Annotated in this window: 108 protein-coding genes (2 of these 108 cut by a window edge); 43 read left to right on the forward strand and 65 right to left on the reverse strand. The window is 54.7% G+C overall.

Annotation, left to right across the window (positions count from 1 at the left end; translation table 11 throughout):
• Positions 1 to 252, reverse strand: partial view of a methyl-accepting chemotaxis protein gene (locus HCH_RS22665; protein ID WP_011398792.1) — the beginning only. 1,224 nt of this gene lie to the left of the window's left edge; 252 of the gene's 1,476 nt are visible here — the first part of the coding sequence; it begins with the start codon at positions 250 to 252; its stop codon lies off the left edge, out of view.
• Positions 253 to 974: 722 nt separating this feature from the next.
• On the opposite strand from HCH_RS22665, the gene HCH_RS22670 reads away from it, so the two are divergent.
• From HCH_RS22670 to HCH_RS22680, 3 genes are read left to right on the forward strand one after another with little or no spacing between them, the layout of a single operon-like run.
• Positions 975 to 2,417, forward strand: a complete 1,443-nt coding sequence (locus tag HCH_RS22670; protein ID WP_202945269.1) for an AMP-binding protein — start codon at positions 975 to 977, stop codon at positions 2,415 to 2,417.
• Entirely contained in the window at positions 2,414 to 3,793 is a 1,380-nt protein-coding gene (locus tag HCH_RS22675; RefSeq protein WP_011398794.1) for a membrane protein, read from the forward strand. The genes HCH_RS22670 and HCH_RS22675 overlap by 4 nt, the downstream gene beginning before the upstream one ends.
• 11 nt (positions 3,794 to 3,804) lie before the next feature.
• Positions 3,805 to 4,590, forward strand: a complete 786-nt coding sequence (locus tag HCH_RS22680) for an enoyl-CoA hydratase/isomerase family protein (protein ID WP_011398795.1) — start codon at positions 3,805 to 3,807, stop codon at positions 4,588 to 4,590.
• Between the two features lie 92 nt (positions 4,591 to 4,682).
• On the opposite strand, the gene HCH_RS22685 is transcribed toward HCH_RS22680, so the two are convergent.
• Positions 4,683 to 5,072 carry a hypothetical protein gene (locus HCH_RS22685; RefSeq protein WP_011398796.1) on the reverse strand — a complete coding sequence of 130 codons (390 nt, stop codon included), beginning with the start codon at positions 5,070 to 5,072 and terminating at the stop codon, positions 4,683 to 4,685.
• A 224-nt stretch (positions 5,073 to 5,296) separates the two neighbouring features.
• On the opposite strand from HCH_RS22685, the gene HCH_RS22690 reads away from it, so the two are divergent.
• Positions 5,297 to 5,569 carry a PilZ domain-containing protein gene (locus tag HCH_RS22690; RefSeq protein WP_011398797.1) on the forward strand — a complete coding sequence of 91 codons (273 nt, stop codon included), beginning with the start codon at positions 5,297 to 5,299 and terminating at the stop codon, positions 5,567 to 5,569.
• Positions 5,570 to 5,585: 16 nt separating this feature from the next.
• Here the strand turns inward: HCH_RS22690 and HCH_RS22695 are convergent, their stop codons facing one another.
• A complete protein-coding gene (locus HCH_RS22695; RefSeq protein WP_011398798.1) occupies positions 5,586 to 5,975 on the reverse strand; it encodes a hypothetical protein in 390 nt (129 codons plus the stop codon).
• A gap of 545 nt (positions 5,976 to 6,520) precedes the next feature.
• Between HCH_RS22695 and HCH_RS22700 the strand changes: the two genes are divergently transcribed.
• The 3 genes from HCH_RS22700 (at position 6,521) to rapA (ending at position 12,253) form a co-directional block, all read left to right on the forward strand.
• Positions 6,521 to 8,491: a putative nucleotidyltransferase substrate binding domain-containing protein gene (locus HCH_RS22700; RefSeq protein WP_011398799.1), complete on the forward strand. Its 1,971-nt coding sequence runs from the start codon at positions 6,521 to 6,523 to the stop codon at positions 8,489 to 8,491.
• A complete protein-coding gene (locus tag HCH_RS22705) occupies positions 8,488 to 9,180 on the forward strand; it encodes a 3'-5' exonuclease (protein ID WP_011398800.1) in 693 nt (230 codons plus the stop codon). The genes HCH_RS22700 and HCH_RS22705 overlap by 4 nt, the downstream gene beginning before the upstream one ends.
• A gap of 169 nt (positions 9,181 to 9,349) precedes the next feature.
• Complete coding sequence (gene rapA, locus HCH_RS22710; protein ID WP_011398801.1) at positions 9,350 to 12,253, forward strand: RNA polymerase-associated protein RapA; 2,904 nt, start codon at positions 9,350 to 9,352, stop codon at positions 12,251 to 12,253.
• A 63-nt stretch (positions 12,254 to 12,316) separates the two neighbouring features.
• Here the strand turns inward: rapA and HCH_RS22715 are convergent, their stop codons facing one another.
• The 3 genes from HCH_RS22715 to HCH_RS22725 form a co-directional block, all read right to left on the reverse strand.
• Complete coding sequence (locus HCH_RS22715; protein WP_011398802.1) at positions 12,317 to 13,516, reverse strand: iron-containing alcohol dehydrogenase; 1,200 nt, start codon at positions 13,514 to 13,516, stop codon at positions 12,317 to 12,319.
• Entirely contained in the window at positions 13,513 to 14,061 is a 549-nt protein-coding gene (locus tag HCH_RS22720; RefSeq protein ID WP_011398803.1) for a hypothetical protein, read from the reverse strand. Before HCH_RS22720 ends, HCH_RS22715 begins: the two co-directional genes overlap by 4 nt.
• A 174-nt stretch (positions 14,062 to 14,235) precedes the next feature.
• Positions 14,236 to 15,033, reverse strand: coding sequence for a helix-turn-helix domain-containing protein (locus tag HCH_RS22725; protein ID WP_011398804.1), 798 nt, complete (start codon positions 15,031 to 15,033; stop codon positions 14,236 to 14,238).
• Between the two features lie 168 nt (positions 15,034 to 15,201).
• Between HCH_RS22725 and HCH_RS22730 the strand changes: the two genes are divergently transcribed.
• On the forward strand, positions 15,202 to 15,615 hold the full coding sequence (locus tag HCH_RS22730) for a hypothetical protein (protein WP_011398805.1): 414 nt from the start codon (positions 15,202 to 15,204) through the stop codon (positions 15,613 to 15,615).
• 496 nt (positions 15,616 to 16,111) lie between these two features.
• Here the strand turns inward: HCH_RS22730 and HCH_RS22735 are convergent, their stop codons facing one another.
• The 5 genes from HCH_RS22735 to HCH_RS22750 form a co-directional block, all read right to left on the reverse strand.
• On the reverse strand, positions 16,112 to 17,080 hold the full coding sequence (locus HCH_RS22735) for a WG repeat-containing protein (RefSeq protein WP_011398806.1): 969 nt from the start codon (positions 17,078 to 17,080) through the stop codon (positions 16,112 to 16,114).
• 2 nt (positions 17,081 to 17,082) lie between these two features.
• A complete protein-coding gene (locus tag HCH_RS22740) occupies positions 17,083 to 17,793 on the reverse strand; it encodes an alanyl-tRNA editing protein (protein ID WP_238385024.1) in 711 nt (236 codons plus the stop codon).
• A gap of 71 nt (positions 17,794 to 17,864) precedes the next feature.
• Complete coding sequence (locus HCH_RS22745) at positions 17,865 to 18,194, reverse strand: DUF2288 domain-containing protein (RefSeq protein ID WP_011398808.1); 330 nt, start codon at positions 18,192 to 18,194, stop codon at positions 17,865 to 17,867.
• A gap of 250 nt (positions 18,195 to 18,444) precedes the next feature.
• Positions 18,445 to 18,603, reverse strand: a complete 159-nt coding sequence (locus HCH_RS34310) for a hypothetical protein (protein WP_158304989.1) — start codon at positions 18,601 to 18,603, stop codon at positions 18,445 to 18,447.
• 44 nt (positions 18,604 to 18,647) lie between these two features.
• Positions 18,648 to 19,856: an RtcB family protein gene (locus tag HCH_RS22750; protein WP_011398809.1), complete on the reverse strand. Its 1,209-nt coding sequence runs from the start codon at positions 19,854 to 19,856 to the stop codon at positions 18,648 to 18,650.
• A 485-nt stretch (positions 19,857 to 20,341) separates the two neighbouring features.
• On the opposite strand from HCH_RS22750, the gene HCH_RS22755 reads away from it, so the two are divergent.
• Both HCH_RS22755 and HCH_RS22760 read left to right on the forward strand, forming a co-directional pair.
• Positions 20,342 to 20,647 carry a hypothetical protein gene (locus HCH_RS22755; RefSeq protein WP_011398811.1) on the forward strand — a complete coding sequence of 102 codons (306 nt, stop codon included), beginning with the start codon at positions 20,342 to 20,344 and terminating at the stop codon, positions 20,645 to 20,647.
• Positions 20,648 to 20,829: 182 nt separating this feature from the next.
• Entirely contained in the window at positions 20,830 to 21,033 is a 204-nt protein-coding gene (locus HCH_RS22760; protein WP_011398812.1) for a hypothetical protein, read from the forward strand.
• A gap of 26 nt (positions 21,034 to 21,059) precedes the next feature.
• Here HCH_RS22760 and HCH_RS22765 read toward each other — a convergent pair whose 3' ends face one another.
• Positions 21,060 to 21,548 carry a hypothetical protein gene (locus HCH_RS22765; protein WP_148212647.1) on the reverse strand — a complete coding sequence of 163 codons (489 nt, stop codon included), beginning with the start codon at positions 21,546 to 21,548 and terminating at the stop codon, positions 21,060 to 21,062.
• A 171-nt stretch (positions 21,549 to 21,719) separates the two neighbouring features.
• On the opposite strand from HCH_RS22765, the gene HCH_RS22770 reads away from it, so the two are divergent.
• Together HCH_RS22770 and HCH_RS22775 are read left to right on the forward strand one after the other, a co-directional pair.
• Complete coding sequence (locus HCH_RS22770; RefSeq protein WP_041598872.1) at positions 21,720 to 22,001, forward strand: pyrimidine/purine nucleoside phosphorylase; 282 nt, start codon at positions 21,720 to 21,722, stop codon at positions 21,999 to 22,001.
• Positions 22,002 to 22,174: 173 nt separating this feature from the next.
• On the forward strand, positions 22,175 to 22,558 hold the full coding sequence (locus tag HCH_RS22775) for a hypothetical protein (protein ID WP_011398817.1): 384 nt from the start codon (positions 22,175 to 22,177) through the stop codon (positions 22,556 to 22,558).
• A 64-nt stretch (positions 22,559 to 22,622) separates the two neighbouring features.
• Here the strand turns inward: HCH_RS22775 and HCH_RS22780 are convergent, their stop codons facing one another.
• Together HCH_RS22780 and HCH_RS22785 are read right to left on the reverse strand one after the other, a co-directional pair.
• The gene (locus tag HCH_RS22780) at positions 22,623 to 24,398 is read right to left on the reverse strand and encodes a sodium:solute symporter family protein (RefSeq protein WP_011398818.1); all 1,776 of its coding nucleotides are present in this window, start codon (positions 24,396 to 24,398) and stop codon (positions 22,623 to 22,625) included.
• Positions 24,399 to 24,416: 18 nt separating this feature from the next.
• Positions 24,417 to 24,683, reverse strand: a complete 267-nt coding sequence (locus HCH_RS22785; protein WP_011398819.1) for a DUF4212 domain-containing protein — start codon at positions 24,681 to 24,683, stop codon at positions 24,417 to 24,419.
• 347 nt (positions 24,684 to 25,030) lie between these two features.
• Between HCH_RS22785 and HCH_RS22790 the strand changes: the two genes are divergently transcribed.
• Complete coding sequence (locus HCH_RS22790; RefSeq protein WP_011398820.1) at positions 25,031 to 28,540, forward strand: hybrid sensor histidine kinase/response regulator; 3,510 nt, start codon at positions 25,031 to 25,033, stop codon at positions 28,538 to 28,540.
• A 31-nt stretch (positions 28,541 to 28,571) separates the two neighbouring features.
• Here HCH_RS22790 and HCH_RS22795 read toward each other — a convergent pair whose 3' ends face one another.
• The 4 genes from HCH_RS22795 to HCH_RS22810 form a co-directional block, all read right to left on the reverse strand.
• On the reverse strand, positions 28,572 to 29,243 hold the full coding sequence (locus tag HCH_RS22795; RefSeq protein ID WP_216734866.1) for a response regulator transcription factor: 672 nt from the start codon (positions 29,241 to 29,243) through the stop codon (positions 28,572 to 28,574).
• A gap of 105 nt (positions 29,244 to 29,348) precedes the next feature.
• Positions 29,349 to 31,298 (reverse strand): acetate--CoA ligase, encoded by a 1,950-nt coding sequence (gene acs / locus HCH_RS22800; RefSeq protein WP_011398822.1) that lies wholly within the window; start codon positions 31,296 to 31,298, stop codon positions 29,349 to 29,351.
• A gap of 302 nt (positions 31,299 to 31,600) precedes the next feature.
• On the reverse strand, positions 31,601 to 33,118 hold the full coding sequence (locus tag HCH_RS22805; protein WP_011398823.1) for a fatty acyl-CoA reductase: 1,518 nt from the start codon (positions 33,116 to 33,118) through the stop codon (positions 31,601 to 31,603).
• Between the two features lie 206 nt (positions 33,119 to 33,324).
• Positions 33,325 to 34,203 carry an alpha/beta hydrolase gene (locus HCH_RS22810; RefSeq protein WP_158304990.1) on the reverse strand — a complete coding sequence of 293 codons (879 nt, stop codon included), beginning with the start codon at positions 34,201 to 34,203 and terminating at the stop codon, positions 33,325 to 33,327.
• 498 nt (positions 34,204 to 34,701) lie between these two features.
• Here HCH_RS22810 and HCH_RS22815 point away from each other — a divergent pair, with 498 nt between their 5' ends.
• Positions 34,702 to 35,388, forward strand: a complete 687-nt coding sequence (locus HCH_RS22815) for a class I SAM-dependent methyltransferase (protein WP_011398825.1) — start codon at positions 34,702 to 34,704, stop codon at positions 35,386 to 35,388.
• A gap of 66 nt (positions 35,389 to 35,454) precedes the next feature.
• The gene (locus HCH_RS22820) at positions 35,455 to 36,462 is read left to right on the forward strand and encodes a DUF2156 domain-containing protein (protein ID WP_011398826.1); all 1,008 of its coding nucleotides are present in this window, start codon (positions 35,455 to 35,457) and stop codon (positions 36,460 to 36,462) included.
• A 109-nt stretch (positions 36,463 to 36,571) separates the two neighbouring features.
• On the opposite strand, the gene murI is transcribed toward HCH_RS22820, so the two are convergent.
• From murI to HCH_RS22845, 5 genes are read right to left on the reverse strand one after another with little or no spacing between them, the layout of a single operon-like run.
• A complete protein-coding gene (gene murI, locus HCH_RS22825) occupies positions 36,572 to 37,387 on the reverse strand; it encodes a glutamate racemase (RefSeq protein ID WP_011398827.1) in 816 nt (271 codons plus the stop codon).
• 9 nt (positions 37,388 to 37,396) lie between these two features.
• Positions 37,397 to 38,206, reverse strand: coding sequence for an NAD(+) diphosphatase (nudC, locus tag HCH_RS22830; RefSeq protein WP_011398828.1), 810 nt, complete (start codon positions 38,204 to 38,206; stop codon positions 37,397 to 37,399).
• Between the two features lie 30 nt (positions 38,207 to 38,236).
• Positions 38,237 to 40,183, reverse strand: a complete 1,947-nt coding sequence (locus tag HCH_RS22835) for a GldG family protein (protein WP_011398829.1) — start codon at positions 40,181 to 40,183, stop codon at positions 38,237 to 38,239.
• Positions 40,184 to 40,192: 9 nt separating this feature from the next.
• Complete coding sequence (locus HCH_RS22840) at positions 40,193 to 40,927, reverse strand: ABC transporter permease (RefSeq protein ID WP_011398830.1); 735 nt, start codon at positions 40,925 to 40,927, stop codon at positions 40,193 to 40,195.
• Positions 40,924 to 41,844 (reverse strand): ABC transporter ATP-binding protein, encoded by a 921-nt coding sequence (locus tag HCH_RS22845; protein WP_011398831.1) that lies wholly within the window; start codon positions 41,842 to 41,844, stop codon positions 40,924 to 40,926. Before HCH_RS22845 ends, HCH_RS22840 begins: the two co-directional genes overlap by 4 nt.
• A gap of 361 nt (positions 41,845 to 42,205) precedes the next feature.
• Here HCH_RS22845 and plsB point away from each other — a divergent pair, with 361 nt between their 5' ends.
• A complete protein-coding gene (gene plsB / locus HCH_RS22850) occupies positions 42,206 to 44,683 on the forward strand; it encodes a glycerol-3-phosphate 1-O-acyltransferase PlsB (RefSeq protein WP_011398832.1) in 2,478 nt (825 codons plus the stop codon).
• A gap of 222 nt (positions 44,684 to 44,905) precedes the next feature.
• Positions 44,906 to 45,577, forward strand: coding sequence for a response regulator (locus HCH_RS22855; protein ID WP_011398833.1), 672 nt, complete (start codon positions 44,906 to 44,908; stop codon positions 45,575 to 45,577).
• A gap of 7 nt (positions 45,578 to 45,584) precedes the next feature.
• Here the strand turns inward: HCH_RS22855 and HCH_RS22860 are convergent, their stop codons facing one another.
• The 4 genes from HCH_RS22860 to HCH_RS22870 all read right to left on the reverse strand — a co-directional run bounded on the left by HCH_RS22860 (position 45,585) and on the right by HCH_RS22870 (position 50,777).
• The gene (locus tag HCH_RS22860; protein WP_011398834.1) at positions 45,585 to 47,363 is read right to left on the reverse strand and encodes a hybrid sensor histidine kinase/response regulator; all 1,779 of its coding nucleotides are present in this window, start codon (positions 47,361 to 47,363) and stop codon (positions 45,585 to 45,587) included.
• 55 nt (positions 47,364 to 47,418) lie between these two features.
• Positions 47,419 to 47,622 (reverse strand): hypothetical protein, encoded by a 204-nt coding sequence (locus HCH_RS33950; RefSeq protein WP_011398835.1) that lies wholly within the window; start codon positions 47,620 to 47,622, stop codon positions 47,419 to 47,421.
• A 199-nt stretch (positions 47,623 to 47,821) separates the two neighbouring features.
• Complete coding sequence (gene ptsP / locus HCH_RS22865) at positions 47,822 to 50,107, reverse strand: phosphoenolpyruvate--protein phosphotransferase (protein WP_011398836.1); 2,286 nt, start codon at positions 50,105 to 50,107, stop codon at positions 47,822 to 47,824.
• A gap of 238 nt (positions 50,108 to 50,345) precedes the next feature.
• Complete coding sequence (locus HCH_RS22870; RefSeq protein ID WP_148212648.1) at positions 50,346 to 50,777, reverse strand: hypothetical protein; 432 nt, start codon at positions 50,775 to 50,777, stop codon at positions 50,346 to 50,348.
• 326 nt (positions 50,778 to 51,103) lie between these two features.
• Here HCH_RS22870 and HCH_RS22875 point away from each other — a divergent pair, with 326 nt between their 5' ends.
• The 3 genes from HCH_RS22875 (at position 51,104) to HCH_RS22885 (ending at position 54,124) form a co-directional block, all read left to right on the forward strand.
• The gene (locus HCH_RS22875; RefSeq protein ID WP_011398838.1) at positions 51,104 to 51,535 is read left to right on the forward strand and encodes a GFA family protein; all 432 of its coding nucleotides are present in this window, start codon (positions 51,104 to 51,106) and stop codon (positions 51,533 to 51,535) included.
• Positions 51,536 to 51,711: 176 nt separating this feature from the next.
• Positions 51,712 to 52,128, forward strand: a complete 417-nt coding sequence (locus tag HCH_RS22880; RefSeq protein WP_011398839.1) for a hypothetical protein — start codon at positions 51,712 to 51,714, stop codon at positions 52,126 to 52,128.
• Between the two features lie 367 nt (positions 52,129 to 52,495).
• On the forward strand, positions 52,496 to 54,124 hold the full coding sequence (locus HCH_RS22885; RefSeq protein ID WP_011398841.1) for a hypothetical protein: 1,629 nt from the start codon (positions 52,496 to 52,498) through the stop codon (positions 54,122 to 54,124).
• 87 nt (positions 54,125 to 54,211) lie between these two features.
• On the opposite strand, the gene HCH_RS22890 is transcribed toward HCH_RS22885, so the two are convergent.
• From HCH_RS22890 to sctW, 11 genes are all read right to left on the reverse strand, one after another.
• Positions 54,212 to 55,024, reverse strand: a complete 813-nt coding sequence (locus HCH_RS22890) for a hypothetical protein (RefSeq protein WP_011398842.1) — start codon at positions 55,022 to 55,024, stop codon at positions 54,212 to 54,214.
• A gap of 10 nt (positions 55,025 to 55,034) precedes the next feature.
• The gene (gene sctE / locus HCH_RS32675) at positions 55,035 to 56,057 is read right to left on the reverse strand and encodes a type III secretion system translocon subunit SctE (RefSeq protein WP_011398843.1); all 1,023 of its coding nucleotides are present in this window, start codon (positions 56,055 to 56,057) and stop codon (positions 55,035 to 55,037) included.
• Positions 56,041 to 56,559, reverse strand: coding sequence for a SycD/LcrH family type III secretion system chaperone (locus HCH_RS22900; protein WP_011398844.1), 519 nt, complete (start codon positions 56,557 to 56,559; stop codon positions 56,041 to 56,043). The genes sctE and HCH_RS22900 overlap by 17 nt, the downstream gene beginning before the upstream one ends.
• Before the next feature lie 53 nt (positions 56,560 to 56,612).
• Entirely contained in the window at positions 56,613 to 57,161 is a 549-nt protein-coding gene (locus HCH_RS22905; protein WP_011398845.1) for a hypothetical protein, read from the reverse strand.
• 191 nt (positions 57,162 to 57,352) lie between these two features.
• Complete coding sequence (locus HCH_RS22910) at positions 57,353 to 57,652, reverse strand: hypothetical protein (protein ID WP_011398846.1); 300 nt, start codon at positions 57,650 to 57,652, stop codon at positions 57,353 to 57,355.
• A gap of 245 nt (positions 57,653 to 57,897) precedes the next feature.
• Complete coding sequence (gene sctV, locus HCH_RS22915; RefSeq protein WP_011398847.1) at positions 57,898 to 59,970, reverse strand: type III secretion system export apparatus subunit SctV; 2,073 nt, start codon at positions 59,968 to 59,970, stop codon at positions 57,898 to 57,900.
• The gene (locus HCH_RS22920) at positions 59,967 to 60,323 is read right to left on the reverse strand and encodes a tetratricopeptide repeat protein (RefSeq protein WP_011398848.1); all 357 of its coding nucleotides are present in this window, start codon (positions 60,321 to 60,323) and stop codon (positions 59,967 to 59,969) included. The genes sctV and HCH_RS22920 overlap by 4 nt, the downstream gene beginning before the upstream one ends.
• A 4-nt stretch (positions 60,324 to 60,327) precedes the next feature.
• Positions 60,328 to 60,705, reverse strand: coding sequence for a hypothetical protein (locus tag HCH_RS22925; RefSeq protein WP_011398849.1), 378 nt, complete (start codon positions 60,703 to 60,705; stop codon positions 60,328 to 60,330).
• Entirely contained in the window at positions 60,702 to 60,998 is a 297-nt protein-coding gene (locus HCH_RS22930) for an STAS domain-containing protein (protein WP_011398850.1), read from the reverse strand. The genes HCH_RS22925 and HCH_RS22930 overlap by 4 nt, the downstream gene beginning before the upstream one ends.
• Entirely contained in the window at positions 60,998 to 61,375 is a 378-nt protein-coding gene (locus HCH_RS22935) for a hypothetical protein (RefSeq protein ID WP_011398851.1), read from the reverse strand. The genes HCH_RS22930 and HCH_RS22935 overlap by 1 nt, the downstream gene beginning before the upstream one ends.
• Before the next feature lie 43 nt (positions 61,376 to 61,418).
• Positions 61,419 to 62,549, reverse strand: coding sequence for a type III secretion system gatekeeper subunit SctW (sctW, locus tag HCH_RS22940; RefSeq protein WP_041598874.1), 1,131 nt, complete (start codon positions 62,547 to 62,549; stop codon positions 61,419 to 61,421).
• A 105-nt stretch (positions 62,550 to 62,654) separates the two neighbouring features.
• Between sctW and sctN the strand changes: the two genes are divergently transcribed.
• From sctN to HCH_RS22990, 10 genes are all read left to right on the forward strand, one after another.
• Positions 62,655 to 63,974 (forward strand): type III secretion system ATPase SctN, encoded by a 1,320-nt coding sequence (gene sctN, locus HCH_RS22945; protein ID WP_011398853.1) that lies wholly within the window; start codon positions 62,655 to 62,657, stop codon positions 63,972 to 63,974.
• A 3-nt stretch (positions 63,975 to 63,977) separates the two neighbouring features.
• A complete protein-coding gene (locus tag HCH_RS22950; RefSeq protein WP_011398854.1) occupies positions 63,978 to 64,451 on the forward strand; it encodes a type III secretion protein in 474 nt (157 codons plus the stop codon).
• A 21-nt stretch (positions 64,452 to 64,472) separates the two neighbouring features.
• Positions 64,473 to 67,916, forward strand: a complete 3,444-nt coding sequence (locus tag HCH_RS22955; RefSeq protein WP_011398855.1) for a type III secretion HpaP family protein — start codon at positions 64,473 to 64,475, stop codon at positions 67,914 to 67,916.
• Positions 67,913 to 68,911, forward strand: a complete 999-nt coding sequence (locus HCH_RS22960; protein WP_041598875.1) for a FliM/FliN family flagellar motor switch protein — start codon at positions 67,913 to 67,915, stop codon at positions 68,909 to 68,911. The genes HCH_RS22955 and HCH_RS22960 overlap by 4 nt, the downstream gene beginning before the upstream one ends.
• Positions 68,904 to 69,551, forward strand: a complete 648-nt coding sequence (gene sctR, locus HCH_RS22965) for a type III secretion system export apparatus subunit SctR (RefSeq protein ID WP_011398857.1) — start codon at positions 68,904 to 68,906, stop codon at positions 69,549 to 69,551. The genes HCH_RS22960 and sctR overlap by 8 nt, the downstream gene beginning before the upstream one ends.
• Positions 69,548 to 69,820: a type III secretion system export apparatus subunit SctS gene (sctS, locus tag HCH_RS22970; RefSeq protein ID WP_011398858.1), complete on the forward strand. Its 273-nt coding sequence runs from the start codon at positions 69,548 to 69,550 to the stop codon at positions 69,818 to 69,820. Before sctR ends, sctS begins: the two co-directional genes overlap by 4 nt.
• Entirely contained in the window at positions 69,817 to 70,605 is a 789-nt protein-coding gene (gene sctT / locus HCH_RS22975) for a type III secretion system export apparatus subunit SctT (protein ID WP_011398859.1), read from the forward strand. The genes sctS and sctT overlap by 4 nt, the downstream gene beginning before the upstream one ends.
• A gap of 3 nt (positions 70,606 to 70,608) precedes the next feature.
• Complete coding sequence (sctU, locus tag HCH_RS22980) at positions 70,609 to 71,664, forward strand: type III secretion system export apparatus subunit SctU (RefSeq protein ID WP_011398860.1); 1,056 nt, start codon at positions 70,609 to 70,611, stop codon at positions 71,662 to 71,664.
• A gap of 111 nt (positions 71,665 to 71,775) precedes the next feature.
• A complete protein-coding gene (locus HCH_RS22985; protein WP_011398861.1) occupies positions 71,776 to 72,570 on the forward strand; it encodes a substrate-binding periplasmic protein in 795 nt (264 codons plus the stop codon).
• Positions 72,571 to 72,635: 65 nt separating this feature from the next.
• Complete coding sequence (locus tag HCH_RS22990; RefSeq protein ID WP_011398862.1) at positions 72,636 to 73,592, forward strand: histone deacetylase family protein; 957 nt, start codon at positions 72,636 to 72,638, stop codon at positions 73,590 to 73,592.
• A gap of 79 nt (positions 73,593 to 73,671) precedes the next feature.
• On the opposite strand, the gene HCH_RS22995 is transcribed toward HCH_RS22990, so the two are convergent.
• From HCH_RS22995 to HCH_RS23045, 11 genes are all read right to left on the reverse strand, one after another.
• Complete coding sequence (locus HCH_RS22995; protein ID WP_011398863.1) at positions 73,672 to 74,127, reverse strand: GNAT family N-acetyltransferase; 456 nt, start codon at positions 74,125 to 74,127, stop codon at positions 73,672 to 73,674.
• A 148-nt stretch (positions 74,128 to 74,275) separates the two neighbouring features.
• Positions 74,276 to 74,902, reverse strand: coding sequence for an HrpE/YscL family type III secretion apparatus protein (locus HCH_RS23000; RefSeq protein WP_011398865.1), 627 nt, complete (start codon positions 74,900 to 74,902; stop codon positions 74,276 to 74,278).
• The gene (locus HCH_RS23005; RefSeq protein WP_011398866.1) at positions 74,881 to 75,564 is read right to left on the reverse strand and encodes a SctK family type III secretion system sorting platform protein; all 684 of its coding nucleotides are present in this window, start codon (positions 75,562 to 75,564) and stop codon (positions 74,881 to 74,883) included. The genes HCH_RS23000 and HCH_RS23005 overlap by 22 nt, the downstream gene beginning before the upstream one ends.
• Complete coding sequence (sctJ, locus tag HCH_RS23010) at positions 75,561 to 76,316, reverse strand: type III secretion system inner membrane ring lipoprotein SctJ (protein WP_011398867.1); 756 nt, start codon at positions 76,314 to 76,316, stop codon at positions 75,561 to 75,563. Before sctJ ends, HCH_RS23005 begins: the two co-directional genes overlap by 4 nt.
• Positions 76,317 to 76,331: 15 nt before the next feature.
• Positions 76,332 to 76,751 (reverse strand): hypothetical protein, encoded by a 420-nt coding sequence (locus HCH_RS23015; RefSeq protein WP_011398868.1) that lies wholly within the window; start codon positions 76,749 to 76,751, stop codon positions 76,332 to 76,334.
• 3 nt (positions 76,752 to 76,754) lie between these two features.
• A complete protein-coding gene (locus HCH_RS23020) occupies positions 76,755 to 77,135 on the reverse strand; it encodes a hypothetical protein (protein WP_011398870.1) in 381 nt (126 codons plus the stop codon).
• Between the two features lie 109 nt (positions 77,136 to 77,244).
• Positions 77,245 to 77,448: a hypothetical protein gene (locus tag HCH_RS23025; RefSeq protein WP_011398872.1), complete on the reverse strand. Its 204-nt coding sequence runs from the start codon at positions 77,446 to 77,448 to the stop codon at positions 77,245 to 77,247.
• Positions 77,449 to 77,538: 90 nt separating this feature from the next.
• Positions 77,539 to 77,787 (reverse strand): hypothetical protein, encoded by a 249-nt coding sequence (locus HCH_RS23030; protein WP_011398874.1) that lies wholly within the window; start codon positions 77,785 to 77,787, stop codon positions 77,539 to 77,541.
• Between the two features lie 2 nt (positions 77,788 to 77,789).
• A complete protein-coding gene (gene sctD, locus HCH_RS23035) occupies positions 77,790 to 78,929 on the reverse strand; it encodes a type III secretion system inner membrane ring subunit SctD (protein ID WP_011398875.1) in 1,140 nt (379 codons plus the stop codon).
• A gap of 104 nt (positions 78,930 to 79,033) precedes the next feature.
• Positions 79,034 to 80,881, reverse strand: coding sequence for a type III secretion system outer membrane ring subunit SctC (gene sctC / locus HCH_RS23040; protein ID WP_011398876.1), 1,848 nt, complete (start codon positions 80,879 to 80,881; stop codon positions 79,034 to 79,036).
• Between the two features lie 147 nt (positions 80,882 to 81,028).
• Entirely contained in the window at positions 81,029 to 81,475 is a 447-nt protein-coding gene (locus HCH_RS23045; protein WP_011398878.1) for a CesT family type III secretion system chaperone, read from the reverse strand.
• Between the two features lie 243 nt (positions 81,476 to 81,718).
• Between HCH_RS23045 and HCH_RS23050 the strand changes: the two genes are divergently transcribed.
• On the forward strand, positions 81,719 to 82,201 hold the full coding sequence (locus tag HCH_RS23050) for a type III secretion system chaperone (protein ID WP_011398879.1): 483 nt from the start codon (positions 81,719 to 81,721) through the stop codon (positions 82,199 to 82,201).
• Positions 82,202 to 82,212: 11 nt separating this feature from the next.
• Complete coding sequence (locus tag HCH_RS23055) at positions 82,213 to 85,353, forward strand: hypothetical protein (RefSeq protein WP_011398880.1); 3,141 nt, start codon at positions 82,213 to 82,215, stop codon at positions 85,351 to 85,353.
• A gap of 61 nt (positions 85,354 to 85,414) precedes the next feature.
• Here HCH_RS23055 and HCH_RS23060 read toward each other — a convergent pair whose 3' ends face one another.
• Positions 85,415 to 85,972, reverse strand: coding sequence for an RNA polymerase sigma factor (locus tag HCH_RS23060; protein WP_011398881.1), 558 nt, complete (start codon positions 85,970 to 85,972; stop codon positions 85,415 to 85,417).
• Positions 85,973 to 86,943: 971 nt separating this feature from the next.
• Between HCH_RS23060 and HCH_RS23065 the strand changes: the two genes are divergently transcribed.
• Together HCH_RS23065 and HCH_RS23070 are read left to right on the forward strand one after the other, a co-directional pair.
• Positions 86,944 to 89,457, forward strand: a complete 2,514-nt coding sequence (locus tag HCH_RS23065) for an ATP-binding protein (RefSeq protein WP_011398883.1) — start codon at positions 86,944 to 86,946, stop codon at positions 89,455 to 89,457.
• A 165-nt stretch (positions 89,458 to 89,622) separates the two neighbouring features.
• Positions 89,623 to 90,039 (forward strand): hypothetical protein, encoded by a 417-nt coding sequence (locus tag HCH_RS23070; protein WP_011398884.1) that lies wholly within the window; start codon positions 89,623 to 89,625, stop codon positions 90,037 to 90,039.
• Positions 90,040 to 90,048: 9 nt separating this feature from the next.
• Here HCH_RS23070 and fabR read toward each other — a convergent pair whose 3' ends face one another.
• On the reverse strand, positions 90,049 to 90,765 hold the full coding sequence (gene fabR / locus HCH_RS23075) for an HTH-type transcriptional repressor FabR (RefSeq protein WP_011398885.1): 717 nt from the start codon (positions 90,763 to 90,765) through the stop codon (positions 90,049 to 90,051).
• Positions 90,766 to 90,941: 176 nt separating this feature from the next.
• On the opposite strand from fabR, the gene HCH_RS23080 reads away from it, so the two are divergent.
• Entirely contained in the window at positions 90,942 to 92,297 is a 1,356-nt protein-coding gene (locus HCH_RS23080) for a 3-oxoacyl-ACP reductase (RefSeq protein WP_011398886.1), read from the forward strand.
• Positions 92,298 to 92,303: 6 nt separating this feature from the next.
• On the opposite strand, the gene HCH_RS23085 is transcribed toward HCH_RS23080, so the two are convergent.
• The 3 genes from HCH_RS23085 to HCH_RS23095 all read right to left on the reverse strand — a co-directional run bounded on the left by HCH_RS23085 (position 92,304) and on the right by HCH_RS23095 (position 94,870).
• Positions 92,304 to 93,740 (reverse strand): DHA2 family efflux MFS transporter permease subunit, encoded by a 1,437-nt coding sequence (locus HCH_RS23085; protein WP_011398887.1) that lies wholly within the window; start codon positions 93,738 to 93,740, stop codon positions 92,304 to 92,306.
• 92 nt (positions 93,741 to 93,832) lie between these two features.
• On the reverse strand, positions 93,833 to 94,258 hold the full coding sequence (slyA, locus tag HCH_RS23090; protein WP_011398888.1) for a transcriptional regulator SlyA: 426 nt from the start codon (positions 94,256 to 94,258) through the stop codon (positions 93,833 to 93,835).
• 126 nt (positions 94,259 to 94,384) lie between these two features.
• On the reverse strand, positions 94,385 to 94,870 hold the full coding sequence (locus HCH_RS23095) for an Lrp/AsnC family transcriptional regulator (protein WP_011398889.1): 486 nt from the start codon (positions 94,868 to 94,870) through the stop codon (positions 94,385 to 94,387).
• 303 nt (positions 94,871 to 95,173) lie between these two features.
• Between HCH_RS23095 and leuA the strand changes: the two genes are divergently transcribed.
• Both leuA and codA read left to right on the forward strand, forming a co-directional pair.
• On the forward strand, positions 95,174 to 96,856 hold the full coding sequence (gene leuA / locus HCH_RS23100; RefSeq protein ID WP_011398891.1) for a 2-isopropylmalate synthase: 1,683 nt from the start codon (positions 95,174 to 95,176) through the stop codon (positions 96,854 to 96,856).
• 170 nt (positions 96,857 to 97,026) lie between these two features.
• On the forward strand, positions 97,027 to 98,277 hold the full coding sequence (codA, locus tag HCH_RS23105) for a cytosine deaminase (protein WP_011398892.1): 1,251 nt from the start codon (positions 97,027 to 97,029) through the stop codon (positions 98,275 to 98,277).
• 41 nt (positions 98,278 to 98,318) lie between these two features.
• On the opposite strand, the gene HCH_RS23110 is transcribed toward codA, so the two are convergent.
• The gene (locus HCH_RS23110) at positions 98,319 to 98,657 is read right to left on the reverse strand and encodes a YebG family protein (RefSeq protein ID WP_011398893.1); all 339 of its coding nucleotides are present in this window, start codon (positions 98,655 to 98,657) and stop codon (positions 98,319 to 98,321) included.
• Between the two features lie 304 nt (positions 98,658 to 98,961).
• On the opposite strand from HCH_RS23110, the gene HCH_RS32680 reads away from it, so the two are divergent.
• Together HCH_RS32680 and HCH_RS23120 are read left to right on the forward strand one after the other, a co-directional pair.
• Positions 98,962 to 100,137, forward strand: a complete 1,176-nt coding sequence (locus tag HCH_RS32680) for a sensor histidine kinase (RefSeq protein ID WP_011398894.1) — start codon at positions 98,962 to 98,964, stop codon at positions 100,135 to 100,137.
• A gap of 75 nt (positions 100,138 to 100,212) precedes the next feature.
• A complete protein-coding gene (locus tag HCH_RS23120; RefSeq protein WP_011398895.1) occupies positions 100,213 to 100,827 on the forward strand; it encodes a response regulator transcription factor in 615 nt (204 codons plus the stop codon).
• A gap of 35 nt (positions 100,828 to 100,862) precedes the next feature.
• Here HCH_RS23120 and HCH_RS23125 read toward each other — a convergent pair whose 3' ends face one another.
• Together HCH_RS23125 and HCH_RS23130 are read right to left on the reverse strand one after the other, a co-directional pair.
• Positions 100,863 to 101,579, reverse strand: a complete 717-nt coding sequence (locus HCH_RS23125) for a DUF6683 family protein (RefSeq protein ID WP_011398896.1) — start codon at positions 101,577 to 101,579, stop codon at positions 100,863 to 100,865.
• Between the two features lie 704 nt (positions 101,580 to 102,283).
• A complete protein-coding gene (locus HCH_RS23130; RefSeq protein WP_041598876.1) occupies positions 102,284 to 102,598 on the reverse strand; it encodes a hypothetical protein in 315 nt (104 codons plus the stop codon).
• A 254-nt stretch (positions 102,599 to 102,852) separates the two neighbouring features.
• Here HCH_RS23130 and HCH_RS23135 point away from each other — a divergent pair, with 254 nt between their 5' ends.
• The 4 genes from HCH_RS23135 (at position 102,853) to HCH_RS23150 (ending at position 108,444) form a co-directional block, all read left to right on the forward strand.
• Entirely contained in the window at positions 102,853 to 105,606 is a 2,754-nt protein-coding gene (locus tag HCH_RS23135; RefSeq protein ID WP_202945270.1) for a cation-translocating P-type ATPase, read from the forward strand.
• Positions 105,607 to 105,789: 183 nt separating this feature from the next.
• On the forward strand, positions 105,790 to 106,464 hold the full coding sequence (locus HCH_RS23140) for a hypothetical protein (protein WP_011398901.1): 675 nt from the start codon (positions 105,790 to 105,792) through the stop codon (positions 106,462 to 106,464).
• A gap of 331 nt (positions 106,465 to 106,795) precedes the next feature.
• Positions 106,796 to 107,719 carry a leukocidin family pore-forming toxin gene (locus tag HCH_RS23145; protein WP_011398902.1) on the forward strand — a complete coding sequence of 308 codons (924 nt, stop codon included), beginning with the start codon at positions 106,796 to 106,798 and terminating at the stop codon, positions 107,717 to 107,719.
• Between the two features lie 74 nt (positions 107,720 to 107,793).
• Complete coding sequence (locus HCH_RS23150) at positions 107,794 to 108,444, forward strand: hypothetical protein (protein WP_011398903.1); 651 nt, start codon at positions 107,794 to 107,796, stop codon at positions 108,442 to 108,444.
• An 88-nt stretch (positions 108,445 to 108,532) separates the two neighbouring features.
• On the opposite strand, the gene HCH_RS23155 is transcribed toward HCH_RS23150, so the two are convergent.
• The 8 genes from HCH_RS23155 to HCH_RS23190 form a co-directional block, all read right to left on the reverse strand.
• Positions 108,533 to 108,943 carry a DUF2802 domain-containing protein gene (locus HCH_RS23155; protein WP_011398904.1) on the reverse strand — a complete coding sequence of 137 codons (411 nt, stop codon included), beginning with the start codon at positions 108,941 to 108,943 and terminating at the stop codon, positions 108,533 to 108,535.
• Between the two features lie 38 nt (positions 108,944 to 108,981).
• Entirely contained in the window at positions 108,982 to 109,467 is a 486-nt protein-coding gene (locus tag HCH_RS23160) for a chemotaxis protein CheW (RefSeq protein WP_011398905.1), read from the reverse strand.
• Between the two features lie 129 nt (positions 109,468 to 109,596).
• Complete coding sequence (locus HCH_RS32685) at positions 109,597 to 110,901, reverse strand: chemotaxis protein CheW (protein WP_011398906.1); 1,305 nt, start codon at positions 110,899 to 110,901, stop codon at positions 109,597 to 109,599.
• 58 nt (positions 110,902 to 110,959) lie between these two features.
• Complete coding sequence (locus HCH_RS23170; RefSeq protein WP_011398907.1) at positions 110,960 to 111,775, reverse strand: ParA family protein; 816 nt, start codon at positions 111,773 to 111,775, stop codon at positions 110,960 to 110,962.
• Positions 111,776 to 112,069: 294 nt separating this feature from the next.
• Complete coding sequence (gene motD / locus HCH_RS23175; protein ID WP_011398908.1) at positions 112,070 to 112,852, reverse strand: flagellar motor protein MotD; 783 nt, start codon at positions 112,850 to 112,852, stop codon at positions 112,070 to 112,072.
• 48 nt (positions 112,853 to 112,900) lie between these two features.
• Positions 112,901 to 113,638 (reverse strand): flagellar motor protein, encoded by a 738-nt coding sequence (locus HCH_RS23180; RefSeq protein WP_011398909.1) that lies wholly within the window; start codon positions 113,636 to 113,638, stop codon positions 112,901 to 112,903.
• Positions 113,638 to 114,804: a protein-glutamate methylesterase/protein-glutamine glutaminase gene (locus HCH_RS23185; RefSeq protein ID WP_011398910.1), complete on the reverse strand. Its 1,167-nt coding sequence runs from the start codon at positions 114,802 to 114,804 to the stop codon at positions 113,638 to 113,640. Before HCH_RS23185 ends, HCH_RS23180 begins: the two co-directional genes overlap by 1 nt.
• A 55-nt stretch (positions 114,805 to 114,859) precedes the next feature.
• Positions 114,860 to 115,343 carry the 3' end of a chemotaxis protein CheA gene (locus tag HCH_RS23190; protein ID WP_011398911.1) on the reverse strand. 1,991 nt of this gene lie beyond the right edge of the window, so 484 of the gene's 2,475 nt are visible here — the last part of the coding sequence; its start codon lies beyond the right edge, outside the window — the gene reads right to left on this strand; its stop codon occupies positions 114,860 to 114,862.

Here is a 115,343-nt window from a genome sequence, read left to right on the forward strand (position 1 = left end):
GGAAATAGTGCGTACGATATCGCGCCGCAATGCATTGGAGGGTAACTTGTCCAGTTCATAGACGCGCAATGGTCCGACGGCCTCTCCGGCCGGCGCCCGCACCACCTCTACCAGTTCTCCCGCAAGCAGCTCGATATTACTGTTATGAGATAAGCGCATGGAGGCCAATACCAACGCCAGCATAATGCCGAACGAAACCGCGTTGACCAGCCAAAATTTATATCTAAGACCGACATTTGTGAGCCAGGACATTCGCACCACACTTGGTTATTGGGTTTACAATCGGCCGCCCACGCCTCCGCCTGAGGCAAAAACAACGACCTCGTAGCAAGTGTAGTACAAAGGTAAAAAAATTTTTTGATTCAAGCCGTTAATCAGATTCCTTAGCGCAACGCCATAGATAGAGCGACCCCGATCACTTCTTCAACCAACGTCCTCCCAACCCCAGACTAACCCCGTGCGCTTACAAATAAGTTTACTTGTATTTTTAAATTAAACTATCAGCCCTTGGATATAACCTCAACTTAAATTTCAATTATTTATACATTTTCATAAATTAATTCTGAACTTTTCCCAACAATAAAAGTCGTAACCAAAGTATTAATTCCCCATTTCGACGGGAACTAATCTCAAAGAGAAAAGTTAAATAAAAAGTTAAATATATAAAGAAACGGAGAATATTCGCCGCTTCACCTAATCCATTTGTTTTACAACGATCATAGTCCATTGACATCAGGCTAAAAAAGGCTTGAAGGGTTTCTTTCGCCCTGTCAAAAGATAAATAAAAGGAGAGACTTATGAACTTCACCGCTTCCGTCATTCAAACATCAGAACTGTCCCAATCTATACAGAAATTTCGTTTAGAACCTCTGCAAGGTTTATCACCCAAAGATCAAATGAAATTTATTCAATATGGCCAGGGCGAATATAAAACGCCGCCCTTTAGCAATATATATTTAGCCATAGAACAAAGCATGAAGACCTTTGCGGATCAAACCGCCGTGGAACACCTGGGCGACAAGATCAGTTACGGCGAGCTGCAAAAACAAGTGGACTTTCTCGCCGCCGTTTTGATTTCGGCTGGCGTAAAAAAAGGAGACCATGTCGCGCTGTTTGTTCGTCGCTCCATCCCCATGGTGGTTGGCGTTCTGGCGACACTCAAGGTCGGGGCGGCCTACGTGCCGCAGGACGTGAAGATCTGCCCGCAGGAGCAGTTAAAGCTCGTCGCGCAATCCTCCGCCGCCAGAGTGATGCTTACCCTTTCCGAATACTATAACAGCGTGCCGGTTCCTCCAGACTGCGAGCGCCTGTGTATCGATGAAATCCTGAGTCGCCGGACACTCGCCGATAGCGCCCCTGTTCCTCCGTCTTTTCCGACAGTAGAGGAAGGTGACGCCTGCTTCGTGCTGTTCACCTCCGGCACCACCGGCGCGCCCAACGGCGTGAAAGTCACTCATGGCAATGTCTGCAACCTGCTACTGACCGCGCCGGGCGATCTGGGTATTCAACCCGGGGATAAAGTCGCGCAGATTTTGAATATCGCCTTCGACATGGCCGCCTGGGAGATCCTGACCACCCTCGCCCACGGCGGGGAATTGATTATCCGCGGCTGCGATTTTCAGGAAACGGTCAGCCGCGCCAATGTGGTGATCGCAACTCCCAGTATTTTGAGCAAACTCGACCCCGCCGCCTGCCCTGACCTGCGGGCGGTCGCCGTCGCCGGGGAAGCCTGCCCCGAGCCGCTGGCGAGAAAATGGGCCGCCTATTGTGAGTTCTATAATTGCTGCGGCCCCACTGAAGTGACCATTGTGAACACCATGGGACGCTACCTGCCGGATCAGGGTCCGCTGAGTATCGGAGCGCCCACGCCGAACAATACGGTCTACATCTTAAACGATTCACTAAAACCCTGCGCCATCGGCGAAGTGGGAGAAATGTGGGCCGGCGGCGCCTGTGTCACAGCGGGCTATATCAACAATGATGTGCTCAATGAAGACCGCTATCGCCACGACCCCTTTCTGGATAACGGCGGCAAAATGTTCCGCACCCGCGACCTGGGGCGCTGGCTGGAAAATGGCGAACTGGAACATTTGGGACGCACCGACGATCAGGTCAAAGTCCGGGGTTTCCGGGTCGAGCTGAACTCGGTTTCCTGCGCCATAGAAGCCTTGCCAGGATGTCAGCAGGCGGTGGTGATCAAACATACCAGCCGCGATCTGGCGGCGTTCGTTAAACCCGCCAGCGTCAATCCTGTGCTGGTAAAACAGGCCGTCGCAGCGAAGCTCCCCTACTACTGCATCCCCGATAAAGTCCTTACTCTGGATGAGTTTCCCATGACCCCGCGGGGCAAGGTCGATAAGCAGCACCTGGAGGAAATGCTGGCGAATATCCCCGCCTCACAGGAGGTCCCGGTATGACGGCTTCGCTATCCAAAACCGCACTGCAATATGCGCCCAAGGCGCCGCCGCAGAAAAAGCACATTGACCTGTCCCGCATCAAGATGCCGCCACAACACCCCTGGCACAAGTGGGCCCGTCATCCTAAGGTGATACCTTATAACCGTCTCGCCATACTGATGACCGCCTTGAACATTGGCGCTCTGTATTGGCTGACAAATGGCGGCTGGCGCATAGACCAACTGCCGATGGAAACCGTGCTGAACGGCGCCCTTGTCAATTTCACTATCGCCATTCTGATTCGACAGCAGTATGTCATTAACGCGCTGTTCGCCATCGCCACCAGCATGCCCACGCATTGGCCGCTGAGGTGGCGCTGGGCCATGGGCAAGGTGTATCACTTTGGCGGAATCCATGTCGGAGGATTCTTTTGCGGTACGTTGTGGTACGCCGCATTCACGCTTTTCAGCCTGCTGGGAAGCTATACCGCTCTACCCTCGTCGATTCCCATATTGGCGTCTGTTCATCTGAGCATACTGACGCTGATGATCATTCTGGCGTTGCCCGCCCTTCGCGCCAAATATCACGATCAGTTCGAGTTCTCCGCCCGCTTCGGCAGTTGGGCGTCCGTTCTCCTGTTTTGGGCGCAGACGCTTGTTCTGAGTGCAGCGGCGCACCCTGTCAGCGAGCTGCCGTCTGTGCTGGCGACCTCGCCTCAGGTGTGGGCGCTGGCGGCGGTGACCCTCAGCATCCTGGCGCCCTGGCTGCGTCTGCGCAAAGTGGAAGTGACCATCCACAAGCCCTCGAACCACGCCGTCATCGCCGACTTCAATTATGGCGTGACGCCCTTCGCCGGCTCATCGACGGATCTCAGTTTGAACCCGCTGTTTGAATGGCATGCATTCGCCAATATCCCGTTGCCGGGACGGGAAGGTTTTCAATTGGCCATCTCCCGGGCTGGCGACTGGACGGGAGCGTTTATCGATAACCTGCCCCGAAAAGTGTGGGTCAAGGGCATCCCCACCGCAGGGGTCGGCAATATCGAAACCCTGTTCAAAAAGGTGGTATGGATCGCCACAGGCAGCGGCATCGGCCCCTGTCTGCCGCACCTGGTTGCGCAGGGCGTGCCGGCGAAGCTGGTATGGGCGACGCGCAACCCACGCAAGACATACGGCGACGAGCTAGTGGACGACATCAAGGCCGCCCACCCTGACGCCCTGATCTGGGACACCGACACCCACGGCAAACCTGACCTCGCCAGACTCGCTTATCTGGCTTATCGCGATACCGGCGCCGAAGCGGTTATCTGCATCTCAAACAAAAAGGTCACCTGGAACGTTGTTTATGAACTGGAAAGCCGCGGCATTCCCGCCTTTGGCGCCATTTGGGATTCTTGAGGAGATTGATCATGACTGCACTAACACAACAAACCAGCGTCAACGGCGTCACAACCTTGACCATCAACCGTCCGGATAAACTGAACGCCTTATCGCCGGCGCTTTTTGTCGAGCTGAAAGAAATACTGCTGCGCCTGCAGGAGCCGGGGTTTCCGGTTCGCGGAGTGATTCTGACCGGCGCAGGCGAAAAAGCGTTCATCGCTGGCGCGGATATCGCCGCCATGCAGCAAATGTCCCCTGAAGAAGGTGAACAGTTCGCAGCACAGGGACAGGAGATTACCGAATTACTGGAGGCGTTGCCGATTCCGGTCATCGCCTGCGTGAACGGCTACGCCCTTGGCGGCGGCTGTGAGCTGGCCATGGCCTGCGACTTCATCTATTGCACCGAGCGCGCGCAATTTGGCCAGCCGGAAGTCTCATTAGGCCTGACGCCCTGCTTTGGCGGCTGCGTGCGTCTGAGCCGTTTCGTCGGCGCCGGACGCGCACGCGAACTGATCTATACCGGCCGCCGCATCGACGCAGGCGAAGCGCTGAGAATCGGCCTGGTCAACCGCGTGTTCTCCGACGCCGACGCCATGTTGGCCGCCGCCCGGGATATTCTCCTGCAATGTAAAAGTCAGTCTCCTGTGGCTATTTCCCTGTGCAAACACACCATCAACGCCAGCTATGGGCGCACCACGGCAGAGGCCCTGGAAGTGGAGAAAAACGCCTTTCGGCGCACTTTCGAAAGCGCGGATAAGCAAGAGGGCGTGAAGGCGTTTGTTGAAAAGCGTCCTGCCGTTTTTCCCGCGTATTGACAGGGAAACGGACGACGGTCGTACGCCGTCGTCCTTAATGCAACCGGCCGCCACCAATAGCCTAACCGGCATTCGAAATCGATTGAATATGGCTACATCTCAGGCTTGAGAAAGTCTGCATATTCTCTCATATCGCGGGATATGTTCTTGAGCTTCCAGCGGTCTGGATCATCATATTCGAACTGGATATTAATCTTATAGTCAGGACGGGTAATATGTATCAGACATTGATGCCACTCTCTGCCTTCCGCTTTCGCCATTTCATCTCTCAATACCTTTATTTTTCTTAGTGCGTCAACGCTGGGAATAGCCGCCTGATAATCGCCGTCCACAAGGTACACATAGCCATTCATACGCTGTTGTCCGTGGGAGAAGTTTCCTACCAGCGCGATACCTGCCCACTCATACTTTTCATACTCCTCACTTCCAAGCATGATTGAGCCAATTTCCATGACCAATTCGTTAGACAGACTGTTCCCCATCACTTCCCCCTGATCAAATTATTACCAACTCATACTGAGTTCTATTCTACTAACCCAACCTGTATTTGCATGCCGCCCATAGAAAGTAAGACCACACTGTAACTCACCAGATTACTGGCGTTAGCGAGGCCTAACGGGCAGCGCAGTAACAATCTCTTTTATGGTCTACACTGATAAAAAGCCCGCCCACGCCAGACATTAATTCGTAGTGAGCCCAAGTTGTTATGAGCAGAGAAAAGCGTTCCTCCCCCCGCGTCAAAGCTAACTTCCGGGTTGAGCTATCCAGTCCGCAATTGGGCATCATTGAAACCCGGACCCGAGATGTTTCCGATGGCGGCGCCTTTGTCATCATCGCCGAAGAAACAACGCCGGAGTTGCATATGAAGGTGCAGATTCGCGTACTGGGTCTGCCCGGCGAGCCTGGTCAGACAGTAGAAAGCGAAGTGGTGAGAATTGAAAATGAAGGGGTAGGACTGCGCTTCATTCCGAAAGACTGATATTTCAGTCTCCCGGTTACGAGACGGGTTCTTGCGGCGGTTCGTCCTGTTTATTCTTTTTGCTCTTCCTGTCTTTGTTCTTACCCGGTTTGTAATCCGTTTCCGGCCACGCGGACTTTATTTCCGCCGCCTGTTGCGAGGCGGAGAACTCTTCCCACAAAATGCCGTTGCAGTCTTTATCACAGGTAAAAAATTTGGCTTCGGAGTCTTCCCAGCCCAGATGACGCAAACGTCCGCCTTCCCCCGGGGCAGTCTTACGAATAGAGAAGTTCAGTTCCTTGGTGCGCCATAGCGCGTATTCACCTGGCGCCACAACATCAGCGGGTTGCCCCAGCCTTTCGTTGTACTCCTCCACCGATTGCTCGATATCAATGACGGAAATAGCCAGATGAAATTTTTTGCTCATACAATGAGACTCCTTCACTTACAAAAATTCGAGACGTCGAGTGTGATAATACAACACCGACGCACGCCAGGGGTTGAATCCGTGCTGATTCCAGAATGGCAGGGGATAATAGACAACGGAAGGGAAGCATAGCGAAAAAAAATACCGGGTGGCCAGCGGAGGTTTTCCACCTGCCTATCCCGGTTTAACATGGACAAAAACGTCCATCACTCAGCGTTCACACACCATTGAAGGTCGTTCCCGGTAGTGTCTATACGACCGGGGCACAAAAAGAACCTCTGAAAACTCAGAGGGCCCTCCCTATGCTCGTGGGAATAGCCCAGCTAGTCCCGTCGTTATAGTAGCAAAGGCCCCATACCGTAAAACCCCGACCTTAGTCTAAACCTTGCCAGCCCCACCATCCCGATCCCACGACGACGAGCTATCGCGGTTTTCCCTACATAAATTGACCTGCGCCAAGCCTGACGGAGGGACGCAGTACAACTAAAGACGTATAGTTTAGGGACACGCGCCTATTTATAAATAAGTTTAAAAAAGGTCGCCCTATGTCCGATTCATCCCCTGACAATGCGCCAAACGGTTTTTCCCGCACGTTGCTGCCGGAAGCCTCCGGCGAAGTTAACGCTATCCCTCAGAACATTCGCTCCCTGATGAACTTTCTGCGCGCGTTCGTTCCTTTCAAGCAGATGGACGACGCCCCCCTGGCGACCCTGCTGGAAAAATCCAGTATCGAGTTTTTCCCGGCCAACGCCCCTATCATCGGACCGGAAGACGGCGCGCCGGAAAAATTCTATATCGTGAAGCAGGGATATATCGTCGGAGAGCGCGACAGCCACCGTCACGCCAATGAACACCCTACCTTCGACATTGGTCCCGGCTCCTGTTTTCCTGTGGCGGCGCTGCTTGGCGAGCGCCCAACCCGCACGTTGCATAAAGCGCAGGAAGACACTTTCTGCATCACCTGCAACAAAGAACACTTTTCCCGCATGCTGGCGATCTGCCCTGTATTCCGTGACTTCTGTCTGCGCGGAGTCAGCAGTCTGCTGGATCAGGTGAACCGCCAGATACAGGCGCAAGCGCAGTCGACCCTGGGCGAAGACTATTCCCTCAACACACCGCTAAGTCAGTTTATCGACCGCCAGGCGGTTCACTGCGAACCAACGCTGAGTATTCGCAAGGCGGTGAGAATCATGGATGAACGCGGCGTCGGCTCCATGGTGGTGACGGACGCCAACCGCAAACCTGTTGGCATATTTACCTTAAGAGATTTGCGTCGTTTTATCGCCGATCCTGGAGCGGACCTGGACGCGCCCATTTCCAGCTGCATGAACGCAGACCCAATATCCTTATCGCCGGACGCCACCGCCTTTGAAGCTGCGCTAATCATGGCGAAACACCACTTCGCTCATGTTCTGATTGCAGAGAATGACAAGCTGCTGGGCGTCGTTTCCGAGCGCGATCTGTTTTCCCTGCAGCGGGTAAACCTGGTGCACATCGCTCGAACTCTGGCCAACGCGCCGTCCGTAGACGCTCTGGCGGCGTTGCAGAGCGATGTGGCGCGTCTGGCGGAAACCATGATCGCCCACGGCGCCAGCGCCGAGCAGCTCAACCATATCGTGACGCTGTTGAATGACTACAGCACCCGTCAGGTGATCCGATTGATCATCAAAGAACAAGGCGACCCTGGCGTAGCGTTTAGCTGGATCACATTCGGCAGCGCCGGCAGACGCGAGCAAACCCTGTTGACGGACCAGGATAACGGCATCATCTTCGAGCTGGAGGATTCACGCCTGTGGGAGTCCGCCCGTCAGCGCCTATTACCCTTGGCCGCCCGTATCAACGCGGCTCTGGACCAGTGCGGCTTTACGCTCTGTAAGGGCAATATCATGGCCGGTAACCCCAAGCTGTGTCTGAGCGCGCAGGAATGGGAGCAGCGTTTCAATGGCTTTATCGACGCCGCCACGCCGCAGAACGTGCTCAACTCGTGCATTTTCTTCGATATGAGAACGCAATGGGGCGACGCCACGCTGGCCGCCGACATGTTTGCGCCCATTCGCCGCCGCATCCAACAACACACCTTATTTCAACGCATGCTGGCGACGGCGGCGTTGGAACACCGGCCTCCACTCGGGCTATTCAAAGGTTTCGTCACCCGCAAAGAACATGGCCAGGAGGGTGTGGACCTGAAAAAGCAGGGACTGACGCCCTTTGTCGACGCCGCCCGAGTCTTATCCCTCGCACACGGAGTGGAGGCCGCCAACACCATTTACCGTCTGCGCCAGCTCAGCGAAGCCAATGTCCTGGAAACCCGGGATGCGCGCGCCTGGGAAGAAGCATTCGACTTCATCCAACTGCTGCGCCTGCGCCATCACCTGCACTGCAAGCGGGAAGGCAAGGAACTGACCAACCTGGTGGCGCCCAACGCGCTCAACGACCTCGATCAGCGTATTCTGAAGGAAGCGTGCCGTCAGGCCCAACGACTACAAAGGAAGCTCGCCTGGAGTTATCAATTATGACCCTGGATCAATTAACGGACTTTTTTTCCATGGACGCCGACGTCAAGGCTCTCGCCCGTTGGTCGCCGCCTTCGCCGGGGCAAGCGCTCGAAGATATACGCTGGGTGGCTGCGGATGTGGAGACAACCGGCCTTAACATCAAAAAAGATGTGGTTATCGCTATCGGCGCGGTGGAAATCAATGATTTGAGCATCTGCCTGGAACAGTCATTCGAGCTGCTCATCGACGCAGACACGCATTTGGAAAGCGACAACATCCTGATCCACGGACTGTCGCAGCAAACCCTCAGTCAGGGCGCGCACCCCAAAGAGGCGATTCATTCCTTTCTCAGCTACGCCCACGGCGCCGCTCTGCTCGCCTTCCATGCTCCTTTCGACAAGGCCATGCTGGAAAAAGAAGCCCGTACGCATCTGGGCGTCAGCAGCCGCCTGCCATTCTATGACGTGGCGGAGTGGTTGAAAGCGTTATGCCCGGAAGCGCCCTCTCATTTACGCAGTCTGGATGACTGGTCTCACTATTTCGGCCTCTATAACGATCAACGTCATCATGCCGCCTGCGACGCCATGGCCGCCGCTGAACTGGCGTTAATCTGCCTGCAAAAAGCCCGTAGTCTAGGAGTGACGACCTGGAAAGGACTGCAGGATAAAATCGCCGCGCGGATGAAACTGGAAAAAATGCGCGCTCATTGACAAAAAGCGAACAGGAAACACAGCCCCAGCAGTGATACCATAACGCCCTTGCGCCGGATCGCGCCTGTTCGTCACCGCGCGCCGTCCGCAATCAGTGTCCGAAGCGTCTCTGGAGAGCCTACGCGCACTCTCCGGACACAACGGAAGCACACCGTTAAATACAGCGAGAATGAGTAAATTGAGTACCCCGAATTTTGTGATCGGCCAGCGTTGGATCAGTAACACTGAGCCCGAGCTAGGCCTCGGCATCATCACCGAAAACGATAATCGCAGAATCACCATCAGCTTTCCCGCCGCCACCGAGCAGCGCACCTATTCCGCCGCCAACGCGCCCTTGAGCCGCGTGCAGTATCAGGTAGGCGATAATGTCAGCGATAACGACGAGAAGAAATACACCGTAGCCGGAGTGATTGAACAACAAGGCTATCTGATCTATGAGGCGCTTGATGAAAAAGGCCGTAAAGTCGATTTGCCGGAGTTGGAGTTAAGCAGCTTCGTCCACTTCGTCAGTCCGAAAGATCGTCTGTTTTCCGGGCAGGTCGACAAACTCAGCAGCTATCTCCTGCGTCAGGAAACCCTCGGTTATCAGACCCGCCAACAGGCGACTCAGGGTTATGGTCTGATGGGCGCGCGGGTGCAACTTCTGCCCCACCAGATGTACATCGCCAACGAAGTGGCGCACCGTCACGCTCCCAGAGTGTTGTTGGCGGATGAAGTCGGCCTGGGTAAAACCATTGAAGCGGGCCTGATCCTGCATCATCAGTTGCTGAGCGGTCGCGCCCAGCGCGTGCTGATCGTAGTGCCGGAGAGCCTGCTGCACCAGTGGCTGGTGGAGATGCTGCGACGCTTCAATCTGCAGTTCAGCATCCTCGACAATGAGCGCTGCGAAGCGCTGACCGAGTCCGGCGAAGAGAACCCGTTTGAATGCTCCCAGTTGGTGCTCTGCAGCCTGAACTTTATCACTGACAACGATCAGTGGCGCGAACACGCTCTCAACGCCCAGTGGGACATGCTGGTCGTGGATGAAGCGCATCACCTTGAGTGGTCGCCCGAGCAGCAAAGCCCCGCCTACAGCCATATAGAAGCGCTGGCGCAAAAGGCCCCCGGTCTGTTGCTGCTGACCGCGACGCCGGAGCAGTTGGGTCTGGAAAGCCACTTCGCGCGCCTGCGTCTGCTGGACCCGGCCCGTTACCATGACCTGGAGCGCTTCCGCGAAGAAGAAAGCCAATATCAGCCCGTCAATGATCTGGTCAAAGAGCTGCTGGGAGAAAGCGGTCCGACGCGACTGCTGGATTCTCAGGACCTGCAGGCGAAACTGGCGGACTATCTGGGACAGGACGCCGTAGACAAGTTGCTTGCCGAGTTAAACCAATTCGCCGTCGACGCCGACGAGGACAGTCGGGAAGAAGCCCTGCATCGGGTCGAGCGCGCCGTGCGCAAGCTGTTAGACCAACATGGCGTTGGCCGCGTGCTGTTCCGCAACACCCGCTCCGCCATCAAGGGATTCCCACAGCGCATTCTGCACTTACATCCACTACCCCAGCCGGAAGAACTGGCCACGCTGTCCGCCTCCGCCAGTCTGGAGCAGCGACTGCATCCTGAACGCTTGTTGGGCGCCGAATGGGTTAAAACCGATTCTCGTGTGGAGTGGCTGGCTCAGTGGCTGAAACAGAATCGTCAGGAAAAAGTATTGGTCATCTGCGCTCACGCGGAGACCGCCCTGGACTTGGAAGACTTCCTGCGTCTACGCGGGGGCTACCGCACCGCAGTATTCCATGAAGGATTGTCTCTGCTGGAGCGTGATCGCGCCGGCGCTTATTTCGCGGACGATGAATACGGCGCTCAGGCGCTGATCTGTTCAGAAATCGGCAGTGAAGGACGCAACTTCCAGTTCGCCAGACACTTGGTGCTATTCGACTTGCCGCAAAATCCGGACTTACTGGAACAGCGTATTGGTCGACTGGACCGTATCGGGCAGCGCCATGACGTGAATATTCACGTTCCATTCTTCGAAAACTCCGCTCAGGAACGCCTGCTGCGTTGGCACAACGAGGGCATCAACGCTTTCAGTCGCCCCTGCCCCGCTGGCGCGGCGATATACCAGCGCTTTGCCGTGCGCCTGGAAAGCGAGCTGGAGCAGACAGATGACCGGGATGAATTCAATCAATTGATCGCAGACACGCATCAGTTCACGGAAGAAACGCTGCAGGCGTTGCAACAGGGGCGCGACCCACTGCTGGAGCTTAACTCCTGCGACCCGCTGAAAGCGAATGACCTGGTTGAGCAGATTGTAGAAGACGAGCGCCGCAAAGAGCTAGAAGACTACATCGAGCGTGTATTCAGCCAATATGGCGTGGATCAGGAGCAACATAGCGAACGCGCCTATATCTTCCGCCCCGGCGATCATATGCAGTGCAGTCACTTCCCCGGGCTGCCGGAAGACGGCGTCACCGCCACTTTCCATCGCGATCTGGCGTTAAGCCGCGACGATATGCAGTTCCTTACCTGGGAGCACCCAATCGTAACTGGCGCCCTGGATATGATCCTTTGCGGCGAGTTCGGCAACACCGGGCTGTGCACCATCAAACTGCCGCCGTTGCAACCCGGCGCATTGATGGTGGAGACCATTTTCCGCCTCAACTGCCCAGCCCCCAAGGCGTTACAGCTTTACCGCTTCCTGCCGAAAGAGCCGGTGCGTCTGCTGATCGACAGCAGCGGCAAAGAGCTGGGCCAAATCCTGACCGCCGCCCATTTGCAACAGCTGGGGGAAAATGTGCCCAAGCGCACCGCTCAGGATCTGGTGCGTCACGCCCGTGCGCAAATTGAACCACTTATCACCAAAGCGGAAAAAACCGCCGCAGCGCAAAAAAGCGAGTTGGTGGAGCGTTCTATCGCCACGATGCTGGAATCCCAGCAGACGGAAATCGAGCGTTTGAAAGCGCTGGCGGAGGTGAATCCGAATATCCGTCAGGATGAGATTGATTTCCTCATTCAGCAAACGGAAACTCTGGAGAAATACTTGAAGGGAGCGCAGCTGACGCTGGACGCCGTGCGCGTAGTGATCGCCACCTAAGGCGTCAATTCGCAGGAATGCGCACCCGGCTGCCGGATCGCTCCGCAGCCGGGCTCTTACAATTTACATATCGTCCCAAGCGCTCTTCAGCACTTCCAAGACTTCCTCAAAATCCGCTTCCGCCGGATTGAAGATAATAGACCCGTCATCCATCGCTACATCCGCGATTTTCGGCAGCAGGTCCAGACTGACCTTACCGGTTTCTTTCAGTGTGCGCGGCAGCTTGCAGCGTTCGAACAGCTCATCGCGCAACTCTCTAATCGCGGCTACGGCCCGTCTCGCCCGTTGTTCCGGCGGCGTATTGGCGTACACTCGCGCTCCCGCCAATGGCAGCAACAACTCCGCCAATGGCTCGCGAATTTTGCCTTTACGCAGGTTGTATTCCAGCACATAAGGCAGGAACAGACTCATGCACATTCCATGAGGCAAATGGCAAATAACTCCCAGAGCATGTCCCAACGCATGCACCAACCCCACCATGGAGTTGGAGAAAGCGATGCCCGCCATAGTTGAAGCTTGCGCCAACTCCAGACGCCCTTGCGGATCTTTCGGGTTGTCCATCACTTCCAGCAAGTGCTCGCTGATTTTCTTGACGGCGGAAAAGGCGTAGGCGTCGCTTAGCGGGTTCTTGGCCATGCAAGTATACGCTTCAACAGCATGAGTAAGCGCATCCATCGCCGTGGCGGCGGTAATATGCGCTGGCAATGTCAGCGTCATACGCGGATCGATAATCGCTGCATTGGGCAGCAGAAAGGGGGAGCCGAACGGCAGCTTAACGCCTTTTTTCCGATCAGCGATCACCGCCACCGAAGTGACTTCCGAGCCCGTCCCCGCCGTGGTGGGTATGACGAAAAAGGGTTTGAGCGGACGCTTCAGCATGCCGGCGCCAGAGTACTTGGCCAGATTGTCGCCCCCTTCGGAAACCAGAATGTTGATGGCTTTCGCAGTGTCGATCACCGATCCGCCGCCCACAGCGATTATAGAGTCAGCCCCCTGCTCGCGATACACGGCGGCGATACTGCGCACCACCTCGGTCGACGAGTCCGGCGGCACATCGTCAAAAATGGACGCCATTTCTACACCGCCCTCACTGCAAGCGGTAATCACATAATCCGACAGCCCCGCGCCACGCACGCCTTTGTCGGTAATCATCAACGGATTCGATACGCCCAATGCGCTGAGCTCAAAAGGAATATGCTCCAGCGCAGCTTCGCCTGCGATCACTTTGACCGGGCAAAAAAATTCGTAATACCCTTTGCTCATGCTGCTTTCCTCTGCTCAGACAAAAAATTGGTCGCCACACGCAGATATATCCGCGCGCCCTGAATGAGTTTCTCAGGGAGTGTAATAGACGGATACTCTTTGATCGCCATCTCCGCCAACAGTTTCGGCAAGATAAAGGCTTCGAGACGGTTCAAGGCCCGCACCATACGCACCGCGCTGGAAATATCGCCATCCACCACCATACGGTCATTGGCGAACGCTGTCGCCGTGCTTTCCTGAAATGAGAGCATGCGGAAGGCGTGTTCTATGTGTTTGATATAGATGGTTAAGTCCGCTTCGCTTTCGGAGGCTGACAAGTATGTGAAGGAGCCGTCAGCCGCTTTCCGCAACATCAGCCCCGGTCCCGAGGGCAGCACTTTCATGGCGAAAGTGAAGTTTTCCGGAAAAGCCGACAACTCCCGCTGAATTTCATTATCTTCCTGGGAGATCGCCTGTAATGCGCGGCCGACCACCTGCATCATGGTCGCCACATACAGCCGTTTGGCGCGGCTGACCGCCTGACTCTTGAGTCGCTGAATTCTCACGCTCCACCCACCCTGAGTTGTTGTTATACCGCTGCTTGTCTACGCGTATCGCTACAACCGGATGAAACTGCATTTTCCGGACACGTCATAACGTAACAAACAAGTTAGAGCTTTTACTCTAGACAGAAAGCCTGTTTCCGTCAATAGAAGGCTGTGAAGCACTGCGGAAACGACCTAAAGCCCTTCACAATGTGTGCGCCAGTAGGCTTCTGTCGCGTCATCCAGCAGAAAGAAATGCTCTATGCGAATATCCCTGACCGTAATATCCAAGGGCGCGCCAAAGCTGGAAATCGAGCTGAACATTCTCAGCTTCACGCCATCAAGATTGATATTGACGTTGATAACAAGACTATCCAGACTCTCCAGATTGCGCCTTTTCCAGTCGGAAGGAATGCCTTCGATGCTCAACAACTCCTCAACAAACGCTTCATCCTCCGCAGATCCGGCCTCCAGCGTATGCTCACGCCAGACACGTTGCAGCATATGGCAGGCCAGTAATTCCCAGTCATCAACAAAAGACCGTAACCCATCCCGCGCCAGGAAGACCTTCATGAAGTTCGGCGTTTCGCTAATCGCCATCCCCGCCGCCATAAGCCGTTGCATCAAAAATAGCTGGGCGGCGTTCGCCTGAATCAGATTGTAATGCCGATCCAGCACTATGGCGGGGTAAGGCATATGGGAACACATCAACTGCTCCAAGGCCTTGCGCACCGGAGCCATCGACGCCGCGTCCAAGCGCCTCTCGCCAAACACCTGACTGTACCCGGCCAGCGTTAAAAGACTGTTAGTGGTCGCCATGTCCACTCCCAATATCCGCCCCATATGCAGCACCATTTCCCTACTGGGCTTAGATCGTCCCGTTTCCATAAAGCTGATATGCCGCGCAGAGACCTCCGCTTCCAGAGAAAGCTCAAGCTGGCTGAGCCGGCGAGCTTCTCTCAGTTCCCGTAACTTCGCGCCAAATGCGCTCATAACTATTACTCCCAACGCTGATTTCAAGGAGGCTGCGCTCCCGCCCGCCTCAATTTGGCCAATATGCCCGTCAGACGCAACTATGCGCCATTACCTCTGAGGTAATTGTTTGGCGTTAGCCCCCGCTTCAAAAATAGATCCGCAGACACATCAATCAGGAGAAGATTTATGACCCAAGTAAAAAATCGCCAACTGTTGGCTAAAACACTTTATGTCAATGCAGGCCTTTCGCTGCTTCTGGCGATCGATCTGATACTGTTCCCATCCTGGTTCGCAGCCAAGGTCGGCGGGCTGGCGACGGAGATTTACATAGGATTAGGAATAGCGCTGGCGATGTGGGCGGTGGATGTTTTTCTCGTAGCGCGCTCTTCCGCATGGCAGGATAAATTCTCAAAGTGGATCGTTTACCTCGACTGGGCCTGGGTTCTGGCCAGCGCACTGGTTGTCGCGTTATTCGGCGGCAGATTTTCAGAAATTGGATTGTTTCTGATCGTCGCCATCGCATTAGCGGTGAGCGTGCTCGCGTTGCTGGAGCAGTCAGCAATAGGCAAAAACGAAACTGTAGGGAGTGTTGGAGTCTGACGTAAGCTCAGCAAACAGAACGCAGAAAAACAAAAGGCGCAGCCTCCCAGCCGCGCCTTTCGAATTTCCCTATTTTCCATGACCGCTTCCTGCGGTGAAGACATCATCCTTGTTGCATCCTTGCTTCCCAATCCCTGGGAGTTCGCTTTCGTCTCCTTACGGTTCCCATATTACGGATTCCCGATGGGTCACAAAATAAGTCTTCTCTGCTTGGTTTGTGAGATATTCGCCCATGTGTCGTAAGACAACGCCGTTTTTTCTATATTGCGCCCTTAAAACGCAAGAAGGCGCAGCATTCCTTGCTGCGCCTTGAGATTTGAACGCTTCCCTTGCCGATTCCTATGGCTGTTCATCGTCCTTGTCGCTTCCTTTCCTCGCATCCTTACGTCCGTCTGTGCATCTTGCGGGTTAAATATTAGTAATCTTGGGAGGTGAAAAAAACAATATATCTCTGCTATACGTGTAGGAGATATCTCACAAGACTGAAAGCTCTCCCTCAGCGAGTCTCAAGCACTTTTGTGCAGGCGGCTTTCGGTTCGGGATTGCTCAATTCCAGGCACATACGTTTACAACGGACACTGGTCGCGACCGCCGGCTCGCTTTCGCAGTCAAAGGTCACCGCCACAGCGGAGCCGACAACTTCCCCCACTCTGTGTTGGTCACCTTCAAAAAAAAGGGCTCCGGCGCCAGATACATCAATAATCGCCCACTGCTGCGGCTTGTCTATCGCCAACACTGTCGCATAGCCGGAAGAAAACTCTCCGGCGTAATAAAACTGGGGAGATATAGCCCATTCGCCCTTACTGTTGATATATCCCCATAACGTATCCGAGCGTGCTGGAGCCAGACCATCGGAAAAACGGCCCGCAACCTGAATCTTGCGCGGCACGGAAGCCACGCGTAAGCCCTGCTCATTTATAATCCAGCCAGGCTCAGTAATGTCCTCAGTCTCCGTTTCCACATAGGCTAAACCTTCACTGAAACTGGTGATGCGGGAAAACTGAGGGGCTAATAGCAAGCGATCTTCATCCAGGTTGAAAAATCCCCATTTACCGTTGTAGTTGACGGCGACTATCGCGCTATGCGGAGTGATTTCTATACGGTCATACACCAGCGGAATAACGATCTCACCGCTATGGTTTATGGCTCCACAACCCAAGCGCCCCATCTGTCCAACCAGACATACCTGCGCATAGGCGCCGATAAAGCCGTCAACACAGCGATCAAACCAACGATCTCCGACTGGCAGCCCCTCCAGGGAACGATATCGGCAGCGACCTTCACGCAGCTCTTGCTCATACCCCATATCGAACTGAATCTTATCGTCGCAACGAGGCGCGCTATCTTTAATTTCGCACTGCAAAGTGGAAACATCCACGACAGACGGCGCCGCCCATACCCGAGAGCATAAGCTGATCGCCAGCAGGACGACCAGAGCGCAACAGGATAAGCCCCTCTTCAGCATGATCACACGCTCGCCAATGATAAATTTACCCGACGATTGCCTTTGCCTTTATTTTCAATTTTCCCTATCAAAACAGGGCCAATTTCAGCGGTGTTCTTTACATGAGTGCCGCCGCAAGGTTGCAAGTCGACGCCATCCACGCTCACCAACCTTACTTTGCCTGCGCCCTTTGGCGGCTGCACGGACAAGGTTCTGACCAGCTCTGGCTGAGCGTCCAACTCCTCATCGGTAATCCAACGATAACTGACAGGATGTCCCGCAGCGACCAAAGCGTTTATTCGGCTTTCCAAACCGTCCTTGTCAGGGGAATAGTCCAGATAGAAGTCCAGGCGACCTTTGTCCACAGATATATTGCCGCCAGTTACAGGCGCTTCGATCAAGGAACACAGCAAGTGCAGGCAGGTATGCATCCGCATGTGCGCATAGCGACGCTCCCAATCAATCCGCAACGCCAGCTCCATTCCCTCCTCCAAGCCTTCCGATCTATCCAGTATATGCAAAATCCCCTCGCCATCTGGATCTTTACGGGTGTCTGTTACTTTCCAGACGCGAGCACTCTGATTTTCAAATTCCCCTGTATCGCCGGGTTGCCCTCCTCCCAACGGATAAAATATCGTTCGGTCTAGTAGAACTGAGTTTTCCTTGATTGCAACTACCTTGGCGATACACTCTTTGGCGTATGCGTCTTCTCTGAACAGCTCCTGCGTCATCATTTTCACCCTGCGCTACCTATATGCTTTTTTGCTTCTTCTGCGTCCCAAGCCGCGACTTTACATAAAACAAGTCAGACGGACTTATCTTGCACCAGCACCCAAGGCGCCACAACAACCGCCCACAGTTCATAGCTTTCATCATGCCAGCGCTGCGCGGTCTCAGCCATGACGCCCCCCAGCTCGCCGGATTTAATCCAGGCTTCCACTTTTTGTTTGTCATCCTGCGCCACCGCTGCAGCCGTTTCTATCAGATCAAGCTCTGCGGACACCAATACGACCTGGCCCTTTGCATAAAAACGCTCCAACTCACGCCAATTAATTCTCGCTGTATCAGACACCAGCTTAGCGCGCAGCTCATCAGCCGGAGACAAGGGTTCACCAGCGCTATTAATCTCTGTCATCAATCATTCTCTAATCAGTTAACTTTCAGAATGTCAGGCTCGCCGACATTATCAGAAATGCATCAGGCAATATCCACTCTTTAGGCGCAGGCATGCTTTGGGACTGGACAGAAGTATAGGGGTATCATCCAATCACGCAGGAATATCAGCAGGGTATAAGAACTAAGAGATATCGTGAAGAAAATGGAGGGGAAATTTAGGAAAGGTTAAGGTGAGGCATATCAGAAGTGTTGAGCAAAAGCAGTGTAAGTTAACGCCACTCCCCGGCAAGCTGCCGGGTGTGGCGTTTCTGCGCAGCGCGTTTAGCGCCAGGGCTCTTTTCGTGGGTTCCCCCTTTTCGCATCAAGGGATTGATTGCATGGGGATTTCTTGCTTTTACAATAGCCTTGCGGCCAGTTTTTTTACTCATGATTGCATTCTCCAAATAACCCAAATTGGGTTTACAGTTTTCGCTTATCCTTTGATACAGATAAGCTGTTTAAGTTCATGAACCACTTCAACCAAGTCCGATTGATTCTTCATGACTTCATCAATGTCCTTATATGCGGAGGGTATTTCATCCAAAACCCCCTTGTCCTTTCTGCATTCAACGCCCGCCGTCTGTTTTTCAAGGTCTTCCCGAGTGAAACGCTGACGCGCCTGCATACGACTCATTTTGCGGCCTGCGCCATGGGAGCAAGAGCAGAAAGACTCAGGATTACCCTTGCCTCTCACAATAAAGGATCTAGCCCCCATACTTCCCGGTATAATGCCTAGCTGACCTTCTCTGGCGCTGATCGCCCCTTTACGGGTGACGTAAACGTCCGCCCCATAATGCCGCTCTTTTTGCACGTAATTGTGGTGACAATTAATCGCCTCACAGGTGGTTGTAAAAGGCGGCAAAAACGGCTGCATGGCTCTTAACGTCAAACCAAGCATCTCCTCTCTATTCACTCTTGCGTATTCCTGAGCCCAGTCTACAGCGTCCAGGTAGTCCGCAAAGTGTGGACTGCCTTCTTCAAAGTAGGCCAAATCCCGGTCTGGCAAATTGGCGATATGCCGAGACATATCTTTACGGGCCCGCTCGATAAAGTAGCGTCCAATCACGTTGCCGATACCGCGACTGCCGGAGTGCAACATCACCCAAACATCTTGGCTTTGGTCAACGCACACTTCTATAAAATGATTGCCGCCACCCAACGTTCCTAGCTGTCGCACCCATGTCTGTTGCGCCCGCGGCAACATTTTGCTCAGTTTCGGGTGCTGCTCAAGCAGCCTGTCCGCCCCTGGAGCCAGGTTTTTGCAAGCTGCAAACCTGGATGAAACAGAGGAATGCGCGCGCTGTCCAACAGGCACTGCGCGCTCAATGGCAGAGCGCACCCGACTCAAGTCGTCCGGTAGTTGCGACGCCTTCAGCGATAACCTGACGGCATTCATGCCACAACCAATGTCTACTCCCACAGCGGACGGAATAATCGCGCTACGGGTCGGAATCACGGAGCCGACGGTTGCGCCAATGCCGACATGCACATCCGGCATCGCTGCAATGTGAGAATGAATGATTGGCAGACGCGCCAAGTTCTTCAATTGGGACATAGCTTGATACTCCACCTCTGCAGTGAAAATCTTCACCGGAGCGGAGCCTGCGTCCCCAGATTTATTTAACTCAATAAAAACAGGCATAAATTTCCTGCGCCGACACTAACTGCATACGGGTCGACGTCCTTCTACGGCCTTACTTGCCCGCGCCAACGCGCCAACAAGAAGGCCCTCTTCATGGAAATGAGCCAAAACGAGAGGGGTTAAAACGCAAAAACCCCGATCAACGTCAGTCGACCGGGGTTTTCGTGTGAAGGGTCCCGGCTCGAAAGGCTCTATTTATTCGCCTTTCAAGCCAACGCACTTGAAAGGCTTCTAGTCTGATTTTTTGCTCTGACTGATCAACACTTTCAAATGCCTCCTTAAATTCTGGTTTCTAGATGGCTTTCTACTATTCACACATAAAACGGTGACTCTTGCTTCCAGCGAAAGCCGCCTAACTGGAAACTGAGCGCGGCATGATACGGCATGGCGCTCCCCCAAGCAACAGCAAAGTTAACCAGGGAAAGCTCTATGATGAATACCTTATCCATCTATGCAAAACTCAGATTAGTACTTTATGAAATACAGTGTCCGACAAGAAAAAAGAGGATGTCCACATGTTCGACTTCACAGACATAGCCCACTGGGCGCAATTGCTATCAGTGCTGGGGATTGCTTTTTCAGCTTACTTTTTACTGCTGTTTATGTTGGAGCAATGGACCATTAGAAAGGGAAGACTCAAGCCTCTGAAAGACACCGACTGGGATGACATTCGCCAATTGCGAGACCGGGGCCAACTATATTGGGCAATACGCCGTTTGCGTCAACTTAAGCGAAAAGCTGGCGTTCGGCTAACCTACGAGGATGCCTGGAAAGCACTGAATGAGCTGTAGTCAGTTCACCTTCCTCTTTTTCTTCCTCAGTTCTCGTACTTCTGTCACAAACTGACGTTAAATGTCACCTTGCACCCAGCGATCTCTCCAAGCTACATGATAACTATTTGTTTTAATTAAAAAAACAATATTGGCACGCAAATAGCTTATTAGATGACAAGGATTTTTCTGGAGCGCATTAGATGGCTAAATCAACAAAAGTTATCCACATCAGCAATACCCGACCCTCGTCGGCGCTGAATGCGCTCAACCGTATTACCGGCCTGGACTGGGGTAGAATGCCCAAATCGCTGGTAAACGATATTGCGGAAGCCGCGCAACAGGAATGTGATGAGGAGCCCCATCAGGCGCAACCCAGCCTCATGAATACCATGAAAGCCGGGTAGCAAATCAGGAATGTCTTAAGGAAATATCAGGCGGAGCGTTGATTGGTCGCCGCCTGTTCGCTGGCGTGGCGCTGTACGTAGAGTTCTTCCACCGCAAAGGTTTCACCGTCCCGGGTTCCACCACAGCAGGCTTTCATATAAGCGATCTCGCCCTGCACTTCCAACGTCACACAACCGGAAAGCATGGTTGACGTGCCTGTGCTCAGTTTCGCCTCATCGACCATTACCGCAAACTCACCACGATCGTCGCGATACATGATCCACAAAGAGACCGGCTGCTCTGGCGGCGTCAAGAAGCGCAACCATACGGCTGCGTTAAACGTTTTCTTTACTTTGGGAGCCCGCTTTGGCGTTGGCGCTTCTACTTTAGCGCTCTTGCGCAACATGCGCACAAAATCAAGCCGCGAGCCTTTGTCCAGCGATCTGCTTTGTTTTGACGGATCCACGTACTCTGTACGGGGCACGTCCGCCAAAACCTTCAACTTCAATAATTTGCTTGGCATCGCCGAAGACATTCCCACCTCCTGTTCATCATTGCTCTACTTTAATCATTCAGCCATCGACAAAGAGTGAGCATTCTCCCCCGCAACCTGCCCATCAGCGCACACTTTTACCAAACAAAACATGCCGCAACAGAACGTTACAACCCTGTGTTATACTGCTTCTCCATTTTTGGAGAAATAACCATGTTGAAGGTAAATGAGTATTTTAACGGCAGAGTAAAATCCATCGCTTTCCAAACAGCGACCCTGCCGGCGACGGTCGGCGTCATGATTCCTGGAGACTATGAATTTTCCACCAGTCAACATGAAACGATGACCGTTGTAAGCGGAGCCTTGAGCGTCAAGCTGCCCGAAAGCGAGAGCTGGACGCGATTCAATGCGGGAGACCGGTTTGAGATTCCGGCAAACGCCACATTTAATCTGAAGGTTGCAGTTGACACCGCCTATCTGTGCACTTACGGGTAAAAGCGTATATACAGTAGCCGCCCAATACGCCCTAGGACACCCTTTTTTTCATTTTGAAACAAGTCGTTAGCCAAGCTGGCAACATAGCAAAAATGAACTAGGGTTGAAATCGTCCATATGGCCGCCATCTAATAAAGTTAATATTCAAACCAACCAATTCGGGACAAGACAAAATGCATGAATCTCAATCCCCCGAGATGACTATGGACGTCAATAATCTGTATCTGGAAGAAGTGATCACAGATCAGAAAATCGGCGCTATCAGACGCCTGACGCCAGTGGACGCCAACGGCGCTCAAGATGAATCACGCAGAGTACTGTACTACGGCCAGACTCAAATGATGACCCCGGCCGGCGCTCTGCCGCTGAACTTCGAGTTGGAGGCGGACTCATTAGAACAAGCCGTGAAAATGTTCTCCGAAGCAGCGAACAAAGCCATGCATCAGACCATTGAAGAACTGAAAGAGATGCGCAGACAAGCGGCCTCTTCCATCGTTGTTCCCGGCCAGGAAGGAATGGGCGGCATGCCTGGCGGCGGAAAGATCCAGCTGCGCTAAGCCGCACTTTCAGACTTTATCCCATAAAAAAAGCGCCCGCAGGCGCTTTTTATTTGCTTAACGATCAGTGGCCAGCCACTGGCGACACTGCGCCTCTGGGCACTCGGATATCCTCCACCAGCTCCTGAATATGAGCAGGCGGTTCCGCTGTCATCTTCGCGACAACTGTGGAGACAACGAAGTTGAAGACCATACCCAGCGTACCGATGCCTTCTGGCGAAATACCGAACCACCAGTGCTCAGGCGTATTTGCAGCAGGATTCACGAACTTGAAGTAGACGATATAGCTGAAGGTGAATATCAAGCCTGTCAGCATACCTGCAATCGCGCCTTCTTTGTTCATACGCTTATAGAAGATCCCCATGATAATCGCCGGGAAGAAGGACGCCGCCGCCAAGCCGAAGGCAAACGCCACCACCTGCGCAACGAATCCCGGCGGATTAATGCCGAAATAGCCCGCTATAGCAATGGCCGCCGCCGCCGCGATACGCGCCGCCAACAACTCCTGCTTCTCAGAAATATTCGGCATGAGGTTGCTCTTTAGCAGGTCATGAGAGATCGAAGTGGAGATAACCAACAGAAGTCCCGCCGCAGTAGACAACGCAGCCGCCAAACCACCAGCCGCAATCAAAGCCACCACCCAACCAGGCAATTGCGCAATTTCCGGGTTCGCCAGCACCATGATATCGCGGTCGACATATAGCTCATTAGCGCTTTCTGTCGGAGCGTTGGTCAGCGCACGCTCACCGCTGGCTCCGCGCTGATCAGCTGCGAAATCCGGTTTACCCGCAAAGGGCGCGCCGGCAGAGTATTGAATCTTGCCGTCGCCGTTCTTGTCTTGCCAAGCCAGCAAGCCAGCGTTCTCCCAGTTTTGGAACCAGCCCGGCAACTGCTGATATTCAGCGTTATTGACGGTCTGCACCAAATTCAGCCTGGCGAATGACGCAACCGCCGGCGCAGTGGTGTACAGAATGGCGATAAACAGCAACGCCCATCCCGCTGACAAGCGCGCGTCGCTGACTTTAGGTACAGTGAAGAAACGCACGATAACGTGCGGCAGCCCTGCTGTTCCCACCATCAAAGCCAGAGTGATTGCGAACGTATCGATAGTGGACTTGGACCCGCTGGTGTATTCCGCAAACCCTAGATCAATCGAAATCTGGTTCAGCTTGTCCAACAGATAGGTGTCCGTTCCCTGCACGGTATCTCCGAATCCAATCTGAGGAATGGGATTGCCAGTCACCAGTATGGAAATGAAGATGGCCGGGATCATATACGCAAGAATCATGACGCAGTATTGCGCCACCTGGGTGTAGGTGATGCCTTTCATGCCGCCGAGCACTGCATAGATAAACACGATGCCCATGCCGATCATGACGCCAAGATTGATATCCACTTCGAGATAACGGGAGAACACAATGCCTACGCCGCGCATTTGGCCAGCGACATAAGTAAAGGAGATAAAGATAACGCAGACGACCGCCACCATCCTCGCCGCTTGAGAGTAGTAACGCTCTCCCACGAACTCAGGTACGGTGAACTTGCCAAACTTGCGCAGATAGGGCGCAAGACACATCGCCAGCAGCACGTAACCGCCGGTCCATCCCATCAGATAAACCGAACCGTCCCGGCCGACGAACGAAATGATGCCCGCCATTGAAATGAATGAAGCCGCCGACATCCAGTCGGCGCCAGTGGCCATGCCGTTCGCAATAGGGTGCACGCCTTTGCTGGCGACATAATACTCACTGGTAGAACCGGCTCTTGACCAGATTGCTATCCCGATATAGAGAGCAAAGGTCGCGCCGACGACAATATAAACTAAAACCTGGGTATCCATTTAGGCCTCCTACTACGTTTATTCTTCGTGTACGTCATGTTTGCGGTCCAGCTTGTTCATACGCCAGACATACACAAATATCAGTACAACAAAGGTGTAGATGGAGCCCTGCTGGGCGAACCAGAAACCCAAGGGGAAACCACCTATTTTGATGGTGTCCAGGGCATCCACGAAGAGAATGCCGCAACCATAGGAAACGACGAACCAGATCGTCAAAAGTATAAACAGTAGTTTCAGGTTGGCGCGCCAATAAGCGGCCTTGGCCGAAGCTTTTTCACTCGACATACCGACTCCTCCGCGTTGTTATTTTTATCGGTGTCATCAAGATAACACCGCCGCCGCGAGAGAAAATCTAGACCTTGGTATAAGTATTTTTGCCTATAAATTTCAGGATGTTACGTATAAAGGTCAAAAACTCTTCTGCTCAAAGTCTGCGCAATTAGACATAGGTATAAACCGAAACAAACACCCTTGCACATATGAAAAATAACTACACGGACAACAAAGCGGCCCAATATATTTGAATAAGTAAATTAAAGAACAAGAGAAAGGAAAACTTAGAAATATCCCCCTCGCCCGCTTATCATTGAAATTCGAGTTTTATAATTCCCGCAACCAAGATAAGTCCGCTGATGATTAACGGTTTTTTGCTTTTTACAGTTTCCATTGCTTATATCGGCTTGCTGTTCGCCATCGCCTATGTGGGAGATCAAAGCCCAAGGATGTATGTGAACGAACGCACCCGGGTGGCGGTGTATAGCCTTTCATTGGCGGTTTATTGCACCTCATGGACGTTTTTTGGCGCAGTGGGGTCTGCAGCTGCGACAGGGCTTGGATATCTTCCCATCTACATCGGCCCCATGTTGGTTTTCATTTTTGGAGCGCCGCTTTTATCACGCATTATTCGCATCAGTAAACGGCACAACACCACCTCCATCGCCGATTTTATCGCCACACGTTACGGCAAGTCGCAGACTCTGGCCGTTATGGTCAGCATCATCGCCATTGTCGGCATTCTTCCTTACATTGCACTGCAGCTTAAAGCGGTATCTACCGGCTACAACGTGCTCACAGAAGGCGCGTTGCAGCCCAACCGGGAAGCGCTGCCGCTGTTTCAGGACACTGCGTTGTATATCGCCGGAGTGATGGGTCTGTTCACAATTTTGTTCGGCACCCGCCATATCGATGCGACTGAGCATCACCGGGGCATGATTCAGGCGATCGCATTTGAGTCCATCATCAAGTTCATCGCTTTTATCGCCGTCGGTATTCTGGTGTGTTTTGTGATGTTCGATGGGCTGGGAGATCTGGTTCAGCGACTACAGCAGTCGAAACAGGACGGCGCGTTCAGCTTTGGCGCGATTTCACCCACTAACTTTCTGGTGCAAACCCTACTGGCGGCGTTCGCGATCATCTGCTTGCCGCGCCAGTTTCACGTTACGGTAGTGGAAAACTATGAGCCTCGCGATATTTACACGGCGCGCTGGGCGCTGCCGTTGTATTTATTTTTCCTGATACTTTTTGTGATTCCTATCGCCGCAGCGGGTATTCTGACCTACCCCAACGGCACCGTCGATCCAGATATCTTCGTGCTCAGCTTGCCCGTGGTGGCGGGCCATGAATGGTTGGCGGTGCTGTCGTTCATCGGCGGAGGCTCCGCCGCCACCAGTATGGTGATTGTATCCACCGTCACGCTCAGCACCATGTTCTGTAACGAAATCATTGTGCCGTTATTGCTGCGAATCCAGGCCCTGGATCTGTCCCGCAAAAAGAACGTGCATTTCTGGCTGTTAAACATTCGTCGCGCCACGATTTTAGTCACGCTGCTGGCGGCTTTCGGCTACTACCGCATGATGGGCAGCCACTTCTCTCTGGCGTCTATCGGACTACTGTCTTTCGTTGCAGTAGCGCAGTTCGCCCCAGCATTGATTGGAGGTATTGTCTGGCGCCACGGCAACCGCCAGGGCGCCATTGTGGGACTGATCTTCGGCTTCGCCACCTGGATCTACACGTTGCTGATTCCCTCTTTAATCAGCGTCAATCAAATCGATTCCGCCTTGATCAGCGCCGGCCTGTTCAGCATGGAGTGGACTCGCCCCACCGCTCTGTTCGGATTCGAAGGCATGGACACCATTACCCATGGCGCCCTCTGGAGCGTGGGCATAAACCTGTTTCTTTATATCACCGTCTCCCTGGCGACCACACAACGGGTCATTGAGAAAATCCAGGTAGCTTCGTTTTTCGACAGCGCCCAAGACGCCGGCGCCAGCCCTACCACCTGGTTAAGCGAGGCCACCATAGAGGATATTGGAGCCTTGTCGGAACGCTTTCTCGGCGAAGAACGCACGCGCGAAGCAATGCGCGACTTTTCCCGCCGCAACCGGGTCAAACTCTACCCCTCCAAGCCCGCCAGCGTGGAACTGATCAAGCACATCGAAAAGCATCTGGCCAGCGCCATCGGCTCCTCCACCGCACGAGTGGTGCTGAACTCCGCCTTGAAGGGACAGGAGATGCAGATTGAAGATGTAGTGAGCATCGTCGACGAAGCGTCACAGGTCATCAAGTTCAACCGGGAACTTTTGCAGGCTGCGATTGAAAACATGAACCTGGGCGTGTCAGTCGCGGACAAGTCGCTCAATCTAGTAGCCTGGAACAGCCGCTATGTTGAGATCTTTAACTACCCCAAAGGCTTCATGCGCGTCGGCCGTCCCGTGGCGGATCTGCTGCGTTACAACCTGTTGATGAACCATGTTCCCGCCCGGCGAGCGCAAAAGATTGTAGAGCGTCGCCTGCAGATGATGGCGGAAGGCCGCCCCCATGAATACGAGCGCACGCGACCGGACGGTACGGTAATTCTGATCCAGGGCAGCCCCATGCCGGATGGCGGTTTCGTCACCACCTTCTCCGATATCACCGGTATGCGCCGCACCGAGTTAGCGTTAAAAGAAACCAACACTTATCTGGAGCAACGGGTTAAAGAACGTACTGAGGAGCTATCCAAGCTCAACAAACAGTTGGTGAAAGCGAAATCCGTGGCGGAAAACGCCAACCTGAGTAAAACCCGGTTCCTGGCGTCGGCGAGTCATGACCTGTTGCAGCCGCTCAACGCTGCGCGCCTGTTCTCCTCCGCGCTCTCCAACAAAGTGAAAAACAATGAGGAATACAGCGAGCTGGTGAGCCATATCGACAGCTCTCTCAACGCTGCGGAAGAGATTCTCAGCACCTTGCTCGACATCAGCAAACTGGACGCCGGAGCCCTGGAACCGCACTTCACCACCTTCAGTATCAACGAGTTGTTACGCCATCTGAACACAGAGTTTACGGTCATCGCGGCGGAGAACGGCCTCACTATGCGTACGCTGCCCAGCAACTGTTACGTTTATTCCGACCACCAATTATTGCGCCGGGTGATTCAGAACTTCCTGACCAACGCGATTCGCTACACCCGCCAGGGACGCATTGTGCTCGGCTGTCGCCGCCTCAAGGATCATGTGCGCATTGAAGTCTGGGATACTGGTCCCGGCATTCCGAAAGACCAGCTGGAGTCTATCTTTGAGGAGTTCAAGCGCCTCAATCACGGACAGACGGAAAAGAAAGGCCTTGGTCTGGGTCTGGCGATCGTCGACCGGATCTGCCGCATGCTGAATTATCCGGTGGAGGTGCAATCCTGGGTGGGACAAGGCAGTAAGTTCGCCGTAACTATTCCGCTCGGCGTCAAACCCGCCGAGAAACCCGCTGACGCCGCCAAGCCGACTCGCGCGCTGGGGAGCCTGAAAGGCGTCAACATTCTCTGCATCGACAATGAACAGGTGATTCTTGACGGCATGCGCGCGCTACTTGAGGGCTGGGGATGCACCGTGCGCACCGCGCGCGCTCCCGAGGCGGCCAAAACGCTATGCGCCGAGCAAGCGCCGGATATCCTGTTGGCGGACTATCAGTTAGACGACGGTGACAACGGGCTGGATACTATGGATATGCTGCAGGAAACCATGCCGACGCGGCGACCAGGGGTTTTGATTACTGCGCTCAATACAGATGAAGTGAAGCAGGATGCGAAAGACAGGGGTTATCAGATTCTGCACAAGCCAGTGAAACCGGCTGCGTTGAGAGCGATGATCAACAAAATGCTCGCGCGGGCCTGAGACTCGACTCAAACCCGCACAGGCAATTGCATTAACCGGAGTGAGCGGCCTGTTGTTGCTGCTCCACCTCCATCTGCTGCACCGCGATAACCGCCTGTGTGCGGTTACGCACGCCCAGCTTGCGGAACAAGGCAGTGATGTGCGCTTTGACGGTGGCTTCCGAGACATCCAAATCGTAAGCGATCTGTTTATTCAGCATGCCCTCCGTCAGCATTCCCAACACGCGGAATTGCTGCGGCGTCAAAGTGGCCAGACGTTCGGAGAAGTCCGAGTGCTCCGCTTTGACGGAATCGATCTTGGCGGCGACATCCGCCGGCAACCAGACTTCGCCATTCAGCACCGCCTGAATCGCCTGGGAAATCTCGTCCAACGGCGCCGACTTGGGAATAAAGCCGGAGGCGCCATAATCGATAGCGCGGCGAATCACCTGCAGCTCTTCGCTGCCGGAGACGATCACCACCGGCAGCCCCGGATATTGTCCACGCATGAACACCAAACCGGAAAACCCATGAGCGCCCGGCATATTCAAATCAAGCAGAACCAGATCCGCATCCGGATTGGCCACCACCGCATCCTGCAGGGTTGCGATGGATTCCACCTCCACCACGTCCACAAACCGCACCGCCTGAGTGACCGCTTGCTTGAGCGCGGCGCGAAACAGCGGATGATCATCGGCGATGATTATCTGTTGCGACATTAACATGAGCCCCCTCTTTCATTGCTCAGTTAAGAATTTCTGATCTATGTGCTTTTCATAGTCCTGCAACAGGGATAACGTCAACGCCGATATCATCCGGAAGACACGACGTTATGGCGCGCCAACCCGATTGGCGATCAGCTCGTCAACGACGGACGGATCGGCCAGGGTCGATACGTCGCCCAGGTTGTCATGCTCATCGGCGGCGATCTTACGCAGAATGCGCCGCATTATCTTTCCAGATCGGGTTTTCGGTAATCCCGGCGCCCACTGTATAACGTCAGGCGACGCCACAGGACCGATTTCTTTTCTCACCCACTGTCGCAACTCTTCCTTCAGGGCGTCAGTCGGCGCTTCGCTTACATTAAGCGTTATGTATACATATATGCCCTGCCCCTTGATGGCGTGCGGATATCCGACCACGGCCGCCTCCGCCACTTTGGGGTGAGAAACCAGCGCGCTCTCCACTTCCGCGGTTCCCATCCGGTGCCCGGACACGTTGATGACGTCATCCACTCTGCCGGTTATCCAATAGTACCCGTCTTCATCCCTGCGCGCACCATCTCCGGTGAAATAGGCGCCGGTAAAAGTAGAGAAATAGGTCTTCACAAAGCGGTCGTGATCGCCATAGACGGTGCGCATTTGCGCTGGCCAGCTGTCTTTGATGATCAGGTTGCCCTCGCCTGCTCCGGAGATCTCATTGCCTTCGTTATCCACCAGCGCCGGCTGCACGCCGAAAAACGGTCGTGTCGCGGAGCCGGGTTTAAGGTCGTTCACGCCAGCGATGGGTGTGATCATGATGCCGCCGGTCTCGGTTTGCCACCAGGTGTCCATGATCGGACAGCGGGAGTCTCCCACCACCCGATAGAACCATTCCCAGGCTTCCGGGTTAATGGGTTCTCCGCAGCTACCCATTACCCGTAGAGAGCTGCTGTCCGCCGCTTGGGCCAGTTCATCTCCCGCCGCCATGATGGCGCGGATCGCCGTCGGCGCGGTGTAAAACAGGTTCACTTTATGTTGCTCGACAATCCGCCAGAAGCGGGACAGATCCGGGTAGTTCGGCACGCCCTCATAAACCAGAGTCGTAGCGCCATTGCTCAAGGGCCCGTACAACACGTAGCTGTGGCCGGTGATCCAGCCAAAGTCCGCAGTGCACCAGAACACATCGCCTTCACGATAGTTAAAAACATATTGGTGAGAGAGCGACACATAGGTCAGATAGCCGCCCGTCGTGTGCAACACCCCTTTGGGCGCGCCGGTGGAGCCAGAGGTGTAGAGAATAAACAGAGGATCTTCCGCATTCATCACTTCCGCCGGGCAATCGTCAGAGGCTTGCGCCATCGCCTCCTGATAGCAGATATCCCGGCCTTCGCGCCACCCCACGTCAACGCCAGTGCGTTTGACCACAATCACCTTCTCCACCATGTCCAGATCAGAACGCGTCAGTGCGGCGTCCACATTGGCTTTAAGCGGAATGGTTTTCCCCCCGCGCAAGCCTTCGTCAGCGGTGATCACCAGCTTAGACCGGCCATTCAATATACGGCTCGCCAACGCCTCTGGAGAAAAGCCGCCAAACACCACGGAATGCACTGCGCCGATGCGGGTGCAGGCCAGCATGGCCACCGCCGTTTCCGGAATCATGGGCATATATAAAGTCACTACGTCCCCTTTAGCGACGCCCTGGGCTTTCAGTACATTGGCGAACCGACACACCGCCGTGTGCAATTCACGATAACTGATATGTTTGTGCTCGCTGGGGTCATCCCCCTGCCAGATAATCGCCGTCTGGTCGCCGCGATGCTCCAGATGACGATCGAGACAGTTATGGGAAACATTCAGATAACCGTCCTCAAACCAGCGTATATGCACGTCCGGCGCATGAAAGGAGGTGTCTTTGACCTTACTGAAGGGCTTGAACCAGTCCAGGCGTTGCGCATGCTCGGCCCAGAACTTTTCCGGCTCGGTGATCGACTGCCGATAAAGATCCTGGTATTTCTGTTCGTCGAGAAAGGAATGTTGGATGATTTCCGCCTTGGACGGATAAACAGTAGACGCACTCATAGTCTTGCACTCTCTTCTTTTATTATTGTTGAACCAGTATGTGTTGAGGCCTGAAGCCTTCTTTTTTCTACTCCCGCGAATCACCCCTCTGTATTAGACCTTGGTATATCGACATGCGATAGGCGTCCAAAAGCAAAGACATTCAATGGATTGACACCGTTACGACCTAAGTATTAAGCAATGAATGTAAGGAGCCAGGCGGGAAAAGTTCAGAAGCAAGCCGGTCGGGCCCGGCGATATTTCAGCCATATTTCGGGGGAGTCGCCTCCCCCTTTCGGTGACGCTTTGCGCGCGGCTCGTATTTACGCAGCGCGGCTGCGAGGTTTTGCTGCAGGCGGGTTCATCTTCACCACTTTCGGCCGCAGCGCGTACTTGTTCAGACCCGCCACGTGAACTTCCCGCAAGTAGTGCGCCCAGTCATACATACCCGCATTCACGGGGAATTCGCTCTGGTCATATTCCCCAAGACGGGTGGATAGCTCCTGCAGACGGCGGTTGCTGAAGGTATAGCTGGGAGAGGTATAGAAGGAAAACACCTTGGACAGTTTCATCGTAGTTTCCATGTTGCTCAGCTTGCGCCCGGAAGCCTTACGGCCAAACAAGCTCTGCAGACGGGAACTCCATTTCAGCATGTGGAAACTGATCGCCATCAACGCGTGAAACACGGCGCCGGGAATCATTACAAAGGGCTTCTTCGGCTTGCGGTAGAACAGTTTGTCGTGCGTCTGATAATTGTGCTCCGCCTCTTGCTGCACATGCCCAATGACTTCCCGAATCCTGATTGGATTAACCTCGCTGCTGCAACACTGGTAGATGCGATGGGCGCCGGAATCCAGCAGCGCTTCCGTGGCGCTCAGGATGATGCTGTTGGCCACCAGGTCCGCCGGAATGATATCAATGACCGCATTCTTCTTGCCGGGAAACAAAGACACCTTTTCTCTGGCGTAAGCGAGGATGATCGCATCCGCCACTTTCACCCCCTCAATCCAGCCCGGCGCCGGTCCCAGCAGCGTACTTTCAACAATGGAAGGTCGCAGGATGGTCAGGGTTTTGCCATACAGCTCCTTCATCAGCAACTGCTCGCCCATCCATTTAGTGAAGGTATAGGTATCGTTCCAACCATACTTATTGGCTTCTTTGATACCCAGGTCGATAAGATCCTTTTCCCTGCTATGATCATCCGCCGCAGCGGCGGACACTTGCTCTACATCCTGCAGCAAACGCGCAATCAGCGGCTCAACTTCATAGTAGCCGCGTTCTGAACGCTCAATGCGTTCTCCCGCCGGGCTGACGATTTCCTCTTCCATCACTCCCTGATTGAAGCCGTTGACGTAGCAGGTGGATACCTGCACGACAGGGCAGTCCGCCGCGCGCCGCGACAGTTCAATGATATTTTTAAGGCACAGGGTATTGATGGTGAGAGCCTGATCCAGCGCTTCGCGGAAATTGACGCTGGCGGCTGAATTGATAATAACGTCGATATCTGCGGCCAGGTCGGTAAAGTCCTTCTCCGACAGGCCAAACAGAGGCTCCGTCACCTCTCCGGTCACGCAGTGGATGCGGGTTTCGCACAACTCCTCGAAACGACTTCCCTGCGATGCCTTGAGAGTATCGAAAATAGATGAGGTCGCGATCTCATTCTGGAACCGCTTTCGCGCTGTAGGGTTCTTTGAATTACCCCGTATCAGCAAATAAATCTTCCCAATTGTCGGCACGCTGCGCAGCAGCTTCTCCAGTACCACCTTGCCGACGAATCCCGTCGTCCCCGTAATCAGTACATTCTTATTAGCAAAAGCAGTTAACGTAAGTGATTGCTTCATATTCGCTTAGACCTCTCTCTCCTTAAACACATTGCCGCTTGGCGTCCCAGCTTATGCGAGTCTTTTGATAATGATATTTACATTAGGTTACATCTGTATGTGTGACTGTCTCCGCAATTTCCCTAACGAAGAAGCCCCGCAGCGTACCCCGTGACATATCTCACAGCAAAAATCTGACCATCTTTACAGCTTGGTCACTGATTGTTTTACAATCGATCGGCGAACCAATCACAAGTCAATTGGATAATCTCCCCTTTCTTCTTGTCCATATGTCCTACATGACCGCTGTCAGCGACAATATGCAGCGCTTTGCTTCCTCGCAGGTTGTCATATAAAAGCTTGGCGCTGGCTGGCGGATCAACGCGGTCTTCCGCGCCATGAATCACACAAACAGGGCACTGTACATTCTTTGTGCGCCGAAATGTGTCAACGATGAAGCACTCGATCGCTCCGGGAATCGGTAAGCCCGAGTACGCCTGCACCAAATATGGATCGCCTACGATGGAGGCATTGATACGAGGGTCTACTGCTGCGGGAACCGACTTCAGCGCAAATGCGAGCGGCAGCCGGAGATCGCCGAACCCCAACCGACGTTTGAATGCACCGACCAGATTGGCGGTTTTAAAAAACGGCCACTGCCACCAAGTCAGCACGTTACGAACTGTGGCGCTCAATGTCACCAATGCGCGTAAAGACGCGCCTTGCGCCGCGGCTTCCAACACTGCCGTACCGCCGGAAGAAAAGCCCAGCGCGCCAATGTGATGAGATTCTATTTCGCGGCGCGATTTGAGATATTCCAGCGCCGCCGCCACATCAGCCCGCCATGCCTGCATGTTCACATGAAAGCGAGGCCCTTCAGACTCGCCATGCCCGCGCATATCCAGCGCCAGCGCCGCTATCCCACGATGCGCCAGGGCTTCCGCCAATTCATAAAAATGTTCTTTATAACCAAAGGCGCCATGACAGATGATCGCCGCAGGAAAGCGCCCTTCCCTGGCTGGCAGGAATAAGCGGCCGACCAGCTCATCTCCCTGGGAGGAGAATTGCACCGGCTCCTGCTGCACAATCGGGAGAAGGTTCTGCATATCCATGCTTAAAACTTACCGTCTGGGCTGTTCGGTTGGCGGACATATGCGCAGAGACCGTCGTCAGTGAAAACCGCTTCCGCGAGTCGACGACATCGGAAACAAAAGACTGCATCATTCCCTGACTCAATCATCTGCAAATAGGATTGTTCGCACCGCTGGTCCAACTTCCAAGCCGCTGACTTTCATCAACACCTTCAAACCAATACGGGCGTGGCTATGTTAAGCCCTCGCCGGCAATTATGAAACAAGTTAATTAGAGCACTTACTCTTAAATGCAATACGCCAAAAGTCGCATCCATCTGAATACATGTGAACTTGCGCACAACCACCATTAATATTGTCTTACAATCTCATTCAACTATTTGAATTTTTATAACTTTCGGCCCCATTTCGTTAATTCGCGCAAGGTGAAAATGAGGCATGACGCACAGTCTTGTTACGATAAGTTAACTTAGTATTCCCCCATAACAATAACTAACAAGGGCGAAACACAACATGACCACCAACGCAGTCGCCGTAAAGAACGCCAGGGATAAATATCGTCTTATCGGTCCGGTCTACGATTTCCTCAGCGCGCTATACAGCGGAAAATCGATTCATCAGTGCAAGATAGGCATGATCACGCCGGATAATGTAAAACCCGGCGACAAGATTCTGTTCGCGGGCGTCGGGCACGGCAAAGACGCCATCCATGCCGCCGAGCTCGGCGCGGATGTCACCGTCGTGGATCTGTCCGCCACCATGCTCAGCAAGTTTCAGGATGGGCTGGCCGCTTCCGGCAAGCAGCACCTGAATATCCGTCAGGTTCACAGCGACATATTCAAATTTAACGAAGCGGAACAATACGACATGGTAGTCGCCAACTTTTTCCTCAATGTCTTCAGCGAAAGCATGATGGAAGAAGTCCTGCGTCATTTGATTGAGCTGGCCAAGCCAGGCGCCGCGATAGTAGTCGGCGACTTCGCTTTTCCTACCGGCAATATCGTCTCGCGCGCGTTTAAACAAGCCTACTGGTACGTCGCAGTGTCCCTGTTCTGGCTGATGGCGAATAACGCCATGCACAACATCTACAACTATCCCGAGTATATGGAGAGACAAGGGCTGGACATTCGCAACAAAAAGTTCTTCAAACTCCTGAACATCAATTGTTACTGGTCCGTCCTCGGACGCAAACAAGCCTGACCTGGTTGTAAGGGTTACAAACCCAGACGCCGGCAACATACAAAATAACAACGAAGGAGTCAGGACATGAGCAACCAGGCGATAGCGCTGGACTCGCTCAGCGAGTTGGGCGCAGGCAGTTTCACTTTCTCAGAGCGCGTCAACTACCTGAAAGAGTTCGGTTCCCACTCTCAGGCGTTCTCCACTCTGCAACCGGATATGCAATATTTCGATATTCGCGGCGTGGGCTACATCGCCTATATGCGCAAGTGGGGACGGATATTCGTGTTGTCCGATCCTGTGTGCGCGCCGCAGAATTTCGAGTTGATGCTCACCCGCTTTCATAATCGCTTTCCCCATGCGAACCACGTTCAGGTCACCAAAACGGTGGTGGATATCCTGCATCATCGTTTCGGCATGTATGGCACACAGTTCGGGTCCGAATCGCGTATTGCGCTTAAGGACTGGAGCCTGAGCGGCAAAAAGAAACAGGTGCTGCGCACGGCGCTGAACCAGGCGGAAAAGCACGGCGTCACGGTGAAGGAGCGCTTCAGCGACGACCATACCCGGGAAATTTCCGAAGCCTGGATCAAAACACGCAAGTGTAAGAGCAATGAAATCCGCTTCCTGATCCGTCCGATGGAGATGAACTACAAGGAAAATGAACGCCACTTTTATGCTTATCAAAACGGCGAAGCGGTAGGCTTTATTTACTTCGATCCCATCTATTACAAGAATGAGATTATCAGTTACGTGCCCAACATTTCCCGCGCCAGCGCCAATTTCAAACAAGGGCTTTTTTACACCATCATGGCCCACGCCATGGACGTGTTTAAACAGGAAGGCGTTCCCTATCTGGATCTGGGGTTAATCCCGCTAATGCTCTCCGCGGAAGACGAAGCGCAAGAAGCCAAATTACTGAAGAAGATGCTGCGCCTGGTCTACGCCAAAGGCAACTTTCTCTATAACTTCAAAGGCTTGGAATTCACTAAAACCCGCTTTCGCGGTGAGGTGGAGAAAACGTATTGCTGTCACCACAAGGCGACGCCGCTGTTGGAGTTTTTCTGTATGTTTAAGTTGACCAGGCTGTTCTAAAGCCAATTAACTTCATTTCGTTGACGCATGGATCGCGTCGCCCTGTCAGCTATTAATCAGGCAGACAAATAGCTTCCTTCTATTTGTCTGAAACGACAGGGCCTGATTATTAAAGCGCTATCTGCTCTGCAGACGAAAAGCCTAACGCCATTGCGCCCCGCTCCCATTCGCTGTCCTGCTTATCGCCGGAATAAAACGCCCGATGGCTGGTTGACTCCTCTCCGCCTTCACTCTGCTGCGCCTGCAGCAGATAAGCCACCCGTCGCGCAATGGCTTCACCGGAGTCCACCCAATTGATGTCCGGCGCCAATTGATAAAGGAAAGGCTTCAACAATGGAAAGTGAGTGCAGCCAAGCACGACCTGATCCGCTTCCGCCTCCAAAAACGGCTGGATGACGCCGCGTAATCGCGCCATATCCGGACTGCGTCCGCGCACCCAGTCTTCTCCCCACTGCACCAGGTCCGGCGCGCCCACTTTGATGACTTGGCAATGCCTGGCGAAGTCCCGAATCAGCTCGTCCGTATATGCGCGACGCACGGTTCCCTGCGTGGCCAACAAGCCGATCACCTGCTTCTTCGTATGCGTCGCCGCCGTCTTTATCGCCGGCACCACGCCGACCACAGGCTGCTGGAAGCGGGCCCGCAAATGATCCAACACAACCGTACTGGCGGTATTGCAGGCGACGACAATCAGCTGCGCGGGGTAACATTCGCAAACCTGCTCCACAATATGACGCACGCGGGTTTCTATCTCCTGCTCGCTTTTATCGCCATAGGGATAAAAACCAAAATCAGCGAGGTACAGGGTGGGCAGCCAGGGCGTGTGGCGACGAATATGTCCCCAGATAGAAAGTCCGCCGCTGCCGGAGTCGATAATCAACGCAGGCGCCACGGGCCCTTTTGTCTCATGCGCGTTCGCCATCATCTCAGGCGATCACCGGAACTTGGCCACATAGGCGTCGATCAGGCGACCAGCGATGGTTTTCATCGGCGATACAGCAGGCAGCTGGTCGACTTTGAACCAGGCGGCTTCTTTCAGCTCAGTGGTGTCGATATTGAGATCGCCGGACACATAGCGGGCGTGATAGCCCAGCATCAGTTGATGAGGGAATGGCCAGGCCTGGGAAGTGACGTACTCGATATCGGACACCAATACTCCCGACTCTTCCATCACTTCTCTGACCACTGCTTCCTCCGCACTCTCTCCCGCCTCGATAAAGCCCGCCAGACAACTGAATGCAGGCAGTTTGCTGAAAGAGCGATGAGACCGCGCCAGCAGAATCTCGTCACCTCGGTGCACAACTACGATGACGCAGGGAGACACCTTAGGATAGGAAATGTAACCACAGCCATGACAGCGCAGGCCACGGTCTTTTTCGTTGAAGCCCAAACGTTCGCCGCAACGGCTGCAGAAGTTCTGGGTGCGAAGCCAGTACAGCAACTGAGAGGCGGCGTTAACTATGCGAAAGTCGTCTATCTCGTCGCAACCAAGCAGATAATCCCGCAACCCCACTTCCGTCCACCCTGACGGCGTCTGCTTGAGACTGCCGACGCTGCAGCTAACGCCATCGACTTCTCCCAGCAGGAACACCGGACCTTCAGGGTTTTCAATTTCTTCCGCATCCCAGGGCTGAGCGTCCGGTGCGGGCAACAACAGCTTATCGTCGTGAAAATAAATATGGCGACGGGCGCCGCTTTCCAGACCGCTCACCAGCGCAGGATGATAACTAAACGAAACCGCCACCGCCTGTCTCCTTCAACTTCCGATATTTTATTAAACGCTTTTTTTGACGCCGCGTCTGCGCCACAGCATCACGATAAGTGCGATAACCGTCAACGCCAGCGGAGCCATCAGGATATTGACCAGCTTCAACTGTCGTCCAAGATCGTCAATGTCTCGATCCAGATTATGTTGCACATCCCGCAGCGCCTTGCGAATACGCAGTTTCTCCTGCTGGAAGTCCTCCAGCGCCTTTTCCTGTTCCGGGGTCAGTAATATGCCGCCGCCAGCTTCGTCGCCGCCCTGGCGCGCTTGCTGCAACTCCGCCAGCTGTTCTTCCGTTTCCGAGAGCCGCTCCTGCAGTTCGCGCTGTTGATCCGCGAACTTCTCTTCCGCGGCGCGGCGAAGCTCTTCCACTTTTTCAAACGGGCGGGTAAAGCGTCCCCGTGACCGGATATTGATCAAACTGGCGTTACCAGCCAAGTAGTCCAGCGCATTCACCACCAGATCGCCATTGTTCGCCCAGGGGCTCGCGATGCGCTGTCCAAAAAACTCCTGCACCTGCACCCACAGACGGTCCGTCAGGATGTCCGTATCAGCGATGACGACAACGTTGATGTTATCGCTTTGGGACACCTCTGGCGCGACATGCCGGGTCACCGTCTTAGGCTCCGCAGGGGCGGCGTCTTCACCCTCAGCGGCGTCATTCGACTGCTCATCCTGCGCTGCCTCGTCTTTGACTTCTTCGGTCACCTCAATGCCTTCGGGAAATGCTGTTTTTGCCGGCCCTTCTATGCGCGCCGCCATGGCGTATTGCTCGCCGGAGGCTTTGAACTTCTCGAACAGGGACTCAGGGTTTTGCATATTGGCGAACGCGCTTTCTTCAATCGGCGCGGACTCGTCGCTGGAAGTCAGCAAAGGCTTGAAGCTCGTGGTCGCGCCTTCGACTTTTTCCAGGATTCCCGGCGTGGAGACGTTAATGCTCTCCAGCCCCGCCAGCATGATGTCGCTCTGGGTCATGCTGTCTTCCGCCAATCCCAATAACGCCAGATGACGCACCGGCGTACGCGCCTGACCTACGCCCACCACCATGCTGTTTTTGAAGTCCGCCAGCACTGAGTTCTCTTTCAGGCTGACGCCCCAGGCTTTCAATAATGGGTCCAACTGACTGCGCCGGGGCATGTTCGCCGCCATCATCGGCATACCAGGCTGATCCTGCTCTGCGTTGGGATCGACAAACACCAAGGCGCGACCGCCTTTCAACACAAACTGGTCAATCGCCAATTGCGCCTGCTGGGACAAGTCCTTCGGATGCACGATCATCAACACGTCCACATCCTCATCGACCGCGTCAAAATCCTCGGGCAGCCAGCGCACGTCGAACAGGTCCTCAATCTGCTGCATGACAATCCAGGCCGGTTGCTGGGATTGTTGGTACATATCGAAGCCGCCATTGATCTGCAGACTGGAAATGACGCCGACGACCGGCGGTTGCGCACGATCCAGGTTGTAGATCAGCTTGCTCAGTTCATACTCAAGAAACTGCTCTTTATTAGGCTGGAAGAAGGCGATGATTTCTTCTTTATCGCCAGCCTTGCCCACCAGTCCGAAAAAGACGTTATCGCCCGCCACACCGACGGGAATCGCCTGCAGACCTGCAGCGGTGGCTTCATCCTCTTCTTCCGAGAAGGGAACCGGATCAACTTTCTTCAAGATGATTTTCCCGTCACTGAGCTGCTCAAATTCTTCCAAAAGCTCCTGCACCCGACGCGCGTAGGCGCGTAACGCAGGCAGGTCCTTGGAGGCGCCTTCGGAGTAGTACACGGTCAGTTCTATGTCCTGGGACAGCCCGCCCAAAATAGAACGCGCGCCGTCAGACAGCGTGTACAGACTGTTTTCAGTAAGGTCCCAGCGGAACCCGCTCATGCCACGCTGCACCGCCAGATTGAATAGCGCCAGGGCGGCGATCACAACGATTACGACAATACCCGCTCGCTTCATGACGTCTCCTTAGTTTGATGCCGTACGCTTGACCAGATGCGCCGTGGCCCAGACGCCAAGCACAATAATCGAGCCGAAATAGAGCACGTCGCGCAGATCGATGACGCCTCGGGAAATGGCTTCGAAATGACGGAAGAAACTGAGGTCCGCCACCAGGTCCAGCACCTGATTCGGCGCCCAGGCGGAGAAGAAATCCTGCACCATGGGAAAACCTGACGCCACCAACAGAAAACAAACCACCAGGGTAAGAATAAAGGCGATAACCTGATTCTTGGTGGCGGCGGAGAACATCGAGCCCAGCGCCAGAAAGCCGCCCGCCATGAACCAGCTGCCGATATAGCCGGCCAGAATGGCGCCATTATCCGGGTCGCCCAGATAATTGACGGTAAACCAGAACGGCGTGGTCAGCGCCAGCGCCCCGGCCAGATATACCCAGGCCGCCATGAATTTGCCCAATACCCACACGAAAGGCTGCACGGGTAAGGTCAACAGCAATTCAATGGTGCCCGTGCTGCGCTCTTCCGCCCATAACCGCATAGTCAAAGCCGGCACCAGCACCACGAACAACCAGGGGATGTAGTTGAAAAAGGCTTCCAGATCCGCCTGCCCGCGCTCGAAAAAGTGGCCCAGATAAAAGGTGAATATGCCGCTTAGCACCAAAAATATGACCGTGAACAGGTACGCCAATGAGGTCGAGACGTAACTCAGCAGCTCACGTTTAAAGACTATGCCTACGCCGTTCATGCCGCCTCCATGGTCAGGCGGCGGAATACATCGTCCAGCCTGCCGCGTTCTACGTGAAGTTCCTCCACATCCCAGTTATGAGAGTGAATCAGTTGATTAACCGCATGCAAAGGCGCAGCGCCGGAACTTGCGTACAGCAGATAGGTCGCGTCATCCACTTGTTCCACTTCTCCAACCTCGGGCAGCGCCTCAAGCGCCGCCAGCGCAGCGTATGGCTGGGAGAAGCGTACAAATATCGCCTTGTGAAAACGGGACTGAGTGGCCAGTTCCGCTGGCGTACTGTTGGCGACGATGCGGCCTTTGGAAATAATCACCACGCGGGAACACAGCGCATCGACCTCCTCCAGTATGTGCGTGGATATCACCACGATCTTGTCTTTGGACAGGTTCTGAATCAGCTTGCGAACTTCGTGCTTCTGGTTAGGGTCCAGTCCGTCCGTAGGTTCGTCCAGAATCAGCACCTGCGGGTCATGAATCAACGCCTGCGCCAACCCGACGCGACGCTTAAAACCCTTGGACAACGTTTCAATCGGTTGTTGCATGACATGCTGAAGGGAAACCTGAGCGACCACCCGCTCTATGCGCTGTTGCAGCTGAGCTCCGCGCAGACCGCGGACCTTACCGATAAAACTCAGGAAGGCCGCCACGGTCATTTCCCCGTACAAGGGCGCGCCTTCCGGCAGGTAGCCCATAATTCGCTGGGCCTGTTGCGGCGCGTGAGCCACATCAACGCCCATCACGCTGACGGAACCGCCGCTGGGCTGCACATAGCCGGTAATCATCCGCATGGTGGTGGTTTTACCGGCGCCGTTGGGGCCTAAAAAGCCTAAAACTTCACCAGGAGCAATATCGAAAGAAATGCCGGATACGGCCTGAATATCGCCGTATTTCTTTTCCAGATTCTGAATTTTTATCATTGAAGGGTCTCGCGTTCGCTATATAAAGGAACGAGCGCCAAAGAGGCGGCGCATAAGTTGTTTAAAACACACCTTGCAACATTCCATTCGCCAATAATCCAGTCCTCACAACAGATTGAAGTTAAATGAAATGTGTGAAAGTTAAGCCGCAACAGGAGGACGCAAAGAAAAAGAAGAATAAGGAGTCACATCCCGCTTTGCAAGATTCCCATTTCGCTTCTACATTACATTGCAGAAAGTTTGCGCAAACCCAATCCTCGCGGAATATAGCCGCTGAAAATCAAGCATTTCCGAGCTTTGCCAGTCTATGGCGGAGTCGTTAAACTAGCGGGCACTTCGCCAGGGCTAAACGGTATTTTACATGCTCGGAATCACTTCTTTTTTCTTTAACCTGCTCCGCAAAATTCTATTTTTATGGGTCAGGACGGATGTTATCGGCAACGACGCCAAGCAGTTGGGACTGGACCCGGAAAAACCCGTGGTCTACGTTCTGCAGCACAGTTCGCTCAGCAGCCGGTTGGTGCTGGAGCAGGAGTGCCGCCTCGCCGGCCTGCCCTCCTCCCAGGCGCCGCTGACATTGCGAGACGCCGTTCTGTCGCGCAGCCACTTTTTCTTATATGAGAAACGCGGGCAAATGTTCCGGCGTCGCCATACGCCGACCATCACAGAACGACTGAAGCAGTTGGTCAGCGCAGCGCAAAAAGACCCCGGACTGGACGTGCAGATCGTGCCGGTCTCCCTGTTCTGGGGCCGAACGCCGGAGAAAGAGCGCTCCCTGTTCAAACTGATGCTGGCGGACACCTGGTCCATCGCTGGCCGTTTGCGCCAGTTCCTGACCATCGTGATCCACGGACGCAATACTTTTATTCAGTTCAGCAAGCCGATTTCCCTGCGCTATATCGTCGACGACACCCAGGACCCGCAACGCGCCAACCGTAAACTGGCGCGTCTGCTGCGCGTCCACTTCCGCCGCATGCGCCAGGCGGTGGTTGGTCCCGACCTGTCTCACCGTCGCACTTTGGTGTCCACGCTGATTCGCAGCCCGTCCGTCAAGGACGCAATTCGGGAAACCGCCAAAAAAGAAAACATCAGTCCACACAAAGCCAAAGAGCGGGCGCGGAAATACGCGGACGAAATCGCCTCCAACGTTTCCATCGCCGCGGTGCGTTTTCTCGACATCATTCTGACCTGGGTCTGGAACAAAATTTACAACGGCGTCACCATCAACAACATTGACGCCGTAAAAGAAGCCGCCAAGTCCAGCGCGGTGGTCTATGTGCCCTGTCACCGCAGCCACATCGACTACTTATTGCTCTCCTACGTGCTGTATCGCAATGGTTTGATGGTGCCCCATATCGCCGCCGGCATTAACCTGAACATGCCGGTGGTAGGGCCGATTCTGCGTCGGGGCGGCGCCTTCTTCATGCGCCGCAGCTTCAAAAACAACAAGCTGTACACCGCCGTGTTCAATGAATACATGCACTCCATGTTCACCCGCGGCCACCCCGTGGAGTATTTTGTAGAAGGCGGCCGCAGTCGCACCGGGCGTACATTACAGCCGAAAGCGGGCATGTTGATGATGACCGTGCGCAGCTATCTGCGGAACTACAAGAAGCCGATTACGTTCGTGCCGGTCTATATCGGATACGAGAAAATCCTGGAAGCGCGCTCTTATCTCGGCGAACTGCGCGGCAAGAAGAAAAAAGACGAAAACATCTTCGGCCTGTTCAAATCCCTGCGTAACCTGCGCAACTCCTTCGGACGGGTCAGCGTCAACTTCGGCGAGCCTTTCGCACTGTCCGACGTGCTCGACAAAGTACAGCCGCACTGGCGCGATCAGGCCTACGATCAGGAGCCGCGTCCCAAGTGGATGCCGCATATGATCGATGAGCTGGCGGAAATGGTCGCCACCCGCATCAACAATGCGGCGGCGCTCAACCCCATCAACATCGTCGCCACCCTGCTGCTGGCCACGCCTAAGCAGGCGATGGATCAAAAAATGCTCGCGGACCATTGCGACGCAGTGGTCTCACTGCTGCGCATGCACCCCTACAGTAACGAAATGAGCTTTCCAGAAGGCTGCGGGGCGGACTGGGTCAAATACACCGAAAGCATGGGACTGGCGCTGCGTCAGCATCAGAAGCTGGGGGACATCATCAGTCTGGAAGGCTCCAGCGCTATTCTGCTGACTTACTATCGCAATAATATTCTGCACTTCCTGGCGCTGCCCGCGCTGGTCGCCAGTCTGTTCCAGAACAACAGCACCATGGACCGCACCAAACTGGTGTGGCTGGTAAGCTCCATCTACCCCTACATCAAGTCGGAGCTGTTCCTGCGCTGGCACAAGGATGATGTGGACCCGGAAATCGAACGCTGGATCGAGACGTTGTGTGAAAGCAACCTGCTGCTGAAGGACAAGGACAACCTGTATCGCCCCATGGCCGGCTCCCGCGAATTCGTTCTGCTCAACGCGCTGGCGAAAACCATCATCCCGACTTTGGAGCGTTACTATATCGCCATCGCTATTCTGCGTCGTCATGGCAAAGGCGCGATCACCGCCAATGCGCTGGAGGAGCAGAGCACGTCTATGGCGGAACGCATGTCCATCCTGTATGGCCTCAACGCACCGGAGTTCTTTGATAAAGCCTTGTTCCGCAACTTCATCAACAATCTGAAAAGCAACGAAATCATTCAGGTGGATGAAGAAGGACATATCATTTACGACGAAGACCTCGACAATATCGCGGAAGACGCACGCCTGGTGCTGAATGCCGAGCTGCGCCAGAGTATTCTGCAAGTCGCCATTGAAACACAACCGACGCAGGCTCCCGCCGCCTGACGACATCTCGCCATCCCGGGCGCGCCTGTCTGCGCCCCGGGATCACTCCCCCTTCCTCCCACAGGGCGCGCCTCACCAACATATGCGCTCAATGACTGTTCTCCAGCATCCCATTGTGTTCCCAAAAACTAGCAATCGTTCACTGTTCAGGGTTTTTATCGGCGTATAATTTTTGGTTCATAACAAAAAGAAACGGCGCCAAACGGCGCAGGGAGAGTTAACGTGAGCATAAGCGCCTCTTCAGCGGTATTTGTACCAAACCATCTACGGGTCCTGGTGATTGACGATCACCAGCTGGTTATCGACGGCCTGCGCGTCGCCCTCACCGCCCAACAGGTTCCTATTGACCTAGTGAACGCCTTCAACTGTCAGGCGGCGCAGACCTTGCTGGAAACCGACCAAAGTTTTGACCTGATACTACTGGATCTTTCACTGCCCGACGGGCGCGGATTCAAATTTCTCCGCTACCTGACCTGTAAGCGTATTTATATCCCTGTGGCCATTCTTTCCGCCTCTGAAGATATCGAAGATGTGGAGCTGTCCCTGCGCAGCGGGGCCATCGGTTTTATCAGCAAGTCCTCCAGCGCCATGGAGATCAATCTGGCGATTCGTCAGATTCTCAACGGCAAACAATACGTGCCGAACTTCTATATCCATCGCAACCAAACGCCGGTTCAGGACAGTCAGTTGCGTCTCGACTCCATTACTCCCCGGCAAATGGAAGTGCTGCAATTGCTGGCCAAGGGGTTGCCCAACAAAAGGATCTGTTCGGAGCTAAGCTTGACGGAAGACACGGTGAAATCACACTTGAAGGCATTGTTCATGCACCTGAACGTACACAATCGGACGGAGTGCGTCAGCGTGGCGACGCGACTGCATCTGGTGGACGCCTGACGCGCATTTATTCCGCTGCGTTCTCAACCACGGCGCGAGCGGACTCCCGGCTCAGAATCAGATACAGACGCGCCGGTGTCACTGGCTTGGCGACGAAAATAATGCTGGGATAACGTCCGGCCTCCACCTGCAGCATTTCCACATCGGCGGAAATAATCACCGCGGGAATATCGCGCCCGCTTTGGCGGCGCAACGACAGCACCACGTCCAGCCCGGAAATGGCGCCGCCCAGGCGATAATCCGACAGAATCATATCCGGCGTCTCGTCATGCAGCCTGCCCATCGCAGTTCTGGCGTCAGCGAAAGCCTCCACTTGTACGCCCCAGGCGTCCAATAGCTGCCGCATAGCTTCCCGGCTGGGTTGATCGTCTTCCACCAGCCACACAGACATGCCGCCAAGGGTTCGGGTTTCCGGATAGGCTTCAGGCTGCGGCGCCACCAGGTTGGCGCGACCGCAGGCAATCGTGAAACTAAAATCCGCGCCGGCGCCGGGGGAAGACTTCACTGTCAATGCGCCGCCCAGCAGTCCCGCCAGTTGTCGTACGATCGCCAAGCCCAGACCAATGCCCGTGCGGGGTCTGCCTTCCTCATCGCCGCCCTGTTGAAACTCTTTAAATATGCGCTTGATGTCTCTGGAGGGAATGCCGACGCCATCGTCAACCACATGGATTTCAAGCACATTATTGAGCCTGCGGCAGTTAACCCGAATCGCTTTGGCGTCGGCATGCTGCAGCGCATTAGTGATCAAGTTGCGCAGCATGCGCTCCAGGAGAATTGGATCAGAATAGGCGACCAGCTCTTCATCGCATTCCGTTTCAATACGTTCCGGACGGGATGATGGGATGTCTATGGCGTCAAACTCCATCGCCACCCGACGCACCAGCTCATGCAGATAGAAGTGGCGTGGGTTCGGCTTGACCACGCCCATGCTGAGTTGCGACATGTCCAGCAGCGACTTGAACAGATCGCTCAACTGGCTGAGCGAACGGCGCAGTTTGCCGACAATAATCCCCTCTTCCGAATTGCGATCCATCTTGGCGGACAAACTCTCCGCCAACATGCTCATGGCGTTAAGAGGTTGCCGCAAATCATGGCTGGCCGCCGCCAGGAAGCGAGTTTTGGATCGATTAGCGCGCTCCGCCCCACGCTGTGCAATTTTGACCAATTGCAGATTCAAAAACAGCGTCCGCTGAGCGTGTTCCTGAATATACGACCCCACCGCCCCAATCAGGTTGGCGCCGAACAGAAAGAACGCGTTAAACCCAAGAGTCGTCTTGTCCATGCCGACATCCAGCTCCACCAGCAGATAGAGGCCGTAAATCAAAGTGGAAATCATTGTGGCGACGTAGAAAGGGATCGCCATGAGAAAGTAACCGTAGATCAGCACTAAAAACAGGCCGTCGTAGGGCACCATGACATTTTGCGAATGCGCAATCCAGATAATCGCCACCACGCTCAGCCCTCCCAGCGCATAGGTGCCGTTATAAAGAGGCATGAACCAACGTCGGGGCCAGGAATGCATGCCCGCATATAACGCCAGGGCGATAATCGGACATACCAGAAACAGACGAATGGGAATGGTCCAGCTGGCGATCTGCTGAGGGAACAGATAGTAGTCCAGCGCAGAGTAGATGATGATGAACGCCAGCGCCGTCGCATGCACGAGAGGCAGACGCGCTTGTACACGCTGATTGTGGAAAGCGCGATAAGCCTCCTCCACAGGAGGGGCGAACTTAAGCCACTTAAAACCGCGTTGTAATTCTTGTTGTATCAGTTTTTCGTCCATGGGTTTTAGATATATACATCAGCCTTCTAACAAGCAAGCTTTGCTTTCACGCTATCTAATCCATGTCACGTATTTGTTGCGGGCCTCGTTCCACCTGGGCGTCATACAGCGCTGGCGGCGCATTAGGGCTGATTCCGGACAGTAGTCCGGGGCGGTTAAATTCAAGCTCCATAGAACGATGCATCCATAACCAAATAGCCATCGCCAGCATAATAAGGCAAAGCGCCAACGTGGCCCGATATAGAGTCTTGCGCAACATGTTTTTCTACTACGTCTTACATGACTGAAGTGTTTGAGAAAGTTTTACGCCGCCGCAGCGGTTATTTGGGATTATGCAAGGAAGGGGGTGACTTGAAATCACCTGTTTGGGTGAAAAATACTTGGCGGAAAGCCCCCCCCTGGAGGCCCTCCGCGATCAGGCTCAGGCGATTTTACGCCTAGCGCCGGGCTTGACCGGGCTACTGCGATCCTGCGCGAATCAATCCGCCCAGACCATGTTGATCCAGCACTTCGTTCAGCATGGCGCGAATCTCTTTCTCATTGCGCATGCGCGAAGCTTTTTTCCAAAGTTTCTCCGCCGTCTGATGAGAGACTGAACGAATGACCCACTTGGTTTTCGGCAGGTTGTAGGCGGACAGGCTGAGCATTTCCACCCCCATTCCCAACAGCAGCAGTACCGCCGCAGGATCGGACGCCATTTCGCCGCACACGCTGACGGGAACGCCATGCTTTTTCGCCACTTTCACCACGCGCCCAATGGAACGCAGCACCGCCGGGTTCAACCAGTCGTAGAGGTCAGACACTTTAGCGTTGTTACGGTCCACCGCCAGCATATATTGAGTGAAGTCATTGCTGCCGATGGAGAAGAAATCGACCATCTCCGCCAAATCTTCCAACAACACCATTGCCGACGGCACTTCAATCATGGCGCCGACTTGCGGTTCGCTCACTTCAACGCCGGCTTCTTTCAACTGACCGATAGCTTCCTGCAACAGGCTTCTGAAGCTTTCGATTTCATCCAGACGGCTGACCATGGGCAACAGTATTTTGAGGTTGCCGAGGTAGCGACCGGCTTTCAGCATGGCGCGAATCTGGCTGATGAAAATACCGGTGTTATCCAGCGTAAAGCGTATCCCCCGCCACCCCAGAAACGGGTTTTCTTCCGTAAAGCTGAAATAAGGCAGGTTTTTATCGCCGCCGATATCCAGGGTGCGCATGTACACGGGTCTCGGCGCATAGGCTTCCAGCACTTTGCGATAGATCTGCACCTGCTCTTCTTCCGACGGGAAGGACTCGTGCACCATAAATGGAATTTCCGAGCGATACAGACCCACTCCTTCCGCGCCACGTAAAAGTCCTGGCGAAATATCCGCCAGCAACCCCGTATTGGCGAATAGTTTGACGCGGAACCCATCCGGGGTCTGCGCCGGCAGATCGCGCAGCTCGTCCAGCCCTTTGATGAGCTTTTTCTCTTGCTTGGCCAGACGTTTGAATTCTTTGCGCAGAGCGTCCACCGGATTGAACACCACCACCGCGCGATAGCCGTCCACCACTGCTTCTGCGTTTTCGATCAGCGCAGGTTTGATGTCGCCGATCCCCATGACGGCGGGAATCCCCAGCGCATTCGCCAATATGGCGATGTGCGACAGTGAGGAGCCGCTGGTGCACACCAGCCCCACCAGATATTCCGGCGGAAACTGGGCGACATCGGTAATGCTGAGGTTGTTCCCCACGATGATGGTGGGCTCGCTGACGGCGATGACGTCAGGGCTGTCGACGCCACGCAGATTGGCGTAAATGCGATTGCCGATATGACGGATATCGTCCGCCTTGGCGCGCAAATAGTCGTCATCCATTTTCTCGAATACACGGGCGTGCGCTTCGACGGTTTTGCGTAGCGCGGAAGAAGCGCAGAGCCCGGAGTGGATGTGATTGACGGTTTCGGTAGTCAGTTCCTGGTCTTCCAGGATCATGCGATACACGCCAAACAGCGCCAGCACATCCTTGGGCAGCGTGCCCGCCATACGTTCGCCGCTGGCGTTGAGTTCGTCTTTCGCCAGTTCCATCGCTTTGGTGAAGCGGGCGATTTCCAGCTCCGCGTCTTTGGCTTCCCGGTCCGGCGCCGACGCCAGATCATGGCCTTTACCAACCCAGTGCACGCGACCAATCGCCATGCCCGCAGCGCCTTTGACGCCACGGAATTTCAGGTTCGCCTTGAATTTATCCCGGCATACTTCGCGGTCAAACACGCCATCCTGCTGCACCCATTGACTTAATGGCCCAGCCAACTGGGCGGCGATGGTGACGACGAACGCCTCCTGTTCGTCACTGAAATATGCGGCCTCTTTCTTTTGCACCGCAATGACGCCGATGTTCTTGCGGAAATTGATGATCGGCGCGCCCAGAAATGCGGAGAAACGTTCCTCGCGGGTTTCCGGGAAATACTTGAAGTTAGGGTGTTTTTCCGCACTGTCCACGTTCATCAGTGACTGATGCTGCGCGATATAACCGACCAGCCCCTGCCCGACAGGCAGACGCACGCGTCCCACGGATTCAGGGTCCAGCCCCCGAGTCGCCATCAACACCAATTCCTGGGAGGTTTCATCCAATAAATAGATACTACATACATCCGCCCGCATGGCGGATTGCACACGGTCGACGATCAGTTCAGACAGGTCTTTGGCGGCGTGTAAATCAGCAGCCTCCTGAAATATTTCCCTAAGAATTTTTAATGGCTCAAGCATGGCGATACTCTGGAGAATCAAGCTACGGCAAACTTAACTAGCTCACCAGTGGTAAACAGGCAGGGATAACTATAAGCGCCAGCCCGTCATATTACCAAGAGGGAATTTCCACTGTTTTCGCATATTTGACATAAATCGGCTTATATCCTGCATGTTATTTGTTACGATCGCGTCATCTCCAACCAAACTTACGCAATACCCACTGGATTACAGTCTACACTTGCCACAGGCGCCGCCATTACGACAAGGCCTCAAGAATACGACTATTCTGCTCAAGATCCTCTCCCAAGCGATCGATCAAACTGTTGACCCTCCCCACGCTGGCGCCGCGATATAACATGGCGGGCTCATAACGCCCGCCGGACAGGAGACGCTCCTGCACCACCGCTAAGTCCGCGTCCGTAAACGCCGCCAGTGTTATGGCTATTTGTATTGCGCTATCGTCTTCATCAGTCTCAAGCAACTCAGCGGCGTATTCCACCAGGCTTTGTGCTTCATCTCTCGTCAACGCCTGATAAACCCCATCGATAGCCCCCGGAAAAGGGAGGTAAGTGATCAAGGGGTCTGCAGGCGCCGCGAGGTGATAAGCCTTTATGATAGCAACCCTGTCAGTCAGTCCTGCATAGGGGTCAATGACTTTGCTGTGCTTGCGTATATACTCTCTCTTCATCTCCCGCTCCTGCTCTCGGGCGCAGGGCATACACAGACCACCCATGCGCTCAGCGGTACTGGGCAGGATCATGTGGTCGCAAAACAGATGTCTACATTTCACACGCTCAGTCATGACTTAAACTCTCATTAACGGTTAATGGAGAAGGGGCGTTGCAGTTCGCTTTTGTTCTTCACCACAGAAAATTGTAATCTGATCGACGGCTCCTGACACAATGCTGTCAGTAGCAGGCAGGTAGTATTGTCGGGTCGAGACTATAGCTGTGACGAAACCAAAGCCGTTGCGAAACATACGATAAAACCAAGTAAAAGTCAGAGGGATACTACATGAGCGAAAGCAAGACTATCGCCGGACCGTTATCCGGCCAATGCCTGTGTGGCGCTGTAAAAGTGGCCGCCAAGAACGTTAACCCTGAGTACCATGCCTGCCACTGCGGCATGTGCCGGCGTTGGAATGGCGGCCCATCCATGGCGATCTCCGCGCAGGAAACGGTTTTCGAAGGCGAAGACAATATTACCGCTTACGATTCATCGGAATGGGCGCAGCGCGCGTTCTGCAAGCACTGCGGAACCAACCTGTATTACCACCTGAAGCCTACGGGTGAAAAATACCTCTGGAGCGGTCTCTTCGACGACCAATCACAGTTCAAAATGGCGGGTGAGATCTATATTGACCGCAAACCCCCGGGTTACGCCTTCGTTGGCGATCACCCAAGAATGACGGAAGACGAGTTTTTGAAGTCTATTGGCATGAAGTAACCGCCCTCTGCGCACGGTGATCGTCCTCCTTCATCGTGCGCCCCCTGCCTCCTCCGCGCCCGACTCCATGGGCTTCATCAAAGACTTGCCTAACCTGTCCCCGCCGCACTATGGTGGAGCGGCGAACGCTTTTCAAAGAGCTAAAGGACTGAACTCACACTACGAGCATAAAGCGTATGACTGCTCCGATCAGAGAAGAAACCAACGCCCTCGTCCTTGCAGACAAGGCGGCTTTTCCCTTTCCGACGCCTGAAGGTCTCGTCTACGAGGCGCATTTCACCCGAGCTCAGGAATATCTGGCCTTCTTCAGCGAAGACTGTCCCTACGAAGAAACGCTGCATATACAACATCTCGACAGCAGCGGTCATATCAAAGAAGAAGTCAGGCTCTCCGCCGAATACACAGGGGGCGTATTTCAATTCATCGACACACGCGCCAGTCACATCGATTTCATCTTCTGGCCGGGCCTCAAAATCCGGGCGGAGTGGTTGCTGGAGCCGCGCTTTATGTGGAAAGCCGAGGCGTTTCCGGGAATTCAGCGCTCCGATAAGTTTTTCCGACGCACACAGATAATCATTACTCGACGCGACTAAGCGTCTATTAATATGGCAATAATATTGGCATGTTGATAATCAAGCGCATGGATGCGCCTGCGCGGCGGAGAGCCGCGATATTGGAAGACGGCTGGACCACTTCCAACGAACGGGACGCCATCCGTTACGTGCAACAACTGTAGCGCCCTCCCCTGACTCCACAATGAACTGGCCGACTGCGTTTTAAACAGTCGACCTGGTCGACAGGCGCTTCTTTCTAAACTCTCAGCCTAAACCAAAGCTTAGTCGCCGCGCATACAAAACAGTCTCTCACTTCCTTTATAATCGAACACTGATCTCATCGCTGTAATCACGTTTGCAACCTCACTCAGGACTGACGACTCGCCTATAACAGGAAGGAGTGATTATGTCGAAGCCTTCGCCTACGGAACCACATTCGTTTCTATCTGGATCAAAAGCTCTCAAACTGTTCGCTACCGTCGTCTCCATTCTGGCCGGCGTCGTGACGATCATCTTCAGCATCAGCCGCGACCCGACCGCCAGTCAGCACAACAGCGGCGACAATAACGTCATGGTCGGCGGTAATGTGGGTGGGGATATCAGTATCCGACAGGAGGACTCGCCTTCCTATCGTGTCGACATCATCGGCGAAAAGATGATCAAGCCTGGGGAAAAAGTCTTGGTGAAGCTGGACGCGGAGCGTCGGCAGCATCTAAGCGGCATGACCTGCCACTGGCAGGTGCTCGGCAAGGAAGGCACGGTGTTGAAGCAGACGCCGGATAACTGCCAGATGGAACTGACCCTCGTATCGATCAGTGAAGCGACCGACTTCAGTCGGGTCAGCATTGTGGTGGAGGCCACCAGTTCCAGCGGTAAACGCTACAGCGCCGTCAACGAACTAATGATCAGGCCAGATCCGAATTCCAGCCAGTACATTGAACAGCAGCAGGAGACACTGCGAGAAAATATGACCAAAATGTTCGACGCCACCGGCGATACAGTGAACAGTGCGCAGGCTGACGCCATGAAGCTGAAGGACAGGCTGCAACAGTTTCAAACCGACGTGCGCCGCAACGGGCTTGTCAGCAAACTGGAACACAGGCCGGATAGAGTGATCGAGTGCTCCCCTGGCGGCTGCAAGGTGGATGCACGAGAACTCTGCGACGCCCAGGCGACCGGGCTGGCTTTCGGACCCACACCGGGGGAGCGCTTATTTCAAACCTCGATTAGCTGCCGCGAGGTGGAAGCAGGCGGAACCAGCGAGCTTTGTCTCACACCGCCTTTTGACATTATCGGGCTGAAGCCCGGCGCCGAGTTATATGGCGAAGTTCTCTTTGCTGACGCCCCCTCCATTCCATTCAACATCAAAGTCAGCTACAACACAGACAATTACGATCATCAGGACCCCAACTGGACGCCGCTGCGCACTCAAGGCGCAGACGCCGCAAAAGCGCCGTTCGCCGCACTTAAGTTTGAAGCGTATGGAAGGTCGTTTCAGCTATTCCTCGGAACATCGGGCGCTCATTGTTATGGCTCCAGGCCCAGTCTGGAGATCGCCTACGATTCCGATGGCAAAGGGTTCATCAGTACCTCCCAGGGAGGACAGGCGCAAAATGTCTTTCCCATCGTTCCGCCACAGGGTGACGCGATTAAAGTGCGAGTCAGCCATAACGGCGAATCCCGAGAGTTCAGTTACGCCTTCGATCTGGACCAGATCATACGTCAGACCGCCGCCAACCTGGGCCGCCCCCAATTGAATTGCCATCGCAACGCCGGCGTTATCGGCTGCGCCCTGCCGGATCAGGACCCTCTGGTGATTTGGGCGAATGTGCAAAGGATTCGCTATAGCGCCAGCAGCGACCAGCTCGAAAACAGCTTGCCCGTGAGTATTAACGGGAAACAAATCTTTGAGAAAAACCCGCGAAACATTCTCAGCGCGTACCGATTTACCGTACCAGGAGACTGGAGCGATATATTTTATCAACTGGAGTTCAAAGACGGGCGCGTGGGCAATGTGGAGCGGATTCCGATGTAGAGTTTTGGGTTTAGAAATTCGCGAGTAAGCAGCAAAAACGGCTGACCATCAAGGTCAGCCGTTTTTGTTACTGCATTACCAAAATCATCAAGAGAATATCTTCTGCCGCGTTTCGTGCTTGGACTGCTCGATAGCGGACAGTTTGGCTCTAACGTCGTCCATGATTTCTTTCATGGTCTGAATGAAATCCTTGGCTTCGTCGATATTCGCCGAATGCTTCTCGGACTCAGCTTCATACTGCTTTTGATGCTCCTGATCCAGCTTGGACTCATAGGTCAGGGGCGCCGCAACCACCGTACCGACGCCTCCCGCCATCTGGGTGTAGGTCTGTCCCAGGTTGGTCAGGTTCTGCGGCACCTGCAGCTTCAGCTGCAACTGCGCAGGATCAAGCTTGGTGTCTTTCATCAACGCACTCGTCTGCTGTGTCGACTTCACCGTCAGTTTGACGGAAGCGGCGCCGCCTGCGATCTGAAAAGCGCCCTGCACCAGGGACGCCGCCAGTTCTTTGCCTGCGGAGTCACGCAGCTCCTTGCCGGCGTTTTCCAGCGACTGCCACTTCTGCTGATACTCGCCATGACGAATGTCGCGGGCGCCTTTTTTCTGCGTCTGCGCCAGCTCATGGATCAAACTCATAATGGCGAAAATATCCACCTCCAGAGTGGCGCTGGCCTCCGACAGCTTGCCGTCAAGCTGCTTCCCTGGGGGGCCTGCCTTGCTGTCAGGGCTCTCCAGTTGTGGTTGGTAGGTCTCGCGGCTGAAGCGCATCAACGGAATATCGTGCTTACCGTCGCTGAGCACCAGAGAAGCCTCCTGCTTGGGACCTTTAACCGGAGCAGGGCCTTCCGTATTAATAGAAAAAGCGAATGGATTATTCGCTTCGTTTACCGGATTAACGCTCATAAAAAGTCTCCTATACCATATTCCTGCTGATCTGCATGCGGGTGCTGTGGTCGTTCCCCATGATTTGCAGGATGCGACTGACGCCTTCATTCAGTTTGGCGATGACTTCCTTCAAGCGATCCTGCTCCGCCTCCATGGCCGCCTGCAGCTTGGCGAGCTCTTTCTTCATATCCATCTGGTTAGCTCGCGCATCGGTCGCCTGTTTCTTGTATACGCCAGTGGTTATCTGCGACGCGCCACCGCCTACAGCGGAAGTTCCGGCGGTCGCCGAGGCGATGTTCTTCACCTGGGCGCCCGCAACCTGGATCTTCTGCATCTGCTCGGGCGAAGACGCCAGTCTGGTGATCAACCCTGAACCCGCCTTGGCGGCGGACGCCATACTGGCGCCGACGCAGACAGCGACGGTTACGGCTGCGGTGACGACGCCAGCAACAATGTTGGCGACACTCTCGTCCATCCCCATGGCCTGTAACCCCTTGGCTATACCTTTGGTCATCTCGCCCATCAGGCTGTGACCAGTGGCCGCGCCCACCATTGAATCCACCGCCAACGCCAACATGGCTGCGCCCGCAACGGCTCCCACCCCGGTTGCGATCATGACCGCGCCGGCGATCGCCGTCGCAATATTGGCTATCCATCCGAAAATCTTGCCGAACAGACCGCCTTTTTTGGCCTTGTCGCCGGCTTCGATGGACTTCTGTATCTGCTCCAGCATTTCATCATGCTTTTGGTTCTGCTTGGTCCGGTTCAGCTGAATGTCCTGCTGGGAGGAAGCAATCTGCTCATTGCTGGACTTGGACTTTATCGTCAATAACAACGCCACCAATTCATCGGATGAGCGGGGTTGCGGCCGCTCCAGGTCTGGAGCAAAGGACTTGCCCGATGTATTTTGCGTTGAGCCGGTCTGCGGGTCCTGCACGTTTAGCGAGATCTGCGGTGAACCGACCTTTTTCTGACCAGGAACCTGAACGTCCTGATCCTCTGAATTGCCTATCGGATAACTGAAATGTTGATTTTCAACCGCCGTTACCATTGGCCAGGCCCTCCTTTTTCTGTTGCAGTACTGAGCGTAAAAGCTCAGCCTTGGCGCGCACCTGGGAGTACTCCTCCTTATCGCCCGCCCAATGCAACGCGGCTTCAATACCGCTTTCCGCCTTCTCCAGATCGTTCAAAGCCAGATAGCAGAACGCTGCGTGCATAGGGGGGTGGGGATTTTCCACATCCAGAATGGCCATGTAGGAATACGCCTGCACAGCTTCCTCATACTTCTGTTGCTGTTGCAGACAGGCGCCCAGCCCCATCCAGAATCGCTTGTCCAAATGTCCATACAGGCACAGAAAGCGGAACAGTTTTTCCGACTCCCCGTTGCGATTCTGTCGATACAGGTTGTAAGCCACCGTGTAGACCGCCTCCAATTCATTGTCGGTGATCCCCTTGATCTCGCCCAAGGTTGCGTGACCATGCACCACCGACTCCAGGAGCGCGTCAAAGCGGGCGTCTGCGTCTGGTTGTATTGCTTGTGCTGATTCAGCCACGGAATGTCTCCTTTACTGATTAAGTTCTGTGAGTTCAGAACACACTCAGGCCATCAGTTGATCTTATTGATGGTCGCCATGATGGTGTCGTGTTCTTTCTTCTGAATGTTGGTCATCAACTGGTAGGCCTGCTGCTGCTTGTTGATCAGGCCCTGCAGGCGAATCATTTCCATCTGTGAGTCGTTGTTGAGACCGTCCCGCTTTTGCTTCAGGGTTTCCGAAAAAGAGTTGAGCTGATCTTTGCTGACTTCGTTGCCTTTGACATCAACGCCTTTAGCTTTCAGTTCATTCACTTCGGCGTCAGTCAGCGTGAGCTTGTCCTCACCTTTTTTCAGGGAGGCGGACTTGTCGTTCACCATGGAAATGGTTTTGCCGTAATCCTTGATTTCCGTATTGATGCTCTGCATCCGTTCGCTTTGGGATTTGACCTGGCCATCCAATAAACCAACGCGCTCTTCCTGCAGCAGCATGATCCTTGTAAACGGGTCCATGTTTGTGTCGTCGAATTTGGACGCGTTCTTGGGATCGCCAGTGGGCGTGGTTTCCGAGGTGGTCTCGTAAGGATTAACGTTATGGTTGTTGGTTGGATTGACTGTATTCATCTCAATTTCCTCGTATTATTAATCAGGCAGTCAAATAGCTTCCTTCTATTTGTCTGCAACGACAGGGCCTGCACATGTCAGGCCCTGTCTCCCGCGGCTATCCGCCGCGCAGGCGCATCCATGCGCCTGGTTATTAACATGCCAATATCATTGCCATATTAATAAATATGAAAGACCGAAAAAGCTGAGGGCTATATCGCCAGGAGATTGCGGTTGGATTTTTTGCGCTTGATGGGAGCAGTCGTACGGCTACCGGTCTTCATGATCTCGGTAATTTCATCCCGCCATTCCTGCAGTTGCTCCATTCCCTGCTGCTTGAACCCTTCGGAAGCCAGTGGGTGATTCAATATCTTCTGAGCGCTGCCTCGGGGAATGCCCAGGGATTGAAACAACTTGTCTCCCTGCTCACGCATATTTTCCGCTTTCCGGATCAACGCTTCGGACTCCGCCAGCGTTTTCTCCACCTCTACATCCGTCAATGTCTGGCTCATAGCTTTAACCTCACTTTGATTTAGTCATGAATAACCCTCTCGCCACACCGCTTGGGGATCACCGTCGCGATTTACGGAGAGGATCATTAGTTGAGTAACGGAAAGACGCAAAAAGTCGCTGTTTTTGGGAATATTTGCGTGTGAATTGGGAATGCGAGGCTGCTTTGGCGAGATACAGAGAAGTTAAAGCGAACCGAATAAGAGCGATGGACAAACTCCATCGCTCTTAACCTTAACGTACAGGATTACAGACAGATACGGCTGATCGGTTGCACCGTGATGTCCTGGGTCAACTCTTGATAGGACAGCACGCACAGCTCAAAGAAATCACGTTCGATCATCTTTCTGACATAGCGGCGAATATCCATGGACACCAATAACACCGGCTTGTGCTGCAAAGCGTCCAGATCCCCGACTTCCCGATGCAGTTCATTGATAAAGTTCTGCGTGGTGTCCGGGTCAAGCGCCAGATAAGCGCCGGAAGACGTCTGTCTGATGCCGCCGCGAATGGACTCTTCCAGATCCTGGTCCAGCATATAGGCGGGCAATACGTTTTGACCGTTGCAGAACTTATAACTGATGTAACGGCTCAGGCTCTTGCGTACGTATTCCGTCAGCAGCACCGTGTCTTTTTCCTTTTGGCCCCACTCCACCAGGGCTTCCATGATGGCGCGCAGGTTACGGATGGAGATATCTTCGGACACCAGCCGCTGCAGAATCTCCGCAATGCGCTGAATCGGCACGACGCGCTGCACCTCTTTCACCAGATCGCCATACTGGCCTTCCATCTGATCCAACAGATAACGGCACTCCTGCAGGCCGATAAATTCGCTGGCGTAACGCTTCAGAATAAAAGACAGGTGATAAATCAACAGTCGCGGCGCATCCAGATATTCAATGCCGGCGTTCTCCATGGCGGGCGCATGGGACTTCTCCACCCAATAAGGATTGGCGGACATCGCCAGTTCGCCCTGTTGATGGGGGATGCCAAGGATGTCCAGCTGTTCCTGATCCTGCAGCACCACGACTTTATCCGCCGGCAAACGTCCCTGCGCCACCGGCACTTCATGCATCAGAATCGTGTATTCGCCATCCTTCATGCTCTCGTTGAAACGCAGGTGAATACCCGGAAACGGAACGCCAAGATCCAGGTACAGCGCGCGCCTCACTCGATACAGCTCTGCGTTCAGCTCAGAAGGCTTAAGCATTTGCTGACAGGAGGCCGCCACGTCCAGCAACAGGGGCACCGTGGGCGAGAAGTCGTCCTTTTCCGGCGTCTTGCTGGGCGTCCGCGTCTGTCCCGCCGCCGCCATGGCGGGGATGTCGTCATCATCCGTGTCGGCGTGTCTGGCTTTACGACTCATGATAAAGCCAATGGAGCAGATCAGCCCCGCCAGCACCAGAAACACCATGGTGGGGAAGCCCGGAATCATAGCGAAGCCCAGCAACAAGGCGCCGCCGATGAATAAAGCTTTTGGTTGGGCGCCGATCTGGCCGCCGATATCGCGCCCCAGGTTTTCCGACTCATCCGTGGACACGCGAGTGACGATAAATCCGGCGGTGATGGAGATAAACAGAGCGGGAATCTGCGCCACCAGACCATCGCCGATGGTTAATACCGAGTAGATGGCGGCGGCGTCGCCAGCGCTCAAGCCGTTTTGCGTGACGCCGACCAGGATGCCGCCCAAAATATTGACCGCGGTGATGATCAAACCGGCGATCGCGTCGCCTTTGACGAACTTCATGGCGCCGTCCATAGAACCGTAGAGCTGGCTTTCCTTCTCCACTTTGGCGCGTCTGACGCGGGCCTCTTCCATATCGATAACCCCGGCGCGCATATCGCCATCGATACTCATTTGCTTACCAGGCATGGAGTCCAGAGAGAAACGCGCGCTGACTTCCGCCACCCGCTCCGAGCCCTTGGTGATGACCAGGAACTGCACGATAGTCAGAATCAGGAAGATAACGCCGCCCACCACCAGGTTGCCGCCGACGACAAAGTTACCGAAGGTGTAGACGATCTGCCCGGCGTCCGCCTGCAACAGAATCAGACGCGTGGTGGTGATCGACAGCGCCAGCCGGAACATGGTGGTGATCAGCAGCATGGATGGAAACACGGAGAAATCCAGCGGCGATTTGATGTACAACGCCAACATCAGAAGTATCACCGACACCCCCATGTTGATGGCGATCATGACATCCACCAGCATGGTCGGCATAGGCAGAATCATCATAAAAATGATGCCCACCAGGAAGATCGCCAGCACCACGTCGTTGCGCTGGCTGAGCGCGCTCAGAACAGAAGCTCCTCTACTCATACGACAGAGTTCCTTGTTAGTTGATGATATTTCTTCAGGCTTTTACGCGCTTCCTCCGGGCGCTCCAACGCCCATAACGCGTGACTGCGTATCAGTAGAAACGGCGCTGTTTCAGGCTTCACGCCCAACTCCCTGAGACTGCGGTCGCTCAGCGTCAGCGCATCCTTATAACGCGCCGCCTTAAGGCAGGCGAAAGCAAGTCCGCGCGTCACATAGGCGTCCTCGGGACAGAGTTTGGCGGTGGCCTGCAACAGGGTCAGCGCCTTTTTGTGGTGGTTCTGCTGCAGGTAGACGAACGCCAGCGCCAGCAGCCATTCGCGATTGGCAGGACTGAGTGAGAGTGGCTCGCTCATCCGCCTAAGCCTCGATCAACGCATTGCGATACTGATTGAGGTAACGCATATCATCCTGATTATCCCGCAAGATCTTCTCCGCCTTGCTGAACAGCTCACGGTCTTCCGGGGATTGTTGCGCCAGCTTTTGAAACAGCCCGCGCACTTCCCCGTACTGACGCTCGAAATCCACCGGCGACAACAGGCTTTCCGAACTGACCCGGGGTTTAATGAATGATTCCAGCAGAGAAGACTCTTCCCCTTTGCTGTAAAGCTGACGTAAATGAGACACCACCTGCCCGCCGGCGGGGGTAAATTTCTTGCGTGACGGCAGTTGGCGTTCGTCCGCCGCGTTATAAAGGGATAGCCCTTCGATATTGGAGCGCAAAGAGATGTTGTTCATGCGACAGCCTCCTCGTCCGTCTCGTTTTTAAACCAGTGATCGAGCCCGGTCAGTCTGAGCGCCTCCAGCACATTCTCTCCCGCGTCGATCACTCGCCACCGCGTCGGCCCATAAGGCGCCAAACGGGCCATATTCAACAGCAGCGTCAACACCCGCGTAGAGGGATGCGAGACCTGATCGCAGCGGATAAACACTCGCTCCTCACCCTGTTCCGCCAGTTCGCGACAGCGCATCAGAAACGACTTCTCCGCTTCCGGTTGCAACGGCCAGGGCATGCTCAGAATGACATCCATCAGAAATTACCCAGCTTGCCGGTCAGTTCCTGATAACGATGACGCAGGCGGCGGATGGCGCCGTCCAGAAAATCAATGGACGCCTCGGAGGCGTTCATACAGATGGTCATCACCAGCCGTCTTTCTCCCATCAGGCCAGGCTGGATCGGGTAGTCGGTAGAGGTCTGATAGTGGGTCAACTGCAACAGTTTTTCCGCGACCTCGTCCACCTCAAACTCCGGTAATTCGTAGCTGAGCGACACCGCCAGACAGTCGTCGCGCTGGTCCAGCGTGATACGCTCGCCGGTTTCGTAACTCAGCGCGGTGACGCCTTCTCCCACGCCATTGACGCCCATGCTGCGGCCGTAGGCGTTCAGCATGTTGTGAATCGCATTCATTATGTTGACTTACTCCTGTTCTGAATTGATCGTCGCCCCGTTCTCATTCCTCCTGCTCCTTGATAAACAACTGCTCAAGGGCTTCTCTGGAGACGCCCAGCAGGCGCTCTCTATCGGCGGGGTCGTTGTAGGTTTTTTCGGGAATTTCACGGAACACCGTGTCCACTTCCCGCAACAGGTAGATCTGGTTTTCAATGCCCAGCACATTCATTTCCATCGGAATAGAGGCGATCTGGGACGGCTGCACCCAGTCCATTTCCTTGATATCCAACACTTTCTCCATCAGTTCCTGACCGCTTTTGCAGTCATCCTGACCGTAGAGATCGCGCATCACGCCCATGAGGTCGCAGCATTGCTCGTGCACGCCGCCCAACAATTTGAGGGCGTACATATCGTCCATGATCGCTTTGAGCCGGGACGGCTCAATGGATGGCCCCTGCGCGTTGTAGTCGGCGCTCAGGGCCTTCAACAGATATTTGCGTACGGTTTCAAACGGGCTGCCTTTGTGACGTTCGACAATAGAACGGTAGGTCTGGGTAATGCCGCCGTAGTTCAACACCGCGTCCCGATAGGCGTCCCGCAGCATCTGAACGTCTGTCTTCAGCCTCTCGGCGAATTCGGAGGCGGTGAGCGATACATTCAGGCCCGCCCGTACTGCTTCCCCTTTGGTGTTCATCAGTTCGGCGGCGGCGCTTTGAATCAGCTTCAGGCGCTCAGTCTTGTCTGCGCCCCCGGACTTGGCCTCCTGCTCCAACACCTGCAAGGCGACGAACTGCAAGGTCGGGTCTTTGGAGAACTCCTCCAGTCGCCGCATCAACTGTTGCGGCGTGGAAGGAAAATTACTGGCCATGCGCTCAATGAGCACTTTCATTTTGACGTTCTTCAGCAGGTCAGGAACCTGATCCATCATCTCCCGGATTTTCTCGATCAGGATCTGCTGGTTGTTCTCTTTCTTGCCGGTGGACATTTCCCGCCGCGCCAACGTTTTCTCCGCTCGTTCCTTGAACAGAAGGGACACTTCCTCTTTAGCGTCTTCCAATAAAGAGGACGCGCTCTGCTTCACCTGCACATTTTCCCCATGCAGTTTGCCCTGCCGGGTAACGGCTTCATTCGTGGATAACGACCCGCTCTGCAGGACAGGAGCGCTGGTCCGGTTGACGATTTGCTCACTCAAGTTTGCGATCTCCGGCAATTGAACATGCAACTTTCTCCCTGTTGGTAACACCCATAAGAAGAAAGTTTTTCTGCGAAAGTTAATTTCCGCTTAAAGGAGTCAAACGTGAGCCAGTTGAGCCATGTGTTATCAGACCTGCGTTCGGCCATCGCCGAGGTGCAACCGGTCGGCCTGCGCGGCCGGGTGACCAACGTGGTCGGCACCATCATCCGGGCGATCGTTCCCGGCGCTCAAATCGGCGAGCTTTGCTATCTGGAGTCCGCCGGCGCGCCCCGCCTGCTCGCCGAAGTGGTGGGGTTTCAGGAAAAAGAAGCGCTGTTGACGCCTATGGGCGACATGCTGGGCATTTCCACCGCCACAGAGGTGATCACTACCGGACAGTCCCACCACATCGCCGTCGGCCCTCATTTGCTGGGGCGCGTGCTGGACGGCATGGGCGCTCCGATGGACGGTAAAAACGCGGACTTCCCTTCCGACCTGCAGCACTATCCGGTTTACGCTGACGCCCCCTCCCCCATGATGCGCCGCATGATCAGCGAACCACTCAGTCTTGGCGTGCGCGCCCTGGACGGCCTTCTCACCTGCGGCGAAGGTCAACGGATGGGCGTATTCGCCGCCGCCGGCGGCGGTAAGAGTACGCTGTTGTCCATGCTGGTCATGGGCGCGGACGTGGATGTCATCGTTATCGCACTGATCGGGGAACGGGGTCGGGAGGTGCGGGAGTTTATCGAACATAACCTGGGGCCGGAGGGCCTGGCCCGCTCGGTGCTGGTGATCTCCACGTCGGACCGTCCTTCCATGGAGCGCGCCAAAGCCGCGTATGTGGCCACTACTATCGCCGAATATTTCCGCGACCAGGGTCAGAAAGTGTTGTTGCTGATGGATTCAGTAACGCGTTTCGCCCGGGCGCAACGGGAAATCGGTCTGGCGGCGGGAGAGCCGCCAACCCGCCGCGGCTTCCCGCCTTCCGTGTTCGCCACCCTGCCCAAACTGCTGGAGCGGGTGGGGTTCAACGATAAGGGCTCCATTACCGCGCTCTATACGGTATTGGTGGAAGGGGACGACATGTCCGAACCCATCGCCGACGAGGTGCGCTCCATCCTCGACGGCCACATTGTGCTCTCGCGCAAGCTGGCCGCCACCAACCACTATCCCGCCATCGACGTGCTCGCCAGCACCAGCCGGGTAATGACCGCCATCACCAGCCCGGAACATCGACAGGCCGCGGGAAAAATGCGCGAGCTGATGGCCAAGTATGTGGATGTTGAATTGCTGGTGAAGATCGGCGAATACCAGCGCGGCAGCGATCCCGTAGCGGATGAAGCCATCGCCAAGATCGACCGCATCCGCGGCTTTCTCAAGCAGGCGACGGACGAAAAGTGCGACTTCCAAACCACCCTTAATGCGCTTGCGCAGTCGGTGTAAAACATGCTGTCCGCATTGGCCGATATTAAAAAGCTGCGTGAACGCAACGCCCAGGCGGAAGCGCTGAGAAAGCGCCAGTTGCTGACGCAGTCCCGGGAAAAAGTAGAGGAAGCGCAACGCGACCTGCAGCAGTTTGAGATCTGGCGAGTGCAGGAAGAACACCGTTTGTACGACAGCATCATGGGGTCGGAGGTCGGCCTCAAGGCAATCGACAAAGTCAAACATCAGATCGGCATGCTGCGCCTGAAGGAAGTCTCACTGGCGGAGCAGGTAGAGAAAGCCAGACAAGAGCAAAAACAAGCGGAAGCTGCGCTGCGTCAGGCGGAGCAAGCCCTGGCCGAAGCCGGCAAAGCCGTAGAGAAGTGTCAGATGCTTATCGAGCAGGTGTCTGCCGACGCCATCGCGGAAGCCCAGCGGCTCGAAGAACTCGAGCTTGAGGAAGCCAGCGAAACCAATTTTTCACGCCCCCAAAACTAAACACAGAAATCCAGAATCATTATGAGAATATCCAATCGCACATCAGGTTCCTCGGATAGGGAAAAAGAGTCGGAAGCGGTCGCGGAAAGCTCCCTGCAACAGTTCAGCAAATTGATGGAGACCAAGTCCGTCAATCCGGATAAATTCCGGCAAACGGAGGAGCAGTCACAGGAAAAGCCAGTGCCGGATAAAGTTCGCAACACCATGATTGAAATGGTGAAAAATGCGTTCAAAGCGGCGGAAAGCCTGGCGCAGCCATCCAAATCCGCTCAAATGGAACCTAAAGCCTCCATCCCGTCTTTGACGCAGACTTTCGCCCAGAAATCCTCAACGACAGAGAAAGGCGGTCTTTTGGACAAGCCGGAGCTGGCGCCCCCCAAGCAAACGTCGCCCCAAGAACAAACGCCACGGGAACTCAGCCTTTTCGCTCCCCAAACCAAAAACAGCGCGGACCTCAGCCAGCTGGACACATTACAAAGCAAGCCGCCGCTGTCTGGAGACAAGCCGGATCTGTCTCCGCCCAAAAACAATGAACAATTCGGCCAGCTCAAAACGGAAACAACCATCCCGGAGTACGCCAAATCCTATCCTGACGCGCAATCCTCATCCTTACCAAATACCCCGGATAAAGCCGCCTCGGAAACTTCCCATGACTCAAAAAGTCCGCGGCAAGAAGCGAAATCCGACGCAAACGGATACAAACCCGCTCAGCAGGAAAGCGGTCAAGCTCACGCCAGACTTGATACTACCCAAGACCCAAAAACCGTCTCCGACAAACTACAACCAAAGGCGGAAACCCAACCCAAGCCTGAGGTGACGGATAAGCCAGAGTCCGTTCAAACAAAACCGGAGAATACACAGCCCAAAACCGACGTCCAAGCCAAAACTGAGCCGACTCAACCCAATCGCGATCCCGCACAGCCCAAGCCGGAGAACAAAGCAGACACCCAGCCTAAACCTGACGTGACTAATCAGCCGGAACCCGTTCAGACAAAGCCCGAGAACACGCCGCCCAAACCCGACGTCCAGGCTAAAACAGAACCGACTCAGCCTAATCGCGATTCCGTGCAAACCAAGCCGGAGAATAAAGCGGACACCCAGCCTAAGCCTGACGTGACTAATCAGCCAGAGTCCGTTCAGTCAAAACCAGAGAACACGCCGCCCAAACCCGACGTCCAAGCTAAAACAGAGCCCACTCAACCCAACCGCGATCCTGCGCAACCCAAGCCAGAGAATAAAGCGGACACCCAACCTAAGCCTGACGTGACTAATCAGCCGGAACCCGTTCAGACAAAGCCCGAGAACACGCCGCCCAAAACCGACGTCCAGGCCAAAACTGAGCCGACTCAACCCAACCGCGATCCCGCGCAACCCAAGCCAGAGAACAAAGCAGACACCCAACCCAAACCTGAGGTAACGGATAAGCCGGAATCCGTTCAGTCAAAACCAGAGAACACGCCACCCAAACCCGACGTCCAGGCTAAAACAGAGCCCACTCAGCCTAATCGTGATCCTGCGCAAACCAAGCCAGAAAACAAAGCAGACACCCAACCTAAGCCTGACGTGACTAATCAGCCAGAGCCCGTTCAGACAAAGCCCGAGAACACGCCGCCGAAAACCGACGTCCAGGCTAAAACAGAACCGACTCAGCCCAATCGCGATCCTGCGCAACCCAAGCCAGAAAACAAGGCGGATACCCAGCCCAAGCCAGAGGTGACGGATAAGCCAGAACCCATTCAGACAAAGCCCGAGAACACGCCGCCGAAAACCGACGTCCAGGCCAAAACGGAGCCGACTCAACCCAATCGCGATCCCGTGCAAACCAAGCCGGAGAATAAAGCGGACACCCAGCCTAAGCCAGAGGTAACGGATAAACCAGAACCCGTTCAGACAAAGCCCGAGAACACTCCGCCGAAAACCGACGCCCAGGCCAAAACTGAGCCGACTCAACCCAATCGCGATCCTGCGCAACCCAAGCCAGAGGTAACAGATAAACCAGAACCCATTCAGTCAAAACCAGAGAACACGCCGCCCAAACCCGACGTCCAAGCCAAAACGGAGCCGACTCAACCCAATCGCGATCCCGTGCAACCCAAGCCAGAAAACAAAGCGGATACCCAGCCCAAGCCAGAGGTAACGGATAAGCCAGAACCCGTTCAGACAAAGCCCGAGAACACGCCGCCGAAAACCGACGTCCAAGCCAAAACTGAGCCGACTCAACCCAATCGCGATCCCGCACAGAACAAGCCAGAAAACAAAGCAGACACCCAACCCAAACCTGAAGTAACGGATAAGCCAGAATCCGTTCAGAAAAAACCGGAGAACACGCCGCCCAAACCCGACGTCCAAGCCAAAACAGAGCCGACTCCAGCTAATCGCGATCCCGCACAGAACAAGCCAGAAAACCTGGCAGATGCGCAGGCAAAAGGCGATATTCAACCTAAACCCGAGCTGGCGCATGACAAAGGCGACTCGCGTCAACCTGTAACTGGGCCTTCTGAGCATCACGCATCAACGCCGAAGAAAGCGGATAAAACAGCTCAGGCGCTTGACCCTTCCGCCAAGTCGGGCGCTCATCAGGGCGATCCAAACTCATCCGAGCGCCCGTCATCCGTCGTCAAAACGGGACGCCCTGACGCAGATGGCGCAACGCCCCTCAAAGCGCCAGTGTCCGGCCCCCATCAGGCTGGTCAGGATGCAAATAAATTCGGGCCTTCCGTAGATCACGCCATCAAGACTCAAGCGTCTCCCCATTCAAAGCCGTCCCCCATGGACGCCAGCGTGATTCAGGCTGACGCCAGAACCGCGCCCATAAAGCCGGAAGGAGGCGTTTCCACCAAAGCGGAATCCGGTAAACCTGAGCTTCACGCAGGCGAGTTCCAACGTCCTGGCAATCTCCTCGCCAATAAAGTGACGAGCAAGGGTTCAGCCTCTTCCGATCATCAGGAGCGCCGTGAAAAGCCCTCTCTGCCGCAGCCAAACAAAGAGAAAACAGAGAAACCACAAGAGCGTCGAGAAGGTCCGGTGGAAAGCTTCCAGGTGCAGCCCACGCAACAGAACCCGTCCAAGGACGTCGTCGCCAACGCCAGTGGAACTGAGACCAGTAAGGTTTCCACGCAGGAGAAAGTGGCGGAGATGCAGAAGATCGTCGATCAAATCGTGAGTCGCATTCTGGTGAGCAAACCAGGATCAGGGCAACCGGAGGAGCTGCGTCTGATGTTGAGCTCCGGACCGCTGAAAGGCACGGAAATCGCCATTATGCGGAAACATGGCGACATTCAGTTAAGTTTTAATACCCCCAATCCTGAAACTCAGGCGTTCCTGGTGTCACTAAAGGGAGAGATGAGCACATCCCTGAGGAGCAAACTGCCCAATGAACGTTTTGACGTCAGGATTCAAGAAAGCAAAAAAGCCACCCCGTACGGTAAAGAGCCAGTCCGTCGCGCCAAAGGCCAGCAGCAATGATTAAGCCGGTAAAGCCGCCCCGGCTGGGACGAACGCAGATGACGCTGGATAACCTGATCTGCGCCCGCCGCCGCCCTTTTGCGCTGCAATTGCCTGAGCACATCGCGCAGTTCAGTCTGCGCCGGCTGGATATGCTGGAAACTTTCGTCAGCGTCGCTTTTTACGCCGAAGGGCGGCGCGGCCACCTGCACCTGGACGTACGCGCCGTCAGCGCACTGCTGGGGGAAGAACAGGATGCGTCCATTTATCCGGACGCCCTGCTCTCCGCGCTGCTCACGGCGCAATTAAACGGCCCTCTGCACGCGCTCTCCTCCGCGCTGCAAACAGAGCTGGAGCTGGATGAAATCAGCCAGGACAGCACCATGGTGGTGGCCGGGGTCCGTATCGGCATGCAGATAAGCGCCAGCGGCAATACCGGCCTGGGGCTGCTGACCCCGCCTCCGCACCTTGCGGAGCGCATGGCCGCTTTGCTCGCCACCCTGCCTGCGGAAACAGCGCCCACGCCGGTTACGCCGACGGCGTCGGCGCAGGTGCTGCTGGCGGAGCGCCGGATGTCTCTCAACGACGTTAAATGCCTGCGGACCGGAGACGTGTTGATGCTGCCGCCAGGCGCATCCGCGGACCTGGTGACCTTACGCCTGCCCGGATACGGCGCCTGCCGCGCCCGACTTGATGATCACAAATTAGTACTGGTGACGCCCATGACTTCAGATACACAACATACCCCCGAACCTCTCGACGCGCCCTCCGACCTGGGAAATCTGGAATTGAAGCTGGAGTTTCATCTCGGCTCTCTCAATTTGACCCTGGCCGAGCTATCGCAGATGACCGAGGGAGCCGCTTTTGATCTCGGCTTAAGTCTGGAAGCGCCGGTGGCGATGAAGGTAAACGGACAAACCCTGGCCCGCTGCGAGCTGGTGGAAATCGATGGGCGTCTTGGCGCGCGCGTAGTACGGTTGACCGGCGGCGACAGCGAGGTCGAAGGGCATGACTGATATACAGGCGATTCCTCTTATCGGGACGCTGGTCCTGCTGTCGCTGATCCCGTTCATCGCCATCATGACCACTTCCTTCATCAAGCTCGCCGTGGTGTTCAGCTTATTGCGCAACGCCCTCGGCATTCAGCAGATTCCGCCGAACATGGCGTTATACGGATTGGCCATCGTGTTGTCGATCTACATCATGGCGCCGGTGGGCTACCAGATAGCGGATACGGTGAAAGAAAAAGGCTTCGACCTGAGTCAGTCGGAATCGCTCAAAGAGCTGGCTAACAGCGCTATTGACCCAATGTCCGAGTTCCTGACCAAACACTCTTCCGAAAAGGAGCGCGGATTTTTTCTGGAAAGTGCGGAAACCCTGTGGCCCAAGGAGTACGCAGCGCGCCTGGACACCAACAGCATGCTGGTGCTGGTGCCGTCTTTCACCATCAGCGAGCTGAAATCCGCGTTTGAAATCGGCTTTCTGCTGTATCTGCCGTTTATCGCCATCGACCTGATCGTTTCCAATATTTTGCTGGCGATGGGGATGATGATGGTGTCGCCGATGACAATCTCCCTGCCCTTTAAATTACTCCTGTTCGTGCTTCTGGACGGCTGGACCCGACTAACCCATGGCCTGGTGTTGAGTTACCAATGAGCGAAGCGGAAGTCATTCATTACGCCAGTCAATTGCTGATGCTGGTGCTGGTGCTGTCGATGCCCACCGTCATCGTCGCGGCGGTGGTGGGCACGCTGGTGAGTCTGGTGCAGTCGCTGACTCAGATCCAGGATCAGACCCTGTCCTTCGCCATCAAGCTGATCGCGGTGTCCATCACTATTATGCTCACCGCGCGCTGGCTGGGCATTGAAATCTACCATTTTTCCATGAATATCCTTGACCACATTGAGTTGATCGGCCCCTCATGATGACCCACTTGATGAGCGACACGCTGACGCTGTTCATGTTCACCGTGCCGCGTCTGCTGGCGGCCATGTCGGTCATGCCGTTCCTGAGCAAAAGCTTCTTCGGCGGCACGCTGATCCGCAACGGCGTGGTGCTCAGTCTGTCCCTGTTTCTGTTTCCCATCGTGGACGAAGGCTACAAGCCGGAAACCATGGCGCCGTTTATGTACGCGCTCATTATTCTCAAGGAAGTGATCATCGGGTTCTGTCTGGGCTGGCTGGCGGCGCTGCCGTTCTGGGCGCTGGAGGCGGTGGGCTTCTTTATCGACAATCAGCGCGGCTCCACCATGGCCAGCGCCATGAACCCGCTGACCGGTTCTCAGGCCTCTCCCGTCGGCATTCTGTTCGTACAGACATTCACCACCCTGTTTTTTCTGGGAGGCAACTTCCTCACGCTGATGGGGGCCATTTACGCCAGTTACCACGCCTGGCCGATCTTCTCATTTTTCCCGAGAATCGAACTGTCGGCCGCGGGCTTTTTCTTTGCGCAGCTGGACTACTTCATGAGCATCGTGGTGTTGTTCGCCGCCCCGCTGATCGCCTGCATGTTCCTGGCTGAATTCGGCCTGGGACTGGTCAGTCGCTTCGCTCCCCAGCTCAACGTATTCTTCTTGTCCATGCCGATAAAAAGCCTGGTGTGCATGGTGATGCTGACTTTCTATGTGGGCGTGTTGATGCGCATTTTCGATGAACGTTATCTGCGCACCTTTGATTTATTCAAACAGCTCAACGTGCTATGGGGGTCGTGACGCATGAGCGATGAAAAAACCGAAAAGCCCACCCCCAAAAAGCTGCGCGACGCCCGTAAAAAGGGCCAGGTCGCCCATAGTAAAGATGTGGTGTCCACCGCCACTATTTGTGCGATGTTTCTATTGCTGCTGGCTACCTCCGACACCTATCTCTCACACCTGAGCATCTTGATCGAGCTGCCCGCCCAGTATATGGACAGGCCGTTTCTGGAAGCCCTGCCGATGGTGGTCGACAATGTGATCTATGAGCTGATTTATCTCACGTTAATGCCCGTTGGCGTGGTCATGGCGTCCGCCATTCTGGCAAACTTTCTGCAAGTGGGCGCTCTGTTTGCGGTAGAGTCACTGAAACCCGACCTCAAGAAGCTCAATCCGGTGGAGGGCTTCAAGAAAATCTTTTGCGTCAAAAACTTCATTGAATTCATCAAGTCGCTGATCAAAGTGGGCGTGCTTTCCTATCTGGTCTATATGCTGATCAAGGACAATCTCAATGATTCCGCCCGGCTGCATTATTGTGAAGTGGAATGCATCCCGGATTTTGTCGGAACGCTGCTGAAGCAACTCATTCTGTATTCCGCCATTACTTTCATCGCTCTCGCGGCGGCGGATTTCTTCATCCAGAAACAGCAGTTTATAAAGCAACAAAAAATGAGTAAGGACGAGGTCAAGCGGGAATACAAGCAAATGGAGGGCAGCCCGGAAATCAAGGGCAAGCGCAAGCAGATTCATCGGGAAATGATGAACACATCTATTCCGGCCCAAGTGAAAAAGTGCTCCGCCATCGTCACCAACCCCACCCATCTGGCGGTCGGCATCTACTATGAAAAAGGCGTGGAGGACGTGCCCAAGGTCATGGTGAAAGGCGCGGACCAAATGGCCAAAGTCATTCGCAAAATCGCTGAGGAAGAAGGCATCCCCATGATGGAGAACGTGCCGCTCGCCCGTGGTCTTTGGAAACGGGCGCAGGTCAACGACTACGTCCCTCCCGACCTGTTCGAAGCTGTTGCGGCGGTGCTGCAGTGGGTGGACAGTCTTGATCAGCAAAGACAGCAACGCTGATAACTGCAATAGCGAAAATAGCTGAATATGCATTTTCGCGCCCTATCCATTGGGCGCTTTTCAGGATTCCTTCTAAACTTAATTTACCAACCTCACTGATGTAGCTGCGTCATGCCCAAGTCCACCTTCCTGGCGATTGGTCTGCTGCTGTTACAGGGATTGTGGACGCCAACCGCACTTGCGGAGCCGCCGCCAATACGGATCTGCTATGAATCGGATCACATGCCCCCTTATTCTCTTTCCGATGCGGAAGCGCTGCGCGACCGGGCCGGCGTCTTACCAGAGCTGATTGACATCGCCGCAGAGAGAGTCGGGCTGCCGTATAAGTTCTATCGCCGTCCCTGGAAGCGTTGTATTCGCGACCTGGAAGAAAACCGTCTGGATGCGCTCTTCGCCGCCATCTGGTTGAAAGAACGGGAAACCTGGGGCGTCTACCCCAATCTCAATGGCGAGCTGGACCCCAACCGACGCCTGTGGAGCGCCATCTATCCCATCTTCGTCGCCAATGACAGCAAACTCCAATACAGCAATGGAGAGTTTCAGGGCCTCAAGTTCGGCGTCGGCGCGCCGGTTGGCTACGTCGCCTATCAAAAACTGGAAAGGATGGGGGTTCTGGCCCCCAGCAGCCTGACGCCGGATGTCGGCTTTGAGCTTCTCATCCGCAATCGGCTGGACGGCTATGTCATCGACCAATCCATCGGTCGCACTCTGGCCAGAAACATGGGGCTCAGCGACGCCATCACCACCCTCCCGGAACCCTTTCTCATCTCCGACTGGTATCTGGTCATCTCCCATAAATTCTACGAAGAACGCACTCAGGACGCAGAAAGCCTATGGGCCGCCCTGGCGCAAACGCGAGAGGAAATGGGCGAATATTTGCTGGAGAAATACATGAGAGAGGAATGAGCGACGCTAAGCGGCCTGAACTGTAGAATGGGAGCCCCTGACCTACAAGAACGCTCCGTTTACTCGTGAAAACACTGCTCGCTTATTCGCCGCACTATGATTTTCGCCTTCCAGGCCTGGCGGCTCTACATCCTTTTGACGCAAGCAAATACAGCCGGGCATGGAGCGTTCTCAGGGAACATTTCGGCGAAAAACTTGCCGACATCACCCTCCAGATCAATGATCCTGCTACCACAGAGTCCCTGGCTTTGGCGCATTCTCGCGAGTATTTGGCGTCGTTGAGTCATTCAGCCGCCATCAGCCGCGTAGTGGAGAACTCTCTACTCAAGTGGCTCCCTTCTTCACTACTGCAAAAAGGCTTGCTCACTCCCGCCAAATACGCCGTGGCGGGAACCATCACCGCCGCCCATAAAGCCATTGAGGAAGAGGCAATTGTTTTCAACTTGGGAGGCGGCTTCCACCATGCCTTCAGAGATCATGGCGAAGGCTTTTGTTTTTTCTCAGATGCAGCCCTGGCGATCCAATTGTTGCGAGCGGAAAAACGCCTGGGCAGCGCCGATGAGGTGCTGATGATCGATCTGGACGCGCACCGAGGCAACGGATTTGAGAGCTACATCGCCTCGGACCCAATGGTCCACAACTTTGATATGTATAACTTTCAGGCGTATCCGGGGTTACATCAGGGCAATCCAGATGAGTTTCCGTTTATGCTTCCCTTGCATGCCGGCACGGATACCGAGGTCTATTTGAATATCCTTAGAGAAGAACTCCCTCGTCTCTTTAACCATGTTAAACAGCCCAAGCTGGCTTTTTACAATGCAGGAACGGATATATTGAAAGGCGACAAACTGGGCGGCCTGAGCGTTGATTATAACGGAGTGAAAGCGCGGGACCATTTCGTTCTGGACATGCTGATCAAACACAACATTCCAACGGTCATTATGACCAGCGGCGGCTATTCCAAAGATTCTTACCGGCTGATCGCAGACCTGGCGCAACATCTGTTAGAAATGCCTCAATGACTCGCATACAAAGCAAACGTCACCGTCTCCAGCATGAATCGAAAACGAGCCGCTGACACAACGGCTCGATTAGCACTATCTACAACTCAATGGTCATAAACACACTATTCGGGTCTTCAATGTAGTCCGCAAAAGGACCGCACAGGGTGAAGCCATAGTTCGCGTAGAGTTGGTGGGCGGGTTGAAAGGCCGCCATGGAGCCGGTTTCCAGGCTGATACGGCGGTAGTTGCGCCGCCGCGCTTCCTCAAGAATATGGCGCAACAAGTGGGAGGCAACGCCTTTGCGAAGATGCGTGGTGGCCGTGCGCATGGACTTCAACTCGCCATGTCCAGCGCCCAGCTCTTTCAGCGCGCCGCAGCCCATCAGTTCGGCGCCGTCCCAGACAGTCCAGAAGGTGATCTCAGGCTTTTTGAGTCCCGTCAGATCCAACGCATGAATGCTCTCCGGCGGCGAATTCTCCGCCATTCCCCGAAGATGTTCCTGTAACAACTCAGCCACTTCAGGGCCGTTTAAATCATCAATCCTGATTTCCATAACAAACCATTGCTTTGAGTGGAATACAACGCAGGCGCAATCGCCAGCGGGCTATACAACCCTGTACGCTCGGAACATGTGCGGATATTTATGATTATTGCGACGGGATTTTAATATAGCGTCGCGCGTTTGGCGACGCCGGCGAGGGCTACAAGGTCTGACTCTCCAATATCCGGCTGTTCATCGCCTGGGTCAGCGCTTCCATTTGGTCGTCCACATTGGCGCGGATAACGCCGAAGTTGCTTTCGATCTGGCAGTCTCCGTCCCCCAGGTTGGGGTCGGCGATGACTTCGAATTTTTCCAGGCCCGGATAAAATTCCAGCGCCTCCTTGATCTTGGCGCGGACTGGCGCCGCCACATCGGTGGCGATTTTTACGGTGACCTGAGCGCCTTCGCCAATGTGGTAGAGGGCTTTGCGCACGACTTGATAGGCGAGTTCTTCCTTGTCGAATTCATTCAGGATCTTGCGCACGGACTCAATCACCAGATTCGTCAGCGTCTGCTCGATCTCCTGGTAGGAGTGAATAATTTGCGCGGCATTGGCGAGCATCAGCTCCACTTGCTTGTGACGCGCCTCGCGCAGACCTTCCTCGAAGCCCCGTTTTTTCTCTTCCTCATAGGCTTCCCGCGCCTGCTGCATGATCATGTCAGCCGAATGCCGCGCCTCAAGTATGGTCTGCTCAGCATCCCGTAACTGGCGATAATCCTCAGCCTTAAGGACGCCTTCGGGTCCGAAGTCAGTCTGGGAGTCGTTCAGTCGAATAACAGAGAGCATGATGGGTCAACCTCCCGATAGAGTTTAAGCATGAGACGTTGCGCTTCCTGGATTTGCTCAGGCGTCGCCTGACGTATAAAAGCCGCGTCGCACATGGCGCTATAAGCATGGGGCAGTTTCAACGCCAGCCGTTTGACGACGGACTGCGGAACGCCGTTCAGCGCACAGGCCAGCATATTCAGTCCGGCGGAGCGAAGCCCCTGGGACACCGCCTCCTGGTCCATCCAGTCCGCAATCCCGAGATCAATACAGAAGGCAGGCGCATTTCTGGCGAGAAACGGCGCTTTGGACACAGCAAAGCGATGCAGCTCCGTGGACGCGGCCACCGCCTCCGCACGTTTGGGAATACGCGCCGAGTAAGCTAACGCGCCCCCCAGCATGATCATGCGCTGTAGCGCGTCGCCCGCCAATAGAGGCAGTCTTTGATAAGAGGCGGCGAAGTCGCAATCCATGGTTTTGGCCAGCCCGCAGCGCTGCAGAATATAGTCGGACATCACCTTACGACTGTGCGGTCGCCGCCACAGGCGCTCAATCGCCCCCCAATGCGGGTCCTCGCTCAGCCAGCTGGAATCCAGATAGTCCGCCGGATAGCGATAGAAATCGTGGACTTGCCGCAACATCAGGTGACGGTAGCGGGCCGAGGTGGGAATAAGGTCGATCATGCCAGTTTCTGAATGGCCGGAGCCTGAATTTTACGTGGAATCCAACCTGCTCTCATCGCGTAATACAGTGCGCCGACAAGCAACAGCACCAGCAACGCGCCAATACCCGCCCACAGGTACATGATGCTTCCGCTGGAAACTTCCTCGGGAGACGTAATCCGCTTCAGACTGGATGGAAACAAAGCGACGGAGACTTGGTCGTAATCCAGGCCGAGAATACTGTTGGAGACCAGCGCTTTAATCTTCGGCGTCAGGGTTTCGATCGGCGCATCCTCGACGTATTTAATAAATACCGAGGCGGTGCTGGGCTTGGGATTCTTGTCGAACTTATCCCCCTCCTGCATCACCACATGCACCCTCGCCACCAATACGCCGTCGATATTCGACAATGTGTGCGACAACTCCTGGGAAATGGCGTAGATGAAGCGCGCTTTCTCTTCAGTGGGAGAAGAAATCAAGCCGTCTTTCGCGAAGATTTCACCCATGGTGGCGAAATGCTGCTTAGGATAGCCCTGTCTCTGCAACACACTGATGGCGCGGGCCACCTGCTGCTCGGGCAGCTTCAGACGCACGTTCTGGTCTTTACCGGCGCCGAGCACTTCCATCTCCACATTAAAGCCTGTGGAACGGAGAATCGCATACATCTCATTGCCTTCCTGCTGGCTCAAACCGCTGTACAGCTCGGTCTTGCAACCACCCAGCAGCAGTAACAGCAAACACAGTCCGGACCGCCAAATCTGTCGCTTTTTCATAGCATACCCTTCAGTCTATTGCGCTTTTAACAGGCTTTCCGCATTTTTGTTGACCTTGCTGGTCACCGCTAAAGCCATCTGCTGCTGAATGGAAATCTGACTGACTTCAAAGAACAGCTTGTTGGCTTCCGCAGGCGAGCTGACAGGCTGATTCATGCGTTGCTCCAACGCGTGAATACGGTCCTGATAGCCCTTACCCATGGCCTGCAATTTATTCAGAATGGTGTCGCCCAGGCTGATGAACGGTTTTTCCGCGTTCTGAGTCGCATAGGTTTGATGCACCACCTGAACATTGCTCGCCGCAGGAGGACGTCCTGCTTCCATCACCTCTGTAAAGCGGGCGATTTCATGGGCGTTAGCGCCGGAGCTGACCGGTTGCGCAAAGTCTTTCTGAAGCGCCTGATCCGGCGCAACGGCGGCTATTGCTGCATCCATCGCTTACCCCTCCGCCGCCAGCAGAATTTCTTCCGCCAGGGAGCCCTTGAAGTCAGGGTTAGAGGTCAGACGAGGTATCAGCTCTTCCGCATCCTGCGTGCGTCCGGACCGTTTCATGGCGAACACCAGCAGCGCCAATGCGTCCATGTTTTCGTAATCCAGCGCAGCCAGATTATCGGACAGCAGCTTGACGCCGCTTTCAAAGTCGCCGCCGGCGATCTTGGTCGCCGCCATGCCCAGCCCTGCGGCAGTATGACTGGTTACGTCGTCGGCGATCGCCGCCACGCCGCCGAAAATTACTTCAGCGTCCTGTAACCTGCCCTGCTCACAAGCCAGGACGCCGATTTCCGACACCCGCTTGATGAGATTTTCAGGATATAACATAAGCAAATCCTCTCAATTTTCCTGATATTCCCGCCGCCACTCTCATCAGAAAGCCTGCGGCGGGGATAACCGGGCCCAAAATAAAACCGGGCCCGAGAATCGGATAGCGTTAAGCCGCCTGACCGATCTTTTTGATGGCGTCCATGATCAGCTTGTGAATCAAAGACAGGATTTCTCTTTCCATCGCATTCTTCTCAGCCTGGGCATAGAGATCCTTCAGCATGGCGTTCATCGCTTCAGGAGAATCCGGCACAGCGAAGTTGGATGCGTCGTCAAGAGTCATGCTGGTGAAGTTATTGCTTACTTCCGCCATAGTGTTTTCCTCACTAAATATTCAAGTTTCTATCGAGATTACTCTTCGCCCGGTAGGGCTTGTGCTTCAACAAACGGTCTTCCAGACCGTCTAACGCTGAAGTTTGGACCAGGTCTGCTCCAGCACGACGATGGCGCGGTCAATACTTTCTTTAAAAGCATTGTGGCGTTTGAAGTCGTCCTGGTTCAGACCGGAGTTCAATTTGCGCCGCACGCTGGCGGACGCATTGGTTAATTCATTGATCACGTTTCTCAGCATGACTCCGCCGGAGTCTTTACTGATATTTTCCGCGTTGATTTCGGTGTCTACGGGTTGGTTTCTTAACATCGGATTTAACATGCCTAGTCCACTCCTAATCGATATTGGATCAGTTTGTCTCCTCTGCGGAGCTGCAACATATGCGGGGTGATTTCCTCCACGCGATAGCCATAGTTGAGCTGGCTGCCGACGAAGTACTTTTCCCCGTTGCTGAGTACGAAGAACGGGGTTTTGCCCATGTAAATGCCTTTCACCACCAGATTGGGCAACGGCGCCAGCGCCATCTTGGTGTCTGCGGTGACCAGGTCTTCAAACCCGATAACCCCCGGCACGTCCACCTGCAGACGTCCGCGGTTCTTTTTCCACGCGACGTCGTCGTCCACGTTGCCTTTCAGCACCAGAAAGCCGGGACGATCCCCCTTGAATACGGAGACATTGGAGTAGCCCAGGGCCGTCAACGCGATTTCCGCGCCTTTGATAAGCTCGTCAGTGACTTTTACCTTGAGCGTGGCCTGTAGCTTTTTCGACTCCATCCAACGGGTCAGACGATTCAGTTCACCGGCGTCGTTCACGTAACCTTCCACCAACCAGCTCACGCCATCCGCGAGCGCAAGCACCTTCACATTGGGCAAGCCCAGTGTTTGCGCAAGCTCGCTTTGCAGGTTGGCGCGATCAGCGGCGACAACGCCTTCTTTGGACTTTTCCGCATTGGACATGGAGCCTACCGCCAACATCATCAGCAGGCCGGCGCAGGCGCCCATCACACCCAACCCCACCTTCATACGATTGAAGGTCTCCGACCAGCTGCGGCTGGGCAGAGGCGTTGTCGGCGCGCTTGCGGGAGCGTCCGCAGCGACGGCGTCAGACGCCGACTTAGGCTGCGACGCCGTCGCTGCGGGGACCACCGGTTGCGGCCATTCCGCCGGACCGTTGGCGACAGCGAACTGGAAGTCATCGATGGCGACTGGCGCCACCTCTTCCACCACCAAATCTCTTTGCTCGGACACTTCGCCATTCAGTAACAAGCGGCTACCCTCCTGCAGCAGAGTCAGGCGTATTTGCTGTTCTTCGACTTGCAGTGAAAAGTGCGCCGCGAGCAGGTTGGGTTCCTGAAACACCAGATCATCGTTATCGTCGCTGCCACACACATACTTGCCGACAGCCAGATCCAGTTCGCTTCCTGCGTGAGCTCCGGAGAGAATTTTCAGCTTCCAGTCAGACATACGCGCTCTTACCAGTTATTTATCTATTGCCGGTCAGTTCACTGCTCGCAGTCACTTAACCGTTGCATCGCCATTCATTTCGCCGTTCCGCCACGCCCGTCGTATTAACGGGTCAGTGGGTGGCAGCTGTTGATCATGTTGGCGTCGCCTTTCAGTGCGTCAGGGAACGCCTTCGCTACTCTTTGAGTGTCATCGCAGCGGGAATAGTTTCCGATAACAACTGAATAAATTGGCTTTTCTCCGTTTTTCTCGACTTCCATCTGAGTGGGAAAACCGCGGGAATCGAAGTACTCACGGATCGCCACGGCGCCGTCTTTGTTGGAGCTGCCCACCTGGAAGGCGTAGCCGTATATCTTGCGGCCGTTAGAGGCCAGACCGCCGGTAGGGACATCAATGATTTTCGGGGTCATCAGGAACAGTTTGACCATCTTCTTGCGGTTATGATTCGTTGTGCGGAACAGCGCGCCCAGCAATGGAATATCCTTAAGCAGGGGCACCCCACCGACGGACTCGCTCTCATAATCCTGGAAGAAGCCGCCAATCAGCAGACTCTGCCCCAGACCCACTACGGTTTGCGTATTAATGCTGCTGGTCTTGATAACGGGAATGCGATCCACTTCTTCGCCGGTTTGCTGCCCGTCTTCGATGGTGACTTCCAGGTTGATGCCTTTCTGTTCCTCGCCACGCTGAATATGCGGCGTCACACGCAGGACCGAGCCCACCGTGACAGGAAACAGATCGACCTGTTCATTACCCTGCACACGCACATGGAAGGTCGTGCTATCGTCCAGCACCGCTTCCAAATGCTCGCTGGTGACCACGGAGGGTCTCGACACCACCTGCGCATCGCCGTCCTCCACCAAGGCGTTCACCTTGGCGATGAAATAATCCAGACCGGAATCCAGTACCGTGGAGAAAGTCGCATCCGCGCCGCCAAGAATCGCCAACTGGTTTTTGTTTGGCGCCGGATTCTGCTTGTCGATACCGCCGTATCCGAACTCGCCCAGTTTCTGGTCGCGGGCCTGCCAGCTCACGCCCAGCTCTTTCAGGTTGGTTGCGCTGACGCTGATAATGGAGACATTCACTTCCACCTGCTCGGAGGGCTGGTCCAGATTGCGCACCAGGGCCTTATACATGGGCATGCGTTCCAGGCGGTCGTATACGATGATGGAGTTGGTGCGGCCATCCGCCTCGACCCAGGCGCGCTCGCCGGTTCCCGGCATATCCGAGGTCACCGGGCTGGATGTTCTCTTACCTTCCAGGACGCCGACAGGTCCGCCGATGCTGGTTTCTCCGCTTTTACCCTGGCCTGCGGCCAAGGCTCCGCGCAACACGGAAGCCATACCGGGAACCACAACCTCTTTGCCGCGATAGCTTTGCACGCGATCCGCCGCGGTGGCGTAGCGCAGGCGAAACATCTGCATGGAGTACTGGTCGCGACGGGGCATGGTCACTACCTGACTTTCCAGCACCGACGCAGTTTCCTGAATCAAATCCACCATGGAGGACGGACCGGAGATATAGACCATGCCTTTGTCCGGCATTTCCTTCCAACTGAAGCGCTCGTCCCAGATGCCGACTTTCTCCACCGCATTGCGCAGTTGCGAGGTTTTGATATTGGTGAGCGTGATGATGCGGCTGACGATTTCATCGCCGCGGAAAAAATGCAGCGTAGAGCCGTCGTAGTACCATTCGAACTCAAAGGATTTACCCAAAATATCCAGGAACTGGCGCGGCGACTCCCCTTTGAAGCTGCCGTTGACCGTCCCGGCGATGCGAGGGCTCACTGTCACCGGAATGCCGTAGCTGGCGGCGAAGTTCTTCAAAACGTCCGTCAGCGATTCACCGTTGGCGTACAACTCATAAGGCGAATTGTTCCAGCGGGGTTCAGCGGCGAATGCGCCGGAGCAAACCAATGTCAGCAACAGAGCGATCAAGCCTTTAAATTTCATGCCTTACTTCCATCAATGTCTTTAGTTACTATTTTTCAGGAAGACAAATAGCTTCCTTTTATTTGTCTACAACGACAGGCCCTGTCTCCCGCGGCTGGCCGCCGCGCAGGCGCATCCATGCGCCTGATTATTCTGGAGTCATTCCATTCAGAACCGGGTATGCGGGGCCAGCACGGGAATATCGCGGCGGGCGTAACCGCCCACGGAGCCGGTAATCTCAGTCATGCAATCCAAAGCGTGCATGAAGGACTCCAGCAGTTTTTCAAAATCGAACAGGGACAATTCTTTCGCAGCCATACAGCGATACAGACACAGCGCATCCTGATTGACGTCGATATAAAGGGATTCACGATGGGAGTCGGCGTTCGCCAGCGCCGCCTTCAATGCAGTCCTGACGCACTCGCCGCGCTCCCGCTTATCTTCGGGCAGCTTGCGCACCTGCGCGGCGACGTAGATCTTGCCGGTGGACTCAAAAAACCGCACCGGATTGGCGTCCACATACCATTCAAAATGGCCTTCAGGAGTCTGCTCCAGATCCGGCATGTCGTATTTCTTCGCAAACTCTGCAATCAGTTTATTGAGTGTCGTGCTCATAGTTATGTCCCGTTTCGCCTGATGCCTTAGGTCTATCGGATTGGTAACGGCTAATCGCGAACGGTTGCGAAAATTTTTACACGACCACTTCTTCCTGATCTCTGCGCAACTTCACCGGCGCAGTGGTTACTCACCTTGCGGAAGCAGTTGTAACTCCAAACGGAATATCTAACCCATGACAGGTCGGGTCCGCAGGTATTTGATGCAACAGCGGTCCGGCATTACTTGCTAAAGGCCGCTTTTATGAACATCGATACTCTGATCGCCGACCTGGCGAAACAGCTGCAGTTAGAAGATTCACTGCAATTGGACGAACATGGCTACCTCTCTCTGGAAGTGAACGACACCCTGGTTGTGAATCTGCAGTGGCATGCGGCGGACGAGCATCTGATCATTTTCTCCCCTCTGTTCAAACTGCCTGACGACAGCGAAGAGCCCGAGACGCTAAGAAAGCAGAACACCCTGTTGAAAATGTTGCTGGGCGCGAACTTGTTCTGGCAGGAAACGAAAGGAGGAACCCTCTCTCTGGACAACGATTCCGGCTGGCTCTGGCTGATGGACAAGTATCCGTTCAGCGTGATTGCGCCTGCCGGCGTGTTGAGCCAGCGCCTGCTCCAGCATATTGAAACGGTGAAAGCTTACGCGGAAAAAGGTCCTGAACCTGCGCCCGCTCGCAAGCAGGTTGGCGACGACTCTCAGGTCAACAATCAGTGGATTCAGGGTTAAAGGAGTAGGAAATGGAAGTCAACCGTCCCTCCGTACCTGTCCCCCATAATGTCGTCCCAGCACAGATATCATCGCAAAACACGCCCTCCGCCCCAGGGCGGCTCGGGGAAAACAACATCCGCCCCGCGTCTTCCGAATCTGCGCCGACTCTAACGACGCCGGAGAAATTCAAGGCCTGGGCGGAAAATCACGATTTAAACCTTACCGGTTACCCGCAGGCCAAAATAGAACGCTACAGCGAAATCATCATTCAGGACCTGGAGCGAAAGAATCTCGCCGCTGTGCTGGATCAGACAAAGTCCTCCGCCGGCGATGAAGCCGCGGTAAAAAATCTGTTCGAAAAGCTCAACCTGCAAGCGTTCATGGGCAAAACGCCGGACCCTGGCCTGGATCTCTCTACGCCCAAAGAAATCGGCAAACTCACGCAGGCGTTAAAGGACATATTGACCAGTAAACTTGATGAGCCCCAGCGAAGAGTCTTTAACGAGAAGTTCAACCCTCCCCGGGAAATCCATACCGCCACGGATCACCTGGAAGTGCTGAATCAGATGAACTTCGCGCTGAAAGAGGTCAACCAGCTCATACCCTCCAAGTTCAGCGTAGAAACCGCTGCAGTGACAAAGCCTCTCGCCAAACACGTCGCCAACCGTATCGTCCAGCAAGAACGCGACAAAATAAAAGAAGATGTGCTGGATAAACTGAAATACCTCAATAATTCCGGCGCCAACAACAACCTGGCGGTGGAAATGGACCTGGGCGTGAGCATTCTGCATACGCCGCTCAAAGCAACGGTCAATCTCAGTCACAAGGAGACAGCGCAAACCTCACAGGCGCTTGGCGTGCTGCGGGAAAAAACCGATGCAGGCAAGTTCGGATTTGAAATCAAGCTGCCAATCATTGAGGCGGGTCCATCCGTCGGGGCGACGGTCAACCTGTCCCGCACCTCAGGCAGGGGGTTTGATAACGTCAGCGATTTTGTCGATCACTTCACCAACAGCGTGCTGGATCTCACCTTGAGTTCTCCAGGAGCGGCGAAATCAGCGAAGGCGCTTAAAAAAGCGGTGGCCAGCGATAGTGACATTCTCACCCAAAGCGATCAAATGAAACTGAAGCTGCAGGACTACCTGAGGGCTCACGGCGAAGGCGCGTCCAATCTAGACGAGTTGCGAGACTGGCGTAACGGATCAGTCGAGCTCGCCTTGCCGGAACCCCGCAGCATACCTGCCTCTGCAGCTTACAAAGTCAATTCTCTTTCCTACGGCGGCTTCGGTAAGCTTGGATTCAAGCCAGCAGATGTGAAAGTCAGTTATGAACACAAACATACTCACATTCATGTCAAAGGAGAAACCTCGCTCACCAAAAAGATGTTGGAAGATGAGGATCTACTCAAATCCCGCACCGAAAAATTTGAACATCGCGCCCAAGACGATTTTTTTGAGCGACTCGGCGCGCTCAAGGAACACATTTCTCATATTGAAAGCGCTTCCATAACATCAGAAGAAACTCACTCTCCAAACCCGGTTAACTCTCTGCCTCTAACCGCAGAAAACCTCGAATTATTTGGGAGATCTCTAAATCGCAGCCCTTCCGCCACTTCCGAAGAAAGCTTTTACACCGCGTTGCAGGAGCCCCCTTCCCCGGGCAGCCTTTCCGGTAGAGCCAGCTCGGAGTCGTTGAACTCGGTGGACGCGCTTAACAACAACGAAGTAATCGTCAATCGCAGTCCAACCATTGTGAGCGGAGAATCCTTTTACACCGCCAGCCAGGGCAGCCCCTCCGTCATCAGTGAAACCAGTTCCATTGCGAGCTCAGAGGAGCGGCCTGCGATTGATCTGGTTCGCGACCAGCTCAAAGACATGGCTTTGGAAAACTTTGACAAACTGCTGCAGTACGAAGGGAACACCCGTTCGCATGATACGTTGACCAAGGGATTCGGGCGCGTAGAGCATAACCTGCGCAAAGTGGTTGGCATGGGGCCCAAGCATCTTGAGTCCGCCATGAAAAGAGAGATGGAGAAAGAAGTCGGCGTAAAAGGCAGAGCTTCTCTGGTGGAAGGCTTGACCGTTCGCCACGCCAATATTTTCAACGAGTTCGTCAAAACCTACCGAGAAGAAACGGGGGAAGCGCCGGACACCACACTGGCGAAGGCGCGTGAAGAGGCGCCGGAAGCCATCATGGCGTTTGAGACCATCAGCAAACACCTTGAAACGCCGCAAATGAAGTTCAGCAAAAACGACTTTGCGCAAATTCGCGCTCTGGAATACAGCCAGCCGAAGGAGAGAAGCCACAAAACCACCCTCACCCTGGACATCGCCTCAACCGCGACAGCCACAATCGAGCATACCCGTCGTAAAATGCGCAATAACGCCAATATCAACTACAACGGCGCTTTTCACGACATAAAAATTACCATAAAGGGCAGCGTAAGCCCGGACACTATTGAGAAAATCAAAGAACTCGCCAGTAAAAAAGCGCCAGGATTAGAAGACGCGGAAGTCACTGAGATACTTTCCAGCGCTGCGGAATCAGCTTCAGGCGCAGCGACGGGGTCTGCAGCCGCCACAGTTTCAGCCTACTTTGAGCTGAAAGACGGGGGCATGAGTTTCGGGAGGGTGCTGGTCGGCGGTGAATTGAAGGTCGGCGGCAAAGCAACGATTCCTACAGACACCGTAACAGTGGAGGTAGGCGGCACCGTCGCCGCGACCCACGAACGCCCCGTCAAAGAGTTCATTGGTAAAGACAACCTCAATTACTTCAAAACCCAGTTTGACGGCCTGGTAAGCCGTAAAACCATCGCGGAAACGCCTCGTACGGGCGATGGCTGGGAGGAACTCACGAAAAAATTTGATGGGCATCTGGACGCCATGATGACCAATATGGCGACCCCCACCAGCAAAGTGCGAAAACAGGTGGATGAGCTATTCGCAACCTGTCAGCCTCACGCTCAAAAAGAACATCTGGAAAAAGCCGAAAAGGCGCGGGATGAATTCTTTGTCGCATGCGAAAAAATGGCTCAGGGACCGCAGGAAGGCTCATCTGCGACAGCAGACGATTTGAAAAAAGAAGCCTTGAGCGCATTCCGCCTGTTCCTTTACGACTTCAAGGAGGGCATTCAGAAAGATTATGAAAAAGCAGTCAAGAAATTGAGTTAAGCCTTACAGAGTGATCCCACGCCCATGATCGCAGGATCACTCTACGCCCTTGATGGAGGGCTTACATCAGCGGCATGACTGACTCCTTCAGCGACGTCCGCGCCCGGAACAGGCGGCTTTTCACGCTGGGGACAGTAATACCCAGTTCATCCGCGACGCGCTGATAGGGATAGTTTTCAATCGCCACCCATTCAACAATTTGCTGCACGTCTTTCGGCAGCATGCGGATGCTGTACTCCAACTGCTTGATGCGATGCTCCTGCTGCAGGTTCGCTTCCGGCGTATCGGACTCGTTATGCGCCTGATCCAGCACATCATCGGAGACAAAGTCATATTTGTACTCAGGGGAACGGTTGTAGTGGTTGCGGATCAGGTTATTGGCGATACCCAAAATCCAGGTGGAGAACCGGGATTTTCCTTCAAAAGAGCTGAGCCCCTGCTGCGCCCAAAGGAAAGTATCCTGCACTAAATCTTCGATATCCTCCTGACGCGACACCCGGTTGCGGATAAATCTGTGCAATTTGGGACGCTGTTCACGAAAAAGCATTTCCAATGAATTCGGGCAACCGCTTCTGGCCTGACTAACTAACTGATTGGTCTCATCGTATTTTATTTCCATCGTTCCCATTCCTTTTGTTGACGGGGGGTTGATGGAAACGATGGTCGGTCACACGGCCTTTTGAACCAGTTTCAGATAAGCGTCAGATTCGACGCAGATGCATCTGATCCCTTGAACTGAACCGATCTGACACTGACGGTTCACTTACCCGACGCAAAGTGAACCTGACATAATGAACTTAATTCGATATACGCACGCACAGATATAGATAAGATATAAATGACTGCCGGTCAGAGTTAAAAAACATAACCGCTCTTCCAACTTCAAATAATACCGGCATGCATTTAACTTTTTGTAATTAAAAAAGAAAAAAAATTACGGCCATATTATTAATATATTTCTTAAGTAACGCGAAACCCCGCGAAGTTTCTGGGCCGTATAGATATATGGTTAGTACGATAGACTTAACAAGCCTAACCAGTGGTCTAATTGCATAGGCCAAATTAAGCATTTAAATAATCTCTCTGAGGGATAATTCTATGGCTTTGTAACGGAATGTAAGGCCGACTTCGTATAAAAACGTATTTTTCGCCTTTTGTATCCTAAGTAACTTGATGTACTGTTAGGTTTCGTTACAAAAAGAAGGTTTGTTGTTTCGAACTATAACAGGGAGCGCATTCTTACGATCTCTGTACGACGTTGATGTCTGGAACTCTATTACTCGCGTCGCTTTACACTGGAACAGCCACATTCCGCCTTCTGTAAAACAGATAAAAAATATAGCGGAAAGCTAAGCGTTATCAGCGCCTGCCACAGGCGCATTTCGAGGCGCAACTCTGAAAAATATTGATAGTTTTTATTGAAAGAGAACATCGGAAAAGTCAATGACGTTTTTGTTGTTCTCGTGTCGCTTACCCTGATAACTTCCGAATGAAAGCGTATTCATAAAAAGTTCGGATAGCAGGATAAAAGTCCCTGAAAAACAATGATGTATGGGAATTTCAAGCTCACAAAAACAGGAAGCGTTTGGGATGATTCGGGAAAATACCGATCAGCAGTCGTCAGCGCTCAACGTAGTAAAGGATAACAATATGCGCCAGAGTTGCAGACCCGGCAGGGTCCGTTTGCATCGAAACCGCTTGTTGGAGCTTAGACAAGGCCTGGGATTAAGTCAGGAACAGGTCGCTGACGAATGCCAACAGCAGAGACTGTATGTGTCCGTTTCTTCACTGAAACGAGCGGAATTGCAACGCTATGTGTTGCTGCGCACGGCTAATAATCTATCGCGATTTTACAACGTGCCGGTGGAGGAGCTGATCGTGGCGGAGGACGCCTCTGAACCAGAGACGCCAGCCTCCCCCCCAGAAGCGCCAGCAGTGGTTCAGCGTGAGAGTAATGATCCAGTAGCCACTCCCATTCACAGGAAAGTGCTTGGCTTATGCTTGGCGGGCGAGCTGGACCTCAGAAGTCTCGCCCCCATGATGGATGAGCTGGACGTCGCCGTGCACTATTCTTCATCGTCATTCCATGTGCTACTGCTGGGCGCCGCAAACGCCCACCAGAAGCCAACCGCTTACGCGATGCGAGTCATTCGCGCCATCGCCCGACGCCATCCTGATATCGTCGCGTTGGTGAAGCCCATCCAGGCGGAATTCAGCCACCACGACGCCCTGCACTGCCAGGCGCGACTGCCGATGAGCGAACGCCTGGGCATAGAGCGCTTCGCCAAACAGCAGCTACCCGGCGTGGTGCTGGTGCACAGTGAGCTGTTTCACTGCAGTCGCCTGGAGTACAGCTTCGTCTATAAATCCAACCCCGCCTACGCCCCCGGCCCGTGGTATGCGCTGACAGAATCCATGCCTCCGGTGCTGCACACCATTGGCAGAGAACAGGAGCGGGCGTACTTCCAGTCCCTGCTGATCCAGCTAAAAGCGGAGGGCGAAGGCGCCTGGTGCAATATCAGCGGGGTGGCGGGCATCGGTAAAACCCATTTAGCGCTGGCCTTTGTAGAAGAAGCCGCCAAGCAGAATCTCAGTCGCGTCATTCTGCGCAATACCTGTGATGATAAGTCCAAACTGCACCCAGGCGCCGAGTTGATCCGCCGGCTGGCGAACTTGCAGGAGGTGGACGAAAACAAGCTGTTGAACCTGCTGGTCAACTTCTGTATCGATAGCCACTGGTATCCGTTTATCTATCATCTGTTCGGCGTCAAACGCAACGACCCGCATCCTAATGACTGGATGGTGGCGAGCATGTCGCCCTATCTCTTCCAGAAGAGTTGCCAACAGGCTCTGGAGACCCTGCTGATAGCGCTGCTGGGGCAACGGGAACTGATCGTAGTGATAGAAGAAATACACCAGCTTGACGAGGACATGCGCCTCACTCTTGAAGCCTTGGCGAATCTGACGCCTTACTGTCCGCTCTTGCTGATCACCAGCAGCTACTCTGATTTTATCGCCGGCTTCGATCAACATGACGTTAAGACCATCCGGCTGTTCCCTCTCACTCAACCACAAGCGAGAGAGCTGGCGCACGGACACGGCGCAGCCAGCGAGGAGTGGCGCGAGCACTGTGTTTTAAAGGCGCAGGGGCATCCGTCATTCTTAATCGATTTACTCAATCACGAGCATTTGGGCGACGAATTACCCTTTAGCATCACCAACATCATCGCCGCCAAAACCGAGCGATTGTCAGCCCGCCTCAAGTGCGCTTTGGAGCTGATTTCCGTCAGTCAGGATGGGTTCACGCAACCGCAACTGGAAGAGTTGATGGGCGGTCCCCTGGAGCGTTTCGCCACCCTGCTCAGCCTGGGTGTTTTGCATCCCCATGGCGAACGCTGGTTCTTCACCCACAATCTGTTGCGGGAAGCGGTCTACCAATCCATGCCGGAAAAGGTTCGCCGCGAACGCCACGCCATGGCGGCGGAGTGGATACGTGAGCGCGACCCCGTGCAGTACGCCATCCACCTCGCCAAATCCGGCAGCGATCAAGCCTTACCGGAATTATTGGCGGCGGCGGAGCGGCTGATTCAGGATCAGCACTTCAAACAGGCCAAGCAACTGTTGCTGCTTGCAGAACCGTTTCTGCGGGACGCCAAATGCAAATGCAAAGCTTATCGCATGCTGGCGCTGACGCTGAAATCTCTGGGAGAGACCGACAAAGGCGTAAAAGCCGCGCTGTCGGCCATCGACCACTGCTCAGATGAACGCGACGCCAGCTACGACTGGCGCATATTGGCGGAGATGTATTATCAGCTCGGCCGCACGGAAGACGCCCTGCACGCCCTGAACTGCGCGGAAATTCTGACGGAGCGGTATCATCAGCATGAGCTGGGCGCCAGACTGTACGAGCTGCATAGCGAAATACTGCTGAGTAAGGGGCATGTGGTGGCGAGCCAGGAATACCGCAAAATCGCGATGAAAACCGCCATGAAAAGCGATCATTGCCCGCCAAAGTGCGATATCAGACAGGAGGGATTCAGCCCTTACGGAGGATTGGGGCCGAACATGCCCAACTTCGCCCCACAGACATGTATGAATAAATAGATAGATAAATTAATAAATAGAAAAGTAATAAATAGAAAAATCGCCCCCAACTGCGTCTCAGTATTACTTGTCAGTGAGACGTTGAATTAATCGCCGCAACCTTCGTAGCGCTACGGTTACCCAACAACAATAACAGGGTTAACCAGAACCGCCGAAGGTGACGATATGTATCCGCTCTCGAATATACTGGCCCGCGAGGGCATCCCCACACGCCCCTATTCCCTATTACCTGGAACTCGCCCTATCGGCGAAACCGCTTGTTTTGAAAACGCCGAGATCACCTACCGCCAGGAAGAAGACCTGCTGACGATTATTCTGTATCGACGCCTGCAACGCCCAAACGGCCTGGGCAATGCGTTTGCAGAAATGAAATGGCTGCTGGATGTCATTAGCAGGCAGGCGCCGGACATCAGAAAACTGGTCACCACCGCGATGCGCGTTGAACATGAAGACGGTGGCCCTGTGCCCTCACCGGACAAACTACTGACGTTCTATAAACGCTATTTCAACGCTATCGATGATGGACGCAGGGATGGGCAGGATTGGTTAAAGCTGGAGTTGAGAACAGCGGAGGCGCGTTAGCGCACCCGCTCAGATTTCGGGACGTTCGAGAAACGCCCTTACGCTCGCCATTTCTGTGGCGACGACCGCAGGGTTCGGTTCAATCTCAGCCAATACTTGAGACCCGACAATGATCATGCGGATCATGCGTTCCAATTGGTCGCTGATCTCAGCATGCTTTTCGAAAGGTAAATCCAGCGCAGTGGCGGCGACCGCAAACACCAGTCGGGTAATCGCCTTGGACACCAGCTCCGGTTGCATGATGCCCGTGCCTTTGGACTTAGCGAGGCGCACCAGATCTACACAGAGCTCTTCTTCAAAGAAGCACAGCTGGCGTTCTACCGCGTATTTAAAGGCGTCAGAGCCGACATTGCCTTCTCTGAGCAGGATATGTAAAAACTTTTCATCGGCGCTCAACTGTTCGACAAAGGCCTCGACGGAAGAACGCACCACACTGGTGTCCATGCTAGCGCGATTGCGGGCTTCGCCAATGATTTTCCTGAGAGAGGCGCCGGCGCGTTCAATCAGGGCCACGGCCAGTTCATCGATGTCCCTGAAATGCCGGTAAAAACTATTGGGCGCAATCCCCGCTTCCCGGGCGACTTCACGTAGACTTAACGTAGACACGCTGCGATGCGGCCCAGCCAGCTTCAATGCAGCGGAAATTACATCTTCCCGCGAGATAACCGCCTTGCGTCCCTGTGGCGTTCTGGTCGCGACAGACTCAAGTTTCTGCTCCTGATTCAATGCACTGCCCTTACTGACATAAAAAGGAGTTATATCCTAGCCTTGTTGCGGCGAAGAATATAGGCTTTAGCCGCCGTACGCCGATTTTCTGTGAAGAAAAGAGTGTTTTCGCCACACTTTTAGATCTACGCCGAATATAGCGCCCCTACTCCGCCATTACGAAAAAGGAAATCGTTATGTCTGATCTACTGCTCACGCTCGCCGCCCATCCAGGCGCCAACAAACTGCTGAAAAAACTGGGACTGCCCGCTCCGGTTGCACTTCAGCGCTCGACGCAGGCGATCCCCGACAGCCCATTGCAGGAAGCCACCGCTGTGATCGGCGGCGTTACAGGAAGTGAAGCCTTGGACATCGTGCGCGCCCGATTACAGGAACTTGGAGCGCGGGTATGCGAGGACAAACAGACAAGCGAGGCGCCGCCGGACATCGCCCTATTCGACGCCACCGGCTGTCGCAACAGTGAGGATCTGGATGCGCTCTACCGTTTTTTCCATCCCCTGATGGCGCAATTCCCCCGCCACGGCCGCGCGCTCTTGCTGGCGCAAACGCCGGAGCAGGCGGACGACCCAGTGACGGCGGCCTGCGCCAAAGCCGTAGAGGGATTCACTCGCTCTCTCGGCAAAGAGTTGGGCAAACGCGGCGCCACCGCCAATTTGATTTATCTGACGCCAGGCCAGGAAGATCGTCTGGCGGGACCTCTCACCTTTTTCTGTTCACCCGCCAGCGCCTATGTGGACGGTCAGGCGATCAGATTAAGCGCCGCGGTGGAAGCGCCGCCACAGACAACGCTTGCCCAGCCACAGCAAAACAAGATCGCTCTGGTGACCGGAGCCTCCCGCGGCATTGGCGCAGCAACGGCGCGTCAACTCGCCGGGGAAGGCGCAACGGTGGTGTGCCTGGATATCCCTTCCGCCAGCCGGGCCCTGACGAGCTTTGCCGCCGAGATTAACGGCGTTCCAATGCCCATGGACATCACCGCGCCGGATGCGCCGCAAACCTTGGCGCAATTCTTTCTGGAGCAATATGGCGGACTCGACATTATCGTGCACAACGCCGGAATCACTCGCGACAAAACCTTGGCGAAGATGTCGGAAGCAACCTGGCGCAACGTGTTGGATGTTAATTTTCGGGCAGTCGTCGCCATCAACGAAGCCCTGCTGAACGCAAAGGTATTACGCAATATGGGGCGCATTATCTGTCTGTCATCCATCAGCGGCGTCGCCGGGAATTTTGGCCAAACCAATTATGCGGCCAGCAAAGCGGCGCTGATTGGCTATGTGACGGCCCTGGCGCCTCAGCTGGCGCACCAAGGGATAACCGTAAACGCAGTTGCGCCCGCGTTTATTGAAACCGATATGACGGCGCAAATGCCGTTACTGATGAGAGAGGCGGGCCGCCGCTTGAACTCATTGTCTCAGGGCGGTCAGCCCGAAGACGTCGCGGCGTTGATCGCATTCCTCGCCGCTCCCGACGCTTATGGAGTCACTGGCGCAACCATAAGAGTGTGTGGGCAGGCGCTGATTGGCGCCTAGGCCAGCTCAAGCGCTTTCCGGCGCGGTCTGCACGGAGGCGTCAGTCTTTCCGATACGCGCTGCGGGCCATAGAGCGATGATCGCGATGACGCCCAGTAAGACAAAGGCTTCGGTGTAACTCAGCATGGATGCGACATGCCGCCCATCCCCTGCCGAGCTTCCCCACTCAAGCATGACCGCCAGAATATTGATGCCCATGGCGCCGCCAAACTGTCTGGCGAAATTGATCATGCCTGAGGCCTGCCCCAACTGCGCGTCACTGACCTCCACCAGTCCGCCGGTGCTGAGCGCCGGCATCATCAGCGCCAACCCCACACGCCCCACCAGCACCAGGACCGCCAAGTAAAAAAACGAGGGTTCAAGGCCGATAAATACCCATAACAAACTGGCTCCAGCGAACAATGCGAGTCCGGCGATCACCAGGCGATGGGGCGCGCCTTTATCCGCCGCCCGTCCGCTGAAGGGAAACAATATGCCCAGCGCAACGCCAGCCGGCGCCATCATCATCCCCGCCTCTGTTGCGCTGTAGTTCAATGCAGTCTGGACAAAAAGAGGAATAATGTAGGTAGAGCCGAACAAGGCCATGCCCAGTCCTAACGCCACCAGAAATGCGCTGCGAAAGCTGGGAACGCGTAATAGAGCAAGCTCCAGAAGAGGGCTCCGGCTATATCGCTGTCTCCGCACGAACAGTATCAGGGAAAATACCGCCAGCAAGGCTCCCACCGTCTGCCAGACCGGTTGCACGAGGCCATGCTGCAACCGGGTCAACCCATCCAACGCGCACCCGATAAACAGACAAAGATAAAAGAAACTGGTCCAATCGAAACCATGCTGCTCGCCAGCCGCTTCTCTGTGAGGCATATAGCGAAGCGCCATCAGAAAGCCGGCCATGGTGATAGGCAGTGGCGCAAAGAAGATATAACGCCAGTCCAGCTGGTCTACGATGACGCCGCCTAGCACAGGCCCCAGGGCAGGCGCCAGGATTACGCCCATCCCGTAAATGCCTATAGCGCGCCCGCGCTCATTACGAGGAAAGACTCTGAATAACACATGCATGGCGATGGGTTGCAACATGCCTGCGGCGGCGCCTTGCAGCACCCGCGCCAGGATCACGGATTCCGCATTCGGCCCCAGACCGCCCAGCACAGATGCGCCAGCGAACAACAGCATGGCGAAGCCCAACGCATGACGCAGACCAAAGCGCTGCGTCAACCAGGCAGTGGTCAGCATGGTCGTGGTCATGGCGGCGAGAAAGCCGGTGGAAAGCCAGTGGGCGACGCCCTGACCGATGGAAAAGTGGCTCATGATGTCCGGCAAGGCCACATTAACGATGGTGGAGGTCAATACGGCGGAGACCGTCCCCATCATCACTGTGAGCATGGCCAGCCAGCGATAGGCGGGGCCATGACGATCAAAAAGAGCCTGCAACAACGTATCAGACATGTAAATGCTCCGTAATCAGTCTTCGGAATCCCCTTGCAAGCGCGTTAGTGATTCGCCACCCAAAAGCCGGCGCCGGGCATTAGAGACGGCGATCAGTTTAATTCCGATGCATTCTTTTCAATACGCGCGAAGACCTGCAGGCACAGCTCAAGATCTTGTGGCGAAACGCCAGCAAGCATCTCACTCCGCAGTGCTGCGGCGCGTTCGTTTACCGTTTCCAGATAACTTTCCGCCGCCGCAGTAAGACGAATGCGTTTGGCGCGTCCATCCTGTCCACAGCATGTGCGGGTCACCAAACCTGACTCTTCCAGACCGTGCAGCAAGCGCACCAGCGTCGGCGACTCAATGGACAACGCGTTGGCCAGTTCTTTCTGGGTCAGGTCGCCGCCGAGCCTTTGCAGGTAAAGCAGGGTGACCCAACGCGACTGAGTCAGCCCCAGATCACTGAGCCGATCATCCAGCAGTTTGCGCCAGCGCCGGTTCAGGCGCGCCAGGGTGAAGGAAAATATCTCGCTCATGCTATTTCGCTTGTTGGAGGATTTAAATTAATTAGCTAGCTAACTATTAGTGTAAAACAGATTAACGAATTAGCCATGCGTAATAGCCGAGAAACTTTCTCGTAAGTGAGATGTGGGCAGAGGCTCTTACAAATATCCCAATGGCAATTCCGTGTTGTCCACCACCCTGCGCAGAACGAAGCTGGAATGCACGCCGCTCACCCCGGGAATGCGGGTGATCTTGTTCAGGAGGAACACTTGATACGCATCCATGTCCGGCACCACTACTTTCAGCATGTAGTCCGCCTCCTGCCCGGTTATCAGATAGCACTCCTGAACTTCTGGGGACTCTTTAACCTGATTTTCGAACTCTTCAAAGCGCTCAGGCGTATGGCGATCCATGCTGATCTGGATAATTACCGTCAACGATAACCCCAGCTTCTTACGCTCCAACAAAGTCACCCGCCGCAGGATAATGCCCGCTTCTTCCAGCGCACGCACCCGACGCAGACAGGGCGACGGCGACAGCCCCACTTTTTCCGCCAGTTCCTGGTTGGATAACCCGCCGTCCTTTTGTAGGCACTCCAAGATTTTGCGATCAATTCGATCGATTTTGACAAGCTTCTCTTTCATTTGGATATTTAATTTCACGGAAATGTTTATTTTTAAAATTATCTATCAATTTTTAATAAAATCAAATCAACAACGCAAACTCATTGCGCGCCATTCCCGGTATTATTGCTTTCCTGACTGCACGTCTCTCTAAGGCGCACCCACCTTATTACGAGACGACAGGCGGCCTGGCTCACAAGGCGGGGCGGCTAAATGGGCCACAAGCTCAAGCGAATCAGAGCCATTACGCTCAAAACCCTAATGGATGCGGGTAGCACTAACGCCCGCTCAATACGAACAGGAAGATTTACGAGGCTGATTTCCATGGCTTTCGACCACCGCAAGTATCGTCCATTCACTCCTATCCGTAAGGCGGACCGCCGCTGGCCGGATCAGGTTATCGAACAAGCTCCCATCTGGTGCGCAGTCGACCTGCGTGACGGCAATCAGGCTTTGATCAAGCCAATGAACGTCAGCCAGAAACAGCGACTGTTCGACCTGCTCGTGAAGTGCGGGTTTAAGGAAATTGAAATCGGCTTCCCTGCGGCCAGTCAGCCGGACTTTGACTTCTGCCGCAAACTGATCGAAGAAAATCGCATTCCTGACGACGTCACCATCCAGGTGCTGACGCAGGCGCGTCCCGAGTTGATCGCGCGCACTTATGAAGCACTGCAGGGAGCCAGGCAAGCAATCGTTCACGTTTATAATTCTACGTCCACCGTACAGCGCGAGCAGGTATTCGGTTTAGATCGCGAAGGCATCAAAGCCATCGCGGTGCGCGGCGCTGAGGAAGTGTTGGCGCATGCGGAGAAGCATCCGGAAACCCAATGGAGTTTTGAATACTCACCGGAAAGCTTCACTGGCACGGAACTGGACTTCGCCGTCGAAGTCGTTAACGCCGTGAACGCCGTCTGGCGTCCGGAGAACGGCCGCAAAGTCATCATCAACCTTCCCGCCACGGTTGAGATGGCGACTCCTAACGTCTTCGCCGACCAGATCGAATGGATGTGCGACAACATCCATCAACGGGAACACGTGATTGTCAGCGTGCATACTCACAATGACCGCGGCTGCGGCGTAGCGGCGGCGGAGCTGGCGGTAATGGCGGGCGCAGACAGAGTCGAGGGAACCCTGCTGGGCAACGGTGAACGCACCGGCAACATGGATTTGGTCACGATGGCCATGAACCTGTATTCGCAAGGCATTGATCCCATGCTGGATCTATCCGATATGTCCGAGATTACCGACACTGTCGAAGCTTGCACTGAGATCAGTACACACCCGCGTCATCCTTATGCAGGCGATTTGGTTTTCACCGCGTTCTCCGGCAGCCACCAAGACGCCATCCGTAAGTGCCTGCACAAACGTAAAGAAGACGACGCCTGGAATGTGGCGTATCTGCCTATCGATCCCTCGGACCTGGGCAGACGCTATGAAGAAGTTGTGCGCATCAACAGCCAGTCCGGCAAAGGCGGCGTCGCCCACGTACTGGAGCGCGATTACAACATCAGTCTGCCACGCTGGTTGCAAATCGAATTCGCCAAAGTCGTGCAGCATGAAGCGGAGTCAGAAGGCGGCGAAATCGACTCCCGCACCATTCATCGCTTGTTCGAGGAACGCTATCTGAGCACGCCCAAAGGATGGCGGTTACGCACCTACGACATGCATAGAACCGACGAAGCCGTTCAGGTGCAAATTGAATTCGGCGACGACGCCATCATCTCCGGCATCCGTGGCCAAGGTCACGGCGGCGTGGAGGCGGTGGCCGCCGCACTGGAGAGTCGCTATCGCATCAGCATCGCAGTGGAGGCTTACGACGAATTCGCGCTTGGCGAAGGTACAGACGCCAATGCTCTCGCCTGCATCAAGGTCATGATCAACGGGGCGCCATTCAGCGCCGCTGCTTTGGCGGAAGACACCACCACCGCCACGCTGCAGGCATTGTTGTCGACGGTGGGCAGACACGCCCAGATTGCTGCAGACAACAGTCAAAGGGAAGCCGTCTAACGCTATACCCCATTGGGCCCTGCATCAGGGCCCTTTTTTGCCTGTCCTCATTACCTCACCTTTGGCGAAAATCTCGCATCGCGCCCCTGATATTGTCGGAAGCTGTCGACAGTCACCGACCATTTACGGAAAATGTCCGCTTCAGAATAAAGAATCAGGTGAGTCCATCAATGAAATACGTCACCAACGTCCGTTTACGCGGCCAAGACGGTTTGTACGCCATTCAGATTAACCAGGGCGATATCAGCGCCATATTGCCCATGGCGGAGCTTCCGCAAACTGACGTGGAAATATTGTTGGACGCCGGCGAGCGTCTTGTCAGCGCGCCTTTTGTCGAACCACACATACACCTGGACGCGACAGGAACCGCGGGCGAGCCTAGTTGGAACATGAGCGGCACATTGTTTGAGGGCATAGAGCGCTGGTCTGAGCGCAAAGCGATGGTAACGCATGACGACGTCAAGCAACGCACGCGCCGCACTCTGAAAATGTTGACTCAATACGGCGTGCAGGCGGTACGCTCGCATGTGGATGTCACCGACCCCACACTGACTGCACTGGAAGCTTTGCTTGAAATAAAGCAGGAGATCGCGCCATGGATTGAACTGCAACTGGTGGCGTTTCCACAGGAAGGCATTCTTTCCTACCCCAATGGCGTTCAGTTGATGGAAAAGGCGGTGGAAATGGGCGTCGACGTCGTCGGCGGCATTCCCCATTTCGAGTTCACCCGCGACTATGGCGTGGAGTCAGTCAAAATCCTTATGGATCTGGCGCAAAAATACGACCGCCTTGTCGACGTGCACTGCGACGAAATAGACGATCCAGGTTCCAGGTTCCTGGAAGTACTGGCGGCGGAAGCCTTGAAGCGCGATATGGGGCATCGGGTAACCGCCAGCCACACCACGGCGATGCACTCCTACGACAACGCTTACTGCAGCCGCCTGTTTCGCCTGCTGAAAATGTCTCAAATCAACTTTGTTTCCTGTCCGACGGAGAGCATCCATCTACAAGGTCGATTCGATAACTTCCCTAAGCGTCGCGGCGTTACTCGGGTGAAAGAGCTGTTGGAGGCGGGCCTCAATGTCGGCCTTGGGCAGGATTCCATTCAGGACCCCTGGTACTCCCTCGGCAACGGCAATCTGCTGCGCACTTTGGACTTCGCGCTGCACATATGCCATATGATGGGCTATGACGACTACCGCAATGCGCTGGACCTGATCAGTCATAACAGCGCCAAAGTGCTGAACATTCAGGACCGTTACGGCGTAGAAGTCGGCAAGCCCGCCAACTTCATCTTATTGGACGGCCCCGATGACTACGAAGTGTTGCGCCGCCAAAGCGTCGTAACCGCATCCATTCGCGCAGGCGACATCATCATGCGACAAACACCCGCTGTGGTGACGCAAAACATTCAACTTTAGGCCGTTTGCACCTGAGGGACGCTGACAACGTCCCTCAGAAATCAGCCCTTGCCGGCTATCGCCCGCACCTTGCCGCTTTCTTTGACCTTGGCGTTATCTTTCGTTTCTTCCTCAGCATTGGGAGCAGGCTCAGGCGACTCTTCAAACAAGACATCCACCTTGCCTTTAAACGCTGTTGCGAACGCCTCCTTGTGATTGGCGACCAGCATGCCAATTTCTTCCGCAAGCCCCTCGTTCAGAGAAGTCAGGCGTTGCGCCAGAAAATGAGACACGCCCTCGGCGAGCTCAAGCTTTTTGTCATGCTCATCAGCTTCTTTCTTGGATTTAAACATCTGTTGTGATGGGTCTCTGTCACTCATATACAGGGTCACTACGGCCATTTTGTCGCCTCCTAAAATTAGCCTCTGTATATTCATACAGTTTTAAGATCAGGTCAAGGGCGTCACACAAGATTCATCCAAACACAGTAACCATCTGAAAACAAAGGCGCTACGGGAGGACTTTCGCTAAAAACACAAGAGATAACCAAATGGTAATAGTCCGAATATATGATTGCGCCTCGTCGCGCAAGGCATTTAGGATATCCGCCAGTTTGACGTTCGGATTAAGCGGCGTTCCCGCACATCAGCATTAGGGAATGCGTGTTTTAATCCAGGTATCTGACAGTGCAGGGAGGACAGAAAGATGCTTATGTTAAAAAACAGGCTTGCAGTCAATGCTTATCAGCCTGACATCGTTGCGTACAAAGAATCCAAAGCCGCCAACGCCTCCCGCAGCGGTGAAAAACATCCTTTCTTGAACGCACTCCCCTATCCCGCCGTTGTGCATTCTCACCAAGGCGAGTTCATAGCCTGCAATACCCTGTTTTTACGTGAATTTAGTAGCGACCCAAAGACTCTGGCTCGCCTGACGTCTCACCGCGACTCATTTTTACAACTGTTCCAGCCTGTGGAAGCCAAAGATGCGCACCTGAAAGGCGACGCATTTTCACTGCAAGCGCACTGCGGCGAAACCAACGCGTTTTATGCGCTAAACAGCGCGCCGTTTTATGACGCCGAAGGCGAGAGGTTGTTGTTGTCCGTACAGAGAGTGGAAGAGCCTTCACTGCTGCTATTGCGACCTGAAGACATGCACGCCCAATTACAGCAAGCCTCCAAAAGCATGTCGATCGGCGAGATGGCGACAGCCTTGACCCACGAGTTAAACCAACCCATCGGCGCGATTCTCAATTACCTTAACGCCGCCAAGTTACTACTTGAAAAGCATACCGGCGTAGACAAGCCGGAAGAGGCCGTACAGCTTGCGATTCGACAGGCCCATCAGGCCGCCGCAGTCGTTGCCCGCATACGTAAATTCGTGACGTCGCGAGAGCCCCGTGCAGATGAAATTTCACTGCGCCAGCTGGCCAGCGGCGTGCTGGAGTTGCTCCAGCTTGAAACCCACCGGAGCCAGGTGAAGCCCCGCCTCCTGATAGCGGCGGACATACCCTGTGTTTGCGTGGATAGAATTATGATCGAGCAAACTCTGGGAAATTTGATTCGCAACGCCATGGACGCCATGCGCGACACACCTATCCAAGAGCGTGAGTTCATTGTAGACGCCCAAGTCATTGCCGAAGGCTGGGTCGAAGTCAGCGTTACAGACAGGGGCTGCGGCATACCCCAGCATTTCCGCAACCGTCTGTTTACTCCCTTCTTCACCACCAAACCTGATGGCATGGGCGCGGGTCTCTCTATCAGCAAGTCCTTTATCGAGCTTCATCGTGGAACTTTAAGATTCAAGGACAACCCTTCTGGAGGCTCCGTTTTCTTATTCACTTTGCCGCTGGCCTCAACAGCGACGCCCTGTACGCCCTCCTGACTAAGCGACTGCCAGCCGTCAGAGCGCGGCCCTCCAAATTATTTTTTGTGGAAACATCGTTTCGAAGAGACAAGCATGAACGCAGCACAAATTTTACTAGTAGACGATAACGAAGATTTTCGCCGCTCCACAGTCTGGATGCTGGAAGCGGCTGGCTTGCAAGTGGAAGATTTCAATCGGGCCGCTGGCCTGCTAGCGAGACTTCAACAACTGGAAGACGCAGGCGTTCCATTAAGCGATAAATGTGTCGTGACCGACCTGCGCATGCCTGACATGAACGGGCTGGAACTGATGGAGGAGTTACGCACCCGTCGTCTTTCCGTTCCCGTCGTTCTTATAACCGGACATGCCGACGTTACTTTAGCCGTTAGCGCCATGCGCATGGGCGCAGCGAACTTTCTGGAAAAGCCTTTTGAAAACTCCATCCTGGTGGAAACTGTGAAAAGCGCGATTTCAGAACCCGGGTCCGCCCTGCGCAATCCGCAGGCGGCCAAGGAAAAGCTGGGACGCTTATCTCCCAGAGAACGCCAAGTGTTGACCCATGTTTGCGCCGGAAAGCTGAATAAGACCATTGCGGATATCCTTGGAATTAGCGTGAAAACCGTCGAGCTGCATCGCGCCAACATGGCTAGCAAACTGGGCGCCCGCAACGTGCAGGACTTAGTCAGGCTTTCTCTGGGTTACGAGTAAGAGAGCAGGAGGCTGTGCGTCCCTGCACGGCGACGTTACTTACGAGCGACCAAACCACCCTCGGCGGAAATCGTAACCAGTTCGGGGTGAATTTTGCGCGCTTTGAGATCACGCTTTACATAGTCTTTGACCTCATCCAGCTTCCAACCGGGAGTCCCTGCTTTGGCTTGCTGGTAGTCGTTGGCGGCAAGCGCGGAATACCAGTACAGCGTCTCCGCCGTAATTTGTTTGTCCCGATCAGAGAGTTCGGCAAGTGAAGGATTTGTCGCAATCACTTGGCGAAACTGCTTCCATACCGCACGATCTTCAGCGTCATTGGTTTCCTGATCATTGAGGATGCTAAAGGAGGTGGTGACCCAGGCAGCCATCGCCAAAGCCAGATCATTGGCCTGATAACCGTCCTTTTTCACCGCATCGCCCATCAACTGCAGAATATTGATCTCAGCGAATGCCGCACGCAATTCAGCTTCCTTGTCGGCAGGCGCCTTCTTCAGCATTTCTGCGATCATTTTTTCTTTGATCTCGGCGCTGACTGCTTTTGATGGGGTGAAAAACGCCCCCTTTTCAGGCACGGCTCCTTTATCGCCACCAGCAGCTGAAGCTGCATCTCCCACCTCACTCAACGCCATTTCGAATGCGGAATTCATCGAACCGGCGATATCGTCCAGTGCCTCGCTGGAGGCATTAGCGGTATGCCCCCAAAGGCACAACAACGGTAAAAAAATGGAATATAGAATCCCAGGAACTCTCATTTAAAGTCTCCTCATTAGGCTGACGCAAATCCGGCGAAAAGTTGCGACAGAAACGCAGCGACAGCAAAGACCGCCCACCTCAATTACATTCGCCGACGCGCCAAAGCTTTGATGCGAGCCATTACGGTAAACGATTTAATCAAAAGGAAAACACCTGGGGAAAACCCTAGTTTATCTATCGCCATTCCATTGATTAGTTTTATCAGTCCACAACTTGAAGATGCTCTCGCCAGGCTCCACACCGTCGACAGGAATCATTATTAACATGGCAGCGATATTGGCATGTTGATAATCAGGCGCATGGATGCGCCTGCGCGGCGACGGGCCGCGGGAGACGGGGCCTGACCTGTGCAGGCCCTGTCGTTGCAGACAAATAGAAGGAAGCTATTTGTCTGCCGGATTAATAACATGGCAGTGATATTGACATGTTCAACCTGGGCGGGACCAGCTATACACAACAAGATGAATGATGCAAAAGGCGGTAGCGGCTTAAACCACTGAACGGCTCAAGTTCAACTGGGGATTTCCCTAGTTGGCGCACTCGGGGTTTATGTGTGAAATACGCCGCAACGGGCGTCAAACGGACAAAATGTCCTGACATCCGCTAAAGCCACATCACGTTAGGTCATGTAACCTTAGCGTTTTGGGGCGGTTTCCACCGCCCTACTTTTCAATCTGAAACAATTTAATGCAGCCGATTTAGATCAGACGTGCTCGGCGCAAACCAACTCTGCAAGCTGCTCCCATAAAATCCGAACCTCTTCCTGCTTCAACTCCAGTTCGGCTTTATCTTTCTCCAGTTCGGGAGAATACTTGCTCATATCCAAGGTCAATTGATATATCTCGTCGATCAGAGCGGACGTTTCCTGGCGCATGGTTTCCTCGCTGACGAAGTGATTTCGCCGCCAATTGTAGGGAAGGATGACAAAGGTAACAATCCCATACTTATGGGAAAATTTGATCCCTGACAGGTATTCGCCAGCCCGCTCTATGCATAGTGTTTTACACAGCACCGCCATACATGGCGATCAGCCGGTATAGACTGATCAAGCGATCGATGAAAAAAATGTTCGCTCTGTTTCGGTGCGACAATTATCAACATGGCAATGATATTAGCATGTTAAAAACACGGCGCATGGATGCGCCTGCGCGGCGACGAGCCGCGGGAGACAGGGCCTGACATGGGCAGACCCTGTCGTTGCAGACAAATGGAAGGAGGCTATTTGTCTGCCGGATTAATAATCTCAACGCATTGACTGACTAAGGCGATACTGTGAACGGACTTCATATTCCTCAACGCCCCTCATCCGCCCCTGAAGAGATCATTTCAGGTCTCCCACATGTGACGCCGCCGGACTGCTGGCATGCATCGCCAGCGGATAGAACGCTGGCCGCCATGAAGTCCACCGCGGACGGCCTGAGCTCCCCCGAGGCGGAGGAGCGGTTGCATCGTCACGGCGCAAACATCATCGCGGAACAGTCTGGAGAAAAGGCCTGGCGACGGTTGTTGCGCCAGTTCAATAATCCGCTCATTTACGTCCTGCTGCTATCCGCCGCCATTACCTTGATTATGCGCCACTGGCTGGACGCCAGTGTAATCTTGATGGTGGTGATCATTAATGGGCTGATCGGCTATCTACAAGAAGGTCGCGCCGAGAAGGCCTTACAGGCCATCAGGCGCATGGTCACGTTTACCGTCAGCGTGCGCCGGGACGGGCGCCTGCAGTCTCTCCCGGCCAGCGTCCTGGTTCCTGGCGACATCGTGCTCTTGCAGGCTGGCGATCGCGCTCCCGCCGATATGCGCCTCATTCAAACCAGCGACCTGCATATCAGTGAAGCGGTGCTGACAGGGGAGTCGGAAGCGGCTAGCAAGCAAACGCTCCCTACCCCCGCTGACACTGAACTTGCCGGTCGCACCTGCATGGCATACGCAGGCTCCCTGGTGACTCGCGGCCAGGGGCATGGCGTTGTCGTCGCCACGGGAGAAAACACAGAATTCGGCAAGATCAGCGCCCTGCTGCGTCAGGTCAACGCCATTGAAACGCCGTTGCTGAAGCAGATGGCGGAATTCAGCGCAAAATTATCCTGGTGGATTCTTTTGCTTTCCGTCGTGTGTTTCATGACGGGATACTGGCTACGCGACTACAGCGCCGCGGACATGTTTCTGGCGGCGGTGGGACTGGCCGTCGCGGCAATCCCGGAAGGACTGCCCGCGATCCTCACTATCACACTGGCCCTCGGCGTCCAGATGATGGCGAAACGTAACGCGATCGTACGTCGCATGCCTGCGGTGGAGACGCTGGGGGCAGTCACCGTTATCTGCACCGATAAGACTGGCACTCTGACCCAGAATGAAATGACCGTGATCAGTCTCGATTTACGCGAAAACAGTATGGGGGTTTCCGGCGCCGGTTACGACCCGCATGGAGAAATCACCCTCGGTGAACGCCTGATCGACGTACAGAATCATCCTGAGCTGGCGCGCCTGAGTCTGACAGCGCTGCTCTGCAACGACGCTGACATCCATAAACAGGATGATATCTGGACGCCTCATGGAGACCCTACTGAGGCGGCCTTGGTGACGTTCGCCGCCAAAGCCGGCTGGGACGGCGGGCAAGCCCGAAAAGAGCATCCCAGGCTGGATGTGCTGCCGTTCAGTTCCGATAACCTCTTCATGGCGACGCTCCATCATGATAGCGCCGGAAACCACTTTATCTGCATTAAAGGCGCCCCTGAAAGAGTCCTGCAGCTTTGTTCGAAAACGCTGTCCAAAGAAGAAACACTGCGTTGGAGCGAACGCTTCAATCAACGTGCGGCGCAAGGACAACGTCTACTGGCCTTCGCTTACATCGCGGCGCCCGACGCCATGTCAGCCCTGCCACCCCAGCTGCCGCTGCAGGACATACAGTTTCTCGGCGCCGTCGCCATGATTGATCCTCCCCGCGAAGAAACCGCTCCTGCGCTGGCGAAAACCTTGCAGGCGGGCATCGTGGTCAAAATGATCACGGGGGATAACCCCAAAACCGCGCAGGCCATTGCTGAATCCATCCATCTTCCCGTCGGTGATGGCGTCGTCACTGGCGCAGACATCGACAACATGGATAACGACGCGTTGAAGGCGGCGGCCCTGCGCTGCAACATCTTCGCCCGCACCACGCCATTGCACAAATTGCGGCTGGTGGAGGCGCTGCAACAGTCGGGAGAAATCGTCGCCATGACCGGCGACGGCGTCAACGACGCGCCTGCGCTGAAACGCGCGAGTATTGGCGTCGCCATGGGACGCCAGGGAACTGAAGTCGCCAAAGAGGCCGCCCAGATTATTCTGCTGGACGACAACTTTTCCACGATCACCGCCGCCGTGGAGGAAGGCCGCCGCATCTTTGATAACTTCAAAAAAGCAATTGTTTTTGTTCTGCCTACCAGTTGCGGCGAGGCTTTGATGATACTCGCCGCCGTCGTGCTCGGCGTCGCCATGCCGATTACGCCAGTGCAGATTCTCTGGATAAACATGATCACCGCCGTGACCCTCGCGCTGGCGCTGTCTTTTGAACCAGCGGAACGCAACATCATGGCGCGCCCTCCCCGACGGCCGGGCGAATCGCTGCTCGACCCGCTGCTGCTGTGGCGAGTGCTCAGTGTGTCATTGATCATGGTGCTTGGGTCTTTCGGGTTGTTTGGGTGGACGCAAGCCAATGGCGCCACGCTGGACCACGCCCGTACAATAGCTGTCAATACGCTGGTGATGTTCGAGATTTTTTATCTTTTCAATACGCGTATGCTCATGGAAAACATCACCTCCTGGCGCCAACTAACCAGCAATCGGATGGCGCTGTACTCCGTCGCCGTTCTGCTTCTTTTTCAGCTGCTTTTCACCTATGCCCCGCCAATGCAGAGTCTATTCGGCTCCACCGCATTGTCGCCCTCGGACTGGCTCGCCATCGCCGTCGTAGGCTCCAGTGTCTTTGTCATTACCGAAATTGAAAAATTTGTTATGAGCATCGTTAAAGATCAAAAAAACAGCGATTAGTCCTGGAATTAGGTTGAATATTCAAATAATTCCCATAATAGTTGCAGGACATTATCAGGTTATTTCTTGTGCTGAACGATAGAGAACTAACCTGTCGCGAAACGGATTCCGGATGCATCGACTGCCTGCCGGTTTCAACGAAAAAAATATATAACGCTTGGCTTATCACACTGGAGTAACACAATGGCAAAAAAAGAGAAGGGCATCGTCAAAAAGAACATAGAAAAGTTAGGAGATGTGGTTTCCAAAGAACTGCATAAAGCCACTGAGCAGATACAGGCGATTCTTGCGGATTTCTATAAGCAAGCGGAAGAAATTCAAAAGCAAATTAAAGAGCCGGTGATGAAACTGATTAAAGAACTGGAAGAGCTGCGGGAAAAGGAGCTCAAGAAAATCCAGGCGGAATATCAGAAAGTGGTCAATGAAATCAATGCGCTGCAGGAGCAGTTCATGGATCGTCTGGGACTGGCCTCACTGAAAAAACCGGCGCCGGTTGCGGCATTGACGGCAAAAGCGCCAGCGAAAGCATCCACTGCCAAAAAAGCCTCGCCGGCCAAGACCACGCCCAAGAAACCTGCGGCGAAAAAGACAACCGCCAGCAAAACCACCGCCAAAAAGACCGGCGCAACGACTGCCGCATCCACAGCCAAAAAGCCCGCAGCGAAGAAAGCGCCCGCCAAAAGCGCTGCGCGTAAATCGCCAGCGACAAAATCCAGCACGGCTGGCGGCAGTGCAAGTAAGCCGACCAAAGCAGCAGCGCCTAAAAAAACAAGCGGAGCCAAGGCGCCCCGCGCTCCCCGGGCGAAAAAAGCCGACACCGCCGCCACACCCAACACGGCGCCAGAAGAGACCAAATAACGTTCAGTTTCGTTCAATGACGGCGCACCCGCGCCGTCTTTCTTCATAACGCAATGCATAATCGGTCAAACACCCTGTCCTGCGGGACTTTCAGCCCAGATCCCTCCTTCAAAAAACGCCTGCCAAACGCAGATTTTTCTTTCGACGGTTAGGTTTAGGGTTATCTTTTCGCGCCATCATCAGGGCTCAACATGACAACTTATCATGAGCCAATTGCAGGTCAAAAAACCTACTTATACGATACAGAAACCTGTTCTTTTTGAATTTTTCTTAATTCAAACTGCATAGGCCAACAAAAAAATAGTAAAAGCTGACGCGAGGTAAAATAAGTATGAGAACCGCAAAGCTGTATGCACAAGTGTTAACCGGGCTGTGTCTCACAGCCGGCCTCGCCCACGCGGGAGACACTATTAAATCTTACACCAGCACTTTGTATCAATTGGACGACAGCGACGCCAGAAACAAGCGTATCCGGCTCGTCTATACCGTACAAAACGCCTGGAATCAGTCTCACTACCCTGAAGGGATCAAGGAAGTGAAACTGGTGCTTAACGGAGGTTCGGGGTTCGATATGACCAACGCGCCTTCCCGTCAGACTCTGTATGAGTCAGGAACCAGCGCGGACTACCGTTACACGGTGCCGACGGCGTTCCAGCTAAAAGTGGGATATCAGGACGGCTCCAGACTGCGCCACCTGAGTCACGCTCCCTCCAACACCATCTCCAGCGCTCAGGTGAGCGAATCAACGGACTTTAACCTGGGCTTCACGCTCAACGAGGAATCGCCAAGTATTAACGGCGGGGTCTCCTGGAGCACACGGATCACCTACAATCAGGACGAGTTCAAGACGGTGACGGATTTTGACCAGGGCAACGAGGGCGTGACCTGGAATATCGTCAACCAGACCATCAAACACCGCACGCCGCCGAAGGATAACCTGCTTTACGCATGGACTTATCTGTTCTGGGGCTGCGGCATCAACAACCTCATCCCGACCAGCGAATTGCCGACGGTGATGACCTCGGACTTCAAACCGGAAGCGGTGGTGCTCTACCGCAAGTATGATTTGAACGACGGCGTCGACTATACCCGCTTGAAGCTGGAAGCAAACTGGCAGAAGACTCATTACCACTTCGCTCGCGACTGGTGCTCTTTCCACTCCAATTTCAGCTGGAAGGGCTACCACGACTATAGCGAGTGGACCAAAGCCAATCGCGTCGTGTCTATCTCATGGAAGGACAGCCTGTACCACTAACGGACCCCATCAGGCTGACGGCTCCCCGACGGGGAGCCGCTTCCGGCGGACATGACAAGTAGAAGGTGATCATTATGTCAGTAAAAAAATTGGTCTTATGGGGCGCGCCCTTGTGTCTGGCGGCGGGCGTCTATCTTTACAACGCGAATGGCGACGAGACAGATGCGAGCGTCGCAGCGCAATCCACTGAGGCGGATAAACAGGTGGAAAGCCAGGAAGCAACGCTGACAAGCGTTTCTCCCGAATTTATCGAAGAAGCCGCACTACAGATGGAGACGGAGGTCGCCGCCGAGCCAGAGGAGCCGGTTCAGGACACGGGCCCCTGGGTATCGCAGGCGTCCACATCGCTTAGCGCGGAGCTGTATGACTTTATCGAAACGGAGGGATTACGCTACGTCGACACCAGTAACTTCCCTTTTGACCCGCAAACAGAAAGACTGCTGCAGAAGCTTTCCCAGTCCGGCGAGATTCTTCTTTTCGACAACACGGAAGCCGAGCGACTTGGCGGGCTGACGGAGAAACCGTCGGATATTATCGCCGACTACTATGGCGCCGCTACTGAAGGCGACGCCATCATCGCCACCAGCGTGACCGGTGCTGACGGTAGCGTACATTTCATGGTATTGCCGGTAATCAAAAAAGGCGAAGACAGCTCTCTGTCAGAAGAGGTGAAACTGGCGGTGGCCTTGCTGAAGCAAGAAAAAGAAACCAAAGAGACGCTATAACGACAGACCCGGCTGCAGCGACAACGCCACAGCCGGGACAGCAAATTCTCTGTTACCCGTGCCCGGGTTCAGGCCGGGTCTACCGGAATCAGTGGCGCGCGGGTTTCTGAGCGCCGCTCTGACTGGAGTACAACGCCTTGATCAGGTCCGCTTCCGCCCGGGTCAGACCGCAGGCTTTCACCAAATCCTCCACTTCCGCGCCCAGTGACAACAGGCGGGCGGCTTCATTGTAGGAGACCTTTTGCACATCCATGGTTTGCAGTTCTTTTTGCTTGAGCTCAGCGGCTTTCAGACGCTGATCAATGGAAACCACCTTTCGGCCGACGCCAATGCCGCTGTCGGAGAGCATATTGAGCTTATCCCGCATCTGCCCGACTTCAATTTCCAGACGTACAATGCGCTTGGCCTGCATCCGGCATATCGTGAAACAGGCGATGGCGACAACCAGCCCGAAACACAGGGACACAAGCAGCTCCCCACTCATGAATTGCGGATTCATAACATATCCTCCCGCGCCAGCTTATTGGGTGAGACTGATCACAAGGACGCCACCTCGGACCACTCTTCTTCTGACATCATTTTTTCGAATTCCACCAGAATAATCAGTTCTCCATTCTTGTTGCACACGCCTTGAATGAACTTGGCGCTTTCCTCGTTGCCGACATTTGGAGCGGTTTCCATTTCCGACTGCCGCAGATAAACCACTTCCGCCACAGAATCCACCAGAATGCCCACGACTTGATTATCCACCTCAATCACCACAATCCGGGTATGGTCGCTCACCTCCGCTTCCGACAAGCCAAACCGCTTGCGAGTGTCGATGACCGTGACGACGTTGCCGCGCAGGTTGATAATGCCGAGGACGTAGTCCGGCGCGCCAGGCACCGGGGCAATTTCCGTATAGCGCAACACCTCCTGGATCTGCATAACATTGATGCCGTAAGTTTCATGATCCAACTTGAAGGTCACGTATTGCAGAATCGGATCTTCTGAACTTTGGCCCTGCCCTGAATAGGATGCCATAGCGTTTAACCTCTTTCTCCCGACGCTGAGCGTCAAATTTCTAGCGTTTGTACTTAATTAATATAGAACAACGCAGGATCTATGCCAGCGGATTTTGCCAACCTCCCCTGGTACGCCGCCGTTTCCGCGTCAGCCCTTTTTACCCGCTTTGACGGATGACTGATTCAACTGCTGCTCCAATCCATCCACATCCAGCAGCGCGCACATGTGCGTCACCACCGTGCCGGCCAGCCATGGACGCTTGGAGCGCTCGCTGCGCCAACGCACCTGATCCGGGTCAAGAGTAAACGCCTCGGCGATGAAATCGCAGCCGAGCCCCCATTCAGAATCATGCAAGCGAATGACATAACGGATATTTTCCCGGTATTGCGCCTTGTAGCGATCGGGCATGACCCATTGCGCTGTATCCACCACCCTCACATTCATTCCCGCCACGGGAATCAGCCCGATGAACCAGGCAGGCATGCCGAACAGCGGCGTGGTGTCGTGGCCCATCGCGTGCACGCCGCCAAGAGAAATCAAGGGGACCGCTAATTTCAGCCCCGCCACGTTGAACAGAAGACACTCAAAGCGCTCCTGCGCCCACGCCGGCCTGCCGTTAGCGGCCCAACCATCTGGCGTTCCGCCGGAGTCCACTGCGATGTCAACGGCCTCCTGCTGCGTCACCTCGGGCTCCACCACCGGCGGCGCGTCACGTTCTTGACGCCTTGCTTCAACTTTTTGACGCGCCAGCGACTGCGGCTCCTGCTCTTCTCCTTTCGGCTCCGTGACACGCCATTGCTTTAACTTTTCCCGTAACGCCGCGCTTCGCTCCGCCACCGACGGCTTTTTCTTCGTCTCCGTCGGCGCTGGCGGCGGGGCCACCTTGGGCATCGGCATCACCAGTCTGGGCGGCTCCTGCAGCGCCAGACGCGCCTGCTCCGCCTGGCGTGCGAGCATACGTTGCCGCGCCAGCGTCATGCGTCCCTGTTCCAATAACGCCTCCGCTGCGGAATGCGTCGGCGCGCTTTCTTTCTCCGCCGTAGTCATGTCCTCCTCCTTCCCTGGCGAAACCGGTTTGCGACGCGACGCCTCTATAGCGCGTTCATTCTCAAGCGTCTCCGGTTGCGGCTTCGTTGTTTGCGGTTTGATAGGCTGTGACGGAGTCTGCTGCGCCTCGCTCACGATGGACGGGGATTGCTCGCGGCCAAGGGCCTGGCTTGAGGTCTCTGGGGCTTGGCTTGAGGCCTCTGTGACCGCAGGTTCCGGCGTAGACGCTGGCGTGGCGACGGACTTGTCCTGCCGCCTCGGCGAATCAGCCTCCGGCGCCTTATCGTCAGTCTCCAGCGTCGGCCTGGACTCTGGCTCCGGCGCAGGCGCGCGCAGCAGGTCGTCAATATAATCGAGGACCGCCTTATCGTAGTTATCAGTATCGGCGAACTGCTTATCTGCCATTACTCAACAAATATCCTTTAATACCTGCGGCGACCTACGCCGCCTTTACATTACGACATTACGCCGCGCCGCCCGCCTGGGCTTGTGGCGGCGGATTGAAACCCACGTTGGCTTCCAACAGGTCATGCAACAGTTTTTCATAGCCGCGCACTCCATGGGTGGCGGCGTCGTACACGGAAGGAATCACGCCCGCCCTGCTGGCGTCGCGGAATTTGGTGTCTACGGGAATCGCATAGCGCCAGACCACGTCGCCATACTGTTGTCGCAGAGTGCGAAAGGTCTGCACCGACGCCTGCGTGCGGCGGTCGAACATCGTGGGAATGACGGTATAGGAAAGTGGATTCTTCTGGCTCTTCATCACCATGCCAAGGGTATGCAGCATGCGCTCCAGCCCCTTTAGCGCCAGAAACTCAGTCTGCACCGGAATCAGAATATGCTGGCAGGCCGCCAATGCGTTGATGAGCAGTACGCCGAGCACCGGCGTATTATCCAGAAACGCGTAATCGAAATCGTCCCACAAATGCGCCAGGGACTTGGAGATGATCAACCCCATGCCCTCCACGCCCACCATCTTTCGCTCGAGAGTAGCCTGCGCCGTAGACGCAGGCAGCAGCTTAAGATTGGGATGACTGGTGTCGCGGATCAGGGTGCGCGGTAGATCCGCCGGCACTTTACCCTCATGCATGAATAAGTCGTATACGCTGCCGCGGATACTGTCCGGATCATATTTGAAATAAGACGTCAGCGAGCCGTGCGGATCAAGGTCCAGCAACAGCACCCGCTTGCCTTGTTGCGCCAGAATCCCGCCGAGGGCGACGGCGGTGGTGGTTTTACCCACGCCTCCTTTTTGATTCGCGACGGTCCAGATTCGCACGGTTGATACTCTCCGCGTTGGTGTTCAGACAGATGACGACAACTCGTCACAGTGTTTCCGCTACGCGCTTTCGCCACGTCGCAACAGAGTTCCTAATGACAGTATAGAAGCTCACAGTGACGGTCATTAATGACAATTCTTATGCAGATTAACGGCAAGCCAGCGCCGCAATCCTGTTTCCTTTTATCGTCATGTCGAATTTGCACGATATATGCCAACGCTGACATCCAACGGTCTTTTTCAGCGGGATATCTCGTCAACCGACGGGGAAACAGCGCTTCTGGCCGGGTTCGGTTAGCGTCGCATGGTAAGACGAACTTTGGCGTCCTTAGCCACCAACAAAACCACCCGACGGTTTCTTTGCCGCCCCTCGGATGTATCGTTACGGGCGACCGGCTGATATTCGCCGTATCCCACCGCCGCCAGACGCCTCGGATCGACGCCGCCAATAATCAACAGGCGCGCCACTGCTGCTGAGCGCGCAGAGGAAAGCTCCCAGTTGGAAGGATAAGCCGAGCTACGGATAGGCACGTTGTCCGTGAAGCCCTCCACCAGAATAGCGTTAGGGTAGTCTTTGAGAATGCCGGCGATGCCGTCGATCAAGTTGAAGGCTGCGTCAACCGGTACGGCGTCGCCGCTGTTGAACAGCAGATTGTTGCGCAGGGACAGCTCGATCCAGTTGTCGTTCTCGTTGATGGACACCATGCCTTGCCCAATCAACCCTTTTAACCGGTAATTAAAGCGGTTGGCGATTTCCCGAAGTCGCTCTCCGGCCTGCTCTTCCGACGTTTCTCCAGCTGGGTCTTCCGGGCTGTTAAAGGGCTGTATCGCTGGCGCATCGCTTTGCGGAGGGGCCGCCGTCTGTTGCCCTACCTGTATGGGATTAACACTGCGTTGAGTAGCATTGAACACCCCCTCCAGAGTTTCGGACAGCACTTTGTATTTGCCCTCGTTGACGGAAGACACGGAATACATCACCACGAAAAAGGCGAACAACAGGGTAATGAAGTCCGCATAGGACACCAGCCAACGTTCGTGGTTATGGGACTCTTCTCGATTGCGGCGGCGCTTTCTCATTGACGGTGACTCCCGCTCAGCGACATGGAGGGTTAACAACCGACGGCATTACAGAAACCCTTTCAACTTTAATTCTATTGCTTTGGGATTCTCTCCTTCAGCGATGCCGACGATGCCCTCGATCATCATTTCCCGCAGCAGCGATTGTTCCTGCACAATGCCTTTCAACTTGTTGGCGATAGGAAAGTAGAACAGGTTCGCCAGCGCCACCCCGTAGATGGTGGCGACAAACGCTGTAGCGATGCCGGGCCCCAACATGGAGGGGTCTTCCAAATGACTCATCACCTGGATTAACCCGAGCACCGCGCCCAGGATACCCAATGTAGGCGCGTAGCCGCCCATGGCCTCATAGACTTTGCTGGCGTCCAGTTCACGCTGTTCGCGGCTGTTGAGCTCCAGCTCCATAATACTGCGGATAGACTCTGGCTCCGCGCCGTCCACCAGCAGTTGCAGCCCTTTGCGGGAAAATGGATCACGCTCTTTTTCCGCTACGGACTCCAGTCCCAGCAGCCCTTCCTTACGGGCCACCATGCTCCAGGAAATCACTTTCTGAATGCCGTCTTCAAAGCTGAGATAAGGAGGCAGGAATACCCAGATGAACTGGGTAAATGAACGCTTCAACACTTTGCCGGAATGTTGCAGCACTATCGCGCCAAGTGTGCCGCCGATGACGATAAGGGCCGCCGGCAGGTTCAACAGGGAGGAAACATCGCCGCCTTCGATCAGGTTGCCGCCGATGATCGCCACCAGGGCGATCAGGACGCCCACGATGCTGAGTAAATCCATTATCCGACACCGTCAATCAACCGCGGCGCAAATTCATCCAAGGCTAAAACTTCATCTGACAGGCCGGCGGTGGCCACCGCCATCGGCATACCGTAAATCACACTGGTCGCTTCATCCTGGGACCAGACCACGGAACCGGTTTCTTTCAACATACGGCAGCCTTCACGGCCGTCCGCGCCCATGCCGGTCAGGATGACGCCCAGTACTTTGCCGGGAAACATCTTGGCGCAGGAGCCGAAAGTAACGTCCACGCAGGGTTTATAGTGCAACCGCTCGTCGCCGTCGAGAATCTTGACCCGCGCCTGGGCGCCAACGCGCTCTATCAGCGTCTGTTTGCCGCCGGGCGCAATGTAGGCCCATCCTGGTTTCAGGATTTCGCCGTTCTCCGCCTGTTTGACGGACAACTGCGACAGACGGTTCAAACGTTCAGCAAATGCTGGCGTAAAGGACGCTGGCATGTGCTGCACCAGCACCAGCGGCGCGGGAAACGCGCCAGGCAAACGGGTGAGGATTTTCTGCAACGCCACCGGGCCGCCGGTAGAGGTGCCTATCAGCACCACTTTATAGTCCTGACGCGGCGTGCGCCGGGACTTCGCCGCCTTCACCTCGGGTTTAGGCTCCGGTTTGGCTGGCGGCGCCTTGGCGCGAGGCTCAGCAGGGCGGGTAACCGGCGCGGCCGGCTTGGGCGGCTCGCGCACTGGGATCGGCGCAGCGGGCTTGGCGGGCTGAGGAACGGATGCCGGCGCGGACGCCCCGGACATCCGGTATTTCGCCCGCGAAACCTCTTTGATGCGATCGTGCAACAGTCGTTTGATCTTGGAGGCGTCGCCGGACATCGCTTCGAAGCTCTTCGGCAGAAAATCCACCGCGCCCGCTTCCAGGGCGTCAAAGGTCACTCGGGCGCCTTCGTAGGTAAGAGAGGAAAACATCAACACCGGCGTGGGCTGAACCCGCATGATTTCCTTGACTGCGGTAATGCCGTCCATGACCGGCATCTCGTAGTCCATGGTGATGACGTCGGGTTTCAGTTTAAGCGCCATCTCGACGCCTTCACGGCCATTGCTGGCCGTGCCGACGACATCCACATCGCTTATGGAGCTCAGGATCTCGCAAAGGCGACGTCTGAAAAATCCCGAATCATCTACTACCAGGACCTTTAAGGTCATTCATCGGTCTCCCGTTTTTGGAAATCACTCCGCCGCTGCGCCTTATGACAAGCGCTCAGCCTGCGGAAGCCGCAGGCGCCGTTTCACCCGAATCCGTCACCAACTGACTCTTCCTGAACGTCGGCCGTCCGTATACTTTGCTGGACTTGGCGTAGCGTCCAAGCATGCTGGGAATGTCCAGTATCAGCGCAATGCGCCCGTCTCCAGTGATGGTGGCGCCGGCCATTCCCGGCGTGCCGTGCAGCATTTTGCCCAGCGGCTTGATGACCACTTCTTCCTGACCGACCAACTGATCGACCACAAAGCCCACGCGCTTGGTGCCGACGGAAACAATCACCACATGACCGTTCTCTTCGGTGGGCTCAAATTGCGCGCCTTTCACCAACCAGCGTTTGATGTGGAACAACGGGAATACATTCTCGCGCACCACGATACATTCCTGCCCATCGACAATGTTGGTCTGGGTCAGATCAAGGTGGAAAATTTCCACCACGCTCACCAATGGGAAAGCGAATGCCTGGTCCCCCAGCATCACCATC

The organism is Hahella chejuensis KCTC 2396 (assembly GCF_000012985.1).
Classification (GTDB): domain Bacteria; phylum Pseudomonadota; class Gammaproteobacteria; order Pseudomonadales; family Oleiphilaceae; genus Hahella; species Hahella chejuensis.

Bases quoted from the DNA above. Each gene is read 5' to 3' on its own strand.
- HCH_RS22745 (WP_011398808.1), bottom strand. From the start codon at position 18,194: ATGACAGAGATTAATAGCGCTGGTGAACCCTTGTCTCCGGCTGATGAG.
- HCH_RS22725 (WP_011398804.1), bottom strand. From the start codon at position 15,033: ATGAGCGCATTTGGCGCGAAGTTACGGGAACTGAGAGAAGCTCGCCGG.
- HCH_RS22675 (WP_011398794.1), top strand. From the start codon at position 2,414: ATGACGGCTTCGCTATCCAAAACCGCACTGCAATATGCGCCCAAGGCG.
- codA (WP_011398892.1), top strand. From the start codon at position 97,027: ATGAAATACGTCACCAACGTCCGTTTACGCGGCCAAGACGGTTTGTAC.
- HCH_RS22735 (WP_011398806.1), bottom strand. From the start codon at position 17,080: ATGCTGAAGAGGGGCTTATCCTGTTGCGCTCTGGTCGTCCTGCTGGCG.
- HCH_RS23130 (WP_041598876.1), bottom strand. From the start codon at position 102,598: ATGGCGGTGCTGTGTAAAACACTATGCATAGAGCGGGCTGGCGAATAC.
- HCH_RS23070 (WP_011398884.1), top strand. From the start codon at position 89,623: ATGTATCCGCTCTCGAATATACTGGCCCGCGAGGGCATCCCCACACGC.
- HCH_RS23060 (WP_011398881.1), bottom strand. From the start codon at position 85,972: ATGGAAATAAAATACGATGAGACCAATCAGTTAGTTAGTCAGGCCAGA.
- HCH_RS23155 (WP_011398904.1), bottom strand. From the start codon at position 108,943: ATGAATCCGCAATTCATGAGTGGGGAGCTGCTTGTGTCCCTGTGTTTC.
- HCH_RS22670 (WP_202945269.1), top strand. From the start codon at position 975: ATGAAGACCTTTGCGGATCAAACCGCCGTGGAACACCTGGGCGACAAG.
- acs (WP_011398822.1), bottom strand. From the start codon at position 31,298: ATGAGTGCGTCTACTGTTTATCCGTCCAAGGCGGAAATCATCCAACAT.
- HCH_RS23120 (WP_011398895.1), top strand. From the start codon at position 100,213: ATGAACGCAGCACAAATTTTACTAGTAGACGATAACGAAGATTTTCGC.
- sctJ (WP_011398867.1), bottom strand. From the start codon at position 76,316: ATGAAAAAGCGACAGATTTGGCGGTCCGGACTGTGTTTGCTGTTACTG.
- rapA (WP_011398801.1), top strand. From the start codon at position 9,350: ATGAGTAAATTGAGTACCCCGAATTTTGTGATCGGCCAGCGTTGGATC.
- HCH_RS22715 (WP_011398802.1), bottom strand. From the start codon at position 13,516: ATGAGCAAAGGGTATTACGAATTTTTTTGCCCGGTCAAAGTGATCGCA.
- sctU (WP_011398860.1), top strand. From the start codon at position 70,609: ATGAGCGATGAAAAAACCGAAAAGCCCACCCCCAAAAAGCTGCGCGAC.
- HCH_RS22740 (WP_238385024.1), bottom strand. From the start codon at position 17,793: ATGATGACGCAGGAGCTGTTCAGAGAAGACGCATACGCCAAAGAGTGT.
- HCH_RS22790 (WP_011398820.1), top strand. From the start codon at position 25,031: ATGATTAACGGTTTTTTGCTTTTTACAGTTTCCATTGCTTATATCGGC.
- HCH_RS23045 (WP_011398878.1), bottom strand. From the start codon at position 81,475: ATGAGCACGACACTCAATAAACTGATTGCAGAGTTTGCGAAGAAATAC.
- HCH_RS22700 (WP_011398799.1), top strand. From the start codon at position 6,521: ATGTCCGATTCATCCCCTGACAATGCGCCAAACGGTTTTTCCCGCACG.
- HCH_RS22815 (WP_011398825.1), top strand. From the start codon at position 34,702: ATGACCACCAACGCAGTCGCCGTAAAGAACGCCAGGGATAAATATCGT.
- HCH_RS22840 (WP_011398830.1), bottom strand. From the start codon at position 40,927: ATGAACGGCGTAGGCATAGTCTTTAAACGTGAGCTGCTGAGTTACGTC.
- plsB (WP_011398832.1), top strand. From the start codon at position 42,206: ATGCTCGGAATCACTTCTTTTTTCTTTAACCTGCTCCGCAAAATTCTA.
- HCH_RS34310 (WP_158304989.1), bottom strand. From the start codon at position 18,603: ATGAGTAAAAAAACTGGCCGCAAGGCTATTGTAAAAGCAAGAAATCCC.
- HCH_RS23160 (WP_011398905.1), bottom strand. From the start codon at position 109,467: ATGGCATCCTATTCAGGGCAGGGCCAAAGTTCAGAAGATCCGATTCTG.
- HCH_RS22820 (WP_011398826.1), top strand. From the start codon at position 35,455: ATGAGCAACCAGGCGATAGCGCTGGACTCGCTCAGCGAGTTGGGCGCA.
- HCH_RS22950 (WP_011398854.1), top strand. From the start codon at position 63,978: ATGCTGTCCGCATTGGCCGATATTAAAAAGCTGCGTGAACGCAACGCC.
- HCH_RS23185 (WP_011398910.1), bottom strand. From the start codon at position 114,804: ATGACCTTAAAGGTCCTGGTAGTAGATGATTCGGGATTTTTCAGACGT.
- HCH_RS22960 (WP_041598875.1), top strand. From the start codon at position 67,913: ATGATTAAGCCGGTAAAGCCGCCCCGGCTGGGACGAACGCAGATGACG.
- HCH_RS22780 (WP_011398818.1), bottom strand. From the start codon at position 24,398: ATGGATACCCAGGTTTTAGTTTATATTGTCGTCGGCGCGACCTTTGCT.
- HCH_RS23085 (WP_011398887.1), bottom strand. From the start codon at position 93,740: ATGTCTGATACGTTGTTGCAGGCTCTTTTTGATCGTCATGGCCCCGCC.
- HCH_RS22885 (WP_011398841.1), top strand. From the start codon at position 52,496: ATGTCGAAGCCTTCGCCTACGGAACCACATTCGTTTCTATCTGGATCA.
- HCH_RS23140 (WP_011398901.1), top strand. From the start codon at position 105,790: ATGGCAAAAAAAGAGAAGGGCATCGTCAAAAAGAACATAGAAAAGTTA.
- HCH_RS22805 (WP_011398823.1), bottom strand. From the start codon at position 33,118: ATGAAGCAATCACTTACGTTAACTGCTTTTGCTAATAAGAATGTACTG.
- HCH_RS22905 (WP_011398845.1), bottom strand. From the start codon at position 57,161: ATGAATACAGTCAATCCAACCAACAACCATAACGTTAATCCTTACGAG.
- HCH_RS22690 (WP_011398797.1), top strand. From the start codon at position 5,297: ATGAGCAGAGAAAAGCGTTCCTCCCCCCGCGTCAAAGCTAACTTCCGG.
- HCH_RS22765 (WP_148212647.1), bottom strand. From the start codon at position 21,548: ATGTCTTCGGCGATGCCAAGCAAATTATTGAAGTTGAAGGTTTTGGCG.
- HCH_RS22730 (WP_011398805.1), top strand. From the start codon at position 15,202: ATGACCCAAGTAAAAAATCGCCAACTGTTGGCTAAAACACTTTATGTC.
- HCH_RS23005 (WP_011398866.1), bottom strand. From the start codon at position 75,564: ATGATCGACCTTATTCCCACCTCGGCCCGCTACCGTCACCTGATGTTG.
- sctD (WP_011398875.1), bottom strand. From the start codon at position 78,929: ATGTCTGACTGGAAGCTGAAAATTCTCTCCGGAGCTCACGCAGGAAGC.
- HCH_RS23030 (WP_011398874.1), bottom strand. From the start codon at position 77,787: ATGTTAAATCCGATGTTAAGAAACCAACCCGTAGACACCGAAATCAAC.
- HCH_RS23145 (WP_011398902.1), top strand. From the start codon at position 106,796: ATGAGAACCGCAAAGCTGTATGCACAAGTGTTAACCGGGCTGTGTCTC.
- HCH_RS22995 (WP_011398863.1), bottom strand. From the start codon at position 74,127: ATGGAAATCAGGATTGATGATTTAAACGGCCCTGAAGTGGCTGAGTTG.
- motD (WP_011398908.1), bottom strand. From the start codon at position 112,852: ATGAGAAAGCGCCGCCGCAATCGAGAAGAGTCCCATAACCACGAACGT.
- HCH_RS22955 (WP_011398855.1), top strand. From the start codon at position 64,473: ATGAGAATATCCAATCGCACATCAGGTTCCTCGGATAGGGAAAAAGAG.
- HCH_RS22785 (WP_011398819.1), bottom strand. From the start codon at position 24,683: ATGTCGAGTGAAAAAGCTTCGGCCAAGGCCGCTTATTGGCGCGCCAAC.
- HCH_RS22920 (WP_011398848.1), bottom strand. From the start codon at position 60,323: ATGAGCGAGCCACTCTCACTCAGTCCTGCCAATCGCGAATGGCTGCTG.
- HCH_RS22680 (WP_011398795.1), top strand. From the start codon at position 3,805: ATGACTGCACTAACACAACAAACCAGCGTCAACGGCGTCACAACCTTG.
- murI (WP_011398827.1), bottom strand. From the start codon at position 37,387: ATGATGGCGAACGCGCATGAGACAAAAGGGCCCGTGGCGCCTGCGTTG.
- HCH_RS22810 (WP_158304990.1), bottom strand. From the start codon at position 34,203: ATGCAGAACCTTCTCCCGATTGTGCAGCAGGAGCCGGTGCAATTCTCC.
- HCH_RS22925 (WP_011398849.1), bottom strand. From the start codon at position 60,705: ATGAACAACATCTCTTTGCGCTCCAATATCGAAGGGCTATCCCTTTAT.
- HCH_RS22870 (WP_148212648.1), bottom strand. From the start codon at position 50,777: ATGAAGAGAGAGTATATACGCAAGCACAGCAAAGTCATTGACCCCTAT.
- sctT (WP_011398859.1), top strand. From the start codon at position 69,817: ATGATGACCCACTTGATGAGCGACACGCTGACGCTGTTCATGTTCACC.
- HCH_RS22685 (WP_011398796.1), bottom strand. From the start codon at position 5,072: ATGGGGAACAGTCTGTCTAACGAATTGGTCATGGAAATTGGCTCAATC.
- sctR (WP_011398857.1), top strand. From the start codon at position 68,904: ATGACTGATATACAGGCGATTCCTCTTATCGGGACGCTGGTCCTGCTG.
- HCH_RS23150 (WP_011398903.1), top strand. From the start codon at position 107,794: ATGTCAGTAAAAAAATTGGTCTTATGGGGCGCGCCCTTGTGTCTGGCG.
- HCH_RS22835 (WP_011398829.1), bottom strand. From the start codon at position 40,183: ATGAAGCGAGCGGGTATTGTCGTAATCGTTGTGATCGCCGCCCTGGCG.
- HCH_RS22795 (WP_216734866.1), bottom strand. From the start codon at position 29,243: ATGTTAATGTCGCAACAGATAATCATCGCCGATGATCATCCGCTGTTT.
- HCH_RS22985 (WP_011398861.1), top strand. From the start codon at position 71,776: ATGCCCAAGTCCACCTTCCTGGCGATTGGTCTGCTGCTGTTACAGGGA.
- HCH_RS32685 (WP_011398906.1), bottom strand. From the start codon at position 110,901: ATGGCAGATAAGCAGTTCGCCGATACTGATAACTACGATAAGGCGGTC.
- sctV (WP_011398847.1), bottom strand. From the start codon at position 59,970: ATGAGTAGAGGAGCTTCTGTTCTGAGCGCGCTCAGCCAGCGCAACGAC.
- slyA (WP_011398888.1), bottom strand. From the start codon at position 94,258: ATGAGCGAGATATTTTCCTTCACCCTGGCGCGCCTGAACCGGCGCTGG.
- sctS (WP_011398858.1), top strand. From the start codon at position 69,548: ATGAGCGAAGCGGAAGTCATTCATTACGCCAGTCAATTGCTGATGCTG.
- HCH_RS23125 (WP_011398896.1), bottom strand. From the start codon at position 101,579: ATGAGAGTTCCTGGGATTCTATATTCCATTTTTTTACCGTTGTTGTGC.
- HCH_RS22890 (WP_011398842.1), bottom strand. From the start codon at position 55,024: ATGAGCGTTAATCCGGTAAACGAAGCGAATAATCCATTCGCTTTTTCT.
- HCH_RS23015 (WP_011398868.1), bottom strand. From the start codon at position 76,751: ATGGATGCAGCAATAGCCGCCGTTGCGCCGGATCAGGCGCTTCAGAAA.
- HCH_RS22760 (WP_011398812.1), top strand. From the start codon at position 20,830: ATGGCTAAATCAACAAAAGTTATCCACATCAGCAATACCCGACCCTCG.
- HCH_RS33950 (WP_011398835.1), bottom strand. From the start codon at position 47,622: ATGTTGCGCAAGACTCTATATCGGGCCACGTTGGCGCTTTGCCTTATT.
- HCH_RS22775 (WP_011398817.1), top strand. From the start codon at position 22,175: ATGCATGAATCTCAATCCCCCGAGATGACTATGGACGTCAATAATCTG.
- HCH_RS22770 (WP_041598872.1), top strand. From the start codon at position 21,720: ATGTTGAAGGTAAATGAGTATTTTAACGGCAGAGTAAAATCCATCGCT.
- HCH_RS23000 (WP_011398865.1), bottom strand. From the start codon at position 74,902: ATGCTCTCTGTTATTCGACTGAACGACTCCCAGACTGACTTCGGACCC.
- leuA (WP_011398891.1), top strand. From the start codon at position 95,174: ATGGCTTTCGACCACCGCAAGTATCGTCCATTCACTCCTATCCGTAAG.
- HCH_RS22750 (WP_011398809.1), bottom strand. From the start codon at position 19,856: ATGCCTGTTTTTATTGAGTTAAATAAATCTGGGGACGCAGGCTCCGCT.
- HCH_RS22930 (WP_011398850.1), bottom strand. From the start codon at position 60,998: ATGGATGTCATTCTGAGCATGCCCTGGCCGTTGCAACCGGAAGCGGAG.
- HCH_RS22935 (WP_011398851.1), bottom strand. From the start codon at position 61,375: ATGAATGCGATTCACAACATGCTGAACGCCTACGGCCGCAGCATGGGC.
- HCH_RS22910 (WP_011398846.1), bottom strand. From the start codon at position 57,652: ATGAGCCAGACATTGACGGATGTAGAGGTGGAGAAAACGCTGGCGGAG.
- HCH_RS23055 (WP_011398880.1), top strand. From the start codon at position 82,213: ATGGAAGTCAACCGTCCCTCCGTACCTGTCCCCCATAATGTCGTCCCA.
- HCH_RS22875 (WP_011398838.1), top strand. From the start codon at position 51,104: ATGAGCGAAAGCAAGACTATCGCCGGACCGTTATCCGGCCAATGCCTG.
- HCH_RS23180 (WP_011398909.1), bottom strand. From the start codon at position 113,638: ATGGATTTACTCAGCATCGTGGGCGTCCTGATCGCCCTGGTGGCGATC.
- HCH_RS22880 (WP_011398839.1), top strand. From the start codon at position 51,712: ATGACTGCTCCGATCAGAGAAGAAACCAACGCCCTCGTCCTTGCAGAC.
- sctE (WP_011398843.1), bottom strand. From the start codon at position 56,057: ATGGTAACGGCGGTTGAAAATCAACATTTCAGTTATCCGATAGGCAAT.
- HCH_RS23095 (WP_011398889.1), bottom strand. From the start codon at position 94,870: ATGAAAGAGAAGCTTGTCAAAATCGATCGAATTGATCGCAAAATCTTG.
- HCH_RS22845 (WP_011398831.1), bottom strand. From the start codon at position 41,844: ATGATAAAAATTCAGAATCTGGAAAAGAAATACGGCGATATTCAGGCC.
- sctC (WP_011398876.1), bottom strand. From the start codon at position 80,881: ATGAAATTTAAAGGCTTGATCGCTCTGTTGCTGACATTGGTTTGCTCC.
- HCH_RS23110 (WP_011398893.1), bottom strand. From the start codon at position 98,657: ATGGCCGTAGTGACCCTGTATATGAGTGACAGAGACCCATCACAACAG.
- HCH_RS22705 (WP_011398800.1), top strand. From the start codon at position 8,488: ATGACCCTGGATCAATTAACGGACTTTTTTTCCATGGACGCCGACGTC.
- HCH_RS22695 (WP_011398798.1), bottom strand. From the start codon at position 5,975: ATGAGCAAAAAATTTCATCTGGCTATTTCCGTCATTGATATCGAGCAA.
- HCH_RS23050 (WP_011398879.1), top strand. From the start codon at position 81,719: ATGAACATCGATACTCTGATCGCCGACCTGGCGAAACAGCTGCAGTTA.
- ptsP (WP_011398836.1), bottom strand. From the start codon at position 50,107: ATGCTTGAGCCATTAAAAATTCTTAGGGAAATATTTCAGGAGGCTGCT.
- HCH_RS22860 (WP_011398834.1), bottom strand. From the start codon at position 47,363: ATGGACGAAAAACTGATACAACAAGAATTACAACGCGGTTTTAAGTGG.
- HCH_RS23080 (WP_011398886.1), top strand. From the start codon at position 90,942: ATGTCTGATCTACTGCTCACGCTCGCCGCCCATCCAGGCGCCAACAAA.
- HCH_RS32680 (WP_011398894.1), top strand. From the start codon at position 98,962: ATGCTTATGTTAAAAAACAGGCTTGCAGTCAATGCTTATCAGCCTGAC.
- HCH_RS23025 (WP_011398872.1), bottom strand. From the start codon at position 77,448: ATGGCGGAAGTAAGCAATAACTTCACCAGCATGACTCTTGACGACGCA.
- HCH_RS23020 (WP_011398870.1), bottom strand. From the start codon at position 77,135: ATGTTATATCCTGAAAATCTCATCAAGCGGGTGTCGGAAATCGGCGTC.
- HCH_RS23065 (WP_011398883.1), top strand. From the start codon at position 86,944: ATGATTCGGGAAAATACCGATCAGCAGTCGTCAGCGCTCAACGTAGTA.